Here is a 114,272-nt window from a genome sequence, read left to right on the forward strand (position 1 = left end):
CGCCGCCGGCATCGCCGGCTCGCTGTTCGGCGCGCTGCACGGCGCGGTCTGCCGGCTGCCGCGCGTCAACGACGTGGCGATCGGCATCGCGCTCATGCTGTTCGGCACCGGCCTCGCGTTCTTCTTCGGCAAGCCGTACATCCAGCCGACCGCGCCGCGCCTGCCCTCGATCGACTTCGGTTTCCTCGTCTCCAATCCGCAGCTCAAGGAAGCGCTGAAGATCAATCCCTTGTTCTTCGTCGGCCTTCTGGTCGCGGTCGCGATGTGGTGGGCGTTCAAGAACACGCGCGTCGGGCTGACCGTGCGCATGACCGGCGACAGCGCCGCGACCGCGCGCGCCATGGGCACCTCGGTCGATCTGGTGCGGTTCCTCGCCACCACCGCCGGCGGCTTCCTCGCCGGCGTCGGCGGGGCGTTCCTGTCGCTCTATTACCCGGGCTCCTGGAACGAGGGCCTTTCCTCCGGCCAGGGTCTGATGGCGGTGGCGCTGGTGATCTTCGCGCGCTGGAACCCGCTCGCCTGTTTCGTGGCGGCGCTGCTGTTCGGCGGCGCGGGGGCGATCGGCCCGGCGCTGCAGTCGGTCGGGATCAGCCAAGGCTACCACTTCTTCAACGCCGCGCCCTACATCCTGACGCTCATCATCATGATCGCGTCGACCTCGCCGAAGCGCAGCCTCAAGGGCGCGCCGGGCGAACTCACCCTGATGAAGTGAGGAGGGAGCCATGAGCCTCGACGAGCGCATTGCGCAGGCCCTGGTTCCGGGCGCCCACACGGTCGCCGCGGAGCCATATCTCTGGCCGTTCGACGGTGATCTCCGGCCGGAGAACACCGCCTTCGTGATCATCGACATGCAGACCGACTTCTGCGGCGTCGGCGGCTATGTCGATTGCATGGGCTACGACATCGCGCTGACGCGGGCGCCGATCGAGCCGATCGCCAAGGTGCTCGCCGTCATGCGCGCCAAGGGCTTCCATGTGATCCACACCCGCGAGGGGCATCGGCCGGATCTCTCCGACCTGCCGGCCAACAAGCGCTGGCGCTCGCAGCGCATCGGCGCCGGCATCGGTGATCAGGGGCCGCAGGGCCGCATCCTGGTACGCGGCGAGCCGGGCTGGGAGATCATCCCGGAACTGGCGCCGCTCGCCCATGAGCCGATCATCGACAAGCCGGGCAAGGGCACGTTCTGCGCCACCGATTTCGAGCTCGTGCTCCGGATGCGCGGCATCCGCAACATCGTGCTCTCGGGCATCACCACCGACGTCTGCGTCCACACGACCATGCGCGAGGCCAACGATCGCGGCTTCGAGTGCCTGCTGCTCGAGGACTGCTGCGCCGCGACCAAGCGCGAGAACCATCTCGCGGCCATCGACATGGTCAAGATGCAGGGCGGCGTGTTCGGCGCGGTCGCGACCAGCGACCGGTTTCTGGAGAGCATCGCATGAGCGCGGCGGCACTGGAATCCGAGACGACCGCCTCGCCGTCCGGGATGACCGCCGTCGGCGTCGAGACCGTCGGCATGACCAAGATCTTCGGGCCGCTCGTCGCGCTCGACGACGTCTCGATCAAGGTCCGGCCCGGCACGCTGCACGCGCTGCTCGGCGAGAACGGCGCCGGCAAGTCGACGCTGGTGAAGTGCATGATGGGCTTCTACCAGCCGACGCGCGGTCAGCTGATGGTCGACGGCCACGAGGTCTCCTGCCGCAACCCGCGCGACGCCATGAAGCTGAAGCTCGGCATGGTCTACCAGCACTTCACGCTGGTGCCGTCGCTGACCGCGGCCGAGAACCTGGTCGTGTCGCGCACCGACTGCCCGGCCGTGATCGACTGGAAGACCGAGACGGCGCGGCTGGAGGCGTTCCTCGAGACGATGCCGTTCCGGGTGCCGCTGAAGACGCCGGTCTCGGGTCTCTCCGCCGGCGAGAAGCAGAAGCTCGAGATCCTGAAGCAGCTCTATCTCGATCGCCGCTTCCTGATCCTCGACGAGCCGACCAGCGTGCTGACGCCGGGCGAGGCCGACGAGATCCTCGGCATGCTGCGCGGCCTGACCGACGCCGGGCGGCTGACGATCCTGATGATCTCGCACAAGTTCCGCGAAGTGACGGCCTATGCCGACGAGGTCAGCGTGCTCCGGCGCGGCCAGTATGTCGGCGGCGGCAAGGTCGGTGAACTGTCGGTCGACGCCATGGCGCGCATGATGATCGGCGACACCAAGATCCGCGAGCGCGCGGCGCGGACGCCGTTCACCGATCCGCCGACGGTGCTCGAACTGACCGCGTTGCACGCCTCCGACGACGAGGGCCTGCCGGCGATCGCCGCGATCGACCTCAAGGTCAAGGCCGGGGAGATCGTCGGCATCGCCGGCGTGTCGGGCAACGGCCAGTCGGAGCTGGTCGAGGTCCTGTCCGGCCAGCGCGACCTCGACGACGGCCGCATCTTCGTGCGCGGCGAGGCGTTCGAGCCGAAGCGCGAGGCGATGGACCGGTTCAAGGTGTTCTCGCTGCAGGAGGAGCCGCTGCGCAACGCCGCGGTGCCGCGCATGTCCGTCGCCGAGAACATGGCGTTCCGCACCTTCGACAAGCCGCCGATCGCCTCGGCCGGCGGCTTCCTGTCGCCGAAGCCGATGAAGAAGATCGCCCGCGAGTTGATTGCGCGCTACCGGGTCAAGACGCCGTCGCCGGATACACCGATCGAGAACCTGTCGGGCGGCAACGTGCAGCGCGCCGTGCTGGCGCGCGAACTCTCCGGCGACGTCGACGTGCTGGTGGTCGCCAACCCCTGCTTCGGGCTCGATTTCGCCTCGGTGTCGGAGATCCGGACCCAGATCATGGAGCAACGCAATCGCGGCGCCGCCGTGCTGCTCGTCTCGGAGGATCTGGACGAGATCCTCGAACTGGCGGACCGTGTCGCCGTGATGTCGGAGGGCCGCATCACCTATGTGGCGCCGATCGGCGAGACCGACCGGCAGACGATCGGGCACGCGATGGCGGGAGGCCATCATTGATGGCGGAAGACATGATCGAAGTCGCGGCCGAGCCGTTCGCCTACACATTTCCGCCCGGCAAGACGGCGCTGGTCGTGATCGACATGCAGCGCGACTTCGTCGAGCCCGGCGGCTTCGGCGAGACGCTCGGCAACGACGTCTCGCTCCTGACCGCCATCGTACCGACGGTCCGGGCGCTGCTCGACCTGTTCCGCGCGCAGGGCTGGCCGATCGTGCACACGCGTGAGAGCCATTCGCCCGATCTGGCCGACTGTCCGCCGGCCAAGCGCGACCGCGGCGCGCCGAAGCTCCGGATTGGCGACGAAGGCCCGATGGGCCGCATTCTCGTGCGCGGCGAGCCGGGCAACGACATCATCCCGGAACTGGCGCCCATGCCGGGCGAGATCGTGCTCGACAAGCCGGGCAAGGGCGCGTTCTACGCCACCGCGCTCGGCGACATCCTTCGGCTGAAGGGCATCACCCATCTGGTCTTCGCTGGCGTGACCACGGAAGTCTGCGTGCAAACGACGATGCGCGAGGCGAACGACCGCGGCTACGACTGCCTGCTGGTCGAGGACGCGACCGAGAGCTATTTCCCGGAATTCAAGCAGGCGGCGATCGCCATGATCCGCGCCCAGGGCGGCATCGTCGGCTGGACGACCGATTTCGAACGGCTCGCGGCGGCCGTCAGGAGGAACGCATGACCAAGGCCGCGGCGCCGGGCTTCGACCCGGCCGCCCATGTCGCGCACATGGAGGCCCAGCTCGGGCTCGTCATCGACCCGGCCTGGCGGCCGACGGTGGTCGCCAACATGACCGCGGTCGCCCGGGCGGCCGACCTGGTGATGTCCTGGCCGCTGCCGGAGGACATCGAGGCGGCTCCGGTGTTCGAGGCGTGATGATGGCAAACGAAATCTGGCGGCTGTCCGCCCATGCGATCGCGCGTCTGGTTCGGACCGGCGAGGCGAGCGCGACCGAGGTCGCGCGCGCCCATCTCGCGCGGATCGCCGCGACCAATCCGACGCTCAACGCCTTCACCGACGTGACCGAGCGCCGGGCGATCGAGAAGGCTGCTGCGATCGACGCCAAGCGCGCCCGCGGCGACACGCTGCCGCCGCTCGCCGGCGTGCCCTTCGCGGTCAAGAACCTGTTCGACATCGCCGGGCTCTCGACGCGCGCCGGCTCGAAGATCAATCGCGAGCGGCCGGTCGCGCGCCACGATGCAACGCTGGTCGCGCGCCTCGATGCCGCCGGCGCGCTGCTGCTCGGCGGGCTCAACATGGGCGAATACGCCTATGACTTCACCGGCGAGAACGCCCACGACGGCGCCGCGCTGAACCCGCACGACACGACCCGCATGGCCGGCGGTTCGTCCTCCGGCTCGGGCGGCGCGCTCGCCGCGGGGCAGGCCGCGCTCACGCTCGGCTCGGATACCAACGGTTCGATCCGCGTGCCATCGTCGTTTTGCGGCACCTTCGGTCTGAAGCCGACCTATGGCCGGCTCTCCCGCGCGCGCACCTATCCGTTCGTGGCGAGCCTCGACCACCTCGGGCCGATGGCGCGTTCGGCGCGCGATCTCGCGCTCGCCTATGACGTGATGGCCGGGCTCGATCCGCTCGATCATCACCAGCCCGACAAGCCGGTCGCGCCGCTCACGCCGGAGCTGGAGAAGGGCGTCGACGGCCTGCGCGTCGCGGTGCTCGGCGGCCATTTCGCGCGCAACGGCCACCCCGAGGCTTTCGCGGCGGTGAAGGTCGTTGCCGATGCGCTGCGGGCCAGCCGCGAGGTCGAACTGCCCGAGGCGCATCGGGCGCGCGCGGCCGCCTTCGTGATCACCGCGTCGGAAGGCGCGGCGCTGCACTTCGAGCGGATCCGTACGCGCGGCGCCGATTACGATCCCGACACGCGCGACCGGTTCCTCGCCGGCACGATGGTGCCGGCGCTCTGGGTCGACCGGGCACAGAAGTTCCGCCGCTGGTTCCGCGAGCAGGCGCTGACGATCTTCCGCGACACCGACATCCTGCTCGCGCCGGCGACGCCCTGTTTGGCGCCCAAGTCCGGGCAGAAGACCTTCGTGCTCGACGGCGTCGAGCTGCCGCTCCGGCCCAATATCGGCGTGTTCACGCAGCCGATCAGCTTCATCGGTCTGCCGGTCGCCGCCGTGCCGGTCTGGCTCGACGGCGCACGGCTGCCGATGGCCGTGCAGGTGATCGCGGCGCCCTGGCGCGAGGATCTCTGCCTGCGCGTCGCCCATGCGCTGGAGACCGCCGGTGTCGCGAAGGCGCCGGTTGCCGATCTCGCCTCAGTCTGACCTTTCCGGAGTTCCTCGCATGGACATCGACCTGCCCGACGTGAAGGCCGAGATGGAGGCCGTGTTCGCGCGCTATGAGGCGGCGCTGGTCTCCAACGACGTCGCCGTGCTCGACGAGCTGTTCCTCAAGGCGCCGACGACGATCCGCTACGGCGGCGGCGAGAACCTCTACGGCTATGACGAGATCGCGGCCTTCCGCTCGGCGCGCTCGCCGGCCGGGCTCGCGCGCACGCTCGACCGCACGGTGATCACCACCTATGGCCGCGACTTCGCGGTCGCCTCGACGCTGTTCCGCCGCGATGGCGCGCCGGGCAAGGTCGGCCGGCAGATGCAGACCTGGGCGCGCATGCCCGAGGGCTGGCGCGTGGTCGCCGCGCACGTCAGCATCATCGCGGAGTGAGCGCCGAGGCCAAGACGCTCACTTGCCGCGGCCGGAGCGCTCGCTGTGTTACAGGCCGCGGCAAATGACGTAGCGTTTCTTTGGCTCCACAACTCACGGTAACCAAATCCAAACGTTTCTGACAGGTTCTCTGTCAGAGTCCGGGCATTGACCGTATCTTCGGGCTGCACACGGGGTCGGGCCGACCACGACCGGAGACCGGGACCATGCAGTACGTCGATCCATCAGGAACGCTCCGCGCCGAACGCCGGCGTCAGCCGCGCGCCCGCATGCTCGCGCCTGGATCCGCCGTGGTGAACAACGGCTGGTCCACCTTCGACCTGACCATCCGCAACCGGTCGCAGGGCGGCGTCCGGGTCGAGCTGCCCGGGCCGTCGCCGCTGCCGAGCCGGTTCGAACTCCGGTTCGAGAACCGCAAGCATTGGGTCGAAATCGCCTGGCGCCGGGGCCTGACGCTCGGGCTCACCTTTGAAGACAGCGGCGCCGAGATCCTGCCGTTCAGACCGCGCCGGCCGGCCGAGCGCGGCTGATCATTCGCCGCACTTGAAGGGGACGGCGGCGATCTTGCGCTGCTTGCCGTAGGTCGCCGTGACCTCGACGCCGTCGCAGGTCGCGTCCTGGATCAGGATCGAGCGATAGGACTTGCCGGTCTTGCCGACGAACGGGTGCTCGATGATGCGGCCGGCCAGCACCTTGCGGTCGCTGGCGCGGCGGGCGACGATCACGAGCTTCTCCTCGCCGTTGGTCTCGCCCGGCGCCGCGAGCACGGCGGTCACGAGGATGTCGTTGGCCGGCTCGGCGGCCGATCCTTCGCCGATCACCGTGTTGAAGCCGCTGAACTGAGCGGGCGGAGCGATGTTGTCCGACAGCGTGCCGGTGCCCTCGTAGGCGAGCCGCATCGTCAGGGCCTCGAGGGTGATCTTGTCGGCGGCCTCGGACGGCGTCGCGGACCACAACACGATCGCAGCGGCGATACGGGCCAAACTCGACATGGATTCCCCCTTCGGGCGCACAAGGACGCGCGTAACAGGCTGACCGCGATCGCCGGCCATCCTCGCGAATCCCGAGTCTAACGGCTGATCATCGTCTGTATAGACGGGATTCGTCGAGCTCTGTGCCAGCTTTGTTTCGCGGCATCTCGTTCTGCCGCAGGTGCTGTCAAACTCTTGTGATCGTTGTCGAGGCATTCGCCCAGAAGTTTTGTCAACTATCTGTGCTCGCTCGTCGGTCGGTGTGATTCTGTTAAACTGATACGTTTCTGTCAGCAATACATGCGTTGGATCGATACATCCTGATCGTGTCGCTGTCGCGGGTGGATATCGCAGGGCGTGAGTGTCCGGAGTGGTGGCATCACGTCGCGCCTTCGTGTTCTGCGCCTCGTGTCCGTAGAAACAACATGACAGAAAGTTAACTTGAGCGGAGCCGACGTCGGATGACAGTGGCGCGCGAGGGCGGCCGGCGGTGCGATCCGACACGGATCGGGCGCCGGCCTCGAGATGTCTAAACAGTCGGACCGCGGCTCGGACGGCGGCGCGGCGCCGACGCAGATCGTCTGGACCGGATCCATGTGGAAATCTCTCGCCAATCGCTACGCCACGCCGTTCGTCACCGGGCTGTTCATGGTCTCGCTGATCTCGGGCGTGGCGCTGTTCTTTCACCTCGGCCAGAGCCTGTTCCACGGCATGCACGAATGGCTGAGCATGGTGCTGATCGTGCCGTTCCTGCTGCATGTCTGGAAGAACTGGGCACCGCTGACGAGCTATTTGAAGCGCGGCTGGCTCGTGTGGCCGCTGGCGGCGTCGCTCGCGATGGCGCTCGCCTTCGCGGTGCCGGCGATGATGTCCGGCAGCCGGGGCGGCAGCCCGGTCGGCGGTCTCGTCGCGGCGAGCGTCGGTGCAAAACTCTCCGATGTGGCCGCGGTGCTCGGCAAGTCGCCGGATGCGGCGGTGCAGGCGCTGACGGCGGCCGGCTACAAGGTCGGCGCGCCGAGCGACACGCTCGCCGCGATCGGCCAGGCCTCGGGCAAGAGCGGGCAGCAGGCGCTGTTCGCACTCGTCGCCGCCAAGTGATCGACGCGACCTCGCGTTGATGCGAAAGGCCCCGGCGAGTGGATCGCCGGGGCCTTTGCATGCTGGCGTCGGGGTACCGGTATCGAGCGGCTCACACCGCGATCTTGCGGCGGACGTCCTCCGGATCGACCTCGTCCTTGGTGCCGGCGATGACGACTTCGCCGCGATCGAGCACGGCGTAGCGGTCGGCCAGTTCGCGGGCGAAGTCGAAGTACTGCTCGACCAGCAGGATCGCCATCGTGCCCTTGGAGCGCAGGTACTCGAGCGCCCGGCCGATGTCCTTGATGATCGAGGGCTGGATGCCCTCCGTCGGCTCGTCGAGCACGAGCAGACCGGGCCGGGTCACCAGGGCGCGGCCGATGGCGAGCTGCTGCTGCTGGCCGCCGGAGAGGTCGCCGCCGCGGCGGCCGAGCATGTCCTTCAGCACGGGGAAGAGATCGTAGATCTCGTCCGGCACGTAGCGCTCCGAGCGGGGCAGGCAGGCGAAGCCGGTCTCGAGATTTTCCTTCACGGTCAGCAGCGGGAAGATCTCTCGACCCTGTGGCACGAAGGCGATGCCGGCGCGGGCGCGCTCGTAAGGCGCCGCCCGGCCGAGCGATTTGCCCTCCCAGGAGATCGTGCCGGCGGAGATCGGCTGATGGCCGGTGATGGCGCGGAGTAGCGAGGTCTTGCCCACGCCGTTGCGGCCGAGCACACAGGAGATCTGGCCGCGCTCGGCCTGGACGGAGACGCCGCGCAGCGCCTGCGCGGCGCCGTAGTGGAGATCGATCGCGTCGACGGTCAGCATGTGTCAGCGCCCCAGATAGACTTCGATGACGCGCGGATCGTTTGCCACGTGGTCGATCGACCCTTCGGCGAGCACCGCGCCCTCGTGCAGCACGGTGACCTTGACGCCGAGCTCGCGCACGAAATGCATGTCGTGCTCGACCACGATCACCGACTTGGTCTCGTTGATCTTCCTGAGCAGATGCGCGGTCTCCATCGTCTCGGCGTCGGTCATGCCGGCGACCGGCTCGTCGACGAGCAGCAGCTTCGGCTCCTGCGCGAGCAGCATGCCGATCTCCAGCCACTGCTTCTGGCCGTGGCTGAGGTTCTTCGCCAGATCCGCCGCGCGGTCCTTGAGTTTCACCGTCTCGAGCAACTCGTCGATGCGGTCGTTCTCGGCGCCGGAGAGGCGATGGAACAGCGTCTTCCAGGTGCGCCGGTCCGACTTCAGGGCCAGCACGAGGTTGTCGCGCACGGTGTGGCTCTCGAACACGGTCGGCTTCTGGAATTTCCTGCCGATGCCGAGCTCGGCGATGTCGGCCTCGTCGAGCTCGGTCAGGTCGGTCGTGCCCTGGAACAGGACCTCGCCCTCGTCGGGGCGGGTCTTGCCGGTGATGACGTCCATCATAGTCGTCTTACCGGCGCCGTTCGGGCCGATGATCGCGCGCATCTCGCCGGGAGCGATCGTGAGCGACAGGCCGCGCAGCGCCTTGTAGCCGTCGAACGATACTTTCACGCCGTCGAGGTAGAGCTGCGAGTTCTTGGTGACGTTGTGGGTCGAGTCCATCGGCTTCACTCCGCCGCGGTGGCCGAGGCGGCCGGTTTTGTCGAGGCCGGGGCGGACCGGCCGAACTTGAGGCCCGAGATCGTGCCCACGATGCCCTTCGGCAGGAACAGCGTCACCACGACGAACAGGGCGCCGAGCGCGAACAGCCAGTATTCCGGGAAGGCGCCGGTGAACCAGGTCTTGCCCCAGTTGACCGCGACCGCGCCGACGATGGCGCCGACCAGCGTGCCGCGGCCGCCGACCGCGACCCAGATCACCGCTTCGATCGAGTTCGCCGGCGAAAATTCGCCCGGGTTGATAATGCCGACCTGAGGCACGTAGAGCGCGCCGGCGATGCCCGCCATGCAGGCGGAGACCGTGAACACGAAGGCCTTGTAGTTGGCGACCCGGTAGCCGATGAACCGCGTGCGGCTCTCGGCGTCGCGGATCGCGATCAGCACTTTGCCGAGCTTCGAGTTGACGATCGCCGCAGAGACCAGCAGGCCGAGGATCAGCGTGCCCACCGTGATCGCGAACAGAGCCGCGCGCGTCGTGTCGGCCTGGATGTTGAAGCCGAGGATGTCCTTGAAGTCGGTCAGGCCGTTGTTGCCGCCGAAGCCCATGTCGTTTCGGAAGAACGCGAGCAGCAGCGCGTAGGTCATCGCCTGCGTGATGATCGACAGGTAGACGCCGGTGACGCGCGAGCGGAAGGCGAACCAGCCGAACACGAAGGCGAGCAGGCCCGGCACCAAGAGCACCATCAGCATGGCGTAGCCGAACCAGTTGAAGCCCCACCAGGTAACCGGCAGCTCCTTCCAGTTCAGGAACACCATGAAGTCCGGCAGGATCGGATTGGCATAGACGCCGCGCGTGCCGATCTGCCGCATCAGGTACATGCCCATCGCGTAGCCGCCGAGCGCGAAGAAGGCGCCATGGCCGAGCGAGAGAATGCCGCAATAGCCCCAGACGAGGTCGAGGGCGAGCGCGAGCAGGGCATAGGCGAAGTACTTGCCCCATAGCGTGACCAGATAGGTCGGCACGTGCAGCGCGCTGGTCGGGGCCGTGGCGAGGTTCAGGATCGGCACCAGGATCGCGATCGCCGCGAGTACCGCGATCGCGATCGAGACGCGGCGGTCGAGGCCGTTCAGGAGAAACGCGCTGATCATGCTTCCACCGCCCGGCCCTTGAGGGCGAACAGGCCCCGCGGACGCTTCTGGATGAACAGGATGATGAAGACGAGCACCAGGATCTTGCCGAGCACCGCGCCGGCATAAGGTTCCAGGAACTTGTTGATGATGCCGAGCGTGACGGCGCCGACCAGCGTGCCCCACAGATTGCCGACGCCGCCGAACACCACGACCATGAAGCTGTCGATGATGTAGCTCTGGCCGAGGTTCGGGCTGACGTTGTCGATCTGGGAAAGCGCGACGCCGGCCATGCCGGCGATGCCGCAGCCCAGCCCGAAGGTCAGGGCGTCGACGAAGGGCGTGCGGATGCCCATGGCGCTGGCCATGGCGCGGTTCTGCGTCACCGCGCGCATCTGCAGGCCGGCGGGCGTGCGCTTCAGGACCAGGATCAGCGATGCGAACACGCCGAGCGCGAAGACGATGATCCAGAGCCGGCCCCAGGTGATCGCCAGATGGCCGATTTCGAACGAGCCCGACATCCAGGACGGCGCGCCGACCTCGCGGTTGTTGGCGCCGAACATGGTGCGCACCGCCTGGATCAGCATCAGCGAGATGCCCCAGGTCGCGAGCAGGGTCTCGAGCGGGCGGCCATAGAGGAAGCGGATCACGATCCGCTCGATGGCGACGCCGACGAGGCCGGAGGTCAGGAAGGCGAGGGGGATCGCGATCGCCAGCGAATAATCGAACAGGAACGGCGCCTTGGTGCGGATGATCTCCTGCACCACGAAGGTCACGTAGGCGCCGATCATCACCATCTCGCCGTGGGCCATGTTGATGATGCCCATGACGCCGAAGGTGATGGCGAGGCCGATCGCGGCGAGCAGCAGCACCGAGCCGAGCGACAGGCCGTACCAGATGTTCTGGACGCCGGACCACAGCGCCAGTTCCGCCTCGATCGACTTGGCGGCAGCCTCGGCCGCGTCCTTGATCCGGGCGGGCGTGTCGGCCGGCAGCGAGCGCAGCAGCGCCACTGCATCCTGGCCGCCGCGCGCCTTGATCGCGTCGATGGCGGCGGCGCGCTCCTCGACGGTCGCGTCGGTCTTGCCGAGGATGATCGCCGAGCGGGCGGCGGCGAAGGCGATCTTGACCTTCGCACTGGTTTCTTTCGCGATCGCCTGATCGAGCGCGGCGAGCGCGTTCTGATCGCGCGACTTGAACACCGCGTCGGCGGCCTCGAGGCGCTTCTGCGGATCGGGATTGAGCAGCGTCAGCGCGCCGAGCGCGGCGGCGAGCGTGCCGCGGACGCGATTGTTGGCGCGCACCGGCGACAGGTCGGCGGGCGGATTGGCGACGGCCGCGCCGGTCGCCGCATCGACCACGCCGGCGTCGGTGCGGATCACGACCGCGCCGGAGGGCGAGAATTCGAGCTTGCCGTCCTGCAGCGCCTGGACGATCGCGGCGGCACGCGGGTGGCCGCTCGCAGCGAGGTCGCCGATCGCCTCGTTGGTGTCGGAGTAGCTGTCGGTCGTGAACTTGGCGATCGTCTTCGAGACGTCCTCGGCGGCGGCGGGGCCGGCGGGGAGGAAGACGAGGGGCAGCACGAGCGCGAGGGAGAGCGCGGGAGCGATCCGCCGCGCGAGGCGGGCGAGCGTCGCGGAGACGCGCCGGAGGCGCGGAAGCAAGATCATGGTCTGATCCCGATTGTGACCGGTGGCGGGCCGGGGCGTCGCCCGTCGTCCGGCGCGTGGCCGAGGCCACGCGAGATGTCTTGGAGTGTCGGGCGGGGGGGCGTCGGGCCGACGACCGCTCGGATCGTCATTCCGCCGTCCGACCTCCGGGCCGTGGTCTTCCCCGACGGGTGCCCCGGTCCGGAGACGAAGCGGGGAGGCGTTCGCCTCCCCGCCCGATTGCGCGTCACGCGGAGCGGGGGATCAGCCGCCGCACTTCTTGGTGACGGAGTTGTAGTTGCCGCACTTCAGCGTGACCCAGTCGGCGACGAGATCCTTCGAGCCTTCGAGGTACGGGCTCCAGGCGGCGCCGGGGACGAGGTCCTTGGTCTTCCACACCACGTCGAACTGGCCGTCGGCCTTGATCTCGCCGATCAGGACCGGCTTGGTGATGTGATGGTTCGGGAGCATCTTCGAGACGCCGCCGGTCAGGTTCGGGGCCTCGGTGCCCGGCAGCGCGTCGATGACCTTGTTCGGGTCGACCGAGCCGGCCTTCTCGACGGCCTTGACCCACATGGCGAAGCCGATGACGTGGGCCTCCATCGGATCGTTGGTCACGCGCTTCGGGTTCTTGGTGAAGGCCTGCCACTTCTTGATGAACTCTTCGTTGGCCGGGTTCTTGACCGACATGAAGTAGTTCCAGGCGGCGAGGTGGCCGACCAGCGGCTTGGTGTCGATGCCGGCGAGCTCTTCCTCACCGACCGAGAAAGCCACGACCGGGATGTCGGTCGCCTTGATGCCCTGGTTGCCGAGTTCCTTGTAGAACGGCACGTTGGCGTCGCCGTTGATGGTCGAAACGACGGCGGTCTTCTTGCCGGCCGAGCCGAACTTCTTGATGTCCGACACGATCGTCTGCCAGTCGGAATGACCGAACGGCGTGTAGTTGATCATGATGTCGTCGGCGGCCACGCCCTTGGACTTCAGGTAGGCCTCGAGGATCTTGTTGGTGGTGCGCGGGTAGACGTAGTCGGTGCCCGCGAGCACCCAGCGCTTCACCTCGCCGCCGTCCTTCGACATCAGATAGTCGACGGCCGGGATCGCCTGCTGGTTCGGGGCGGCGCCGGTGTAGAACACGTTGCGCTCGCTCTCCTCACCCTCGTACTGGACGGGGTAGAACAGGATCGAGTTGAGCTCCTTGAACACCGGCAGCACGGACTTGCGCGACACCGAGGTCCAGCAGCCGAACACGACCGAGACCTTGTCCTTGGTGATGAGCTCGCGCGCCTTCTCGGCGAACAGCGGCCAGTTCGAGGCCGGGTCGACCACGACCGCCTCGAGCTTCTTGCCGAGCACGCCGCCCTTCTTGTTCTGCTCGTCGATCAGGAACAGCATCGTGTCCTTGAGCGTCGTCTCCGAAATGGCCATCGTGCCCGACAGCGAATGAAGGATGCCGACCTTGATCGTATCCTCGGCCTTGGCCGTGACGGCACCGAAGGCGAGCGAGCCTGCGACCGCGAAACTGGCCGCATAGGACATGAACTTCATCTGGTGTTCCCCCAACTCCGTTAAATTGGCACGGGACGTTGCACCCGCGGGAGCGCCGGGCCGGCCAGGCCGATCCGGCATGCCGGTACTCCGACATGGCGGATCATTGGCAAGAGGGGTGCCAACTGCGTACAAATGCGGAAATGTATGACAGATCAGACCCTTGCCGGAACGGAAGTATGACGGTTGGCATGTCGCGCCGACGTAACTGACTATAATTTAATCAAATCCAGTTTTTTGATTAATCCATCGGCAGTCCTGCCGGCTGCCATCGAGTCGGATGGACGTCATTGCTCACGAAATAAGCTCGTTGTCGGTCGCAGGACGGAGCGCCGGCTATCCAGGGTTCCGGCCACCCCGGAAGGGGGCGGCCGCTCACGCGGAAGGACCGGGCATGATGTTTCGAGATCGCAAGGACGCCGGGCGGCGGCTCGCGGCCGCGCTGGGGCATCTGCGGGCTGCGCGTCCCGTCGTGCTGGCGCTGCCGCGCGGCGGCGTGCCGGTCGCGGCGGAGGTGGCGCAGGCGCTCGATGCGCCGCTCGACCTCGCGCTGGTGCGCAAGATCGGCGCGCCCGACGATCCGGAATTCGCCGTCGGGGCCGTCGCCGACGGGCCGGAGCCGGTCGTCGTGCGCAACGCCGCGATGCTGGCGCGGTTCGGTGTCTCGGAGGTCGCTTTCGCTGCAGCAGCCGCGCGCGAGATCGCCGAACTCGACCGGCGCCGCGCGCTCTATCTGCGCGGCCGGCACCGGATCGCCTTGACCGGGCGCACCGTGATCGTCGTCGACGACGGCATCGCGACCGGGGCGACCGTCACGGCGGCGCTCCGGGCGATCCGGGCGCAGCAGCCGAAATGGCTGGTGCTGGCGGCACCGGTCGCCGCCGGCGAGGCGGTCGAGCTCGTCAGGGACGAGGCGGACGAGGTCGTCGTGCTCGAGACCCCCGCCGATTTCGGCGCGGTCGGGCTGTTCTACGAGGATTTCGCACAGCTCGACGATGGCGCGGTGGTCGCGGCGCTGGCCGAGAGCCCGGCCGTGTGAACCGCACGCGGTGAGCCGGTGGCCGCGCCTTACCGGGTGCAGACCACCGGCAGGACGCTGCCGCGCATCGCATCGACCAGCGCGCCGGCGGTCTGGCCGGGCTTCTGGCCGGCGGTCGCGGGTGCCATGCCGGCGGCTGCGAGAACGGCGGCGATCTCGGCACCGCTCGCCACCGCATAGGCCGCTTCCGGCACGATGCCGGCGACGAGGCGCTTCTCGGTCGGCTGGCCGAGCACGAGGCCGACCACGGCGCCGCTGCGGTCGAGCACGGTCGCGCCGAGGCCACCGCGTTGCAGAGGCGCGACGATCCTGAGTTTCGCGCTCGCGCCGTCGGGCGCGCCGACCGTCTCGCCGGCGGCGGCCATCAACTGGCCGGCGCCGACCAGACCGGCGGGGGCGTTCGGCTCGACATAGGCGAGCGCCAGGATCGGTGTCGCGGGTGCCGGCGGGGCGAGCGCCAGCGCCGCGCCGGCGCCCTTGGCGGCGTCGGTCTCGATCAGGGCGAGACCGGTCGTGTCGTCGGCCGCGAGCACGCGCGCCGGCCGGCCGGCGACGGTGACCGCCTTGCAGGTCTTCACCAGCCGCGCCGCGGTCAGGAGTTTCGAGGCGCCGACGACGAGGCCGCTGCCGCCGTCGCGGCCGGTGTCGACCGGGGGCGCCGACTGGGCCGGCGTGGTGCCGCCGGCGGTCGCGGCGTTACCGGGAGACGTGGCGTTACCGGGAGAGGTGGCGCTGCCGGGAGACGCGGGGCTTGTCTGAGCCGCCGCCGCCTGCTGGCCGCCCGCGGCCGGGAACGGATCAAAACTGTTGGCGACGGCGAGAGCGAGGCGATCGAGTTCTGGGCCGGCCGCCTTGTCGTAGGAGACCGTGAAGCCGCGCAATTCGCCGGGTCCGCGGGCGAAACGGATGTAGCTGCGCCGGTTCGACGTTTCGGCGGTGATGACGAACCAGTCGGCGCGCAGCACGGCGTAGCCGACCTTGCGGCCGGGCTGCTCGGCCTTCATCTGCTCGTAGAGCGCGCCGAGCTCGGCGTCGGAGGCGGTCTCGACGCGCTCGACCATGAACAGCGCCCGGCCGTCGCGCGAGCTCCAGCGCGTGCCGCGGTCGGACTTCTGTGTCGTGTCGACCCAGCGCATCGGCAGGCCGATGCGCACGCCGCTGCGGTCGTCGGTGACCATCTGGAACTTGGCGGTCGAGCGCGCGCTCTGCGCCGCCAGCGCCAGCGTCGCGCGCGCCTTGTCGTCGAGGATGCCGTTCGGCGGCAGCTTCAAGCGCGCCTGCCACTTGGCGACACTCTCGAAGGTGATGCGGCCGAAGGTGCCGTCGACCGTACCGGTGTAGTCGCCGGTCCAGACGAGCGCGTCCTGGATCGCCTTGCGATCGGCGATCGGCAGCGCCTCGAAGGCGGCGCGCGCGGCATCGAGCACGGCGTTGGCCGGAGTGGCCGTCACGGACTGGGCCCGTGCCGGGTCGGGCAGGGCGCCGGACATGAGAGCGACCAGAGCGCCGAGGAGCGCCGTCGAGCGGCGGAAAAAACCAGAGGGAAATCGCGACATCGAAGGATCTCCGGGGGAAATCGGTCCGGCGGCTCGGGACGCAATATTCACAAAACGAACGATGGCGAGGATCATCGCAGACGACCCGGTCAGCGTCGAGCCCCCTTCGGCGGTCTCGATGCGCCGCCGGAGCGGATGGCATGGAATAATGGGAGTATTTCCATGCCGTTTCGTCATCTGTACGGGATCGACGCCTCATGTATGGTGGCGATCCGCTGTCATGAAGCGGTCGAGATCGCGGGCGACAGTCCGCGATCGGCGCCGTTTCGGATCCATTTCGATCCGATCTTCGCGGTGAAGGCCGACCGGGGGTTCCCACATGTCGATTGCACTGAGATCTTTCTTTGCCGTCTTGCTGGTTCTTCTCTCCGCCTGGCCGGCCTTCGCCGAGAAGGCCTACGTCCGCGATGCGCTCGCCAGCGACGCGGTCCGGCTCGAAACCAAGCTGAAGGGGCAGGTGGGTAGCGGCCAGAACGCGACCCAGCTCAAGGCCGACGGCGACCGCGCCTGGGGGGCGCGGAACTGGGGACAGGCCTACGACATCTATGCCCGGCTGGTGGTCGTCGAGCCGAAGAACTGGCAGGCCTGGAGCCGGCTCGGCTTCGCTGCCGGCTCGCTCGCGGCGGCGTCGAACAACGATTATTCGAAGAAGTATCAATACCAGAACGACGCCAACGCGGCCGCCTATCTCGGCTATCAGCGCGCGACCGCGAAGGGCGACGAGGCGATCGCGCTCGCGGTGCTCGGCGCGACCCTGTCGGTCTCGGAGAGCTATCGCAACGCGCTCGACGCCTACCGGATCAGCCTCGAACTCGTCGACAATCCGGACGTCCGCGCGACCTACACGGCGCTGCGTGAAAAACACGGCTTCCGGCTGATCGACTACAAGGTCGATTCGGACGCCGCGAGCCCGCGCGCCTGCTTCAATTTTTCCGAGGAGCTCGCCAAGGGCAAGGTCGACTACACGCCCTTCGTGGTGGTCTCCGGCATCGCGACGCCGGCGGTCACGGCCGAAGGCCAGCAGCTCTGCGTCGACGGGCTCGAACACGGCAAGAAGTACGGCATTGTGCTGCGCCAGGGCATTCCCTCGGCCGTGCACGAGACCCTGCTGAAGTCGGCCGACTACGACATCTACGTCCGCGATCGCAGCGCGCAGGTGCGCTTCACCGGCAAGAACTACGTGCTGCCCTCGACCGGGCAGGAGGGGCTGCCGGTCGTCTCGGTCAACACGCAGAAGGTCGAGATCGAGGTCTATCGCTACGGCGACCGGTCGCTGCTGCCGACCGTGCGCGGCGAGGAATTCCTGAAGAGCCTCGACGGCGTGCAGGTGAACCGGATCGCGACCGAGAAGGGCTTCAAGGTCTGGTCCGGCGCGATGGACGTCCAGATGGTACTGAACCAGGACGTCGTGACGGCCTTCCCGGTGCTGGAGGCGGTCGGCAAACTCGAGCCCGGCATCTATGTGATGACCGCCAAGCCGCCGGGCCCGCCGAAGCAGCCGAACGAGGACGGCGAGGTCTACGACTACGACAGCCGCGCGACGCAGTGGTTCATCGTCTCGGACCTCGGCCTGACCGCTCTGTCGGGCGGCGACGGCGTCACCGTGCTGGTCCGGTCGCTGACTTCGGCGAAGCCGGTCGCGGGCGTCGAGATGCGGCTCGTGGCGCGCAACAACGAGGTGCTCGCCACCAAGAAGACCGACGATCTCGGCCGCGTGCGGTTCGAGCCGGGCCTGACGCGCGGCACGGGCGGCATGGCACCGGGCATCGTGGTCGCGGCCGACGGCAAGGGCGACTACGGCTTCCTCGATCTGGTGCAGGCGGCGTTCGACCTGACGGACCGTGGCGTGAAGGGCCGCGTGGCGCCCGTCGGGCTCGACGGCTTCCTCTATACCGAGCGCGGCGTCTACCGCTCCGGCGAGACGGTCTATGTGACGGCGCTCCTGCGCGACACCAAGGGCGCGGCGGTGCCGTCGGTGCCGCTGACGCTGGTCGCGCAGCGGCCGGACGGCGTCGAATATCGCCGGCAGGTGGTCGAGGACCAGGGCGCGGGCGGCCGCGCCTGGGCGGTCAACCTGATCTCCGGCCTGCCGACCGGCACCTGGCGCGTGAAGGCCTATGCCGATCCGAAGCGGCCGCCGGTCGGAGAGACGAGCTTCCTGCTCGAAGATTATGTGCCGGAGCGCATCGAACTCGGCCTGACGCCGAAGGCGGCGTTCCTGCGGCCGGGCGAGCCGGCGATCATCGATGTCGACGCGAAGTTCCTCTATGGCGCGCCGGGCGCGGATCTCGAACTGCGCGGCGACGTGACCATCGACGCGGCCGGGACGACCACCGTGCCGGGGCTGGAGAAATACGCGATCGGCCTCGACGACGAGACGTTCCAGTCGGTGACCAAGGAGCTCGAGGAGCCGGGCACGACCGACGAGAACGGCAAGGCCTCGGTGACCGTGCCGATCCCGGAGGTGAAGACCACGCGGCCGGTGGTCGCCAAGGTCGACCTGACCGTCACCGAGAGCGGCGGCCGCGCGGTCGACCATGTCGTGACCATTCCGATCCTGCCGACGGGCAATGTGATCGGCGTGCGCAAGCTGTTCGACGACGGCGGCCTGACCGAGGGCGGTACGGCCGGCTTCGACGTGGTCATGGCGACCGGCGACGGCAAGCGGCTGGAGCGCAAGGGGCTGAAGTGGCAGCTCCTGAAGGTCGACAAGCGCTACACCTGGTTCAACACCGACGGAAAGTGGGACTACGAGGTGGTGCGCGCGACGCGGCGCCTCGCGGACGGCCGCATCGATGTCGGCACGACCGATCCGACCCGGGTCACCGTGCCGGTCGACTGGGGCTCGTACCGGCTCGAGGTCCGCGCCGAGGACGGCGATGGAGCGGTGACCTCGGTCTCCTTCGCGGTCGGCTGGGCCGGTTCGGACAAGGCCGATGCGCCCGACGTGCTCGATGTCGCGCTCGACAAGACGTCGTTCGCGGCCGGCGAGAGCGTCAACGTGCGCCTCTCGCCGCGCTTCGCGGGCCAGGCGACCGTCGCGGTCGTCTCCGACAAGATTGAGACCCTGCAGGTGGTCGATATCGCGCCCGGCGGCACGACCGTGTCGTTCAAGGCCGATCCGGCTTGGGGCTCGGGGGCCTACGTGCTCGCCATGGCGCATCGGCCGCTCGACAAGGCGGCGAAGCGGCTGCCGGGCCGGGCGATGGGAGTCGCATGGTTCGCGATCGACAAGGCGAGCCGGACGATCGACGTCTCCCTCGGCGTGCCGCAGACCATGCGGCCGCGCGGCACCATGCATGTGCCGGTGAAGCTCGCCGGGCTCACAGCCGGCGAGGAGGCGCAGGTCGTCGTCTCGGCGGTCGACGTCGGCATTCTCAATCTGACGCATTATCAGGCGCCGGATCCGAACGCCTTCTATCAGGGCCAGATGCAGCTCTCCTCGGAGGTGCGCGATCTCTACGGCTTCCTGATCGACGGCATGCAGGGCACGCGCGGCGCGATCAAGGCCGGTGGCGACTCGGCGCCGACCTTCGATACGAGTCCGCCCAAGGAGGCGCCGTTGGCGCGCTACTCGGGCGTGGTCAAGGTCGGTGCCGACGGTACGGCCGACATCCCGTTCGACATTCCGGCCTTCAACGGCACGGTGCGGGTGATGGCGGTCGCGTGGAGCGCCTCGAAGCTCGGCCATGCGCAGGCGGACGTGATCGTGCGCGATGCGGTCGTGCTGCAGGCGACGCTGCCGCGCTTCCTGTCGATCGGCGACCAGTCACGCTTCTTCATGGCGATCGACAATGTCGAGGGACCGGCCGGCGACTACCGCGTCGATCTCGACATTCGCGGTCCGATCGTGGTCGCGGCCGACAGTCTGCGTTCGACGGTCAAGCTCGCCGCCAAGGGCCGGGGTGCGCTGTCGATCCCGGTCACGGCGGCGGGCGTCGGCACCGCGGTGGTCGACGTCCGGCTCTCCGGGCCGGGCATCGACGCGTTGCAGACGCTGTCCCTGAAAGTGCAGCCGTCGACGCCGGAGGTCTACCGGCGTTCGGTCCGGCCGCTCGCGCCGGGCGCGTCGCTGACGGTGTCGTCGGATCTGACCGCCGATTTCGTGCCGGGCACCGGCTCGGTGTCGGTTGCGGTGACGCCCTATTCGGCGCTCGACGTACCGGGGCTTCTGAAGGCGCTCGATCGCTATCCCTACGGCTGCACCGAGCAGATCGTCAGCCGCGCGCTGCCGCTGCTCTATGTCAACAAGCTCGCCTCCGAGGAGAGCCTGGCGCTCGACGACAAGGTCGACCAGCGGATCCGCGATGCGGTCGACCGTGTGATGACGCGGCAGGATTCGAACGGCTCGTTCGGTCTGTGGACGCCGGGCGGCGACGACACCTGGCTCGACGCCTATGTCGCCGACTTCCTGACCCGGGCGCGCGAGCGCGGCTTCGCGGTGCCGACCAAGGCCTTCGAGCTGGCGCTCGACCGGCTCCGCAACTTCGTCGCCAACACGCAGGATCCGACGGCCGACAACGCCGCCGATCTTGCCTATGCGGCCTATGTTCTGGCCCGCAACGGCCGGCCGGTGATGGGCGACCTGCGCTACCTGACCGATCAGAAGCTCTCGGTGTTCTGGAGCCCGCTGTCGCGCGCCCAGCTCGGCGCCGGGCTCGCCATGCTCGGCGACCGGTCGCGCGCGCTGCCGGTGTTCCAGTCGGCGCTCGACGTGCTCGCCGTCGCCAAGGGCCCGCGCGCCTGGCGCTCGGACTATGGTTCGGTCCTGCGCGACGGCGCCGGCATCATGGCGCTGATGGCGGAGAGCGGGCAGGGCACCGCAACATTCCAGAAGGCGGTCGCGACCGTCGATCAGACCCGCGCCGACCAGCGCTATACCTCCACGCAGGAGAACGCCTGGATGGTGCTCGCCGCCTTCGCGCTGATGAAGGACAGCGACAAGCTCAGCCTGAACGTCGACGGCGAGGCGAAGACCGGCGCCTTCGCCAAGACGTGGACCGCCGGCGCGCTCGAAGGCCGGACGATCACCATCGCCAACACGAGCAGCCTGCCGGCGCAGATGGTGGTCACGTCCGTCGGCCACCCGCTGCTGCCGGATCAGCCGGCGGCGGAGGGCTATCAGGTCGAACGGACCTATCACAAGCTCGACGGCACCAAGGTCGATCCGTCGACCGTGCGTCAGACCGATCGGCTGGTGGTGGTGCTCAAGGTGACCGAGCAGAAGGCGTCGCGGGCGCGGATCATGCTCGTCGACCACCTGCCGGCCGGCTTCGAGATCGACAATCCGAAGCTGGTCGACAGCGCCGAGATGACCGCCTTCTCCTGGATGAAGACCGCCGAGGAGCCGACGCACACCGAGTACCGCGACGATCGTTTCGTCGCGGTCTACGAGCGGCAGCAGACCCAGTCGGCGTTCTTCCACGTCGCCTATGTCGTGCGCGCCGTCTCGCCCGGCCGCTACATCCACCCGCCAGCGGTGGTGGAGGACATGTACCGGCCCGAGCGCTACGGCCGTACCGCCTTCGGGCAGGTCGAGGTGACACCGGCGAAGTGACGTTGGCAAAGTGAGAGCGTGATGTCCGACGGTCCGTCTCAACCCGCGCGTCCGTCGCCCGATCCCTCGGGCGAGGAGGGGAACCGCCCGCCGCGTCTGCGGCGCCGGCTCGCCGCGGTGGCGCGCGGGGCTGCGGTCATGGCGGGCGTCGGGCTGGTGGTCGGCGCGGCGGTCGCGGGCGGGCTCTGGAACGGGTTCCGCGCCTATGCCGCGTCGCTGCCGCCGCTCGACCTGCGCGTCGCCTCCGTGCAATCGACCACCGTGGTCGATCGCGAGGGGCGGCTGCTCAGGCCGTTCACGACCGAGGACGGCCGGTGGCGGCTGCCGGTGACGGCGGCGGATGTCGATCCGCGCTTTCTCGACATGCTGACAGCCTTCGAGGACGCGCGGTTCCGGCATCATGCCGGCGTCGATCCGCTGGCGATGCTGCGCGCGGCCGGGCAGATGGTCGTCAACCGGCGGGTCGTCTCCGGCGGCTCGACGCTGACCATGCAGGTCGCGCGCCTGCTCGAACCGCGCGACGATCGGACGATCGGCGCCAAGCTCCGGCAGGTGGCGCGCGCGTTCGAGCTCGAACGGCGCTTCTCCAAGCCGGAGATCCTGTCGCTCTACCTCAATCTCGCGCCTTACGGCGGCAACATCGAGGGCATCCGCGCGGCGAGCTTCGCCTATTTCGGCAAGGAGCCGAAGCGGCTCGGCGTCGCCGAGGCCGCGCTGCTGGTCGCGCTGCCGCAATCGCCGGAGACGCGGCGGCCGGACCGCAATCCAGCCGCGGCGCTCGCCGCCCGCGACCGGGTGCTCGGCCGCGCGCTCGCCCGCCATGTGATCGCGGGGCCGGAGGTGGTGCGCGCGCGGCTCGACGGCGTGCCGGCCGCGCGGCTGCCGTTCCCGATGATCGCGCCGCATGCGGCCGAGGCGGCGGTCGCCGAGCGGCCCGATGCGAAGCTGCACCGGCTGACGATCGATCTCAGGCTCCAGAAGTCGCTTGAAACGCTGGTGCGCGACCGGGTCGAGCCGCTCGGGCCGAAACTCTCGGCGGCGGTGGTCGTCGTCGACAATGCCTCGGGCGAGGTGCTCGCCTCCGTCTCCGGCCCGGACTACTTCTCGGCCGAGCGCGCCGGCTCGGTCGACCTGACCGCGGCGATGCGCTCGCCCGGTTCGGCGCTCAAACCGTTCATCTACGCGCTCGCGTTCGAAAACGGCCTCGCGCATCCCGAGACCATGGTCGAGGACCGGCCGACGCGCTACGGCGCCTGGGCGCCGGAGAATTTCGACCAGTCCTTCCACGGGCTCGTCACCGCGCGCAAGGCGCTGCAGATGTCGCTCAACATGCCGGCGGTCGAGATGCTGGAGGCGGTCGGCCCGGCGCGGCTGATCGCGCGGTTGAAGGGGGCGGGCGCGGAGATCGCGATGCCGAAGGAGGGCGGCGCGCCCGGCCTCGCGGTCGGGCTCGGCGGCCTCGGCATCCGGCTCGAGGATCTCGCGCGGCTCTATGTCGGTCTCGCGCGCGGCGGCGACACCGTGCCGCTCGTCCGCCGCGTCGGCGAGCGTTTTGTCGACCGCGACCGGCTCAGGCTGACCGACCGCGTCTCGGCCTGGTACATCGCCGACGTGCTGCGCGGCGCGCCGCCGCCGGTCAATGCGCCGGGCGGCCGGATCGCCTACAAGACCGGCACCTCCTACGGCTATCGCGACGCCTGGGCGGTCGGCTTCGACAGGCGCTTCACAGTCGCGGTCTGGGTCGGCCGGCCGGACGGCGCGCCGGTGCCGGGGCTGGTCGGCCGCGTCGTCGCCGCGCCGATCCTGTTCGATGCCTATCAGCGGCTCGGCGCCGAGCCGGAGCCGATCCCGCAGCCGATGGGCGCGCTGATCGCCACGACAGCGACGCTGCCGCCGCCGCTTCGGCACATGCGCAAGGACGTGCCGAAGACGCTTGCCGCCACCGTCGACGCCGAGCTGAAGATCTCGTTCCCGCCCGACGGCGCGCGCATCGATGCCGGCTTTGCCGGCGGCGCGGCACCCACCGAGGCCTCGCCGCTGGCCTTGAAGGCGCTCGGCGGCGTGCCGCCGCTCGTCTGGCTCGTCAACGGCGTGCCGGTCTCGACCGTCGAGGGCCGCCGTCCGGCGTTCTGGCAGCCGGACGGCGCCGGCTTCGCGCAGGTCTCGGTGATCGACGCCAAGGGCGCGACGGCGACCGTCAGGGTGCGGCTGGAGTGACGGACCTGCTGTGAGCGGGTGAGGCTGCCTGCGTCCATCAAGGGGCTCGGTCCCGCTTTCGTGACAGGACGGGGCCGGCATCCTGCGCTAAACGACGCAAGTCTCTTTTTCGCCATCCGGGATTTCCCTCACCCATGGCCTTGCCGACCAATCGCACCGTGCCGCTGATCGTTGCCGCGGCGCTGTTCATGGAACATCTCGATTCCACGATCATCTCGACCGCACTGCCGGCCATGGCCGAGGACATCGGCGTGTCGCCGGTCCGGCTCAATCTGGCGATCACGGCCTATTTGGTCACCATGGCGGTGTTCATCCCGGCGTCGGGCTGGCTCGCAGACAAGATCGGCGCGCGGCATGTGTTCGTCGGGGCGATCGGGCTTTTCCTCGCGGGTTCGCTGTCTTCGGGTGCGGCGCCGAACCTCGAGATCCTGGTGCTCGGCCGGCTCGTGCAGGGGCTCGGCGGCGCGATGATGGTGCCGGTCGGCCGGCTCGTGCTGCTGCGCTCGGTGCCGAAGGACGAGCTCCTCGGCGCCATGGCCTGGCTCACAGTGCCCGCGCTGATCGGGCCGGTGATCGGCCCTCCGCTCGGCGGCTTCATCACGACCTATTCGTCCTGGCGCTGGATCTTCTGGATCAACCTGCCGATCGGCGTGATCGGCATCGTCGTGGCGCTCCTGCTCCTGCCGAACGTGCGCGAACGTTCGGTGCCGCCGTTCGACCTGCAGGGCTTCATCATCAGCTCGGTCGGGCTGGCGCTCATGGTGTTCGGGCTGGAGACGGTCGGGCGCGGCGTGTTTCCGTCGCAGATCTCGATCGCGGCCGGTATCGCCGGTGTGGCGCTCCTGTGGGTCTATGTCCGGCACGCGCGCGGCACGCCGCGGCCGCTCGTCGACATCGCGCTCCTGAAGATCCCGACGTTCCGCGCCGCGGTGGTCGGCGGCTCGCTGTTCCGGATCGGCGTCGGCGCGATCCCGTTCCTCTTGCCGTTGCAGCTTCAGATCGGCTTCGGCCGCTCGCCGATCGAGTCGGGGCTCACCACCTTCGCCTCCGCCGCCGGCGCCATGACCATGAAGTTCGCCGCGAGCCGGATCATCGACACGCTCGGCTTCCGGCGCACGCTGGTGCTCAACGCGGTGCTCGCCAGCCTCTTCCTGGTCGCGATCGCCGCGATCGGACCGGGCTGGCCGACCACGCTCGTCATCGCGCTGCTGCTCGCAGGCGGGTTCTTCCGCTCGCTCGAATTCACCGCCATCAACGCGATCGGCTATTCCGATGTCGATCAGGCGCGCATGAGCCGGGCGACGGCCTTCACCTCGATGGCTCAGCAGCTGTCGATCTCGGGCGGTGTCGCGCTCGCGGCCTTCATCCTGCACCTGCTCGGCGTCGGGGATCGTGAACCGACCATCGTCGATTTCCAGATCGCGATCGTGATCGTCGGCGTGATCTCGCTGACCTCGGTCGGCTACTTCTGGCGGCTGTCGCCGGAGGCGGGGCGCGACATGATCCGCTCGCGCAAGAAGGCGGCGGCCGAGCCGGCGACCGCGAGCGGCGCGGCGGAGTAACGCTGTTCAGCTCTGCCGGGGATCAGCGCCGCGTCGAGGCGGCGAGATCGCGTAGCGCGTCGACCAGCCGCTCGGCGCCGATCTCGGGCGCCCCGACGTTCTGGATCACGATCAGAGAGGGCGCGGCCGGCAGCGCATCGCCGGCGCGGTCGAGCCGGGCGTTGACGCTCTCGATCGTTTCGCGGCCGCGGCCGGCGAGCCGCGCGGCCAACACTTCGCGGGGCGCGGTCACGAAGACCACGGTGACGCGGGCATAGCGGGCGAGCGCCTCCGGCACGATCCGACGCGAGACGTTGACGACGACGACGGCGCCGGCGCGGATCTCCCCGTCGATCGAGGCCGGCACGGCATAGCCGAGGCCGTGCGCCTCCCACCACAGCGCGGCCTCGCCGCCGGCGACGAAATCCGCGAAGGCCTCCGGCGCGATCGCCTCGTTGTCCTCGGTCGCATCCGGCGGCCGCGTCACGACGCGGCGCGGGAAGGTGATGCCGTCGTCGTGGATGAGCGTCTTTCGGGCGAGCGCGAGGAGCGTGTCCTTGCCGGCGCCGGAGGGGCCGACCACCAGCACCAGCGCCCCGGGGCCGATCTTCTCGCGGCCGTCCGCGTCCGGAACGGCGCGAGCAGCGCCGGTGTGATCGAGGAGATCGGACATGGTCTCGTTCGCTTTCGAACAGGGGCGCGCGCGACTCGGCCGCCGCGCGCTTCGAGCCATACTCGTCTATCGAGGTTGACGCGACCGTTTCGTGACGGCGGCGCCGTTCGCGGCGCCGCGGCTTCGCCGCAGTTCCTTGTTCCGCGGCTTCGCCGCGATTCTACTCCGCGGCTCCGCCCACTGTCGCAGTGGCGGCCTCGGCGGCCGGTCGCGTGCGCAGTTGCAGCACCCTTTCGCGATAGACGATGTAGACGCCCGAGGCGACCACGATGGCCGAGCCGATGACGGCCGCGCCGGTCGGCAGCTCGCCGAAGATCCAGAAGCCGAGAATGCCGCCCCAGACGATCGAGGTGTATTCGAGCGGCGCGATGGTCGAGGCGTCGGCGAGGCGATAGCTCTGGGTCAGCAGCAACTGGCCGATGCCGCCGGAAACGCCGGTCAGGACCAGGAGCCAGAAGTCGCGCGCGCTCGGCACGACCCAACCGAACGGCAGCGACAGGAACGAGAACAGCACGCAGCCGATGCAGAAATAGACCACGATCGCGCCGGTGCGTTCGGTCACGGTCAGGCTGCGGACCTGGATCATCGCGAAGGCGGTGAACACGGACGAGCAGAGCGCGAACAGCGCGCCGAGCGCCTGTTGGCTCTCGCGGAACCGGTCGAGGTCGCCGAGATGCGGCCACAGGATCACCAGCACGCCGACGAAGCCGACCGCGACCGCCGCCCAGCGGTGGATCCGCACGGTCTCGCCGAGCAGGATCGCCGCGAAGGCGACCGTCATCAGCGGTGCGGCATAGGTGATCGCCATGCCGTCGGCGAGCGGCAGGCGCTGAACCGCGGCGAACCACAAGACCATCGATGTCACGCCGACGGCGGAGCGGATGATGTGGCCGAAAGGCCGGTCGGTCTTCAGCCCGCGCGGAAAATCGCCCTGCATCATCAGATGCAGCAGCACCGGCACGAGCGCGATCGCCGAACGGAAGAACACGACCTCGCCGGCCGGTACCCGATCGCCGATCGTCTTGATCGACACGAGCATGATCGCGAAGCAGAAAGTCGAGACGAGTTTCAGGCTCGCTCCGAGGAGAGGTTTCATCGGGGAGAAACGCAGGCCACTGCCGAAGCGAGGAATGAAGCTGCCGAGGCGGTGACGACACACCGTGGCGCGAGTTTCCGATTATAGGCGAGTCCGGCGTCGCGACGTCTTCGAAATCCGACAGACCGATCCGCCTCCCACGCATGGAAGGCGGTGTCAGAACCGTTCGCCGAGCAAACGCGCCCAGCTCTCGCCGGCGAGGCCGCCGATGTAGATGTCGCCGCGCTCGGCCGCGCGGCGCACGGCCTCGTGGCGGGAGCTGCAGACGAGATAGCCCTTGGGCCGGAAGAAGACGCCGGGCTGGCGAATCCAGGCATCCATCTCGCGCGGCTGGCACATGCCGCGCGCGCCGGCGCAGCCCATGGCGTCGAGACGGGCGAGCAGCGCCTGCGCGGCGGCATCCGTCTGCCGGCCGCGCGGCACGAGCAGGTTCAGAACCAGCGCCATGCGGCCGGGTGCTGCGAAATAGGCGGCGAGCCCGGCCTCCCGGCCATCCCGATCGGCGAGGCGGGCGAAAGCGAGGGGGCCGTTGGTGGTCCGCCGGCGCGCCATCGCCATCAGCCAGCCGAGTTCATCGGCGTCCCAGGCCGGCCGCAGGGCGTAGCTTTCGAGCAGCGCCGGCGCGGCGGCTATGAAGGTTTCCGTGTCGATCGGCGTCAGATGGAGTTCGTTCGGCTCGACCGGTGCCAATCGCCGGACGAGGCGGCGGGTCAGCCCGTCGAGGGCGCCGGCCGCGGGGCGAGCGCGCGCCATGCCGGTCCTCCGGCGCCATGGGCCAGATGATCGAGGCCGAGCGCCGCCGGGCGAAACACCTTGACCCATTCCAGGCTCTGGATCGGCAGCACGGCCGCGCCCATCGCCTTCAGCGCATCGGCCGTCTCGGGCCGGCTCGATTCGGAGAACAGGAAGTCCTGCGTGCGGCGGCGCAGGGACAGGCTCAGCGATGTCGCCGCGCCCGGATCGCTCGACATGAAATTCGTCAGCATGCGGCCGGTGAAGGTCTCGCCCTCGCAACGCATCCGGATCGGCGTCGCGCACAGCACCGCGTCGATCCGGCCTTGCGGGCCGACGTGCACAAGGCTGCCGACCTCACGATCATAGGCGGGCGATCCGAACAGCAGGTCGCGGAAATAGCCGATCAGCTCGGGCGAGGGGGGACGCCGGTCCCCCTGGAAGATCGTCTTGAAGAGCGCCGCGACCTCGGGAAGGTCGCTCGGCTCCAGGGGTCTTGTCGACGACGACATCGCGGCTCGTGATCCAGTCTTCCTGCTCCGGTCCCGTGCCAGCGATCTGGCAGGGGAACGGTGACGAAAGGATGAATCGGATCACGGACCGCGATGATGTTTCAGTGATTTGCCGACAGGTTTGTCAGCATTCTCGGTCTTAACGTGTCGAATCCGTCTGGACACTTAGCTGGAGGCGGTCTCCTGCAGTGCTTCCCACACGCGCAGCGGCGTCAGCGGCATGTCCACATGGCGGATGCCCGCGGCACGCCACAGCGCGTCGTTGACGGCATTGGCGACCGCCGGGGTCGCGCCGATTGTGCCGGCTTCGCCCGCGCCCTTGATACCGAGCAGGTTGGTGGTCGAGGGAATGTTGCGCGTGTTGAAGGCGAAGGACGGCAGGTCGTCGGCGCGCGGCACGCCGTAGTCCATGAAAGACGCGGTCAGGAGCTGGCCGGTCTCGTCGTAGACGGTGTTCTCGATCAGCGCCTGACCGATGCCCTGGGCGATGCCGCCATGGACCTGGCCGGCGAGCAGGATCGGGTTCACGGTCACGCCGAAGTCGTCCATGATCGTGTAGCCGACGACGTCGACCTTGCCGGTGTCCGGATCGATCTCGACCTCGCAGACATGGGTGCCGTTCGGATAGGTGCACTCGTCCTGCTTGAAGTCGCCGTAGCCCTTGCGGGCGTTCTCGTCCGGCGCGGCCTTGGCGATCTCGGCGAGCGAGATCTGCTTGTCGGTGCCGACGACGCGGACGTTGCCCTCGACCAGTTCGAGGTCGGCGGGAGAGGCTTCCAGCTTGTCGGCGGCGATCTGTTTGACCTTCTCGACCAGCACCTTCGAGGCGATGTCGACCGAGGCGAGGCCGAGCGGGATCGAGCGCGAGCCGCCGGTGCCGCCGCCCTTGGCGACCCGGTCGGTGTCGCCCTGAACGGTCTTCACCTTCTCGACGTCGACGCCGAGGTGGCCGGCGATGACCTGGCCGTAGGAGGTCGCATGACCCTGACCGTTGGTCTGGGTGCCGATGTAGAGGGTCAGCGTGCCGTCGGTCTCCAGCACGACATTGGCTTCCTCCGAGCCCGGGAAGGCGCAAGCCTCGATGTAGGAGGCGAAGCCGAGGCCGCGCAGCTTGCCGTTCGCCTTCGAGGCCGCGAGCCGGGCCTCGAAGCCGGCCGCGTCGGCGGCGGCGAGACCGGCGTCCATGTGGCCGGCGAAGTCGCCGGTGTCGTAGAAGCGGCCGGTCGCGGTGGTGTAGGGCAGGGACGCCACGAAGTTACGGCGGCGGAATTCGGCCGGGGTCAGGCCGAGATCATGGGCGGCGACGTCCATCAGCCGCTCGATCAGATAGGCCGCTTCCGGGCGGCCGGCGCCGCGATAGGCATCGACCGGCACGGTGTTGGTGTAGACGCCGCGCACGCGGACCGCCAGCGCGTCGATCGCGTAGAGGCCGGTCGACATGGTGACGCCGACCCAGGGGATGAACGGCGCATACTGGTTCAGGTAAGCGCCCATGTCGGCGATCAGGTCGACGCGGTAGCCGAGGATGTGCGCCTCGTCGTCGAGCGCCAGTTCGGCGACCGTGATGTTGTCGCGGCCCTGCGCATCCGAGATGAAGTGTTCGGTGCGCTCGCCGACCCACTTGACCGGCCGGCCGAGCCGGCGCGCGGCCTCAAGCACGAGCGGGTACTCGTGGAACACGAAAGACTTCGTGCCGAAGCCGCCGCCGACCTCGGGCGTCACGACACGCAGGCGCTTCGGGTCGATGTCGAGGATGTTCTTGGCGATGATGTCGCGCATGCCGTGGCCGCCCTGGGTGCCGGCGGTCAGGGTGAAGCGCTCGGTCGCGGCGTCGTACTCGCCGATCGCGCCGCGGGTCTCCATGTAGTTGGTGACCAGGCGCTGGTTGACGACCTCCAGGCGCACGACCTTGGCGGCCTTGGCGAAGGCCGCGTCGGTCTTCTCCTGGTCGCCGAGCGCGAATTCGAAGGCGAGATTGGTGCCGTGCTCCGGCCAGACCAGCGCCTCGTCCCTGAGCGCCTCGACCGCGCCGACGACGAGATCGAGCGGCACGTAGTCGACCTCGATCGTCTCGGCGGCGGACTTCGCCTGCTCGACCGTCTCGGCGACGATGAAGGCGATCGGGTCGCCGACATGGCGGACCGTGCTCAGGTTCAGGACCGGACGCGGCGGAACCTGCGGCAGGCTGCCGTCGACCTGCTTCAGCAGCGCCTTGCAGGGCAGGTTGCCGAGATTGTCGATGTCCTCGGCGGTCAGCACCAGATGCACGCCCTCGGCGGCGCGCGCGTCCTCGACGCCGGAGAGCGTGAAGCGCGCATGCGCCATGGTCGAGCGCAGCACGACCGCATGGAGCGTGCCCGGCGGGTTGATGTCGGGCACGTAGAGGCCGCGGCCGGTGATCAGCGTCTTGTCCTCGATACGCTTCACGGAGGCGCCGAGGCCGAACTTCACCGGGGGCGTCATCTCGGTCATGGTGTTTTCTCGTTTTCGGTATGGAGGATAAGCGCGGGATGCGGCCGGGCGGCCGACGCGAACTGGATACAGTCTAAACAGCGAATGTGAAGCTCGCCAGCACGCGCCATGGCGAACAGGCGGCGACAGTCATGCGCCGGGCGCAAGGCCTCCTCGGGAGGGAGGCCTCGGCACCCTCAACATGGATCGCGGCGCGGCGGTTTCAACCGGCGCCGCACCGGTCAGGCGAGACCTTCGACCGGTGTTGCATGCCAGCCCTCGGCGCGCAGGCGCCAGAAGGTCTCGCGCAGCTCGGCCGAGATCGGACCGGGCCGGTCGTTGCCCATGATGCGGCCGTCGATGCGCGAGGCCGGCATGATGCCGCCGGCGGTGGTCGACAGGAAGATCTCGTCGGCGTCGAGCACCTCGGCCTTCGGGATCGGACGGATCTCGAAGGGGAGCCCGAGCTTTTCGCAGAGTTCGAACACGGTCTTGCGCGTGATGCCTTCGAGCGCGCCCCGGTCGGGCGACAGCACCTTGCCGTCCTTGATCACGAAGGCGTTGAAGCCCGGCCCCTCGGTCAGGTTGCCGGACATGTCGAGCAGCAGCGCGTTGTCGGCGCCCTTGTCCTCGACCTCGAACAGGGCGCTGGTCAGGTCGCCCCAGTGGAAGTTCTTCACTGTCGGATCGACGCAGACGTCCGGAATGCGCGGCGTCTCGGCGATGATCAGATGCGCGCCGCGGCGCTGCACCTCCTCCGGCACGACCCAGACCCAGGGCACGGCGAAGGCGGCGAAGTGGTTGGCGCAGGAGCCCGGCATGCGCGCGGGCATGCCGGGACGCGGCACGCCGCGCAGGCAGTCCATCGCGACATAGGCCTCGCGGCGGCCGAGCAACTGCACGCAACGGGTCAGGATCGCGCGGATCTCGGCCATGGTCTCGGTCGGCTGCATGCGCAGCGCGCGCATCGATGCCTCGAAGCGCGCCAGATGATCGTCGAGCCGGAAGAAGGCGCCGTTCCAGACACCGACCACGTCGTAGGTGACGTCCGAGCGGCGATAGCCCCAGTCGGTCATGGGGATCGCGGCCTCGCCGATCGGCACGAAGCGGCCCTTCACGTAGGCCGCGCCGGCGGCGAAGGTATTTTCGGGCGCTGAGCTCTCGACGTGGTCGGTCTTCATTTCGGCTCCAGTTTGGGCGGGTTCAGGTCATCGCGGCGCGATGGGCTTCCGCGAGCGCCCCGAGCGAGGTGAAGCGGAAGTCCGGCTGCGGCCATTCCGCAGGCACGGCGGTGGCGCCGCTGCCTGCAAGACCGGCACGCCGATCGATCCAGCAGCGCGCCAGTCCGGCTTTCGCGGCCGGCACGTGGTCATGAAACAAACTTTGGGCCACATGCAGGATCTGGTCGGGCGCGAGCTTCAGATCGATGTCCGCGCGCGCGAGCAGATAGGTGAAATTGCGCGGGCTCGGCTTGTAGGAGCCGATGTCCTCGGCCGTGTAGACCGCGTCGAAGGCGATACCGAGCTTGCGCCGGCTGGCGGCGAAGCTCGCATTGTCGATGTTCGATAGGATCACGAGCTTGAAGTGCCGGGCCAGATAGGCGAGCGCCTCGGCCGAGTCCGGAAACGCCGGCCAGTCCGGCACCGAGCCGCCGAAGCGGTCGTGCAGGTCGGCTTGGGTCGCGACGCCCCAGTGGGCGGCGAGCCGGGCATGGACGACGGCGAGCAGCGCCGAATAGCGCAGCGACGGCGTCGCGGCCTGCTGATCGCTTTCGAAGCGGCCGAAGGTCTGGAGCGCCTCCTCGCGCCCGATCGTCAGCCCGCCGGCCGACAGGAGCGGCTGGAGCGCGTTCCAGATCCCGGTCTCCCAGTCGATCAGCGTGCCGTAGCAATCCATGGTCAGGGCTTTGAATTCGCGGAGGTCCATCGTTCGTCTCCCGTGTGGTCGGCTGCGGCGACACTATCGGGCGGCGGAGCGAGCCGGATTGGCCGGACCTCCGGAAAACTTGGCCGAGGCTCCGTTTCTCCAGGCCTTCAGTCGTCTGGCGTCCGGGCCGGTAGCGCGCGGAACGCCGAAGGACTGAGGCCGAAGGCGCGGCGGAAGGCACGGTTGAACGACGAGACGTCCTGATAGCCGAGCTCGTAGGCGACGAGCGAGACCGGATCGGCGCTGGTCGTCAGGCGTTCGGCCGCGCGGTCGAGCCGCTTGCGCAGCCGGTACTGCTGCGGCGACTGGCCGATCAGGGTCCGGAACAACGCATGAAAATGGCTCTGGCCGAGCCCGGCGCGGCGGGCGAGTGCGGTGACGTCCGGCGTTTCGTCGAGATCGGCGAGGCCGGCGGCGACCGCGAGCACGCGCTGTTCGGCGCCGGCGAGCGGCCGGACCGGCTCGGCGACCGGCACGAGCTTGACGCCGCTCAGCACGATGGCGGCGGCGTCGGCGGCGCGACGGCTGTCGGCCCGCACCTCCGTGCCGATCAGATCGAACAGGCGCCAGATCCACGGATCGACCGGCGCGAGGCGAGGGCGGCCGTCGGCGAGTACGGCGGGCATGCCGTCCGCGGCGAAGCTGCCGTCCTCGATGTCGAGGATCAGGGCGCAGCAGTCGCGGCTGGGCGCGAAGTCGTGACGATGGGCCGTGGGGATCACCGCAAGCTGGTGGCCGGCGACGGTGATGGCACGGTCGTCGAGTTCGAAGTGCATCGCGCCGGTCAGCGGCACCACGATCTGCGCGTAATCGTGCCGATGGCTGTCACCGCGATCATAGGTCCGGACGTCGAGCTGGATCGACATGGCGATGCTCCCAAGCGGAGCGACAGCGTGCCGTGCACGGCGGCCTGGCGCAAGGTCGAGATCGGCCGTTCGTCAAGAACCGGCGAGCCGTCCCGGTGCGTGGCGTGGCCCTCGCTTACCTGTGTGCGGCGTGGCGCGCCTCACTTGCCCGTGCAGACGAACCGGTAGGCGCGGGCGAAGCCGTCGAGCGAGAATTCGTGGCAGTCCGAGCCGGGGCGGCCCCTCGGATCGGTCGGGCACAGGGCGAGATGCGAGCGCGACAGCGCGGTCTTGGCGTTGACCGAGACGTAGAACTGGCCGTCGAGATCCTGCAGTTCGAGCGTCACGCCCTTGGCCGGCTCGTCGTATTTGCCGGCGCGGGCGAAGGCGACGGCAGCCTTCAGCGTGCGGCTCTGTTCGGGGTCGGCCTCGCCCTCGATCTTGAAATAGCTCTCCTGCCGCTCGCTGGAGAAGGCGAGAAGGATCTCGTCGCCGTCCTTGGTCGTGTCGCAGGGCTCGTCGGCGCTCTGCGTCACGGAGAGGATCGACTCGCCGTGGTTCTTCTCGCGTGCAAAGGCGTAGCGGCCGAGGCCGTTGTCGCCGAGGAGCGTGCGATAGGTCCAGGCACCGACCTTGACCGGCGGCGTTTCCTTCTCCTGGGCGCGGACCGAGGTGGCCGCGGCGAGGAGGGCGGATACAAGGAGGGCAGGGGCGAGAATCAAGGGCGCGCGCATGCGATGAGCCAAACGCGTGTCGGCGGCGGAATCGTGGCGAGCCGTTCGACGCGGCTCACCCTTTCAGCGCGCGGAAGTGCCTGACCAGACCCGCCGTCGAGCCGTCGCGCGCATCGGGTTCGGCCTCGCCCTTGACGATCGGCAGGAGCTCGGAGGCGAGCTGCTTGCCGAGCTCGACGCCCCACTGGTCGAAGGAGTTGATGTCCCAGATCACGCCTTCGACGAACACCTTGTGCTCGTACATGGCAAGCAGGCGGCCGAGCGTGAACGGATCGAGCTTGCGATAGAGGATCGTCGTCGAGGGGCGGTTGCCGGGGAACACCTTGTGCGGCGCGAGTGCGTCGATCGCGTCCGGCGCCATGCCCGCCGCCTCGAGTTCGGCGCGCACCTCGTCGGCGGTCTTGCCGCGCATCAGCGCCTCGGCCTGGGCGAAGGCATTGGCGACGAGCTTGGCGTGGTGATCGCCGAGCGTCTCGTGCGGCTCGGCGGCGACCAGGAAGTCGACCGGCACGATGTCGGTGCCCTGGTGGATCAGCTGGTAGAAGGCATGCTGGCCGTTGGTGCCGGGCTCGCCCCAGACGACCGGGCCGGTCGGCCTGGCGACGAGCCGGCCGTCCTTGCGCACGCGCTTGCCGTTGCTCTCCATGTCGAGCTGCTGGAGATGCGCGGGGAAGCGGGCGAGGCGCTGGTCGTAGGGCAGGATCGCCTGGGTCGGGAAGCCGAGCAGGTTGCGATACCAGACGCCGATCAGCGCCAGGATCACCGGCAGGTTCTGTTCCAGCGGCGCGGTGCGGAAATGGTCGTCCATCGCCTGGCCGCCGGCGAGGAATTCCTCGAACCGGTCCGGGCCGATGCCGATCATCACCGGCAGGCCGATCGCCGACCAGACTGAATAGCGGCCGCCGACCCAGTCCCAGAAGCCGAAGGCGCGGTGCTCCTCGATGCCGAAGGCCTTCACTTTCGGGATCGCGGTCGAGATCGCCGCGAAGTGGCGCGGCACCGCGTCCTCGCCGAGCGCCTCGGCGATCCAGGCGCGCGCGCTCGCGGCATTGGTCATGGTCTCGAGCGTTGTGAACGTCTTGGACGCGACGATCACCAGCGTCGTCGCCGGGTCGAGCCGGGCGAGCGTGTCGTGGATGTGGGCGCCGTCGACGTTCGAGACGTAGTGGATGCGTGGGCCGTCGTTGTAGGGGGCGAGCGCGATGTTGACCATCGCCGGGCCGAGGTCGGAGCCGCCGATGCCGATGTTGATCACGTCGGTGAACGGTTTGTCGGTCGCGCCCTTGACCTGGCCGGAGCGGACACCGTCGGCAAAGGCGCGGCAGCGGGCGAGCACGGCGTGGACGTCGAGCGTGACGTCCTGCCCGCCGACGGTGAAGGCGCGCTTGGCGGTGTTGCGGAGCGCGACGTGCAGCACGGCGCGCGCCTCGGTGCCGTTGATCGCCTCGCCCGAGAACATGCGCTCGCGCCAGGCCTCGACGCCGGCGGCGCGGGCGAGCGCGACGAGCAGGTCCATGGTCGCCGGCACGATGCGGTTCTTCGAATAGTCGACGAGCAGATCGTCGAGGCGCGCCGACAGGCGCTCGAACCTGTTCGCATCGACCGCGAACAGGTCGCGCATGTGCAGCGGCTCGACGGCCTCGGCGTGGGTCGCGAGCTCGGCGAAGGCGGCTTCCACGGGATCGGTCATGTCGATGAACTCTCGGGAGATGAGATCGGCGGTGGTGTCGTTGAGACCGGTCATGACCCGTGATCCTCCGCTTTCGGGGTGCCGCCCCTGTCGTCGCCCGGTTTGCGCCGGTGCCTCCCCGGCGACCTCGCATGGAATACCGGCGATAAAGCGTCGGCTCGGCCGTTGGTTCCGCCGCGGCTGCCGGTCGGCGGCGGTGCCGCGTGACGGCTGCCGGGCGTACCGGGTCAGAACGCCTTGAAGGTGATGATGGTCTTGGTGTCCTGGATCCCGGCGATCCGCTGGACCTTCTCATTGACGAAATGGCCGATGTCGGCCTCGTCCTCGACGTAGAACTTCGCGATCAGGTCGTAGTCGCCGGCGGTCGAATAGACCTCCGAGGCGATCTCGGCGTCGGCGATCGAGGTGGCGACGTCGTAGGAGCGGCCGAGCTGGCATTTGATCAGGACGAAGAACGGCTTCATGGCACCCTCGGCGGACAAGATCGGTGCGCGGGGCGAACCGGCGCGGGCGCCAATCGATCAGATCGCGCCGCGTCCGGCAAGAGGGGGCGAGAGGGCGCGGCGCGGGGGATCGGTTGGTCCTCGCGCGATCGGTCCTTGCCAGCGTGAAGCAAGCGGCCTAGGTAAAGGGCCATGATCTCATGGGGGTGCCCGGAGGACGGCAGTGGTTCGACCACGCGACCGTCGCGGCCGGGCTGAGAGGCGCGATGCCAACCCCTCGAACCTGATCCGGGTCGTGCCGGCGGAGGGATTTGAGATGGAAGAGCAGTCCAGCGCCAGAACCATCGTCGCGCCCGTCGGGGTCTTGTCCGCCGCCGCCGAGCCATCGCCGGCCACCGGTTTCGACGCCTCCCGCGTCGCGGCCCTGCTCGGCGCCGTGCGCGCGCCGGCCGCGCATCCACGCCATCACCAATCCGGTCGCGCAGACCTACACCGCGAACATGCTGCTCGCGGTCGGCGCCGAGCCGTCGATGACCTCGTCGGCCGAGGAAGTCGCCGCCTTCGTCGCCGCTTCCGACGCGCTGCTGATCAACCTCGGCATGCTCGACAATGCGCGCCGCGACGCCAGCCTGACCGCCATCGAGGTCGCCAAGGCCGAAGGCGTTCGCTGGGTGCTCGATCCGGTCAAGGTGCATGTCTCGCCGCCGCGGCTCGCCTTTGCGCGCGATCTCGTCGGCATGGAGCCGGCCTTCGTGCGCGCCAACCATGCCGAGATCGTCGGGCTCGGCGCGGCGGAACCGGAAGAGTTCGCCACGCGTCAACTGGCGGTCTCGTCGCTGACCACGATCGCGCTCTCCGGCGCGGTCGACATCGTCACCGACGGCATCCGCGTCCTGCGCGTCGCCAACGGCCATCCGCTGATGGACCGGGTCACGGCCATGGGCTGCGCGGGCACGGCGGTCGCGGCGGCGTTCCTCGCGGTCGAGCCCGATCCCGTCGCGGCGGCTGCCGCCGCGCTGGTCGTGCTCGGCATCGCCGGCGAGATCGCGGCGGCCTCGGCCAACGGTCCGGGCTCGTTCGCGATCGAGATGCTCGACGCGCTCTACGGTCTCGACGAGACGCAGGTCGTCGCAAGGGCGCGGCTGCTCTGAGGCCCCGCCTGGCCGTTCGCGCGCGGCCGCTTTCCCTTTCCCTCCTCGATGAAGAGTACCGCCATGACCGCCATTGCCGTCACCATCGCGGGTTCGGATTCCGGCGGCGGCGCCGGAATTCAGGCCGATCTGAAGACTTTTTCCGCGCTCGGCGTCTATGGCGCGAGCGTGATCACGGCCTTGACCGCGCAGAACACGCTCGGCGTCAACGCGATCCACGACGTGCCGCCGGACTTCGTGACCGCGCAGATCGACGCCGTGTTCTCCGACCTCAAGGTCGATGCGGTGAAGATCGGCATGCTCGGCCGCAGCGCGGTGATCGAGGCGGTCGCGGCCGGGCTCGATCGCTGGGGCGGCATGCCGGTGGTGCTCGATCCGGTGATGGTCGCGGCGAGCGGCGATCCGCTGCTTGTGCCGGAAGCGGTCGAGAGCATCATCGCGCATCTGATCCCGCGCGCGGGCCTCGTCACGCCGAACCTGCACGAGGCGGCGCGGCTGACCGGCACACCCATGGCGGCGTCGCGGGCCGAGATGGTCGCGCAGGGCCGCGCGATCCTCGGGATGGGCGCCCGGGCCGTTCTCATCAAGGGCGGCCACAGTTGGGAGACCGAGGCCGCCGACGTGCTGGTCGATGCGGCGGGCGAACGCTGGTTCTCGGCGCCGCGGCATCCGACCGAAAACACCCATGGCACCGGCTGCACGCTGTCGTCGGCGATCGCCTCCGGTCTTGCCAAGGGGCTCGACCTCGACGCCGCCGTGCGGGTGGGCAAGGCCTATCTGACCGCGGCGATCCGCGCGGCGGATGCGCTGCACATCGGCGCCGGGCATGGCCCTGTCGACCATTTCCACGCCTTCCGCGGCTCGGCCGCCTATCGCGCGCCCGAGGTGACCGCATGAGCCGCGCCCCGATCTCCCGCCGCGCGCTCGTCGGCGCTGGCCTCGCGGCCTCCGGGTCGCTGCTCTCGACTTCGACGCTCGCCCAGCCGGCGGTCGCGAAGGGCCTCGTCGAATGGCGCATGGTGACGTCCTGGCCGAAGAACCTGCCGGGGCCGGGCCTCTCGGCGGAGCGGCTGGCGCAGGCGATCGGCCGTCTCTCGGATGGGCGGCTGCAGGTGAAGGTGTTCGCGGCGGGCGAACTGGTGCCGGCGCTCGAGTGTTTCGACGCGGTCGCCGGCGGCACGGCCGAGATGGCGCATACGGCCTCGCTCTACTGGGCCGGCAAGCTGCCGGCGGCGCCGCTCTATACGACCGCGCCGTTCGGGCTGACGCCGCTCGAACATCTGACCTGGGTCGATCAGGCCGGCGGGCAGGGGCTCTGGGACCGGCTCTATGCGCCGTTCGGCATCAAGCCGTTCATGGCGGGCAACACTGGCTTCTCGATGGCGGGCTGGTACCGACGCGAGCTGCGCGGGCTCGACGACCTGAAAGGCCTCAAGATCCGCATCGTCGGGCTCGGCGGCGAGGTCATGCGCCGGCTCGGCGCGACGCCGGTCGCGCTGCCGGCGGGCGAGGTGTTCCCGGCCATGCAGTCGGGCATCGTCGACGCCGCCGAACTGCTCGCGCCCTATTCCGACCTCGCGGTCGGCCTGCACCGCGTGACCAAGCTCTATTACGGGCCGGGCTTCAACAAGCCGAACGGGACGGGCGAGGCGCTGGTCTCGCTCAAGGCCTACGACGCGCTACCGGCCGATCTCAAGGCGATTGTTGCGACCGCCTGCCGCGACGAACATACGACCGCGCTGGCGACGGCCGAGTGGAACAACGCCGTTTCGCTCGCGACGCTGAAGGAGACCCACGGCGTCCAGGTGAAGAGCATGCCGGCCGACGTGCTCGCCGCGGGTGCGCGGATCGCCGAGGGCCTGCTTTCGGAGATCGCGGCCAAGGACGCGCTCTCGGCCGAGATCATCACGAGCTACCGCACCGCCCGCGCCCGGACCGGCCAATGGATGCGCGTGACGCAGGGCACGTTCCTCGCCGCAAGGGATGCGTGAAAATGCGCTTCGTTGATTGTATGGTGTGAATTATAATTCACATCTATGATCGAGGTTAGGCAGACGAGTGTCTTCGAGGCCTGGTTTCGCGCGCTCCGGGACTTGGATGCGCGTCGCCGCATTGCGATGCGGATCGTGCGGCTCGAGGCAGGGCTCTTCGGCGACGCGAAGTCGATCGGAGACGGCGTCAGTGAACTGCGTATCGATTGCGGGCCTGGGTACAGGCTCTATTTCGTCCGGCAGGGATCGACGGTCGTTGTGCTGCTCTGCGGCGGCGACAAGGGTAGCCAGGATCGAGACATCCGTCGCGCCAAGAGCTTGGCGGCGGAGTTGCTCGGGGGAACGCCATGACGTTGGAAACCACCCGCTTCGATGCGGCCGAGTTCATCGATACGCCGGAAGCACAGGCGGCGTTGCTCGCCGACGCGGTCGAGACGGGTGATGCCGGCTATATCGCTGCCGCCTTGGGGACGGTTGCACGGGCGCGCGGCATGACCAATGTCGCGCGCGAGGCAGGCGTCACTCGCGAGGCCTTGTACAAGGCGCTTTCGGCCGATGGCGATCCACGGCTGACCACGCTGCTCGGAGTCGTCAAGGCGCTGGGCTTGAAGCTGTCGCTCGCCCCCGCCGAGTGAAATCGGACACGAAACAGCCGGGCCCGCGGCGCGGACCCGGCTCTTCTGTCATCGGATCGAAACGGCGTCAGCCCGGATAGGCGATGACCGTCTGGGACTGTTCGCCGAGGCCGGCGATGCCGAGGCGCATGGTGTCGCCGGGCTTCAGGTAGACCGGCGGCTTCATGCCCATGCCGACGCCCGGCGGCGTGCCGGTGGTGATCACGTCGCCCGGATCGAGCTGGAAGAACTTCGAGATGTAGTGGATCAGGTACGCCGCGCCGAACACCATGGTGGCGGTGTTGCCGGTCTGGACGCGCTTGCCGTTCAGGTCGAGAAACATGTCGAGCTTCTGCACGTCGGCGATCTCGTCCGGCGTGACCAGCCAGGGGCCGAGCGGGCCGAAGCCCGGCGCCGCCTTGCCCTTGACCCACTGGCCGGTGCCCTCGGTCTGCCAGGCGCGCTCGGAGAGGTCGTTGCAGACCGCGAAGCCGGCGACGTAGGACAGCGCGTCGGCTTCCGAGACATGGTAGGCGGTCTTGCCGATCACGATGGCGAGCTCGACCTCCCAGTCGGTCTTCACCGAGCCGGGCGGGATCACGACGTCGTCGTTCGGGGCGGCGAGGCAGTTCGGGGCCTTGTTGAACAGCACCGGTTCCTTTGGCACCGGCAGATTGCTCTCGGCGGCGTGGTCGGCATAGTTGAGGCCGACGGCGATGAAGTTGCCGATGCGGGCCACGCAGGGGCCGATGCGCGCGCCGGCGGGAGCGGCGGGCAGGCTCATCGGGTCGATCGCGCGGATCTTGTCCAGCGCGGCCGGGGTCAGGCCCTCGCCCTCGAAATCGGGCACGCGCCCGGCGAGATCGCGGATCGTGCCGTCGGCGGCGACGATGCCGGGATTCTCGGCCCCCTTGAGCCCGAAGCGGACGAGTTTCATTCCGATATCCTCCCGATCTGTGATGGAGCGCGCATGCGCGGATGCCGCCGTCCCGGCGGGCTTCCCTGCGCTTCGCGGCGCGCGGATCATGCGTTGCATGCTAGCAGCAAGCAAGGCCGGCGGCGCGCACAGGCTATGCGCGCGCCCGTCCCGGCGCAACGACGCTGAAGGAGCCAAGATCGACTGTCATAAAACCGAGACCGGAATCGTGTCTTTCGGGGTGAAACGGATCAAGAGCCCGGATCACGACCATGTCGGCTCCCTCGGAATCTAAAATGTTCCGGACGATGTTCCTCTCGGACATCCATCTGGGAACCCGCGGCTGCCAGGCCGAGCTTCTGCTCGACTTTCTGCGCACCCATGACGCCGAGACGATCTTCCTCGTCGGTGACATCATCGACGGTTGGAGACTGAAGCGTTCCTGGTATTGGCCGCAGGCTCATAACGACGTGGTGCAGAAGATCCTGCGCAAGGGTCGCAAGGGCTCGCGCATCATCTATCTGCCCGGCAATCACGACGAGTTCCTGCGCGACTATCTCGGCTCGCATTTCGGCGTGGTCGAACTGGTCGACACCTTCGTGCACGAGACCGCCGACGGCCGGCGCCTGCTGGTCATCCACGGCGACCAGTTCGACGTCGTCGTGCGCCACGCCAAGTGGCTCGCCTTCTTCGGCGACTGGGCCTACACGACCGCGCTCGGCGTCAACACGTGGCTCAACATCGCCCGCCGCAAGCTCGGCTTCCCCTACTGGTCGCTGTCGGCCTGGGCGAAGCTCAAGGTCAAGAACGCGGTCAACTTCATCGGCTCGTTCGAACAGGCGCTGACCCAGGAAGCCCGGCGCGTCGGCGCCGACGGCGTCGTCTGCGGCCACATCCACCACGCCGCGCTGCACGACAAGTTCGGCATTCGCTACGTCAACACCGGCGACTGGGTCGAGAGCTGCACGGCGATCGTCGAGCACCATGACGGTCGCATGGAAATCGTGAACTGGACGCGGCCGAGCGAGGCGCCTGCCTCTGAGCCCACCACGGAGGCGCGCGCCGCCGCATGAAGATTCTCATCGTGACGGACGCCTGGCGGCCGCAGATCAACGGGGTCGTCCGTACGCTGGAACGGCTCGCGCAGGAACTCCAGCAGCAGGGCGTCACCGTCGACTTTCTGACCCCGCTCGAATTCCGCACCCTGCCGTGCCCGACCTATCCGGAAATCCGTCTGGCGCTGACCCGGCGCGAGACGATCCGTCGGCGCATCGAGACGTCGCGGCCGGACTACATCCACATCGCCACCGAAGGGCCGCTCGGGCTCATGGCGCGCAAGGTCGCCATCGAGACCTACGGCGGCTACACGACCAGCTATCACACGCGCTTCCCCGAATATCTCTCGGCCCGGCTGCCGGTGCCGGAGCGCTGGGCCTATGCGTGGCTGCGCCGGTTCCACAACGGCGGCCTGACCTGCATGGTGGCGACCGAGACGCTCCGGCAGGATCTGACCGCGCGGGGCTTCCGCAATCTGGCGATCTGGTCGCGTGGCGTCGACCAGCACCTGTTCCATCCGCGCGCCGAGAACGTGCTCGCGCACCTGCCGAAGCCGATCTTCATGAATGTCGGCCGCGTGGCGGTGGAGAAGAACCTCGAGGCTTTCCTCGACCTCGATCTGCCCGGCTCGAAGGTCGTGGTCGGCGACGGGCCGATGCTGACGCCGCTCGCCAAGAAATACCCGGATGCGCATTTCCTCGGCGCCAAGACCGGCGAGGAACTGGCGCAGGTCTATGCCGCGGCCGACGTCTTCGTGTTCCCGTCGGTGACGGACACGTTCGGCAACGTGCTGATCGAGGCGCTGGCGTCGGGCGTGCCGGTCGCGGCGTTCCCGGTCATGGGGCCGCTCGACATCATCGGCGACTCCGGTGCCGGTGTGCTGTCGCAGGACCTGCGCGCGGCCGCGCTCGCCGCGCTCGACATCTCCCGCGAGGCGGCGCTGGCGCAGGCGCGCCAGTTTACCTGGGAACGGTCGGCCCGGCAGTTCATCACCAACGTGACCAGCGCCGCGCGTCGCCCGCTCGCGGCCGAGTGAGGCAATCGGGATGGGGTCGGGAAACGGGTGTGGGCAGGCGCGATCGCCGGCCCGCGCATGACGCCATGCGCGAGCGGGCGTTGTGACAGCCGGTCGCGGTTGATAGGTCTGACGCCGACGCAGGCCGCCCGTCCGGACCGGCCGCGACAGAACCTCCAAGCCGCGAGGCATGCCCATGTCGTCTTCCGCCGAAACCAGCGCCGCGCGGCGCATTCCGACCTTTGCGGACGTTCTGGCGGCGGCCGAGCGGCTCGCCGGTCAGGCCGTGCGCACGCCGCTGGTGCGCTCCGACGTCCTCGATGCGCTCACCGGCGGCCGGGTGTTCCTCAAGGCCGAGTGCCTGCAGCGCACCGGCTCGTTCAAGTTCCGCGGCGCGTTCAACGCCATCTCGCAGGTGCCGGAGGCGATGCGGGCCAAGGGCATCGTCGCCTGCTCGTCGGGCAACCATGCTCAGGGCGTGGCGGAAGCCGCGCGGCTGCTCGGCTTCCCGGCGACGATCCTGATGCCGTCGGACGCGCCGGCGATCAAGCGCATGCGCACCGAGCGCTCCGGCGCGACGGTCGTTACCTACGATCGCGCCACCGAGGATCGCGAGGAGCGCACGGCGGCGCTGATCGCGGAGACCGGCGCGGAGCTCGTGCACCCTTATGACGACGCCCGCGTGATGGCCGGGCAGGGAACCGCCGCGCTGGAAGCCTTCGAGGATCTGGCCGGCCGCGGGATCGTGCCCGAGGTCGTACTGGTCTGCGCCTCGGGCGGCGGGCTGACCGCCGGCACCGCGCTCGCAACCGAGGCGCGCGCGCCCGCGGCGACCATCTATGCGGTCGAGCCGGATGGTTTCGACGACCTCGGCCGCTCGCTCGCCACCGGCGAGCGGCAGCGCAACAGCCGCACCAGCGGCTCGCTCTGCGACGCGCTGCTGACGCCGAGCCCGGGCGAATTGACCTTCGAGATCAATCGCCGGCTCGTGAAGGCCGGGCTCGCCGTCACCGACGAGGAGGCGCTGAGGGCGGTCGCCTTCGCGGCCAACGAACTGAAGCTGGTGGTGGAGCCGGGCGGCGCCGTCGCGCTGGCGGCACTGCTCTCCGGCAAGCTCGACATCGCCGGCAAGACGGTGGTCGCGCTTCTCTCCGGCGGCAATATCGAGCCGGAGATCTATGTGCGTGCGTTGAAGGGCTGAAGCGCGGCTGGGGCCCGCAGAGTACGCGCCTGATCGGGTACGCGCCTGACCGAAACAAGAATGGCCGCGACCGGCGTTCGTGCCGTCGCGGCCATTCTCATTCATGACGACCGCGCCGGTGTCCGATCGGAGCGATGGCTCGGATCGGAGTTTGCGCTAGCCGAAGACGACGAGCCGCTGCTCGGCGCTGAGTTCGGCGATCGGGTCGAGGTTGGCGACCACGGTCAGCGCCGGGCTCGCTTCCGGCGCGAGCTCGGCCGCCGCTTCCGCCGAGACCGCGACCACCGTGTTGCCGACGGTCACGGTGGTGACGACCGGCGTCGTGGTCTTCGCCTTGCCCTTCTTCGGCGCGGGCGTGGCCGGGGCGAACACGTCGGCCTCGGCCGTCTCGGTCGCGGACGGCGTTTCCGGCGCGGCGAAAACGTCGGCCTCGCGGGCTTCGGGCTCGACCGGATCGACGGCCGCCGCGAAGTCGGCGTCGCTGACGATCTCTTCGGCCATGTCGATGCCGCCGATCTCGGGATCGTCGAGGTCGACCGTCGTGGCGTGGGAATCGAGGCCGCCGTCGGTGCCTTCGGCGACGACGTCGTAATCCATCAGGTCGTCGACCGCCGACTGGTCGACGCCGCGGCCGGCGAGCTGCGGGCCGTTGAGCAGATGCGCGTCGGGGCGCGTATCCATCGGATCGGCGCCGCCGGACGTCTGCATGTCCATGACGACTTCGCTGTCGCCGAGACCCCAGATGCCGATCATCGAGTTGATGCGGCTCTCCAGATAGCGCAGCACGGTCACGACCTTGCGCGTGCGCTGGCCGGTCAGGTCCTGGAACGAGCAGGCGGTGTAGATCTCGGTCGAGCAGGTGTCGAGCTGGTCGCAGAGCGCGTCGTCGACCTTGGCTTCGCGCAGCGTCCAGGCGAGTTCCTGGATCTTCTCGGCGTTGAGCAGGATGTCGTTGGTCGCCATCTCGGTCTGTTCGACGATGGCGTCGAGCTCGGCGCTGGCTTCCGAGAAGCGGCCGCCGTGCTCGGTCTCGAGCTTCATGGTGGCGATCTCCTGCTTGGTGCGGGTGATCGCCTCGGCCATGTCGGCGAGGTCGAGACGGATGCGGTCGATGTCCGGCACCTGCCGCTCGCGCTTGATCGTCTTCTCGAGCCGCTCGAGCGTGTTGAGGATCACGCCGGTGTCCGCGTTGCGGTTGCGCCGGGCATATTCCTGCAGGAACCAGCGGCCGCGCGCGGTCTCCATGACCGCGGCTTCGATCGCGTCGTAATCTTCGATGGGCATCGGTGTCGCGGGGACTTCCTTGGCCATACGGTCTCGCCTCATCGAAGGGCCCCTGGAGTGTGATCGCTTCGAACGAAATGTTCGAAGTCGGATCGGCACCCCGGATCCGGAGAGCTGGGGCATGAATTCGCGGCTTTGATGATTCCGTCAAAACCGAGCATGCTCTGATGCGAATCGTCGGGATTTCGCAGTGACGCTACGATACCACCCGAATCTTTTCTCGAAGTTTAAGAGTCCGCGAAAGTTCGAGCAATCGATATGCCGTCGCTTTCAGCACCGTTCCGCATCGCAACAATATATGTCGCGACCTTCCTGACGTTCGGGATCTACATTCCGTTCTTTCCGGTGTTTCTCGCCGGGCGCGGTCTCGACGCGACCGCCATTGCTGTGATCGTGGCGGCACCGATGGCGCTCAGGGTCGCGACGGTGTCGTTCCTCGGCACGATCGTCGACCGCTCGACCGACCGGCGGCGCGTGCTGGTCGTCTACAACGGCATCGCGCTCCTCGCTTTCCTCCTGGTCTGGCCCGCAAACAGCCCGCTCGCGATGCTCCTCGCCATGCTCGCGACGGCGCTGTTCTGGAATGCGGTCAATCCGACCAACGACGCGATCGCCTCGGTGATCGCCCGGCGCGAGAAGCGCGACTACGGCCGCATGCGCGTCTGGGGCTCGATCAGCTTCGTGGTCGCCAATGTCGTCGGCGGCGCGGTGCTGGCGCGCACCTCGCCCGAGGCGGTCTATTGGATGATGCTCGGCGGCTTCGTCCTGCAGTTCGCCGCCGCGTTCCTGGCGCCGCATCTGCCGCCCGCGGCGGACGCGCCGGTCACGCGCGAGCCGTTCTCGGCCGGGCTGAAGCTGCTCGGCGGCGACTGGCGCTTCGTCGGCATGCTGCTCGGCGCCTCGATGATGCAGGGCGCGCATGCGCTGCTCTACGGCTTTTCCAGCCTGCATTGGCGCGCGCAGGGCTATTCGGGCGATGCGGTCGGCCTGCTCTGGGCGCTCGGCGTCGCCGGCGAGGTGACGCTGTTCTTCTTAGGGCGACCGCTGACCGGGCCGCTCGGTGCGCGCGGGCTGTTGGTATTCGGCGGGCTCGCGGGGGTGATCCGCTGGTCCGCCTCGCCGCTCGCCGAAAGCCTGCCGTTCTGGTCGGGGCTGCAATTGCTGCACGCGTTCAGCTTCGCGGCGACACACCTCGGCGTCATGCAGGGCATCGCAACGACCGCGCCGGAGCGGCATGCGGCGACCGCGCAGGGCCTCTACCTGGCCATCTCCGGCCTGGTCATGACACTCGCGACGCTCGCCTCCGGTCCGCTCTACCAGCGCTTTGGCGGCGGCGGCTTTCTCGGCATGGCGGTACTCGCGGCGGTCGGCACCGGCGTCGTGCTGGCGGCGATGGAGCCGACCGTGCGCGGCGGTCGGACGCTTCAGCCCCAGAGGCTCGGCGGCGGCGGCAGCAACGTCGAGCCCTCGTAGACGATGCCGGGCTCGCGATCGGCGGCGAGCAGCAGCGGGCCGTCCAGATCGACCACGTCGGCCCCTTGCGCGACGATCACGGCCGGTGCCATCGCGAGCGAGGTGCCGACCATGCAGCCGACCATGACCTTGAAGCCGAGCGCGCGCGCCGCATCGCGGATCGCCAGCGCTTCGGTCAGGCCGCCGGCCTTGTCGAGCTTGATGTTGACCGCGTCGTAGCGGCCGGCGAGCTCGTCGAGCTCGCGGGCGACATGCAGGCTCTCGTCGGCGCAGATCGGGATCGGCCGGGCGATCGCCGCGAGCGCGGCGTCCTGGCCAGCCGGCAGCGGCTGTTCGATCAGCGTCACGCCGGCCGCGACGCAGGCCGAGATGTTCTCCTCGAGCAAGGCGTCGGTCCACGCCTCGTTGGCATCGACGACCAGCCGCGCGTCGGGCGCGCCGCGGCGGACCGCGGCGATGCGCTCCGCATCGCCGGCGCCGCCGAGCTTGACCTTCAGGAGCGGCCGGTAGGAGGCCGCGGCGGCGGCCTCCATGCTCTCGGGCGTGCCGAGGCTCAGCGTGTAGCAGGTCTCGAGGGACCGGAGCGTCGGAACGCCGGCCGCGACATGGGCGCGGATGCCGCTGCGCTTGGCCTCCAGATCCCACAGCGCGCAGTCGACGGCATTGCGCGCCGCGCCGGGGGGCAGGGCGGCGGCGAGCGCGACCCGGTCGAAGCCGGGATCGTCGAGATGGGCGCCGATGCGGCGGACATGCTCGACGACGCCGTCGATCGTCTCGCCGTATCGGGCATAGGGCACGCATTCGCCGCGGCCGACATGGGTGCCGTCGGTGATCGTCGCCACGACCACCACGGCCTCCGTGCGCGACCCGCGCGAGATGGTGAAGCTGCCCGCGATCGGGAAACGCTCGACCGCGACACCGAGCGACAGGCGCGTGCCGCCGCTCACTGCCCGGCTCCCTTGGCGCCCCAGTGCTTGCCGATCTCCGCGACGATGCCGTCCATGCCGAAGCGGATCGGATCGGTCGCGGGCAGGTCGTGGAATGCCGCCGCCTCGTCGATGACGCGGCGCGCCTCGGCCTCGCTCAGATGCTCGGTGTTGATCGCGATGCCGACGCAGCGGATCGCCGGGTTGGTCAGCCGGCCGCAGGTGACCGTGAGGTCGATCACCTCGCGAATCGTCGGCAGCGGATGCTGGACGCCGCGCATCTTGGTGCGCGTGGTCTCGTGGCAGACCACGAAGGCGTCGGGCTGGGCGCCGTGCAGGAGGCCGAGCGTGACGCCGGCGAAGGAAGGATGGAACAGCGAGCCCTGGCCCTCGATCACGTCCCAATGGGTCTCGGCGGCGGCCGGCGATACCCATTCGACCGCGCCGGAGATGAAGTCGGCGACGACCGCATCGATGGCGACGCCGCGGCCGGAGATGAACACGCCGGTCTGGCCCGTGGCGCGGAAGTCGGCATCGAAGCCGGCGGCGCGCATGGCCTTTTCCAGCGCCAGCGCCGTGTACTTCTTGCCGACAGAGCAGTCGGTGCCGACGGTCAGCAGCCGCTTGCCCGGGCGCTTGGTGCCCTTGCCGGTCGCAAAACGCTCGGTCGTATGGCGCACGTCGAACAGCTTCGTGCCGTGCTTCTCGGCCGCCGCCTTGATGGCGGGAACGTCCGAGAGCTTGACGTGCAGGCCGGTCGCGACGTCGAGGCCGGCCTCAATCGCGGCGACGATGCTCGCGACCCAGTGATCCGGCAGCACGCCGCCTGCGTTGACAGCTCCGACGACCATGGTCTTGACGCCGGCGCGCGCGGCTTCCTCGACCGTCATGTCGGGGATCTTCGCGTCCGCGGCGCAGCCCGGCAGCCGGAACTGGCCGAGGCACCACTCGGGTCGCCAGTCGACGATGCCGAGCGCGGTCTTGGCGGCGAGTGCGTCGGCGACGTCGCCGAGGAACAGGAGATAGGGATGCCGGATTTCCATGGTGCGCTACCCGAAACTGTCATCCGCCGGCCACAGAGTCCGGCCAATCGAGAGCCGTCCCTTGTGAGGGGGCGGCCCGCCCTGCACATTGGCACCATGATTCATACGGGTCGTCGCCACGGTCCGGCAAGTCGCAGTCGATACGCATCTTTCCAGCCATGCGCGCCGGTCCCTTCGCTTGGAACGGCCGCCCATCGGATCAGATCGGAATGACCACCGGGGTCGCCATCGCCCGCCGGTCCTTCGCGGACCCGTCGCTGTCGCCCGTTTCGGTCGACGGCGCGTCGGCCGTCGCGCCGCAGGGCGACTGGGTGATCCAGACCGCGCGCCTCGCGGAGACGGTGGTCGCCGGCCCGGCAGGGCAGGCGGCGGGCGATCTCGTGCTCGATCTCGGCGGCATCGGCCGGCTCGATACCGCCGGCGCGCTGGTGCTGAACCGGCTGATCTCGGCCCATGCCGAGGCCGGGCGTCGGGTTCGCGTCGTCAATGTCAGCCAGCCGCATCGCGTACTGATCGAGGCGGTGCGCGACAAGGCGCATCCCGAACTGCCGCCGGCGCCGGCCTTGCCGCTGTGGCGCAAGCTCCTGACCCGGCTCGGCGAGCGCGGCGTCCGCACCTATGGCGAGATCATCGCCGTGCTCGGCGTGCTCGGCGGCGCGACCACCGCCTTCGCGCTGTCGCTGATCAATCCGCGCAAGATCCGCTTCATCCCGTTCGTGCACCAGCTCGAGCGCACGGCGCTCAATGCGACGCCGATCATCGCGCTGATGAGTTTCCTGATCGGCGGCATCATCGCGCAGCAGGGCGCGTTCTACTTCCGCCGCTTCGGCGCGGATCTCTATGTCGTCGACATGGTCGGCGTCCTGGTGCTGCGCGAGATCGGCGTGCTGCTCACCGCGATCATGGTCGCGGGCCGCTCGGGCAGCTCGTTCACGGCCGAGCTCGGCTCGATGAAGATGCGCGAGGAGGTCGACGCGCTGCGCGTGATCGGGCTCGATCCGATCGAGGTCTTGGTGGTGCCGCGGGTCGTCGCGCTGATGGTGGCGCTGCCGATCCTGACCTTCATCTCCAACATCGCCTCGATTCTCGGCGCGGCGCTGGTCTGCGTGCTCTACGCGGGCATCCCGTTCGACATCTTCATGCAGCGGCTCGGCGAGGCGGTGCAGTTCAAGACCTTCATGGTCGGCATGTGGAAGGCGCCGTTCATGGCGCTGATCATCGGCCTCGTCGCCTGCGTCGAGGGCCTGCAGGTCAAGGGCAGCGCCGAGTCGCTCGGCACCCAGACCACGCAGTCGGTGGTGAAGGCGATCTTCATGGTGATCGTCGTCGACGGCATCTTCGCCATGTTCTACGCCGCGATCGGGGTCTGAGCCATGGCGGCGATCGAACCCTTGCGCCAGACCCCCGATGCCCGGCCGGAGACCCGTGACGTGATCCTGCGCGTCGAGGGCGTCACGGTCGGCTTCGGCGACAAGCTCGTGCTGGAAAACCTCGATCTCGACGTCTACCGCGGCGAGATTCTCGGCTTCGTCGGGGCGTCCGGCACCGGCAAGTCGGTGCTCATGCGCACGGTGCTCGGGCTCAACCAGCGTCGGGCCGGCCGGGTGGAAGTGTTCGGGCAGGATCTCGACGGCGCCGATCGCGAGACCCGGCTGGCGATCGAACGCTCCTGGGGCGTCCTGTTCCAGCACGGCGCGCTGTTCTCGTCGCTGACGGTCCGGCAGAACATCCAGGTGCCGATGCGCGAGCACCTGAAGCTCTCCGAGCGGCTGATGGACGATCTCGCCCGGCTCAAGGTCGAGCTCGTCGGTCTCGCGCCGGATGCGATCGACAAGTTCCCGTCCGAGCTCTCCGGCGGCATGATCAAGCGCGCGAGCCTCGCCCGCGCGCTGGCGCTCGACCCGGCGATCGTGTTCCTCGACGAGCCGACCTCGGGGCTCGACCCGATCGGCGCGGCGGAGTTCGACGAGCTGATCGCGACCTTGCGCGACACGCTCGGGCTCACCGTGTTCATGGTGACGCACGACCTCGACAGTCTGGCGACCGTCTGCGACCGTATCGCCGTCCTCGGCGATCGGCGCGTTCTGGTCGAGGGCACGATGGACACGATGCTTCATTTCGACCACCCGTGGGTGAAGTCCTATTTCCGCGGCGCGCGCGCCAGGGGGATCGGGGCATGACCGGCGGGCGACGGCAGTGCATGCGAGCAAGACGGCGCGGCGGCGCCGGAGCCAACGAGGGCAGGCCGGGCGGGGCGACCCCGCAACGGCCGGAATGAGGAACCGATGGAAACCCGCGCCAATCTCGTGACGGTCGGCCTGTTCGTGCTCGCGGTGATCGCCGCCGGGTTCGTCTCGGTCTACTGGCTGCTGCGCGGCTCCGACAGCGGGCCGCGCGCGGAGCTGATCATCGTGTTCCCGGGCTCGGTCAGCGGGCTCGTCAACGGCGCCGCCGTGTCGTTCAACGGCATCAAGGTCGGCCAGGTGACGCGGCTCTCCTTCGCGCCCGACGATCCGACGCGGGTGATCGCGGCGGTGACGATCGATGCCACGACCCCGGTCAAGCGCGACTCGCGCGCCTCGCTCGGCTATCAGGGCCTGACCGGCGTCGCGACCGTGCAGATCTGGGGCGGCTCGGCCGACAGCCCGCCGATGATCCCGATCGAGCCGGGCAAGAACACGCTCTATGCCGAGCGCAGTTCCGTGCAGGACATCATCGAGGGCGCCCAGCGCGTGCTCGGCAAGGTCGACAATGCCGTCAGCACCATCGACAAGGTCGTGCAGGACAATGCCGAGCCGATCAACCGCACGCTGAAGAACGCCGAGACCTTCTCCGACGCGCTCGCCAAGAACTCCGGCAACGTCGAGCGGTTCATGGCCGACGTCGGCAAGGCGGCGGACGTGCTGTCGAAGACCTCGGGCAAGATCGAGACGCTGGTGGAGGACCTCGACACCGTCGTCAAGTCGATCGACCCGAAGCAGGTGTCGGCGATCGTCGAGAACGTCAACAAGGTCTCCGGCGACGTCGCCAAGGCTTCCAGCGAGATCGACGGCGTGATGAAGGACGCCCGCGCCGCGGCCGGCCGGCTGAAGACGTTCTCGGACGACCTCAACAATGCGCTCGGCGACGTGCGCAAGCTCGTGACGGCGGTCGATCCCGACAAGGTGCGCGGCATCGTCAACGACGTCGGCGACTTCTCGCATCGGCTCTCGGCGCAGGGCGGTAACATCGACGAGATCGTCGGCCGGGCCAAGACGATCTCGGAGAACCTGGACAAGTTCTCCAAGGACGTCTCGGCCAAGTCGGAGACTGTGACGAAGATCATCGACGACGCCGGCAAGATCGCCGAGCGGCTCTAGGTCGCCTCGCGACGGGTCGACGGCATTCTGGCCAAGGTTGACGGGCTGGTCGGCTCCGACGAGGGCAAGGGCCTGTTCGCCAAGGGCTCCGATTTCCTGGTCGAGGCCAAGGCGGCCGCGACCAGCGTGCGCGAGATGGCCGACACGTTCAAGGAACGCGCCGACCAGATCGCCGGCGGCATCAACAACTTCGCCGGCACCGGCCTGCGCGAGGTCCGCGGCTTCGTCGCCGAGGGCCGGCGGACGCTCAACTCGCTCGATCGCACGATCGACGAGATCGGCCGCAATCCGCAGCGCTTCCTGTTCGGCGGCAAGCAGGGCAATGTTCCCGAGTATGCGGGGTCGCGTCGATGAGCGTCGGTCGGGCTGAAAGAGAGGCGATGGTGCTGGACAACGCGGTCCTTCGAGCGGGCGCCGGGACGATGTCGGGAGCGGCGGAGCGTGGATCGGGCGCAGGCACTTTGGCCCGGCGGCTCGCCTTGGGCATCGCGCTCGGCGCGACGCTGCTGGTCGGAGGCTGTTCGGTGCTCGGCGGCGGCTCGACGCCGACCGATACGTTCGACCTGACCGCGCCGCGCGAGGTCGCGGCGCCACGCGGCTCGGCGCTGCAGATCCTGGTCCCGGAGCCGGCGACCGATCGGGCCGTCGATACCGACCGCATCGTGGTGCGGCCGAGTGCGACCGAGATCAATTATTTCGCCGGCGCGCAGTGGTCGGACCGTCTGCCGCGGCTGGTGCAGTCGCGGCTGATCGAGGCGTTCGAAAACTCCAAGCGCTTCCGCGCCGCCGGCCGGCCGGGGCAAGGACTGCTGATCGACTATCAGGTCGTCGGCGAGATCCGCGCCTTCGAGTACGACGCGGCGGCCAAGGTCGCGCGGGTCGAGTTCTCGGTGAAGCTGATGAACGACAAGACCGGCCGCGTGGTGGCGACCTCGGTGTTCAAGGCCGAGACGCCGGTCGCCGGCGACAGCGCCCGCACGGCGGTCGCCGGCTTCGACGCGGCCCTCGCCGACGTGCTGCGCCAGGTCGTCGGCTGGACCGCGACCAACGCGGGGCGGTGAGGCGGCGACCTTCGCGATCGCGGGCGGACGAAACAATCAAGGGCTCCTCGCGGAGCCCTTTTCGTTGGCGCGTCGATTTCGGGTTCGCGGTCGCGGGCGCCTCCGGCGAGCGCCCCCGCGCGGGGAACGCCCCCGTCTCAGCCGGCGAGCTGCCTTGCGCTGGCGCCGACCTGCTTGCCGCGCTGCCAGCGGCGCTCGCAGGGCAGGCGTTCGCCGGTGTCCTCAAAAAGGACGTCGAAGGTCTCCGGCATCTCGACCGCGTCGACGAGCAGGAGCCCGAGGCCGTGTTGGGACACGTTGCGGACGATCGCGCCGATATGGGTCGTACCGCCGGTCGGGTTCGGCCAGATCGCCGTCGCCGCGCGGAGCTGCCGTTCGCGGGTCTCGGTGCGGTTGTCCTCGTGCACGACGGTGCCGCCGGCATCGAGCGCGGTGAGGATGGCGTCGAGCACGTCGATCGTGGCGGTTCCGGTCTGCGGCATCGGGCATTCCTCTACGGTAGATGGCGTTTTCGACCATGCGGCAGAGCGATTGCGAGAGATTGAAGCGGATGGGTCCGATTTTACCGATCCCATCGAAATCGCGGCCCGCGCGTCGCGATCACTGCTCCGCCGACGGTCGGGCGAAATGAAAACGGGCGGGGAAATCCCCGCCCGTTCGTCATCTCGTCCGTCGTGCGCCCGCGGGCGCCGGTTCATTCGAACCGGCCGGCGGCGTGGGCGAGCATCGTGTAGACCTTGCCGGTGTCGGAGGTCAGGTACGACTGGCTCATGATGTTGTCCCGATCGGTCCGGGCGACATCGGCGAGCAACTGCTCGAAGTCCGCGATGTAGCGGTCGACCGCGCCGCGGAACTCGCCGTCGCGCTGGTACTTGCGACGGATATCCTCGAAGGTCTGCTGGCCCTGGAGCGTGTAGAGGCGCCGCGTGAACACGTTGCGCTCGCCGCGCTTGTAGCGGTCCCACAGATCGACGAAGGCGACGTCGTCGATGGCGCGGGCGATATCGACCGAGAGCGAGTTCAGGCTCTCGACGATGTGGTGCGGCGCCCGGGGCTCGACGCGCGGCGCCGGGGCAGGGGAGGGCTCCTCGTCCCGCGACGCATTGCGCAGGAGGTCGGACACCCAGCCGCCGCGACCAGCGTCGCCGCCCTCACGGGCGCGCGGGGCCTCGCGCTGGGGCTCCGGCGCACGGAACTCGCGCACCGGCGCCGGGGCAGGTGCCGGAGCGATGGGGGCCTGGGCGATGGGGGCCTGGGCGACCGGGGCCGAACGGGCCGGGGCGGCGCGGTCCATCATCGCTGCGGCGGACGAGCCGCGGCTCTCGTTGGCGCGGCTCTCGTTGACGCGGGCGCCGACCGGACGGGAGACGTCGAGCGAGGCGTTCTGGCGGCCGACGAGGCTGGTGATCTCGTTCAGCGCCTTCAGCTGGTCGGTCACGACGCGGCGCAGCGCAGCGGTCGATTCCTCGGTCTCCTTCGGGAGCTCGAGGACGCCGCGGCGCAGTTCCGCGCGGGTCGCTTCCAGTTCGCTCTGCATCATCCGCGCGGCTTCGCGCATCTTCTCGGTCGCCTCGGCAAAGCGGACCGTGGTCTCGGACACGGCGCGGCTCATCTCCGCGATCATGCCGTCCTGCGCCTGGCGCAGGGTCTCGCTGGCGCGCTGGCCTTCCTGACCGGCGGTCGAGCGCAGGCCGTCGAGCTGCGACAGCACGGTGCGGACCGCGGCTTCGGCGCTGACCGTGAGGGTCGAGCCGACCTCGCGGGCACGGGTCTCGGCCGTGGTCAGCGTGTCGCCGATCAGGCTCGCGAACGAGCGCATCAGGCTGTCGACCGTCTCTGTCCGTTCGACGAGGCCGTTGGCCAGTTCCTCGAGCGAGCGGCGACGCTCCTCGACCGTGGTCTCGAGCAGGCGGTTCGCGTCGGTGATGGCGCGGGCCGAGTCCTTGATCGAGCGAGCCTGGTCGTCGAAGCGGCCGGTGAGGCCGGCGACGTCGCGCAGCACGGTGCCGGACACGTCCTTGAGCGACACGACCTCTCGGGCGATCTCCTCGGTCGCGGTGCGGGTCTCGACGACCGCCCGCTCGATGAACTCGCGCATGTCGGTCGTCTGCTTGCCGAGACCGCCTTCGATCTGCTCCAGGCTCTCGCTGGCGCGGTTCAGCACCGACTGCAGCACGAGGTTGGCCTGGGTCAGGCGCTCCAGCAGGTCGGACATGTCGGTGCGCAGGCGTTCGCCCGCCGCACCCACGGCGCCGACCGTATCGCGGGTCTTCTCGTCGATCGCGGCCACCAGACGCTCGCGCGCCTCGGTGACGGTGCGGGTTGCATCGAGACCCTGGCGCGCGACCGCCTCGGTGAGGTCGCGGCCCTTGCGGTCCAGCGCCTCGACCAGAATGTCGCGGGCCTGGGCGACACGCGTGGCGATCTCGCCGCCGCGGCCGTCGATGGCGCCGACCAGCGACTGCTGGGTGGCGGCGATCCGCTCGACCAGGGCCTCGGCCGAGGCGTCGACGCGGCCGGCGAGCCCGTCGGCGACGGTGCCGACGCGCTCGACGACGGCATCGGCCACGGTGCCGATCCGGCCGGCGAGGCCGTCCGCGACGCTGCCGATCCGGGCGGCGGCGTCGCCGGCGCGGACATCGAGCGTCGAGGCCAGTTCCTCGGTGGCGCGGGCGATCTCGCCGGAGATGCCGTTGGCATGCACCTCGAGCACGGAGACGAGGTCGTTGCGGGCTTCGGCGGCGCGGCGGGCCAGTTCGTCGGCGCGTTCGCCGAGCGTGGTGGCGAGCTGCGCACCCGGGCCTTCGATGAGGCGGGTGAGCTCGGAGGTGCGGTTCGCGAGATTGCGGCCGAGCTCCGAGCCGGCGTCGGTGACGCGGCCGGTCGCGTCCTCGAGCGTCGCCCGGATCGCTTCCGCGGCGGTGCGGCTCTCGGCGGTGAGGCGTTCGGCCACCTCGACGGTGGTGCCGACGAGGGCGGTGCGCGCCTCCTCGCTGCGGACGGTGATCTCGCGGCTGGCTTCGCCGAGCGAGGTCATGAGCTCGCGGCGCGAACGCTCCGTTTCCTCGCCGAGCGTGCGGCCGATCGCGGCCAGACGCTCCTTGACGATCCGGTCGAGGTTGCCGGCGCGCTCGTCGAGCGTGTTGGCGACCTCGAGCATGCGCTGGCCGAGCGTCTCGTTCATCTCGGCGACGCGGCCGGCGAGCTCGCCGGTCACTTCCTGGGTCTTGCGGGCCAGCACGGTGCCGACCTCGGTCATGCGGGTATCGAACGCCGCGGTGACGGCCGCCTGGCCTTCCGAGAAGGTGCGGGCAATCTCGCGGGTGCGCTCCAGCAGGCCTTCCGAGATCTGGCGGGCGCGCAGGTCGAGCGCCTGATCGATCCGGATCGCGCGATCGTCGATCGTGCGGCTGAAGGCATCGGTGCGCTCGGAGAAGTTCGCGGCGATCTGGTCGACGCGGGCGCCAATCGTCTCGGCGAACATCGCGGCGCGGCGGTCGAGCACGCGGCCGACCTCCTCGGTGCGGTTCTCGAGCGACGAGCCGAAGTCGAACAGCTTGTTGTCGAGCGCGTTCGAGAGCGCGAGGGTGCGCTCCTCGATCGTGCGGCCGAGCGTGTCGGTGCGCGCCTGCAGCGTGTCGGCGAGCGCGGTCGTCTGCTCGACGAGCGTGGTGTTGACCGCGACGAGGCGGTTCTCGAGCAGGTCGCGGACGGCATCGGCGCGGGCGCCGAAGGCGTCGACGAGGCCGGCGGCGCGGTGGTTGACGACGTGGTCGAGCGTGTCGAGCCGGTCGGCGAGCGCGGTCGAGATCTCCTGGCCGCGGGCGGACAGGGCCTCGGCGACGCGGCCGCCGACGTCGGAGATCTGGTCGGCGACGGTCTCGCCCTGCGACGAGACGAGGCGCGCGACCTCGGCGCCGGCGCGGCCGAGCCGCTCGGCGAGGTCGGTGGTGCGGCGCAAGAGCTCGTCGCCGACGGTCGACATCGAGCGGTCGAGGTTCTCGCGGAACTCGATCGAGCGGGCCTCGAGCAGGCTGCCGAGCTCGCGGCCGGTCTCGCCGAGGCCGCTCTCGAGCTTGGCGCCGTGCACGACGATCGACTCGTAGATCTGCTCGCCGGTCGACGACAGGCGGTCGGCGAGTTCGCCACCGCGCTTGGAGATGGTCTCGGCGATGCGGCTGCCGGTCTCGTCCAGGCGCTCGGTGATCTCCGAACCGCGCAGGCTCAGGTCGACGATCAGCGACTGGCCGGTGCCCTTCAGCGCCTCGTTGACCTCGCTGGCGCGGCTGCTGATCGCCTCGACGACCTGCGTGCCGGTGATGGTGATGGTCTGCGTGACCTCGTGGCTGCGGTTGACGAAGAGATCGTTGATCTCCTGGCCGGCGCGCGACAGCGACGAGGTGACCTCCGAGCCGCGGCTCGAGATCGTCTCGGCGATCTCCTTGCCGGTGCGCGACAGGGTCTGGTCGATGTTCTGCGAGTGGGCGATCAGGCTCTCGTGCACCTCCTGGCCGCGCGACTGGATCGTGTCGGCGACCATCTTGCCGGTCGAGGACAGGGACTCGGTCAGCGAGGTTCCGGTCGAGGTCAGCGTCGACAGCAGCGTGTCGCCGGTGCGGGCGAGGTTGTCGTTGAGCGTGGTCGACCGCTCGGACAGCGTGTCGATCAGGCGCTGGCCGGTGCCGGCGAAGGTCTCGTTCAGCGTCGTGGCGCGCTCGGTCAGCGACGTGATCAGCGTGTTGCCGGTCGAGGTCAGGGTCGCGGCGACCGCGTCGGAGCGCTCGACCAGCGTCTCGATCACGGTGGTGCCGGTGTGGGCGAGCGTCTCGGTGACGGTCGCACTCTTCTCGGTCAGCGTGTCGATCAGGCTCGCGCCGGTCAGCGACAGGGCCTGGGTCACGCTGTCGGACCGGGTGGTGAGGGTGTCGATCAGCGTCGCACCGGTGCGCTCCAGCGTGTCGGACACGCTCATCGTGCGCTCGGTCAGCGTGTCGATCAGCGTCTGGCCGGTCAGCGTGAACGCCTCGGTCACGAAGGTCGAGCGGTCGTTCAGCGTATCGACGAGCGTGGTCGTCGTGCGCGACAGCGTGGTCGACAGCGTCTCGGTGCGGGTGGTGATCGCCGAGGTCAGCTCGTCCGTGCGGGTCGCGATCGCCGTCGTCAGCTCGTCGGTGCGGCTGGCGATGGTGGTCGACAGCTGGCCGGTGCGGTCGGTGATGGTGTTGACCAGACCGTCGCCGGAGATGCGGATGGCATCGGTCAGCTCGGCGGCGCGGATCGTCATCGTGTCGATGAAGGAGTCGCCGATGGTCTTGACCGAGCCGGTCAGCGTCTCGGTGCGCGAGGTCAGCGTCTCGACCAGCGTGTTGCCGGTGCGGGTCAGGTTGTCGGTGACCTCGAAGCCCTTCATCGACAGGGTCTCGGCCACGATCTGGCCGGCCGAGGCGACGCGGTCGGCGACGTCGGCACCGACGGCCGAGAAGCCGTCGGTGACTTCGCGGCCGGTGGTGCTCAGCTTCTCGATCACCTGATCGGAGTGGCTGCGCACGGCCGAGACCAAGCCTTCGGACTGGGCGCCGATCGCGGCGACCATGCCCTGGCTCTCGATCGCCAGCGTCGTGACCAGGGTCTCGGCGGTGCGGCCGATCTGGTCGGTGATCTCGGCGCCCTTGGTGGCGAGATTGGAGACGAGCCGGTTGGAGGCCTCCTCGGCCGCTTCCGAGATCCGGTCGCGGGTCGACTTCAGCTCGACGGAGAACGTGTCATGGGCGCCGGAAATGGCGGCGCGGACGCGCTCGCCGTTGTTCACGATCGCCTCGCGCTGGTTGACCAGCTCCTCGACCAACGAACGGATGCGCAGCTCGTTCTCGTTATAGGCGCGTTCCAGCGAGGCGACCTCGTTGTGCACCATGATCTCGAGTTCGCTGGCGCGGGCGACGGCGCGCTCGAGGCCGTCGCCGACGGCGGCCATCTCGCGGCGGATCGCCTGGCCGACCGACACGACCGCGTCGGTGGCGTTGGCCTCCGGCTCGGCGAGGCGCAGCGCCACCTCGGTCATCGAACGCGAGGCGAGGCGCAGCTCGGCGGCGCGCCAGACCATCATCGCGAGCGTGAAGAAGAACAGGATCGGCAGCACGACCGCCGCCGCGAGCCACAGCGCCTGCGGCTGGCGGGCGAGCTCGGCGAGCGGCACGGTCACGGCCGGATCGGGATGCAGCGTGTTCCAGGCCAGATAGCCGGCGCCGGCCGCCCAGGCGACCGAGGCGAAGAACGCGATCCAGTAGGGCGAGGACGACGGACGGCGGTTCAGCGCATAGACGAGGCCTGCGATCGAGGCGCGATCGTCGTTGGCCGGGCGTGGCGAACGGCCCGGCGCGGCGTCATTGGCGGGCTGCGACGGCGCGAGGTCGCGCTCGGTCACGGTCTCGATCGAGGCGCGGGTCTCGCCCTCGCCGCGCTGCGGCCGGGCGATGAAGGCGCGGCGCTCGCGCACCTCGGGGGTGGCGACGCTCGGGGCGGGGGCCGTGGCCGACGACGCGGGCGGCGCAACGGGCGCCACCGGCGGCACGGAGACCGCGGCCTCGATGGACTCGGCGAGGATGTCGGCGGTCGAGGGCGTCTTCGTTTCCGGCTTCACCGCCGGAACCGTTTCCTCAGGACCGCCGAAGTCGAGCTTCAGGGCTTCCTCGACCGCGGACAGTGCCGCTTCGGCCGGGTCCTTCGCCTTGGTGGGATTGGTCGCCATCGTGTTCCAAGCCTCGCGTCCGTACACCGTACACACCGGTCGCCGCATACCGGTCCGATCGATCGCTCGCCGAACCTGCGGCCTGCCATGCCACAAGTTCGTAAAGCGCCCGTTTGCCGGCCACCCGCGCGCCGGACCCCGCAACTGGTCCCGCGCCCCGGTTCTGCCGTCCATCGACCACGGGCCCTTGAAGGGTCAGGACCGAAATCCCGGCCTTTCCGGCCATCCCGTCTGTTGCCGCACTCCAATGGTAATGGCACATTAACGAAGATAAAACATGCCGGACGGCTTTTTCCTCATCATCGTTAACGGGCGCGCCATGGCCGGATCAACGCGAAGAGACGGCGACAAGCTCCTGTCGCAGCGGAAGAAACCGACGACGCGGAAGCGGGCGGAGGAGGCCGTCTCGGAGCCGGGTAAGGGGTTTGCCGGCATCGCGTCGGAGGGGGCGGCGGCGTTAACCATTTCGCCCCGGCGCAAGACCGGCGCGGCGGCGGCTCCGTCGCCGGCCCAACGCCGGTATCTGGTCAGGGGATTGGGTCAACCCGGCGGAAAACTGTCACTTTTCGACGAGGACGGCCAGGAGGTGCCGGTGCAGACGGTGGAGTCCTGCATCACGCACGGCTGGGCGGAGCGCTGGTTCGACAATCCGACCAAGCGCAACTGGATCGTCGCCCGTCTGACGCCCGCCGGCTATCGCGCACTCGGCCACGAGCCGCCCGAGACGGGTTCGTCGCCCGCGAAGGGTTGAGCGCGGTTTGCCGCGGCCGGAAGGATGCGAGCGATTTCGGTGACGCTTCATTGACTGTGCCGACAGCGAGGCGTGTGCGACGGCGCTCGGGGGCCTGCATTTTACCTCCGCGTCGACCAGATCCGGCTAGGCTTCTCGCATCGGGAATATCTCGCGGCCGGGGTCGGGCGGTCCCGCACAGGGCAGACGGCCCAGGGCAAGGCGGCTCGAGGGCGCTCAGGGCATGAGGACGATGGTGCAGGCAAGGGCAGAGGCGAGGGTGGGCACGCTCGCGTCGACCGCGGTCGAGGCGGTGGCGCCGGTCGATCTCGCCCATCTGGCTGCGGCGACCTTCGGCGACGTCGCGCTCGAACGCGAGGTGCTGGTGCTGTTTTTGTCGCAGTCGGCCGAACTGATCGGCCGGATCGCGGGCGTGCCGGACGGGCAGGGTCGCTCCGAGCTGGCGCACCGGCTGAAGGGCGCGGCGGCGGGCATCGGCGCGCGCGCCGTCGCCGAGGCCGCCGACCGGGTCGAGGCCGGCGGCGACCCCGGTGCGCTCTGCCGCCTCGCCGAAGCAGTCGCCGAGGCGCAGGCTTTCATCCATGCCCGCCTCGACCAGGCTCGCTGAGGCCGATCTTCCGGCATCGCGACCACCGTGTCGCCCTTGCTCTTCCCTTGGTGGGGTCTGGTGGTGGGTTCTGGCGGCTATTTTGTTGCCCGTTCGGGCCGCTGTGGGGTGTCACGCGACCAAGGCTCGATCGTCGAGCGCCCGGACACGCGGGTGCTCTTTTGCTTTTCAGCGACCGAGCATCACGTGCGCCTTTGTGCCGTCCGTAGGCACGCGCGGCGCTGTTCGCGCAGGACGAGATCGGCGACGAGCCGCTCCCGCGACACTGCCGCATGGCGGCTCTCGCCCACCATCGACTTGACGCAGGCGTCCGAACGGCTATCTCGGTGACACCCCTCCCGGACCGTCGGCGGCCCGACCCGCACGACCATCCATCACGCGAGAGCCTTCATGCCCAAGATCACCTACATCACCTTCGACGGCGCCGAGCACGTGGTCGACGCGGAGGTCGGTTCGACCGTGATGGAAAACGCCGTCCGCCATGCGATCGCGGGCATCGAGGCCGAGTGTGGCGGCGCCTGCGCCTGCGCGACCTGCCATGTCTATGTCGACGAGGCCTGGATGCCGAAGGTCGGCGCGCCGGAGCCGATGGAAGAGGACATGCTCGACTTCGCCTACGAGGTGCGGCCGACCTCGCGGCTGTCCTGCCAGATCAAGGTCAAGCCGGAGCTCGACGGCCTGATCGTGCGCGTTCCCGAGCGCCAGGCCTGAGGCCGGGCGGCGAGCGATAGGACCGGAGCGGGGGCGGTACGTCTGATGACCGGTCCTGCCTCAATCGATCCCGCCGCCATGCCCCCCCCCGAACCGGGCTCAGCCGCCGACGTCACGGCGGCTGAAGCGTTCTCGGCCGACGTCGTCATCGTCGGCGCCGGTCCGGCCGGGCTGTTCGCGGTGTTCCAGCTCGGCCTCTACGATCTGCGCTGCGTCGTGGTCGACAGTCTCGGCCATGCCGGCGGGCAGCTCGCGGAATACTATCCCGACAAGCCGATCTACGACGTGCCCGGCCACACGGTGATCGGCGCGCTCGAACTCGTTGGCGCGCTACAGAAACAGGTCGCGCCGTTCGGGCCGGTCTACCGGTTCGGCGAGCGCGTCGACCGCATCGCGGCGCGGACCGCGGGTGGTTTCGAGGTCGACACCGACGGTGGCACCAAGCTCACCTGCCGCGCCGTCGTGCTCGCGACCGGCGGCGGCGCGTTCCGGCCGAAGCGGCCGGAGATCGACGGCTTGGCGGGGTTCGAGGCGGGCGGTTCGGTGATGGCGGTGTTCGATCCCACCGCGCTCGCCGGCCACGACGTCGTGGTGCTCGGCGGCGGCGATGTCGCGCTCGAGCGCGCGATCGCGGCCGCGGAGGCCGCCGCCTCCGTGACGCTCGTCCATCGCCGCGACGATTTCCAGGCCGCACCGGCGCTGGTGGTCCGGTTCCGGACGCTGGTGGCGGAGGGGCGGACTCGGCTCGCGATCGGCCGGCCGGTCGGGCTAGAGGGAGTGGACGGCCGGCTGAGCGGGGTTCTGGTCCGCGGCCTCGGCGTCGAGCAGCGCGTCGCGGCGACGCGGCTCCTGCCGTGCCTCGGCACCGATCTCGACCGGACGGGACCGGCGGCGTGGGATCTCGACGCCAGCGACGGACGGATCCCGGTCGATCCGGCGAGCTTCGAGACGCGCCGGCCGGGCATCTTCGCGATCGGCGACGGCGCGCTCTATCCGGGCAAGCTGCCGCTGATCCTCTGCGGCTTTCACGAGGCGGCGCTGATGGCGCAGGCGGTGCGGCGCCGGCTGCAGCCCAGGACGCGGCCGATCCTGCCCTATTCCTCGAGCTCCTCCGACCTGCAGCGAAAGCTCGGCGTCCGCTGACGACTTCGGCCCCGAGCGCTGACGCGATCCGCGGAACCCATGCCCGCCGGGCGACATTGCCTTGCCACGACCGACGGCGATCGGACGAGGGAGGTTTCGGCATGCATGGAACGGCACGGATCGCAGGCGCGGCGCTTGCAGCAACCCTCGGGCTGGGGCTCGGCGCGGGCTCGGCGCGGGCGGATCGGAACACCGATTTTCTCGCGCGTCTGAACGGCTCCTGGACGGGCTCGGGCCAGGTGCGCTCGGCGCCGGGCGCCGCGCCCGGCGCGACGCGCTGCCGGCTGACCGGCTCGGGCTCGGGTAATTCCGTCACCATCTCTGGCGCCTGCGACGGCGCGGCCAAGAATGCGCAGATCGTCGTCGACCTGCGCTGGAGCGCGCCGACGGGGCAGGTGCTCGGTACGTTCCAGGGCGGCGGCGAGACCGGCACGGCGCGGCTCGCCGGCAAGATCTCCGGCCGCACGCTGACGATGCAGGTCACGTCCCAGAACGGCGGCACCGGTCACATGGTGCTGACCTTCGCCGGCGACCGGTCCGCGAGCCTGAAGGTCACCGGCCGCGACCGTGACGCCGGCGGAACCGTGACCTGGGTCGACGTGCGGCTGTCGAAGGGGTGAGGCTTCCGGTGCTCGCGGGAGACGGTTTGCCCGCCGGCGGTGATCGCCTATCCTGAGACCCGCGCCGACCCATGGCGCGGTCAGAGGGAACGGCCGATGTTCGTCAGGTTTCTCGCCGAGTTGAAGGGCGCCGGGCTGCCGGTGTCGGTGCGGGAGTATCTGACGCTCATGCAGGCGCTCGACCGGGACTTGGCCGAAAAGCGCGTCGAGGACTTCTACTATCTCGCCCGCGCCACGCTGGTGAAGGACGAGAAGAACCTCGACAAGTTCGACCGCGTGTTCTCGACCGTGTTCAAGGGCCTCGACCTGATGGGCGAGGCGCTGTCGGCGACCATCCCCGAGGAATGGCTGCGCAAGCTGGCGGAGCGGCACCTGACCGAGGACGAGAAAGCGCTGATCCAGTCGCTCGGCGGCTGGGACAAGCTCATGGAGACGCTGAAGCAGCGTCTGGAAGAGCAGAAGGGCCGGCACCAGGGCGGCAACAAGTGGATCGGCACCGCCGGCACCTCGCCGTTCGGTGCCTATGGCTACAATCCGGAAGGTGTCCGGATCGGCCAGGACGAGAGCCGGCACCGCCGCGCGGTCAAGGTCTGGGACCGGCGCGAGTTCAAGGATCTCGACGACACGGTCGAGCTCGGCACCCGCAACATCAAGGTCGCGCTGAAGCGCCTGCGCAAGTTCGCGCGCACGGGTGCCGCCGACGAACTCGATCTCGACGATACGATCCGCGCCACCGCTCACCGCGGCTATCTCGACATCAAGATGCGGCCCGAGCGGCACAATGCGGTGAAGCTGCTCGTGTTCTTCGACGTCGGCGGCTCGATGGACGATCATGTCCGCGTCTGCGAGGAACTGTTCTCGGCGGTCAGGACCGAGTTCAAGACCATGGAGTGGTTCTACTTCCACAACTTTCTCTATGAGAGCGTGTGGAAGAACAATCACCGCCGCCACGCCGAGCGCATCCCGACCTTCGACCTGCTGCACAAGTTCCCGCACGATTACAAAGTCATCGTGGTCGGCGACGCCTCGATGAGCCCCTACGAGATCACCTATCCCGGCGGTTCGGTCGAACACTGGAACGAGGAGCCTGGCGCGGTCTGGCTCGGCCGCGTGCTTGCGACCTATCCGAAGGCGGTCTGGCTCAATCCTCTGCCCGAGCGGCAATGGGCGTATACGCATTCGATCGGCATGGTGCGGCAGCTGATGGGCGACCGGATGTATCCGCTGACGCTCGAAGGGCTCGACGGCGCGATGCGCGAGCTGGCGCGCTGAGCCGGCGTGTCTGAATGCCCGCTGCGCCGCGGGCGCCGGGCAGCGATCCGCTTGTGTCGGTTGCCGGAGCGGCGCTGCGCAGGCACCTTGCAGGTCCACGCCTGACGCCTTCCTTCGCCGATTTTTCGGAGCCCGCGCCCCATGCCGCGTATCGGAAGCCACGCCTATGGCGCGACGCTGGTGGCGATCGCGGCCGTGCTGTGGAGCACGGCCGGCATCTATGTGCGGCTCGTGCCGGTCGATACCTGGACCATGCTCGGCTGGCGCTCGTTCTTCGCCGGGCTCGCGCTCGGTGCGCTGGTGATCGGGCGCGAACGGCGGAACACGCTCCGCGCCTTCGGCGGCATCGGTCGGCCGGGGCTCTGGGCGATCCCGCTCGGCGTCGTGTCGATGGCGAGCTACGTCATCGCGCTGAAGCTGACCAGCGTCGCCAATGTCATGGTGATCTACGCCACCGTGCCCTTCGTCGCGGCCGCGATCGCCTGGATGTGGATCGGCGAACGCACCAGCACGCGCGTGCTGGCGGCCTGCGCCATCGCCCTCGTCGGCATCGCGATCTCGGTCGGCGGGGCGGGGAGCCTGCAAGATCTCGCCGGCATCGGCGCCTCGTTCGTGATGACCGTGGCCTTCGCGGTCCAGCTCGTGATGGCGCGCAAGTACCCCAAGCTCGACATGGGCGTGATCAAGACCGCCTCGGGGCTGATCTGCGCCGCGCTCTGCGTGCCCTTCGCCTCGACGGTGGTGCCGGGGCCGGTCGATCTGACGCTGCTTGCGCTGTTCGGCGTCACCACGACCGGGCTCGCCTACCTCCTGTTCCTGACCGGCGGCCGCTACATCCCGTCGGCGGAGGCCGGGCTGATCGGGCTCGGCGACATGGTGCTCGGGCCGCTTTGGGTCTGGATGCTGTTCGCCGAGCGGCCCAACGACGCGACGCTGGTCGGCGGTGCGCTCGTGCTCGTGGCGATGGGGTATTACTTCCTCGGCCAGTTCCGGCCGGCCGAACCCAGGCCGGCGTGAGGGCCGGAAACGAAACCGCCGCCCGGGCGGGCGGCGGCGGGTGATCCGGATCGCGATGCGGCGCGCTCAGTCGCGCAGGACCAGCACCGAGCAGAGCGCGTGGCGGACGATCTTGGCGGCGTTGGAGCCGAGCAGATAGGTCGACATGGCCGGGCGGTGCGAGGAGATCACGATCAGGTCGGCACCGAACTCCTGCGCCTCGTCGAGCACCTCGTGATAGATGCTGCCCATGCGCAGCGAGGTCGAGATCGCCTTGCCGTCGTGGGCGATCGCCTTGGCGATCTCCTTCATCCGGTCGTCGGTCTCCTTCTCGAGGTTGGCCTCGAAATCGGCCGGCAGGAATTCCGACACATAGCCGCCCATCGGCACCATGACGCTGACGAGGCGGATCTCGCCGCCGGGCACGACCATCGCGACGGCGTTCTCGACCGCCTTGCGCGCGAACTCGATCTCGCCGGGATCGACCGGCACGACCACTTTCTTGAACATCTTGTCCCTCCTCGACGGTTCTTCGTTCGAGTTTCGGGACGCTAGGCCCGCGCCGGCGGGGCCGCATTGAGCGAGGTCAATGGTGGTCGGAGGATTGCCGGCCGCGGCATCGGGATGAACCCGGTCAGTCGGTCGACGGCATCTTGGTGATCTCGCCCATCATGTCGCGCAGCTTCGGCGGCGGCACCGCGGTCCAGGGCATGGGGCGGACGACATCAAGGGCCGCGAGGCCGAGGCGGGCGGTGAGCAAGCCGTTGACCACGCCCTCGCCGAGCCGGGCGGAGAGTTTTGCGGCGAGGCCCTGGCCGACCAGCTGCTGCACCAGCGTGTCGCCGAGCGCCATGCCGCCGGTGACGCCGAGATGGGTGACGACCCGGCCGGCGAGGCTCAGGAAGCCGAGCGTGCCGGGGCGGCCGCCGTAGAGATCGGCGAGCCGGCGCAAGAGGCGGATGTTCTCGTAGAGCACGTAGAGAATGTCGACGGCCGCACGCGGGCTGATCGCGGTCACGACCGACACGCGCTTGGCCGCATCGAGCACGAGGCGGCGGGCGGTTTCGTCGAGCGGCAGCAGCAGTTCGCGCTCGGCGAGCTTCAGGAGATCGGTGCCCTCGATCACCTCGCGGGCATGGCCGCGCAACGCCGCGCGGCCGCGGGCGGTCTCGGCACGATCGGCGTAGAGGGTGGCGAGTTCGCCGACGAGCCCGCGCGCGGCCTTCTCGTCGTCGCCGAGAATGGCGGTCGCGACCTTGCGGCGCAGCCGGTCGATGCGGGCGAGCCGGGCGAAACCGGCGACCTCGCGGGCGATGATCGCGATCAGGGCCGCGAGCGCGACGCCCGCGAGCGCGAGGCCGAGCCAGCCGAGCCATTCGGCGCGCGCCCAGAGTTCGCGGATCAGGCCGTCGATCGACAGGCCGACCGCCAGCGATACGAGGCCGCCGAGCGCGCCGAAGAGGAGCTTGCGCCAGAGCCCGCCGCGCGCGCCCGCGACCGGGGCCGGCACGGCGCCGATCGGCTCGGTCGGCTCCTCGGGCTCGGTGACGATCACGGTCTGGTGCGGCCGTTTGAAGTGCCGCTGCTCGGCACCGGGCTCGACGACGACGTCCGGGCCGTCGACCCGGAAGGCGCGCGGGCGGCGGCGCTCGGGATGGGCGTCGTCGTTGGGCGTGCGATCCGACGGGCTCATGTCAGTCGGTCTCCGATCAGGAACTGCAACGCGCGGTCGAGCCGGATGTGCGGCAGCGACAGGGTCAGGCCCTCCGCCGTGCGTTCCAGCCGGGGCGGGCGGAAGCGCACGAATTCGAGGCCGAGGCCGGGGTCGGTTTGGGAACCGGAATGGGGCGCCTGTTGAAGTTCCGATTCCGATTCAAGTGCTTCGGAGATTGAGTCTGGCCGCTCGAAGACCGATTCCGGATCATCGGGCAAGTCCCCGGGAAATATGGCGATTTCCGCCTCGCCGTCGAAGGCCTCGCCGCCGAGGCGTTCGCCCGGCAGCGGCACGCCGAGGATCGCGGGCAGGGTCTCGCCGCGATCGGAGACCGAGGCCTCGCGGGTGGCGCGGACGGCGGCCATGGCGATCACATCGACCTCGGCGCCGGCGAAGGAGGCCCGCTCGATGGCGCGGCCGACCAGCCGGCGCAGGATCGCCTCGAGCCGGTCGTGGCTATCGCGGTGCAGGTGGTCGGCCTTGGTGGCGGCGAAGACGATGCGGTCGATCCGTCGCGACAGGATCGAGCCGAGCCAGGACAGCCGGCCGGGCCGGAAGCATTGCAGGATCTCGGTTAGTGCCAGTTCGAGATCGGCGACGGCACGCGGACCGGCGTTCAGCGCCTGCAACGCATCGACCAGCACGATCTGGCGATCGAGCCGGGCGAAGTGGTCGCGGAAGAACGGCCGCACGACGACGTCCTTGTAGGCCTCGAAACGGCGCTCCATCATCGCGCGCAGGCTCTTCGGCACGGTGACGGTGCCGGGCGCGAGATCGAGCGGCGCGAAGGTCAGAGCGGGCGAGCCTTCGAGATCGCCCGGCATCAGGAAGCGGCCCGGCGGCAGGGTCGAGAGCGCGTGCTCGTCGGCGCGGGCGGCGCGCAGGTAGCCGGTGAAGGCCTCGGCCAGATCGCGGGCGAGGCCTTCGTCCTCCGGACCGGTCGGGTCGAGACCGGCGAGCGTCGCGAGCCACGAGGCGGCGAGGGCGGCGCGGGCCGGCTCGCGGGCGCGGGCGAGCGTCTCGGCCGACCAGGTGGCGTAATCCTTGGCGAGCAGCGGCAGGTCGAGCAGCCATTCGCCGGGATAATCGACGATGTCGAGATGGATGCGGCCCCGGCCGAGCGTGCGGTTCAGGAAGGTCGCGGACTCGAATTCGAGCGTCACCCGCAGTTCGGAGACCCGCCGGGTCGAACTCGGCCACAGCCGCTCCTCGACCAGCTTGCGGACATGGGCCTCGTAGTCGAAGCGCGGCACCGCGTCGTCGGGCTGCGGCTCGAGATAGGCGCGCGCGATGCGGCCTGAGGCGGCGGCCTCGAACAACGGCAGGCGGCCGCCCTTGATCAGGTTGTGGACGAGGGCGGTGATGAAGACCGTCTTGCCGGCGCGCGACAGACCGGTGACGCCGAGCCTGAGCGACGGAGTCACGAGACCGGTCGCGCGGTCGGCGATGTTGAGGAGCGCGAGCCGCGCCTCGTCGAGCGTCGGGATCAGGGGCATCAGTCCGTCCGTTGCGATCGAACCGCGAGGTGAGCGGGCGTCTCCCGCGGCGATCCTCATGTAGGACGTGAACCGCGACGGCGGAAGGCCGCCGCCGCGCTCGGGCCGCGGGCATCCGGGATCGGACGGATCTCATCGGTCGGGCCGCGCTGCGGGACACGCAGGCGGCCCGCGTTCAGTCGTCGCCGTCCTCGTCGTCGGCGCCGATCACCTCGAGCTCCTTCGGCCGGAAGAAGGCGACGATCCGACCGGTGCCGGGTTCGATGTCGGTCCAGCGCTTGGCATCGAAGTCGATGACGGCGAGCGCGGCGGTCGGGAACTTCTCGGCGATGTCGTCGACCAGTTCGGGATTGCCGGCGCCGATCAGCGCGCGGGCCGTGTCCTGCATGCCGGGATTGTGGCCGATGACCAGGAGCGTGCGCGCGCCGTTGCCGTAGGCGCGCACGATGTCGATCATGCGGTCCTCGGACGCCATGTAGAGCTCGCGGGTGACGCGTGCCTCGATATCGGTGTCGAGATAGGGCAGGAGCCCGGCCAGCGTCTCGCGGGTTCGGCGGGCGGCCGAGCACAGCACCTTCTGCGGCAGGAGGTGGTGCACCGCCATGTGCCGCCCCATCAGCGGCGCGGCCCGGCGGCCTCGGGTGTTCAGCGGGCGGGAGAAGTCATCGAGCGCGGGGTCGTCCCAGGACGACTTGGCATGACGCAGAAGAAGCAGGCGGGGCATGTCTCGACTCGGATCTCGCTCTGCGGACTGACTGAGCCGTCGCGATAGCATGCCGTCTGTGACGGCGCGAGGTCGGTCCGCAAACGGCCGGATCCGGGCTCGAATATGACGGGGACATCCGGTCAGCTCGTATTTCCGTCGTCGTCCTCCGGCCCGTCACGCCACTCCAGGATGTCGCCGGGCTGGCAATCGAGTACGCGGCAGATCCGCGACAGGGTCGCGAAGCGCACGCCCTTCACCTTGCCGGACTTCAGCAGCGAGAGGTTCGGCTCGCTGATGCCGATGGCACCGGCGAGCTCCTTCGAGCGCATCTTCCGCTTGGCCAGCATCACGTCGAGATTCACGATGATCGGCATGGGGCGCTCACACGAAGGAGGAGTTTTCGTCGGCGATGTCGGCCGCGACCTTGAAGACGTGGGCGAGCGCGAGAAACCCGGCGAGGAAGATGACGTTCAGCAGGTCCTGCGGACTGAAGAACACCGCCAGGGCCCGGCCGTGCGGCGCGTTGCCCAGCGTCGCCAGCGCCGAGAGCGCGGGACGCGACAGCAAGTCGGCGAGTTCCGCACCCATCCCCCAAACGGCGACGCACCTGAGCGTCGCCGCGGCATCGGGCGTGAACACGCGGCCTTCGAGGAAGCCCGTGAACAGCCGCCAGACGGCGAGAGCGGTCGCGGCCAGCGGCAGCCAGACGAGGAAATGAACGGCGAAGCCGCTCAACTGCTGCCAGGGCGCGATGTCGACGATGGTGATGCCGAGCATGCCGCCATAGAAGCGGCGGAGGTGATCGGTGTCGCTCCAGTGCTGGACGATCTGGACGAAGACCCAGGCCGCATAGAGCGGCGTCGCGATCCGCAAGGTGTGGCAGAGCCAGCCGATCCGGGCGCGCAACGCCTGCAGGGCGGGGGACGCCGGGTCGGCGGCGGCGGGCGACGGGGCATAGGGCATCGGGAAACTCCGGGTGGGGTTGACGCGATAAAAAATTATCGTATTACATTAAAAAATCAACCCCGGAGATTGTCTCGATGCGACTTCCCCTGTTTGCGCCGGCAGCGCTGCTGCTCGGTATGACTGCTTGCGCCCATGTCCCGCCGGCGAGCCTTTGGTCGCTCAAGGACTTCGACCCGCTGACGGCCGACCCGGCGCAACTGCGCGCGGCCGTCGTGCTGCCCGTGGCGATCATGCCGAAGCCGGGCGGCGTCAAGTTCGACATCGTTCATGAGCGGAAGAACGGGGCGGAGCGGCGGGAGCTCTCGATCGCGCTCGAAGCGATCCCGACCAGCGCCGAAGGGCTCGGGCGGCTGCCGACGCCGCGGGCCGGTTCGGCGATCCACGTGTTCAGGATCCCGCCGGCCGACATCGGACGGGTCACCGCATTCCGGGCCGGCATCCTGGAGCATCGGGTGACCGAGCCGGACGCCTGGCGCGGCTCGGTCTCGATCTCCGCCGCCGGCTGCGCCGGCGGACCGCTTCCCAGCGGGCCGCTCGTCGTCGACACCTATCTCAAGACGGAGAAGACGCCCGACTTCGTGCCGCTCGTGCAAGGGTTCGATCTCAGGAGCGTCGCGGATCCCAAGGTACTCGACGCGATGGCGACGGCACCATGTGCGCCCTGAGGGCGGTCAGCGTCCCTCGCGGCGGGCGATGAAGGCGAGGCGTTCGAACAGGTGGACATCCTGTTCGTTCTTCAGCAGCGCGCCGTGGAGCGGCGGGATCACCTTTTTCGGGTCGCGCTCGCGCAGCGTCGTCTCGTCGATGTCCTCGTTGACGAGGAGCTTGATCCAGTCGAGCAGTTCGGAGGTCGAGGGCTTCTTCTTGAGGCCGGGGACGTCGCGGATCTCGAAGAAGATCCGGAGCGCCTCATCGAGCAGGCGCTTCTTGAGGCCGGGGAAATGCACCTCGACGATCGCGGTCATGGTCTCGGCATCGGGGAAGCGGATGTAGTGAAAGAAGCAGCGGCGCAGGAACGCGTCCGGCAGTTCCTTCTCGTTGTTGGAGGTGATGATCACGATCGGCCGGCGCGCGGCGCGGACCGTCTCGCCGGTCTCGTAGACATGAAACTCCATGCGGTCGAGCTCGAGCAGCAGATCGTTCGGAAACTCGATGTCGGCCTTGTCGACCTCGTCGATCAACAGGACCGGCCGGGCCTCGGATACGAAGGCCTCCCAGAGCTTGCCGCGCCGGATGTAGTTGCGGATGTCCTTGACGCGCTCGTCGCCGAGCTGGCTGTCGCGCAGGCGGGAGACGGCGTCGTACTCGTAGAGGCCCTGCTGTGCCTTCGTGGTCGACTTGACGTGCCACTCGATCAGCGGCGCGCCGAGCGCGCGGGCGACTTCCTCGGCGAGCACGGTCTTGCCGGTGCCGGGCTCGCCCTTCACCAGGAGCGGCCGTTCCAGCGTGATCGCCGCGTTGACCGCGATCCTGAGATCCTCGGTCGCGACGTAGTCCGCAGTCCCTTCGAAACGCATCGACCCGTTCTCCCGCGACCGCCCCGGGCCGCCTTGCATGGTCCATCGGCCGACGGTTCGCGCAAACCGCTCGCCACCTGTCGTCGAGGCGAACTTAGTCGGCCCGGACGGCGCTGGCCAGAACGCAGCGGCGCGCGAGCGGCGGCGCTGCGTGGCCCGCCGATCGGCTAGGCCGATTTCGCCGGGCAGATCAGGGTTGCCCGGCAGGAATTGCCGGCCGGTCGGTGCGCGGAGGCGCACAGTGCCGGTGAATCCGCGCCGTGACGCCGGAATCCCGCATTTTAGCGTCGAAAATGGCCGGATTCGGCCGGTTTCCGAGCTGGCACGATCCGTGCTGATCGTCTGACGAGAAAGTGCCGTGGGTGCGGCCGAACTGTCGACGAGGAGTATGGAATGGGTATCTTCGACGCGTTGACCACGTCGGTGGCCGGTCTGCAGGCGCAGTCCTATGCGCTGCAGAACATCTCCGGCAACATTGCCAACTCCCAGACCACGGCCTTCAAGCGCACCGACACCTCGTTCGAGGATCTGGTCGCTTCGTCGTCGCAGTCGGCGAGCCGCCAGACCGCGGGCTCGGTCATCGCCATGTCGCGATCGACGAACTCGCTGCAGGGGCCGGTTTCGTCGTCCTCGGTCAGCACGCACATGGCGATCAGCGGTGCTGGCTACTTCAAGGTCCAGGCGAAGACGGGCGAATCCGACGGCAATGCGGTGCTCTCGGGTGTCGACGTCTACACCCGCCGCGGCGACTACGCGCTCAACAAGGAAGGCTATCTCGTCAACGGGGCGGGCTACTATCTGAGCGGCTATCAGCTCGACAGCTCGACCGGCAACCCGGTCGGCGACACGGCCTCGGTGATCAAGGTCTCGACCGGCATGCTGGCCGCGAAGGAGACCGCCAAGGTCACCTACGAGGCCAACCTGCCGTCCAACCCGAGCGTCGGTACGCTGAAGACCGCCGATTTCCAGGTCAACCCGACCAACCTGCCGGCGGCCGGGGCGAAGCTGACCGCGGACTCCACCTACACGCCGATCGACACGAGTGCCGGCGGCAGCCTGAGCTTCGCGGTTACCTATGACGACGGCTCGGGCGCGGCGGCGACCACGACGACGATCAATCTCGACAGCTCGGTCGATACCGACTCCAGCGGCAAGGTCAGCCTCACCGAGGCGGTTGCGGCGATCAACGCGCAGCTCGCGACCGCCGGCGTCACCGGCGTCACCGCCTCGTCGACCAGCGGCAAGCTCGTGCTCTCCGGTGCGGCCGCGAACGCACAGAGCTCGCTCAAGGTCGATACGATCGCCACCACCGGCACCGGGCCGGCGACATCGGATCTCGGCTTCAACGTGGCCGGCCAGACCGCCAACGGTCGCGGCGTCGGCCAGAACTATGTCGCGGCGAAGGACAACGACACCTTCCAGAAGGAATCGATCAACGGCGGCTCGACCACGGCCTACGCGGCCGACGGCACCGCGCTCTCGGTCCAGCTGCGCTGGGCGCGCGTCAGCGAGAGCCCGGATACCTGGAACCTGTTCTACAAGTCGGACACGAGCGCGGTCGGCTCGACCCCGATGTGGACGAACTCCGGCCAGTCCTTCGTGTTCACCTCGGGCGGCAAGCTCGACACGACGCAGACGCCGGCGAGCGCGATCACGCTCAACAACATGACGCTGAACGGCACCAACCTCGGCAACATCAGCTTCGACTATTCGGCCGGCCTGACGCAGTTCTCCACCTCGCAGGGCACGGCCTCGATCAGCGACATCAAGCAGGACGGCCGCGCCGCCGGCACGCTGGTCAGCCTCGGCGTCAGCGCCGACGGCCGCGTCTCGGCGACCTACTCGAACGGCGAGCAGATCGATATCGCCTCGGTGCCGCTCTACACGTTCAAGGGCGAGTCCGACCTGAAGAAGCTCGACGGCGGTGCCTTCGCGGCGACCAAGGAGTCGGGCGACTCGGTGGAATCGACGCAGGGCAAGATCACCGGCCAGGCGCTCGAGGGCTCGAACACCGACATCGCGGACGAGTTCTCCAAGATGATCGTGACCCAGCAGGCCTACGCGGCGAACAGCAAGGTCATCACGACCGCCGACAGCATGATGCAGTCGGTGCTGAGCATCATCCGCTAACGGCCGGCTCGGCCGGTTCGCCGGCCTGAGCGTGGCGTGGAAACGAACCCATGGCGATCAGTACGGCCATTTCGATTGCGGTCAGCGGTCTCGGACTCAATCAGAAGGAGTCCGAGGTCGTCGCGGGCAACATCACCCGCTCGGACCAGGCCGGCTATACCGCCAAGCGGCTGTCGATCGTCGACATCCAAGGCCTCACCGGCATCGTCGGCATCAAGACCGTCGTCCAGCGCAGCATGGACGACGAGATCTACAAGCAGCTGATCGACGCCAACGCCGATACGTCCTACCTGTCGACCAAGCAGAGCTACGCCTCGCAGCTCGACCAGCTGATGGGCCAGCCGAACGGCACCGGCACGCTGACGGGCGCGTTCAAGGACTTCAACACCGCGCTACAGGCGCTGAATACGACCCCCGACGGGCTCCTCGAGCAGAAGGCGGCGGTCGACAACGCCAATGCGCTCGCCTCGCGGCTCAACGAGATGAGCCGGCAGGTGCAGTCGATGCGGTCGCAGGCGGAGACCGGCATCGCCGACGCGGTGACGCAGGTCAACCAGCTCACCGCCTCGATCGCCGAGCTCAACACCAAGATCCTGGCGCAGAACGCCGCGGGGCAGGATACGACCAACCTGCAGGACACCCGCGACCTCAATCTGAAGCAGCTCTCGTCCTATCTCGACATCAAGACGCTCGCCGACAAGAACGGCACGCTGACGGTGTTCACCGGCACGGGTATGACGCTGGTCGATGCAGGCGTGCAGACCAAGCTCGGCTTCGACGCCAAGGGCACGATCATCCCGAGCTCCTACTACACGACCGATCCGTCGACGCGCGGCGTCGGCACGATCACCGTGGAGAGCGGCAACGACAAGATCGACCTGATCGCCAACCAGACGATCCGCTCCGGCTCGCTCGCGGCGCTGATCGAGGCGCGCGACACGACGCTCGTCCAGGCGCAGAACCAGCTCGACACCTTCGCGGCCAATCTCGCCTCGGCGCTGTCGGACACGACCGTCAAGGGCACGGCCGTCACCTCGGGCGCGCAGGCCGGCTTCGATCTCGACTTCTCGGGCGTGCAGCCGGGCAACACGATGACGCTGTCCTACAAGGACAACGCCACCGGCCGCACCAAGACCGTCAGCTTCGTGCGCGTCGACGATCCGTCGCAGACGTTGACCAACACCTCGACCGCGCGGTCCGACGACACGGTTGTGCCGGTCAATTTCTCGGGCACCACCGCCTCGATCGTCAGTCAGATCCAGAGCGCGCTCGGCACCAATTTCACGGTCTCGGCGACCGGCAGCACGCTCGAGATCCTCGACGACGGCGCCTCGAACAAGGTCGATATCACGGGCTTCGACGCGCGCGCGACGGCGACCGGCCTGACCGGCCAGACCGCGCTGCCGCTGTTCACCGACGGCCCGACGAAGCCCTACACCGGCAGCTTCGAGGGCGGATCGCAGTTCATCGGCTTCTCGCAGCGGATCGCGGTCAACAAGGCGGTCGCGGACACGCCGACCAACCTGATCAACTACACCGGCACCAGCCTGCCGGCTGACTCGACCCGGCCCACGGATCTGATCGCGCGGCTGAAGAGCACGAGCTTCTTCGTCGGCTCGGAGACCGGTCTCGTGTCGGGCGGCAACGCCTTCGGCAGCACGCTGTCCGACTTCGCCGACAAGGTGATTTCGCACTGGGGCGGCGTGGTCAATGACGTCAAGACCGCCAAGGCGGCGCAGGACGTCATCCAGCAGAACCTCGAAACCCGGGTCAAGGACACGTCGGCCGTCAGCATCGACCAGGAGCTGAGCCGTCTGATCCAGATCCAGGCCGCCTACCAGGCCAACGCGCGGGTGCTGACCGTGGCGAAGGAAATGATCGACTCGCTGATGCGGGCCACCTGATCGGCGGCGAGGGAGTTAGTCCATGGCAGTGAATACGCTCGCCCCGACCGGCTACGACGCCGACATCATCCGCCAGCTCGGCCGGCTGCGCACGAACCTCGACGACGTGTCGCGCCAGATGTCGACCGGCGAGAAGGCGAGCACCTATGGCGGGCTCGGCGACGACCGCGTCGTCGCGCTGGCGTTCCAGGACCAGCTCGCGGACGTGAAGTCCTATCAGCAGACGATCAGCGTGATGGGCACGCGCTTCTCGGCCATCACCAACACGCTGAGCCAGATCGACACGGTGCGGACGGAATCGCGCAGCGGTCTCGACGAGAACCGCTTCGACCTGCTCTCGGACGGCACCACCGCCCAGCAACGCCAGTCCAAGCTCGAGGCGATCAGCCTGATCGGCCTGCTCAACACCGACGTCGCCGGCCGCTACATGTTCGCCGGCAAGCAGGTCGACAAGGCGCCGGTCGCCGACTTCGACACCATCATGAACGGCGCCAACGGCGCGGCTGGTTATCTGCAGGTTTCGAACGAGCGCCGGCAGGCCGATGTCGGCGACGGCCACGGTCGGCTGACGCTGTCGTCGGTCGCGGCGACCGCGACGATCGCCGAGGACGGCACGCATCCGTTCGGTTTCAAGCTCAATTCGGTCACATCGTCGCTCGCAAACGCGTCCGTCACCGGGCCGACCGGCACCCCGCCGTCGGTCGCGGTCGCCTTCACCGGGCAGCCGAATGCCAACGACACGATCTCGCTGACGCTGACGCTGCCGGACGGCACGAGCTCGATCGTCAAGCTCACCGCGGGCAAGGCGAACGATCCGACGCTCGGAACCTTCGCGGTCGGCACGACGCCGCAGGAGGCGTCGGACAATCTCAACAGCGTGCTCGACCAGACGATCCAGACGCTCGCCAAGACCGATCTGACGGCGGCCTCGGCGGTTAAGTCGGCGAACGACTTCTTCAATACCTACCAGGGCCAGGCGCCGCAGCGCGTCGTCGGCCCGCCGTTCGACACCGCGACGACGACGCAGAACGGTACGGCGACCGACACGATCGCCTGGTACACCGGCGACCAGACGGCGACGGCGCCGCGCAACGATCTGACCGCCCAGGTCGACGGCTCGGTTTCGGTCGGCTACGGCCTGCGCGCGAACGAAGAGGCGTTCCGCAGCGTGCTCGCCAATCTCGCGGCGACGCAGGCGGTCAACGTGTCGGGCAATACCGCGACCGACAAGGCGCTGCACGCCGCGCTCGTCAGCCGCGTGCGCGGCAATCTCGGCCAGCCGGACGGCCATCAGTCGATCCAGTCGGTGCAGATGGAGATCGCCTCCAGCAACAAGGCGATGTCGATGGCCGCCGACCGCCACAAGGCGACCTCGGGCACCTATCAGGAACTGCTCGACGGCACGCTCGGCATCGACCAGAACGCGGTCGCGACCCAGCTCCTGTCGCTGCAGACCCGCATGCAGGCGAGCTATCAGGCGACCTCGATCCTCTACAAGCTGAGCCTGACGAACTACCTGGGCTGACGCGTCATCGTCGCGCCGATCCTGAGACGACAAAGCCCGCGCGCCGGTCCCGGCCGCGGGCTTCTCTATAAGGTGAGCGCCGTCTCGGTCGCATCGGGCGACGCGAGTGCAGACCAGCCGCGTTGTCGCGAGCGCGGCGTCAGCCGCGCAGGCCCTCGGCGATCATCCGGTTGATGTTGATCAGCGCGGCGAGCTTCTTCACCTCGGGGCTGATCAGGATGTCGACGCTGCGGCTGATCACGAACACGGCGAGGTTGCCGATGTTCTGCTTGATCTGGACCGGCAGCGGATTTTCAGGATTGGTCACCGAGGCGGAGAGCAGCGTCCAGAGCTTGCGATTGTAGGTGATCGCATGGTCGAACTCGAGCCCGGCCGGATCCCAGTTGTCCGTGGCGGCCTGGAGCTTGGCGGCCGCCTTGAGCAGGAGAGAGGCTTCGAGTTCCCGCGGGTTGACCGTCGTCTGGGTCGTGCGCTGATACGCTTTCGCCGCCGCTTGGTTATGCATGACCGATCAAACGCTCCTCGAACAGAACCAGTTCTCGCGCCTGCTTGATGGCTCGATAGTATTCGCCATCCGTTACCAATGTGTTGATCGTGTCGATGATCGGAGCGGAACTCGGAGCGGCTTCAACAAATTCGCGCGCCAGCGTTTCGTATTCGCGGCGCAGCGTCTCCGGATCTCGGGAGATATACATAAGTTGTAATGCGAGATAGATCCGCCTCGCAGGCGAATTTGCCTCGGAGGCCGTGATGACGTCTTTCTCACGCAAGATTGGCGCGTCGCCTTCAATGAAAAGGCGGGTCCGTTGATTGGAATTGGTGATGACGCTGTCGCCGATGATGATGCGTTCACCGGGCTTCAGTTCGACTTTCAACGCCATGACTCTCGCCTCCGGACGGCGGACTGGTATTTCACAGCCCGAGCGCGGCGCGCGATGGCGCCGCCTCTGATCGCGGCCGTGCCGTCGTTCGTCGCGCGCCCGGGGCGGGCAGGGGACGGCGACCGGGGCCGACCGCAAATACGAGAGGCGGAGTCTCGGCCGAGACCCCGCCCCGAACGTCGTGTCGCTCCGTGTGCGCCTCAGCCGAACAGGCGCAGGACGCCCTGGTCGGCCTGGTTGGCGAGGGACAGCGCGGTCTGCGAGAGCTGCTGACGGGTCTGCAGCGCGAGCAGGTTGGCGGCTTCCTCGTTCTGGTCGGCGAGGACCAGATTGTCGGCACCGGTCTTCAGGGTGTTGATCGTCTGCTTGGTGAAGTCCTGGCGGGCCTGCACCACCGAGAGGTTCGAGCCGAGGCTGGAAGACTGGGTGCGCAGACCGGCCAGCGCGTTGGTGAGCTCGGTCAGCGAGTCGTTGATGTTCTTGTCGGTCTGGAACTTGTTCGACGACTTGTTGATGCCGAGGCCGGTCGAGCTATCGTCGACGCCGGAGATCGACAGCGAATTCTGCAGCGCGCCCGTCTTCTCGTTGAAGACGACCTTGATCGAGTCGCCCGAGAGCAGGTTCTTGCCGTTGTAGCCCGAGTCCTTCGCCAGCTGATCGATCTGGGTCAGGATCGTATCGAACTGCGCGGCGAGGGTGTTTCGGGTGGCGTTGGTGGTGCCGGTGCCGCTCAGCGCGGTCGCGCCGTTGGCGCCGACGAAGCCGAGGGCGGCGACCGAGGCGTTGGTCGCGGTGTTGTTGGTCTGCAGCGAAACCGCGTTGAGACCCACCGATTCGATCTGCAGCTTGCCGTCGCTGGTCAGGGCGGCCGTGCTCTGCAGGTTGGCGACGCCGTTGGTGGTCGCGTTGACGGCGTCGAGGATGTCCTGGACGCTGCCGACCGTGGCGGTCTGGGTGGTCGTGCCGCCGCCGGTGACGCCGGCGTAGCTGCCGGCCGCGCCGACCGTCAGGGTCAGCGTGTTGGTGCCGTCACCGATCGTGATCGTGTCGCCGGCGGTGAAGCCGAGATTGGTGGTCAGCGACGTCGCCGAGTTCAGCACCGCGGCCGAGGTGCCGGAGCCGGTGAGGCGGCCGGTCGTCGGCGAGGACTGGATCGCCTGCTTGGCGGTCGACTGGGCCGACTTCACCAGGTTGGTGATCGAGGTGATGCCGTTGTTGGCGGCGTTGATCGTCTGGATCGCGTTCGAGATACCGTCGAGCAGATCCCCCAGGTCGCCGGCGCGGTCGTTCAGCGAATTGGAGGTGAAGAAGTTCGCCGGATTGTCGAGGGCCGAGTTGACCTTCTTGCCGGTGGCAAGCCGACCCTGGGTCGTCGCGATGTTCGACGCGGTGTTCTGCAGCTGCAACAGGTTGTTGCGGATGCCCTTCGAGAGAACGATGCCAGACACGGTTGACCTCCGGTGACTGCACGAATGCGTATCTGTTAATCTGTATTGAAGTCCATTAAGGTTAATGAGTGTTTAAAGAGGTCTGAGACGGTTAAAGAACTGCGCCCCTTGTACCGAGCGGCGCACCGCGGAACGAAAAAAGGGGCCCCGAAGGGCCCCTTTGCATGTTGGTCGGTGAGACGGTCGTCGAGGCCGCGAAGCCTTCGATCAGAACAGGCGCAGGACGCCCTGGTCGGCCTGGTTGGCAAGGGACAGAGCCGTCTGCGAGAGCTGCTGACGGGTCTGAAGTGCCAGCAAATTCGCGGCTTCTTCGTTCTGATCGGCGAGGACGAGGTTATCGGCGCCGGTCTTCAGGGTGTTGATCGTCTGCTTGGTGAAGTCCTGGCGGGCCTGCACCACCGACAGGTTCGAACCGAGGCTCGAGGACTGGGTGCGGAGCGTCGTCAGGGAGTTGGTCAGCTCGGTCAGCGAATCGTTGATGTTCTTGTCGGTCTGGAAGCTGTTCTTCGACCGATTGATGCCGAGGCCGGTCGCCGAGTCGTCGACGCCGGAGATCGACAGCGAGTTCTGATTCGTGCCGGTCTTCTCGTTGAAGACGACCTTGATCGAATCACCCGACAACAGGTTCTTGCCGTTGTAGCCCGAGTCCTTCGCCAGCTGGTCGATCTGGGTCAGGATCTGGTCGAACTGGGCGGAGAGCGTGTTGCGGGTCGCGTTGGCGGTGCCGGTCGCGCTCAGCGCGGTGGCGCCGTTGGCGCCGACGAAGCCGAGCGCGGCGACCGAGGCGTTGGTCGCGGTGTTGTTGGTCTGCAGCGAAACCGCGTTCGAGCCGACCGATCCGATCTGCAGCTTGCCGTCGCTGGTCAGGGCGGCGGTGGCCTTCAGGTTCGCGGCGCCGCTCGTCGTCGCGTTAACGGCATCGAGGATGTCCTGAACGCTGCCGACCGTCGCGGTCTGGGTGGCCGTGCCGCCGCCCGTGACGCCCGCGTAGCTGCCGGCCGCGCCGACCGTCAGGGTCAGCGTGTTGGTGCCGTCACCGACGGTGATCGTGTCGCCGGCGGTGAAGCCGAGCGAGGTGGTTAGCGAGGTCGAGGAGGTCAGCGTCGCGGCCGAGGTGCCGGTGCCGGTCAGGCGGCCGGTGGTCGGAGCCGACTGGATCGCCTGCTTGGCGGTCGACTGCGCCGACTTCACCAGGTTGGTGATCGAGGTGATGCCGTTGTTGGCGGCATTGATGGTCTGGATGGCGTTGCCGATACCGTCGAGCAGGTCGCCGAGGTCGCCGGCGCGATCGTTCAGCGAGCTCGAGGTGAAGAAGTTCGCCGGATTGTCGAGGGCCGAGTTGACCTTCTTGCCGGTGGCGAGGCGGCTCTGGGTGGTTGCGATGTTGGCAGCCGTGTTCTGCAGCTGCAACAGGTTGTTACGGATACCCTTCGAGAGGACGATACTGGACACGATACAAACCTCCACACGGTGCGACCGCCTTCTGCGATCGGCTCCGGGGAGCATTAAAGGCGCGTAGCGTTAATCCAGTCTTACTCTCGTGGATTTTTTACTCTAAATGAAAACCTTAATGGATCGTAATTCTGTTTGATGCCTGTCAATAATTATCAACGACAAGTTACTTTCGCTCTCCCTCTTGGGCCTTTTCTTTTTGCGGGCAAATAAAAAGGGGCCGTTTCCGGCCCCTTTCGATGTCGTTCGATGGACTGTCGTCCGTTTCGATCAGAACAGGCGCAGGACGCCCTGGTCGGCCTGGTTGGCGAGAGACAGTGCCGTCTGCGAGAGCTGCTGACGGGTCTGCAGCGCGAGCAGGTTGGCGGCTTCCTCGTTCTGGTCGGCGAGGACCAGATTGTCGGCGCCCTGCTTCAGGGTGTTGATCGTCTGCTTGGTGAAGTCCTGGCGGGCCTGCACCACCGACAGGTTCGAACCCAGCGTGGACGACTGGGTGCGGAGCTTGTCGAGCGCGTTCGACAGATTGTTCAGCGAGTCGTTGATGTTCTTGTCGGTCTGGAAGCTGTTGGCCGACTTGCTGATGCCGAGGCCGGTCGAGCTATCGTCGACGCCGGAAATGGCGAGCGAGCTCTGCTGGCCGCCGGTCTTCTCGTTGAACGTGACCTTGACCGAGTCGCCCGACAGCAGGTTCTTGCCGTTGTAGCCCGAGTCCTTCGCCAGCTGATCGATCTGGCTCAGGATCTGGTCGAACTGGGCCGAGAGCGTGTTGCGGCTCGCGTTGGTCGTGCCGGTCGCGCTCAGCGCGGTGGCGCCGTTGGCGCCGACGAAGCCGAGGGCGGCCACGGAGGCGTTGGTCGCGCTGCTGTTGGTCTGCAGCGAAACCGCGTTCGAGCCGACCGACTCGATCTGCAGCTTGCCGTCGCTGGTCAGGGCGGCGGTGGCCTTCAGGTTCGAGGTACCACCGGTGCTGGCGTTGACGGCGTCGAGGATGTCCTGGACGCTGCCGACGGTCGCGGTCTGGGTGGCCGTGCCGCCGCCGGTGACGCCCGCGTAGCTGCCGGCCGCGCCGACCGTCAGGGTCAGCGTGTTGGTGCCGTCACCGACGGTGATCGTGTCGCCGGCGGTGAAGCCGAGCGAGCTGGTCAGCGAGGTCGAGGAGGTCAGCGTCGCGGCCGAGGTGCCCGAGCCGGTCAGGCGACCGGTGGTCGGGGCCGACTGGATCGCCTGCTTGGCGGTCGACTGGGCCGACTTCACCAGATTGGTGATCGCCTGGATGCCGTTGTTGGCGGCATTGATGGTCTGGATCGCATTGCCGATGCCGTCGAGCAGGTCACCCAGGTCGCCGGCGCGGTCGTTCAGCGAGTTCGAGGTGAAGAAGTTCGCCGGATTGTCGAGGGCCGAGTTGACCTTCTTGCCGGTGGCGAGGCGGCTCTGGGTGGTCGCAATGTTGGCAGCCGTGCTCTGCAGCTGCTGGAGGTTATTGCGGATACCCTTGGAGAGAACGATTCCCGACATGTCTGCTAGCTCCCATTCTGGGGTGGCGTGGAGGTCTTCTTCGTCCTGAAGAAGTGATCCCATTTCATGTTGGGGCTCTTGCGTAGAGGTTAATTCAATCGGAGAAATCGAAGGTCAATTCGTTTGTATTCACGCCTCGTCGACTTACGGTTAAGTCCATGTAAATTGCTCTATTGAACCGGTAATATTAACGGGCTCTCCGTTCGATTAACCATAAGGGAGAAAAACGCGGAAAGCGGCGCGCCGATCTCATCGGCCTCCGCATCGGATGTTCGAGATGTCGAAAGGAGAGGGCGCTCAGGCGCTCTTGTCGAAGCTGCGCTCGGTGCTGGCGCCGGTCTTGGCGTCGAACATGGCGCGAATGCTCGCCTTCAGGCGCAGATAGGCTTCCGTCGGCACCTGGTCGACCGTGACGCCGGAGCGTTCTTCGATGATGCGCACGACGGTGAGGCCGGTCGCGGCGTCGCGGTCGACGACGCGCTGGCGGGCTTCGGCGAGGGCCGGATCCTGCGAGGACTTATCGGTGGCGATCTGGAGGCGCACGTCTTCGCTCGCCGCGCGCTCGTCCCTGACGAGCGCGGCGGCCGTGTCGGTGGCGGCCTGAACATTCTGGCTCGCCGGCAGCTCGGTCTTCACCGTGTCGGGGGCGGGTTCTCCGCTCCTCGGCAACGGCTGGAGCGGTGTCGACGACGCCGCTCGCAGGAGTCCCGTTTCCATCTTTGCCTCCTAGGCCCTCCTGGCCCCGGCATTACGGATCACGGGCACTCTATCGCGGCGACTTGAATCATCGGTAAAGTATCATGGTAAAAATCGATGGTCCGGCTGCGGTGACACGTCGCGCCGCAAGTTGTCGAAGTCGTCCGTCAATGTGGGCCTGTCGACAGCCGCCTTCGGTCGAGTCTTGCCGATGAAGTCGTGCCTGATCGACTCGACGAAGGACTTTTCCGTTACGGCAGGAGCGACGAGCCGTTCAGAGGCTGCGGTCGTAGGCGATGCCGCGTGCGCCGCCGAGCCGGGGGGCCGCGGGTGCCGCATTCCGGCCGTAGACCGGCGGAGCGGTGCGCTTGCCGACCGCGGTCGAGACGTTGCGCACGATGGTCTCGGCGACCTCGCGCGCGGTCGCGAGCACCGCGAGATTGATTCTGAGCAGCGCCGCGAATTCTTCGTGGCGCTGGCGCAGCCGTTCGGCCGAGGCAGGCGCGAGCGAGCCGATCACCTCGGCGCTCGCCTTGAGCCGGCCGCGCAGTTTCAGGTAGGCGGCGGCGAAATCCGACTTCTCCTTCTCGAGATCGCCGGCGGCGAACAGCAGCCCGTCGCGCACCAGCGCCGTCTCGCGATCGATCACGGCGATCAGCGCGTCCATCGATCGTTCCAGCTCGGCGAGCAGGACTTCGGCCTCCTCGCTCGTCTGAACGGCGACATCGGCGGGGTTCTGGGCTGGCGGGGGGCGCATCATGACGCGCGTCCTTCCTGGAGACGGAGCAACTGATCGTAGACGGGCTTGGCAATGCCGACGCCGCCCGCACGGGTGATGGTCTTGGCGTATTCGTCGACGAGGAAGCCGCGGAACGTCTCCTCGCCGAGGCCGCCGTGGAAGGCGCCCTCGGTCGGCAGCGTCGAGAACATCTGGGACAGCATGGTGTTGAGGTAGACCTGCTCGAACTGCTGGGCCTGCGCCATGGCGCGGACCTTCGGATCCTTGGCGGCGGTGCCGGGATCCGGCATCTGCGCGAGCGCGGCAGATGGGGAGACGGCGGGCGAGGCGGGGGAGGAGATGAGGCCGATCGCCATCACATCACCTCGATCTCGGCCTGGAGCGCGCCGGCGGCCTTGATCGCCTGCAGGATGGTGATCAGGTCGCGCGGGCCGACACCGAGGGCGTTGAGGCCGTCGACCAGTTCGCGCAGCGACACGGTCGACTTCACCACGGCGAGCTTCTTCTTGGAGTCGTCGTTGACCGTGACCTGGGTGCGCGGCACCACCACGGTCTCGCCCTGCGAGAGCGGGTTCGGCTGGCTGACCTCCGGCTGCTCGGTGACGGTGACGGTCAGATTGCCCTGGGCGATCGCGACCGTCGAGACGCGGACGTCCTGGCCCATGACGATGATACCGGTCGCCTCGTCGATGACGACCTTGGCCGGCAGATCCGGCTCGACCGCGAGCTGTTCGATGTCGGTGATCAGGTCGACGATGTTGCCGTTGAACTTGGGCGGCAGGCTGAGGCGCACGGTCGAGGGGGCGATCGGCTCGGCCGCGGGGGCGCCGAGCAGATCGTTGATCGCCATGGCGATGCGGCGCGACGTCGTGAAGTCGGGGTTGCGCAGCGCCAGCCGGACCGTCGACATGGTGCCGAGCTTGAAGGCGATCTCGCGTTCGACCAGCGCCCCGTTGGCGATGCGCGCCGCGGTCGGGACGCCGCGCGTGATCGAGGCGGCGTCGCCCTTGGCGACGAAGCCGCCGACCGACAGCGCGCCTTGGGCGATGGCATAGGCTTCGCCGTCGGCGCCGAGCAGCGGCGTGACCAGCAGCGTGCCGCCCTGCAGGCTCTTGGCGTCGCCGAGTGCGGAGACATTGACGTCGACGCGCGTGCCCTGGGTGGCGAAGGGCGGCAGGTTGGCCGTCACCATCACCGCGGCGACGTTCGCCGTGCGCATGTTGGCACCGCGGGTGTTGACGCCCATGCGCTCCATCATCGCCTGCAGCGACTGCTTGGTGAAGGGCGCGTTGTTGAGACTGTCGCCGGTGCCGTTGAGACCGACGACCAGGCCGTAGCCGATCAACTGGTTCTCGCGGACGCCTTCGATGGCGGCGAGATCCTTGATTCGCGACGCGGCCGCTTCGGCCCGGTCCGGCGCGGCGGTCCAGGCGGTCAGAAAGGCTGCTGCGAATGCCACTACGGCGAAGAACTTCTGCATCGAGCGAGATCTCCCCAAATCTCGGACCTCCCTTTGCGAGGGCCGTGCCAATTCGGGAGAGCACGGTCACGAACGGGTAAGTCCTTGGGATTGCGGTCCGATCCCGATGGTCGGTCTTCGGAGCATGCGCGCGGGGTGCTCGGCAGGAAAGTCCGGTCGGGCAGGAGCTGCCGCGAGCGTTAACCCTTCGTTAACGGACTGGGCAAATCCTGCCGGGTGACGAGACCGATCGAGGGTGGGAGTACGGGCGCGTCGGACGACAGGGCAGGCCAGATGCGCATCGACGGGACGGGCAGACCGACCACCATCCAGACGGGCACCTCCGTGCGCCGCCCGGCCGGCGCCGAGGGCGGCTTCACGCTGCCTTCCGAGACGCAGGACGCCAAGGCCGCGCCGGTCGCGGTCGGCCTGACCGGCGTCGCCGATCTCGCCAGCCTGATCGCGCTGCAGCAGGTCGACAATCCGCTCGAACGTCGGCGGCGCAGCGTCAAGCGCGGCTTCGATCTGCTCGATGTCCTGGAGGGCGTGAAGATCGATCTGCTCTCCGGCAACGTCTCGGAAGAACGGCTCGACCGGCTGGTTCATCTGCTCGGCCAGCGCCAGTCCTCGGGCGACGAGAAGCTCGACGCGCTCATGGCCGATATCGAGTTGCGCGCCCGGGTCGAGCTGGCGAAGTTCGGAAAATATCCGGACTGAAAACGACGTCGCGACTGAGCGGGCTTCTTCCTCTAGATTTTTCAATCGCTTAAAGACGCGTCCGGATTTCCGGAGCGGTCATCGAAGCGTCATGCCTCCGGCGTTGTAACGGCTTGCGACCATGGCTATATTCCGCGCGAAACCGGAGGGGGACCCCCGGCAGTTGGAAGGGAAGATAATGTCGGACGTAATCGATACTGATTACCACCCGTCGGAAGACGAGCCCTTCATGAACGATCGGCAGCGCGAGTACTTCCGCAAGAAGCTGCTTGCCTGGAAGGATGACATTCTGAAGGAATCGCGAGAGACCTTGCAGCATCTCGCGGACGAGAGTCAGAACCATCCGGACCTCGCCGATCGCGCCTCGTCGGAAACCGATCGCGCCATCGAACTTCGAGCTCGGGATCGTCAACGCAAGCTCATCTCCAAGATCGACTCCGCCCTGAAGCGGCTCGACGACGGCACCTACGGCTATTGCGAGGAGACCGGCGAGCCGATCTCGCTGAAGCGCCTCGATGCCCGTCCGATCGCGACGCTGTCGATCGAAGCGCAGGAGCGGCACGAGCGCCGCGAGCGCGTCTATCGCGACGACTGAACGAACGATCACGATCGGCCACAACGCAGCCGATCACCGATGCCGCCGCATCGGAATGAACCTTTCCAGGCCGGGGCAGGCATGCCACCGGCCTTTTTCATGTCTGTCTTCCTGATCGAGCAGCGCTCGCTCGGGACGTCGATGCCGTGCGATACGAAAAGGCGCGGGATCCTGGGGAGAGGATCCCGCGCCTTCGGGGAGTGACGCGGTCGGAACGGATTTGGGGAGTGGCTCCTAACCGCGTCGGGGAGTTCGTGCCGGTCGGGGAGCCGCCGGCGCAGAGGAGGGGAGTGGAGAGGAGAGACAGGCGGGGAGGCGACGGGCGCCGTCGCGCCCCTCGTTCTTGGGAGCGGGCGCTGACGCGCCCGGGTGATCAGAACGGCATCAGCACGTCGATGATCTGATTGCCGATGCGCGGCTGCTGCACGTCGGTGAGCTGGCCGCGGCCGCCATAGGCGATGCGCGCCTCGGCGATCTTGGTGCTCTCGATCGTGTTGTCGGCGCCGATGTCCTCGGGCCGGACGATGCCGGCGACGATCAGTTCGCGGACCTCGAAGTTGACGCGGACCTCCTGGCGGCCTTCGACCACCATGTTGCCGTTCGGCAGGATCTGCGTGACCACGGCGGCGATGTTGGTGACGAGTTCCTCGGAGCGCTTCACCGTGCCGACGCCCTCGGCCGAGGAGGTCGTGTTGTTGGCGATCAGGTTCGACGCCGCGGTGCCCTTCGGCAGCAGGAACTGGTCGATCGCGGCGCCGGGCACGCCGCCGACCGAGGTGTTCTCGCCTTCGGTGCGGGTGCGCTTGGTGTCGTTGGCGATGTTGGCCTTGTCGGTGAACTGGACCTTGACGGTCAGGATGTCGCCGATCCGATGCGCGCGCTGATCCTTGAAGAAGGCGCGCGAGCCGGAGCGCCACAGCGAGTTCGGCGCATAGGCGACCGGCTCGGGCGCCGGCATCGGCAACGACACGGGCTTGTAGCCCGGCTGGGCGGTCGGGTCGGCGATCGGGTTCAGCTTCGGCGCCTGGCCGACGCTGGAGAGCCGGTCCAGCGTGCTGCCGCAGCCGCCGAGGGCGAGGGCGGCAACGAGAGCCAGCGGGGCGAAGGGCTTGATCGGGCTGAGAGACTTCACTGTGCGGCCCTCCCGAGGCTCGCGACGGTGCCGCCCGCGGCATTGACCAGGACGCGGCCGGGGCCTGCGACGGAGCCGTGGACGATACGCTTCGACTGCGGATTGATGACGGGAACGAGGTCGCCCTTGGCGCCGGACTCGAGCGCCTGACCACGGGCGGAAAGCACGAGGCCGGGGCTCTCGTAGACGATGAGCACGGTCTCGCCGCGATTGACGAGCAGCGGCCGGTTGAAGTCCGAAGGGACGACGGGCTGGCCCGGGCGGAGCTGGCGCTTCGCCGCGAGGCCGACGATCTCGGTCGGATCGACGGCGCGGTAGGCGCCGACGACGCGCTTGGGCTGGCGCTCGACCTGCACATCGTCCTTGGTGACGATCTCGCCGCGGTTCAGCGGGCGCACCAGCGTCAGCACGTCGGCGGTTTCCGACATGTCGCCGCGGACCCGGACGCGCTCGATCGAGGCGCCCTTGTCGACGGTGACCAGCGCTTCGAACCGGCCGGTCTGCGGCACCCAGGCGAGGTTGGCGATCCGGACCGGGGTCCGCGACCGGGTGTCGGCCTGGCGCGGCTCGAACGGCTGTTCGAAAGTCACCTTCAGATCGGCCGGGTCGCCCAGGGTCTGCCGCGCGCCTTCGGCCGCGATCAGCTTGAGACCTCCATGGCGCCGATCTCGCGGCCGAGCCGGGTGACCGGCACTTCGGCGACGGCCGCGCTCTCGGCCTGGGTCAGGCCGGCGGCGCGGGCGAGCTCGAGCACCTTCCAGGCCGGCACGGTGCCGGTGGTGCCGATGTCGGGGGCCCGGAACAGCGGCTTCTCGGCGACGTCGCCGGCGTTCTCGAAGAAGTCGCCGACGGTGACGACGTCGGCGACGACCTCGACCGAGAGCTTCAGCGACGGCCGCAGCTCGGCGGCATCGGCCGGGCGCAGCGTTGCGGCGAGCAAGGCGGCGGCGAGCGCCATGGCGCCGGCGCCGATCAGGTTGCGCGCCATGCGCAGCGCGGGGTCGCGATACCAGGCGGGTTCGGGACGAGCGATCATCAATCAGCCCTCCTCACTTCGGCGACACGGTCGACGACATCATCTCGTCGGCGGCGCGGATGACACGGGAGTTCATCTCGTAGGCGCGCTGCGCGGCGATCAGGTCGGAGATCTCGGTCACGGAATTGACGTTGGCGGCCTCGAGCTGCTTCTGCAGCAGCGTGCCGTAGCCCTCGTCGCCGGGGTTGGCGACCTGGGGGGCGCCCGATGAGCCGGTTTCCAGGAACAGGTTGTTGCCGATCGCCTCGAGGCCCGACTTGTTGACGAAGCGGGCGAGCTGGATCTGGCCGATGGTGGTCGGCGTCGTCGCGTTGCCGACCGTCACCTGCACCACGCCCTGGGCGTTGATGGTGAAGTTGGCGGCGTTGGCCGGAACCGTGATCGCCGGGTCGACCGAGTAGCCGTCGGCGGTGACGAGCTGGCCGGAATTGTTCAGTTCGAACGAGCCGTCGCGGGTGTAGGCGGTGCGGCCGTCGGGCAGCAGGATCCGGAACATGCCCTCGCCCTTGACCGCGACGTCCGTCTCCTTCTCGGTCGAGGACAGGGTGCCCTGCGACATGATCCGGGGGGTGGCGGCGGTGCGCACGCCGGAGCCGACCTGCACGCCGGTCGGCAGCACGTTGCCTGAGTCCGAGGCCTGCGATCCGACCCGACGCATGTCCTGGTAGAGCAGGTCCTGGAAGTCCACGCGCTGCTTCTTGAAGCCGGTGGTGCGCATGTTGGCGATGTTGTTCGACGTCACTTCGACGTTGAGTTCCTGCGCCATCATGCCGGAGGCGGCGATATAGAGGGCCTTCATCGGTTCTCTCCGCGCGCTCAGGCCACCTGGGCCAGCTTTTCGATCGCGTTCTTGCGCAGATCGTCGGTCTGCGACATCCACTGCGCGATCGCCTGGTAATTGCGGCTGACCTCGATCAGCCGCGACATCTCGACGACGGCGCGGACGTTCGACTTCTCGACCTGGCCCTGGACGAGGCGCGGGAGCGTCGCCGCCTGCGGGTTCTGGCCCTCGAACAGCGTCTCGCCGACCTTCTTGACGTCGGACTGGCGGGCGAAGTCGACCACGCGCAGCTTGCCCTTGGCGCCCTGCGAGGTGGAGATCTGACCGTCGCCGGCGATGGTGAGGTTCGCCTCGCCCGGCTGGAGCACCAGCGGGCCGGCCTCGGTGAGCACCGGATTGTTGTCGCGCGTCACGAGCGTGCCGTCGGCGCGGATCACGAAGGAGCCGTTGCGCGTGTAGCGCTCGCCCTGCGGCGTCTGCACCGCGAACCAGCCCTTGCCGTCGATCGCGACGTCAGTCTCGTTGCCGGTCTGGACCATCTGGCCGGGCTTCAGGTCGTAGACGTTGCCGTCGTCGAGCACGAAGCTCACCGGGCGATCCGAGCGCCGGTCGAACGAGTTTTCGCGGGCGGGCGGAAGCTTCTGCTCCTTCATGAGCAGCGTCTGGGCCTTGAAGCCCATCGTGTCGACGTTGGCGACGTTGTTCGCGATCAGGTCGAGCTCACGTCTGAGCGTCACCTGGCGCGACAGCCCGACGAGCTGTGCGTTTTCCATCTCGTATGCTCCCCATGACCCCGGCAAACTCCCCAGCCGCCGGGATCGTGTTAACCATAGCGAGATGCGTGCCAAGTCGAATTATTCAATGAAAACAGTGATATGATGTTACGCGGAAGGTGTTCGGGCCCGGCAAAAGCTGCCGGGCGGCAGGATCGGCAGGAATCGTTTACCGAGGTTGCCATGGGGTTAATGGTAACCGGTCGTTAACCTTTGGGGCGGCACTATCAAGGAACCGCGCGCGTGGAATCGCGCGGCTCTGAGGACGCACGAGCGGCGATGGCCAAGAAGCCCGAAAAGAAGGAAGCCGACGCGCCGGAAGGCGAAGAGGCCCAGGCCGGCGGCGGCAAGAAGAAGCTGATCATCATCGGCGGCGCCGTCGGCGCGCTGCTGCTGATCGGCGGCGGCGCCGCGTTCTTCCTGATGGGCGGCAAGAAGGAGGAGGCGCACGGCGCCGATCCCCATGCGCCGGCGGCCGCGCACGACGTCAAGAAGGAGACGCTGTTCGTCGAGCTGCCGGAGATGACGGTCAATCTCTCCACGGTCGACAGCCGCGCCACCTTCCTGAAGGTGAAGATCGCGCTCGAGGTCTCCGACAAGATGACCGAGGAGAAGATCAAGCCGGTGCTGCCGCGCGTGCTCGATGCCTTTCAGCTCTACCTGCGCGAACTGCGCTCGTCCGACCTCGACGGTTCGGCCGGGCTCTACCGCGTCAAGGAGGAACTGCAGCGCCGCATCAACGTCGCGATCTATCCGGCGAAGATCGAAGCGGTGCTGTTCAAGGAAATCCTGGTCCAGTGAGGGGCGGCAATGGCCGGGGAAGAAGATCTCGAAGACCTCGATGCCGCGTGGGGTGCGGCCCTCGCCGAGCAGAAGGGCACGGACGACGAAGATGATTTGTCGGCCGACTGGGGTGCCGCGCTCGCCGAGCAGGGCGTCGAGGGTGCGGACGACATGGTCGCCTCGCTCGCCGGCGACGATGCCGAGTTCGACCTCGACCAGGCGACCCGCGGCGGCGACCGCATCCTGAATCAGGAAGAGATCGACAACCTGCTCGGTTTCGATCTCGACCAGCAGATTTCCGGCGAGCAGTCGGGCATCCGGGCGCTGATCAACTCGGCGATGGTGTCCTACGAGCGTCTGCCGATGCTCGAAATCGTGTTCGACCGCCTCGTGCGGCTGACCACGACGTCCCTGCGCAACTTCACCTCCGACAACGTCGAGGTCTCGCTCGACAGCATCACCTCCGTCCGCTTCGGCGACTACCTGAACTCGATCCCGCTGCCGGCGATTCTCGGCGTGTTCAAGGCCGAGGAATGGGACAACTTCGGTCTGGTCACGGTCGATTCCAGCCTGATCTACTCGATCATCGACGTGCTGCTCGGCGGCGGGCGCGGCACGACGCCGATCCGCGTCGAGGGGCGGCCCTACACCACGATCGAGACCAACCTCGTGCGCCGGATGATCGAGGTCGTGCTGGCCGACGCCGAGCATGCCTTCGCGCCGCTGTCGCCGGTCCGGTTCAATCTGGAGCGGCTGGAGACCAACCCGCGCTTCGCGGCGATCTCGCGGCCGGCGAACGCGGCGATTTTGGCCGAATTCCGCATCGACATGGAAGACCGGGGCGGCAAGATCGAGGTCTTGATCCCCTATGCGACGCTGGAGCCGATCCGCGAACTTCTGCTCCAGATGTTCATGGGCGAGAAGTTCGGCCGCGACCCGATCTGGGAAGGCCATCTCGCCACCGAGATCTTTTCGGCCGAGATCGAGGTCGACGCCGTGCTGTTCGAGGAAGAGATGTCGCTCGGGCAAATCCTCGATCTCAAGGTCGGCCAGACGCTGCTGTTCGAGGTCGGCCCGCGTGACCCGGTGATGGTCAAGTGCGGCGGTATCGAGCTGACGGAAGGGCAGATGGGTCGTTCGGGCGAGAACATCTCGGTCCGGATCGCGCGCAACCTGCGTCGGCCGAAAATGACATTGGCCGCCTTCGAGAAGGCGGCCTCGCAGAAGGAGATGCAGGCGTCATGACCAGCTTGCTGCAGATCGCCGTCGAAGGCCTCGTCTCCGTGCTGCTCATCCTGACGATCGGCTACTGCATGTTGCTCAACATGCGGTTGAAGCGCTTGCGCGCGGACGAAGCCAATCTCCGGGCGACCATCTCGGAGCTGCTGACCGCCACCGAGATCGCCGAACGGGCGATCACCGGCCTCAAGCAGACCGCGTCGGATTGCGACAAGACCCTCGCCCAGCGGCTGCGCGAGGCGGAGTTCTTCTCTATGGAGATCAGCCGCGAGATCTCCGAGGGCGAGAAGGTGCTCGGCCGCATCGCTGCCATCACCCAGGCCGCGCGGGCCGCGACGACGGCCGCCCAGGCCCAGCCGGCGCCGGCCTACGCGCCGGCCGCTTACGCGCCGGCGCCCCATGCGCAGGCCCCGGTTCATCACCCCGCGGCTCACCAGCCGGCTGCCCCGGTCATGCCGCCGATCGCGCCGCGCGTGCCCGCGGCCGCACCGCCGGTCGAGGCCGTTCGGCCGGGTGACCGGCTCGGGCTTCTCAGATCGCGCGCGGCGGAAGCCGCCGAGCGCCTCGCCAACATCCGGCGTTCGACCACGGAGGCCGCATGAAATCGCCTCGCCTCATTCCCATGGTCATCCTGGCGGCGAGCCTGCTGCTGGGATTGAAGTTCCTGGCCTTCTCGCTTGCGACCGACGTGTCGGCGCAGGAGCGGATGCTGGGGGCGATCCAGTATTTCAAGGGGCCGGTCACGGTCGGCAAGGGCAAGGAAGCCAAGGTCGTCGACCCGGCGACCGGCATCGAGGTCGACCCGATCGTCACCGGATCGGGCGCGCCGCCGCCCGATGCGCATGGCGAGGCGCCGAAGGAGGGCGGCCACGACGCGCCCAAGGCGCCGGCCAAGCCCGAGTTCAAGATCACCAAGGACAAACCCGAAGAGGCCAAGCCCCTGCCGGGCAAGGACCTGCGATCCGAGATCGAGGTGCTCCAGAAGCTCGCCGAGCGGCGCAAGCAGCTCGAGGAGATGGAGCGCCAGCTCAAGATGCGCGAAGACCTCGTCAAGGCCGCCGAGGACCGCATGGGCAAGCGCGTCGACGAGTTGCAGTCGATCGAAGGCAAGATCGACGGCGACCTGAAGAGCAAGGACGACGCGAAGAAGAAGGAACTCGCCGATCTCGTGAAGATGTACGAGTCGATGAAGGCCAAGGACGCGGCGCGGGTGTTCGATCGCCTGGACGTCGGCCTGCTCGCCGATCTCGCGCGTCAGATGAACCCGAAGAAGCTCGGCGACGTCATTGCGAAGATGAGCCCGGAAGTCGCCGAGAAGCTGACTGTCGAGCTCGCCAATCGCCGGGGCGCCGAAGCCGCCGTGCCGCAGGCCGGCAAGGATCTGCCGAAGATTCAGGGCAAGAGCTGAAGATCCAGGGCAACAGCCGACCGGGCCGACCGTGCCGTCGGCTCCGGCCTCTTGCTGTGCGCGCCCTTACGGAATGCTCGCGTTTTCGCGGGCGCCGCTTAACGCTCGGTTCAGCCGTTTCGCCTAGTCTCGCCCGAGACGAAGGAGGCGGAACCGCGTGCGTTCGGCGAAGACAGGATCGGTCTCTCGGACCGGGTTCAGGCGTTGGATCGCCGGCATGGCGATCGCCTTGGCCGCGGTCTTCGCGCAACCGATCGCCGCGCATGCCGATATCGCCAAGGCCGATATCGACGCCTCGGTCGAGAAGACCTACGGCCGCATGGTGCTGACCTTCAAGAACCGCGGCTTGATCCCGCAGTTCGTCAACAAGGTCGCCAATGGCGTGCTCGTGTTGCAGTTCGCCGAGCCGGTCGACGTCAATGTGGAGCGCGTGCCCACCACGCTCGGCCAGTTCGTGATGGTCGCCCGTCGCGATCCCGACGGGCAGGCGCTGCGCTTCGCGTTGCAGCGGCAGGTGACCGTCAACACGATCGAGGCCGGCGACAAGCTGTTCATCGACTTCCTGCCGCCGAAATGGGCCGGCCCGCCGCCGTCGCTGCCCGATGCCGTGATCCAGGAACTCGCCAAGCGCGCCGCCTCGGCGCTGAAGGCGCAGCGCGAGGCGGAAAAGAACCAGTTCGGCATCCGCGTCGCCGCCAAGCTCGACTTCCGCGTCGCGCAGCTGCCGACCTTCTCGCGCTTCACCTTCACCTGGAACGTGCCGTTCGACACCCAGATGGCGCGCGAGGACGACCGCATCACCGTCACGTTCAACCGCACCGCCGTCATCGATCTGGCGCCGATCACCGCGATGCGGCCGGTCGGGCTCAAGGAGATCATGGCCGACGACAGCGGCGACAAGCTCAAGGTCGTGTTCGTCGTCGAGCCGCAGGTCGATGTCCGCGCGTTCCGCGAGGACTCGAGCTATGTCGTCGATCTGGTGATGCCGGTCACGCCGGGCAGCGCGGCCGAGCAGGAGATCCGCAAGGCGATCGCCGCCAAGGACGGCTTGCCGGCCAACGCGCGCCAGCGGATCGAGGCGCCGAGCTCGCCGCGCGAGTTCATCCAGCCGGCTCAGGCCGCAGTCCAGCCCACTGCGCCCGCTCCGGTCCGGGCACCGGCTGCCGTGCAGCCCGCACCGGCTGCCGTCGCCGCGGCCGAAGCGCCTGCGCCGGCACCGGTCGCCCCGCCGAAGAGCGCGCCCGCTGCCACCCAGGCCGCGCGCGCCGCCGCGGCACAGGCACCGGCCGAGACCGCCGAGGCGGCGGCCGAGCCGCCCGCGGCCCCGGCGACGCAGCCGGCCGAACCGGTCGCGAAGATCCCGGCGCAGAGCGCTCCGGAGGTGGCCGAGACCGACATCGAGACGCCGCCGCCGCGCGCCGACAACGGCGAGCGCATCGTGCGCGTCGAGGCCAAGCGCATCGGCAACATGGTCCGCATCGTGTTCCCGTTCCAGGAGAAGGTGGCGAGCGCGGCGTTCAAGCGCGACGACAGCCTGTGGGTGGTGTTCGACAGCGCCCGCCAGCTCGACCTCGCGGCGATGCGCGCCAACATCGGTCCGCTCGCCTCCGATATCGTCGCCGCGCCGCAGGGGTCGTGGCAGGCGATCCGGATCGATCTGACCCAGCCGCTGCTGACCACGCTCGGCGCCGACGGCAACAGCTGGATCCTGTCGATCGGCGAGATGATGCTCGAGCCGTCGCGGCCGCTGCGCCTGCGCCGCTTCGTGCGCACCGACGGCAACGCCAGCCTGCGCATCGACCTGCCGGATGCCGGCAAGGTGCACGAGATGGTCGATCCGAAGGTCGGCGACCGCATCGTCGTGGTGACGGCGCAGGCGCCGGCGCGGGGCCTGCTCAAGGCGCAGAACTTCGCGCAGGTCGAGACGCTCGCCTCGGCGCACGGCATCGCTGTCGTGCCGCATACGGACGACATCCAGGTGCTGCTCGAGAATGCGCAGGTCCAGATCGGCCGCGAGCGCGGGCTGTTCCTGTCGACGGGCGCGCTCGAGGAGTCCGACAAGCCGGTGACGCGCTACAGCACGCGCCTGCACCGGGTCGACATCACGCCGAAGACCTTCAAGCAGCTCGGGCCGCTTGGCTTCCGCGAGCGCGAGAAGGAAATGCTCGATGCGCTGATCGCGGCGCCCGAGCAGCAGCGAAGACAGCCGCGGATCGATCTGGCCGAGTTCTACATCGGCCATCGCTTCGCGCCCGAGGCGCTGGCCCAGCTCCGCATCCTCGCCAATGACGACACCGGGATCGAGCGCGATCCCGGCTTTATCGTTCTCTACGGGGCCGGGCAGGCGCTCGCCGGCCGCAACACCCAGGCGAACGCCGCGCTGTCGCGCGTCGAGGTCGCCGACAATGCCGATGCCGCACTCTGGCACACCATCTCCGCCGCCGCGCTGACCCGCTGGGACGAGGCGCGCGAGAACGCGCTCAAGGCGACGCCGGCGGTCGGGCTCTACCCGGTCGAGGTGCAGGCGCTGTTCAATCTCGCCGCCGCGGAGGCGGCGATCGAGCTCAACGACTTCGGCATGGCCGAGGGCCGTCTCGCCGAGGTCGAGCCGGACGCGATCGACAACGATCTGCACGCCAAATACGAGCTCCTGCGCGGCCGGCTCGCCGATGCGGCCGGGCGGCCGGAGGATGCGATCGCGCGGTTCGAACGCGCGCAGGATGCCGGCGATCGCCGGGTTGCGGCGGAGGCCGACTACCGGATGATCCGGCTCTTGCACCGCGACGGCAAGATCACCACGGCGGATGCGATCGCCAAGCTGAAGTCGCTCTCCTTCGGCTGGCGCGGCGACGAGATCGAACTGAAGACCCTGCGCTTCATGGGCAATCTGATGGCGCAGGAGGGCGACTACCGCGGCGCCTTCACCGCGATGCGTTCCGCGCTGATGGTCGACAGCAATGCCAACACGACCCGCCGTTTCCAGGACGAGATGGGGCGCGAGTTCGTGTCGCTCTATCTCGACCGCTCCAAGGAGCGCGACGCCAAGATCCAGCCGGTCGATGCGCTGACGCTCTATTACGACTTTCGCGAGCTGGTGCCGATCGGGCGGCAGGGCGACGAGGTCGTGCGCAAGCTCGCCGATCGGCTGATCGCGGTCGACCTGCTCGACCAGGCGGCCGAGCTCCTGAGCTACCAGATCGACAACCGCGTCAAGGGCGCGGCGCGTGCGCAGGTCGCCGCCGACCTCGCCGTCGTCTATCTGCTGAACCGCCAGCCGGAGCGCGCGCTCGGCGTGCTCAACAAGACCCGCCAGTCGCAACTGCCGGCCTCGCTCGAACGGCAGCGCCGGCTCGTCGAGGCGCGTGCCATGTCGGAGATCGGCCGCGCCGAGAACGCGCTCGAGCTGCTCGCCAACACGACCGGCTCCGACGCGGACCGGCTGAAGGCCGACATTCTCTGGAAGGCCAAGCGCTACCGCGACGCCGGCGACCGCCTCGAGCTCATGCTCGGGGCGCGCTGGAGCGACCAGACCGCGCTCGATCTGCAGGAGCAGCAGGACGTCATGCGCGCCGGCATCGCCTACGTGCTTTCGAACGACCAGCTGTCGCTCGACCGCATCCGGGCGAAGTACACCACCAAGATGAGCGACAGCCCGAACGCCCGGGCCTTCGACGTGATCACCCGGCCGATCCAGGCGCAGGGTAGCGAATTCCGCGCGATCGCCAAGGAGCTCGCCGCCGTCGATACGATGCGCAACTTCCTCGAGGAATACCGCGCCAACTATCTCGGCGCGCCGCGCACGCAGCCCGCGCCGGACGCCAAGCCGGATCCCCAGGCCAAGCCGGATCCGCAGGCCAAGGACAAGCCCGCGCCGGGTCCGTCGGCGCAGGCCGAGAGCGCGGCCAAGAAGGGCTGAGCCGGGCGGAGCCGTACAGGGGCGTCCGCGCTCGGTCGGTCAGAAGCTCTTGACCAGACTGCCGGCGACCAGATTCCAGCCGTCGACGAGCACGAAGAAGATCAGCTTGAACGGCAGCGAGATCGTCACCGGCGGCAGCATCATCATGCCCATGGACATGAGCACCGAAGCAACGACCAGATCGATGACCAGAAACGGCAGATAGAGCAGGAAGCCGATCTCGAAGGCGCGGCGCAGCTCCGAGATCATGAAGGCCGGGATCAGGATGCGGTAGCTCAGATCCTCGGGCGCATTCGGCTTCGGCTCGCGCGAAAGATCGACGAAGAGTTCGAGATCCTTCGGCCGGACGTGGGTGCGCATGAACTCGTGGAACGGCGTGCCGGCGCGGTCGAGCGCCTGTTCCATCTCGATCGTGCCGTCGGTCAGCGGCTTGACGCCCTCGTCATAGGCGCGCTGGAACGCCGGCCCCATCACGAACAGGGTCAGAAACAGCGACAGGCTGATGATCACCGAGTTCGGCGGGGCGGTCTGCAGGCCGATCGCGGAACGCAGCAGCGACAGAACCACGACGATGCGGGTGAAGCTCGTCACCATCACGATGATGGACGGCGCCAGCGACAGCACCGTCACGAGCGCGATCATCTGCACGGCGCGCTCGGTCAGGCCTGTGCCCGGGCCGAAGTTGATCGCGATATCCTGCGCGGCGGCGGGTAGCACGAAGAAGGCGGACAGGAACGTCGCAACGGCGATCAGGAGCGCGGAGGTCGCCCGACGGGGCGGCCTTGCCGGACCGCGCGACGTCGCCCGCGCCGGCACGGCGCCGGGCGGGCTGTCGCCGGTGGGCGCGGAGGTCGCGGCGCTGCCTCTCAAATCCGTCGTCACGTCACGTCCACCGTGCTTCGAGGCTGTTGCTTCGAGACCGTCTCGCTTCGACGTCGGCCTGGGTCCTGGCCGCCGCCCCGGACCGGCGGTCACTTGGTCCCGGAGCTCAGTTCCTGCAGCAGCTTCGCCATCTCCTCCTCCAGCGCGTCGGCGGGCGAAGATTCCTTGGGGGCGGGAGCCGGCGCCGGCGCGGGTTCGGGCGCCGGGGGCGGAGCCGGTTGCACACGGACCTCGGCCGGGGTGGGCTTGCCCGGCTGCGGCTGCGGCTGCGGCTTGGGGCGACCTTCGCCGCTGCCGGCTCCGCGGCCGGGCGCGGCGGAACCGGAGCCGGTTTCGGGGCGGGCTCGGCGGTGGCGACGGGCTCCTCGCGCTGCGGCGCGGGACGGGTCGGCGCGGTCATCTCCGGGCGCCGCACGGGCTTCGGCTCCGGTGCGGGCTGCTCCGCGATGGGCGCGCGCGCCGGGACGGGAGCCGGCTGCGGCCGCGGGGCTTCGGTCCGCGCCGGCTGGGTCAGCACCGGTTCGGGGCGGGGCGGCTCCACACGCGGCGGCTCGACATGAACCGGCTCGGCATGGACAGGCTCGGCATGGACAGGTTCGGGGCGCGGCGGCTGGATCGCGAGATCGGCCAGAGCGCGCTCGATCTGGCCGGCGAGCTCCTGCGGATCATGTCCGCCGGCCGGCCGCGACGTGTCGAACGGACCCGGCTCGGCCGGGTAGGGCGGCGCGCCGAGCTCGTCGGCCGGCGGCAGATCGACCACGACCGGGCGCGGCGCTGCGCGCTGCGCGGCCGGCGCGGGGGCCGGCTGCGGCGTGGGCTGAGGGCGCGGCGCCGGTTGCAGGCTCGCGGGGGCGGGGGCCGCCGGCGCCGGCTGCATCGGGGCGGCCTGCATCGGGGCGGCCTGCATCGGGGCGACCGGCTGGGGCGGACGCTGCGGCGGCGTCATGCGCGGCCGCGGCTTGGGCTCGATGATGACGGTCTCTTCCGCTTCCGCCTCGATCGAGGGGATGTCGAGGCGGGCCGCGGCGCTCATGCCGGCGGCGACATCGCGCGTCGGCGCGGACTGACGCGGGGCGGGTTCGTCATGGACGGCCGCCGGAGCCGATGGCATCGGGATCGGCGCGGTCGCGCGCGGCGCGGCGGCGACCACCTCGGCCGGCACGGGCATCGGGGCGGAGGGCACCGGGGCGGACGGCATAGCGACCGGTCCGAGATCCTGCGCCGGCTCGGGCCGCGGCGCGCGGCCCTGATCGCGGCCGCGGTTGGGACTGGTGAAATCGACCGGTCGCGGCTGCACGACGGCGGCGGGCTCGGGCGCCGGCTCGGCGGCAGGTGCCTGCGTGATCGCCTGGCGCGGCGCGGCATCGAGCGCGCCGGCGTCGCGGGCCGTCGGCGGCAGCGGCCGCACGATCGGGCCGGAGGAGGCGTGCAGGATGCGGCTCTCGACCAGAATGTCGTTCGGGCCGCCGATCATGACCAGATGCTCGACGTCGTCGCGGCGCAGCAGCACGAGCTGCCGGCGCGTGTCGACCCGAGCGGAGTCGACGACGGCGAGACGGCCCTGTCGGCCCTTCCCGCCGATCGTTCCGTCGTTCCAGAACCGGCGGATGAGCCAGCCCGCGATCACGATCAAGAGGACCACGACCAGGAGCGCCAGCAGAAACTGGACCGCGCGGCCACTGTCCGAGCTCAGAAACGAATTCAACCATTCCCGCATCTGGGACACTCCATGGCCCGGCGTCGCGCATCTGCCAGAGCGACGTGCGAATCTGCCGGACGTCATGATCTTAACGGAGCGCGGCAGTTTTTGCCCTGTCGCGCTCCGGGTGGTTAACCCCGGGTTTACGGAAAAAGCGGTGGAAATCCCTCCATTCTCCACCTCCGGCTTCCGTATGTCCCGGTTCGATCGCGAGGCTTAACCTTTCGTTAACCAACAACCGGGAAAACTTTGCCCAGTCGGCGGCGTTTCGCGGCCGGCTCTAAGGCAAAGAGGCCGCAATGGCAATCGGCGATCTTCCATTGATGAATGTGTTGAAGACCAAGATGCAGTGGCATCAGGTCCGTCAGCGCGTCCTCTCCGAGAACGTCGCCAATGCCGACACGCCGCACTATCGCGGCAAGGACCTCGCCAAGGTCGATTTCCAGCCGCATTCGGTGGTGCCGCCGTCGGCGCCGCGCGTCGGCATGGTGCAGACCTCCGCCGGCCATCTGGCCGGGCGCGCGCCGTCGGACGATCCGAGCTTCAAGAAGAACGGCGGTCCGAACTTTCAGGTCCGGCCGAACGGCAATCAGGTCAATCTCGAGGAAGAGATGACCAAGTCGGCCGAGAACCAGATCGACTACCAGACCGCCACCTCGCTCTATCAGCAGTCGCTTTCGGTCCTGCGCACGGCGCTCGGCCGCAAGGCCTGATCGCCGTCGCTCCACCGTCTCGGGTCCGCCGGTTCCCGCTCGTTGCCGGCCTCGATGTGAAAGATCGCCGTCATGGCCATGGATTTCATCCAGTCGATGAAGATCGCCACCTCCGGCCTCAAGGCGCAGTCCGGCCGGATGCGGGTGATCTCGGAGAACATCGCCAACGCCGACTCCACCGGCCGTACGCCGGGCGCCGATCCGTATCGGCGCAAGGTGCCGACCTTCACGTCGCATTTCGACAAGGAAGCCAACGCCAACACGGTCGCGCTCGGCCAGGTCAAGAAGGACACCTCCGACTTCAAGACCCGCTACGAGCCCGGCCATCCGGCCGCCGACCAGAACGGCTACGTGAAGTATCCGAATGTCGAGCCGCTGATCGAAATGGTCGACATGCGCGAGGCCCAGCGCTCCTACGAGGCCAACCTCAACATCGTGACGGCGACGCGCCGCATGATCCAGAAGACTCTCGACATCCTGCGCGCCTGAGGAGCTTTTCGGCCATGATTCCCGCAACTTATGCGACGAATGCCTATAAGCTCGCCCAGAACCTCGCGAATCGCGGCGACAAGGGGCAGACTGGCGGCGACGATCTGACCCGTCCCGATTTCGCCGGCATGCTGAAGCAGGCCGTCGGCAGCGTGGTCGATCAGGGCCGCGCCGCGGAGGCGAAGCAGGTCGCCTATGCCTCGGGCAAGGCGGACGTCGTCGACGTCGTCACCGCGGTCGCGGAGACCCAGGTCGCGCTCGAGACCATGGTCACGCTGCGCGACAAGGTGATCTCGGCCTACGAGGACATCATGCGGATGTCGATCTGAGGCGTTCCGCCCCGGACCGGCCGCCGCCTCGAGCGAAAGTGCAAGGATGACCGGCGGCGAAATCCTCGATCTGGCGCGCGACGCGATCTGGACGATCGTGCTCGTCTCCGCGCCGATCATGATCGTCGGTCTGGCGGTTGGCGTGGTCGTCGGCCTGTTGCAGGCGCTGACGCAGATCCAGGAAGCGACCCTCGTCTACGTGCCGAAGATCCTGGCGATCTTCATCACCATGCTGATCGTGTTCCCCTTCATGGGATCGCAGCTCGGCGGCTTCATGACCCGCCTGATGGAGCGCATCGTTGCCGCCGGCTGACCGGCCGGGCGGCGCCGGCGGTCCCCGTCCCTCGGCGACGGGGAGGGCGGGCCGATGATCTCGCTCCGCTTCCTGCCCGACATCGCGGTGATCTTCATGCTCGCCTTCGGGCGGCTCGGCGCCCTGTGCATGTTGATGCCGGGAACGGGGGAGAGCGGCATCCCGCAGCGCGTGCGTCTGGCGCTCGCGCTCTTGCTGACGCTCATGTTCTATCCGGCGGTCGCGGGCTACTACCCGACCGGGCTCGCCAACAACGTGCCGAAGCTCGTGGTCTATCTCGGCGCGGAGATCGCGGTCGGGATCTTTCTCGGCCTGGTCGGCCGCATCGTGCTCTCGGCCGGACAGGTCGCCGGCACGATCATCGCGAACCAGCTCGGCCTCGGCTTTGCCATGACCGTCGATCCCTCGCAGGGGCAGCAGGGCGTGATCTTCGGCAATTTCCTGTCGATGCTGGCGATGACGATGATCTTCGTCACCGACCTGCATCATCTGTCGGTCGCCGCGCTCGGCTCGAGCTTCACGTTGTTCCGCCCCGGCGAATGGATGCCGGTCGGCGATTTCGCGCAGGTCGCGGTCAAGCTCGTGGCCGACAGTTTTCGGATCGGCCTGCAGGTCTCCGCGCCGTTCCTCGCCTTCGGTCTCGTCTTCAACCTCGGCCTCGGCGTGCTCGCCAAGCTGATGCCGCAGCTGCAGATCTTCTTCATCGCGACGCCGCTGTCGATCGGCGGCGGCATGGTGCTGTTCGCACTGCTGATCTCGACCATCATGCTCTGGTACATCGACCACGTGCGCGACGGCCTCAGCCAGTTGGTCGCGAGCTAGAGCGCGATGCTCTTGGAGAAACGCGCCTCGCGCGTCTCTCCAAGAGCTGAATCAGCGCTCTATCATTAGTTTAGAGCAGTGATTCAGCGTTCAGGCGATTGCGCCTGAACGCATCCTGCTCTCGAGGGGGCCGGTCCATGGCGGACAGCGACGAGAACGAGAAAACAGAAGAACCGACACAGAAGAAGCTCGACGAGGCGATCAAGCGCGGCGACGTGGTCAAGAGCCAGGAGGTCTCGGCCTTCTTCGTGCTCGGCGCGGCGACGATCATGATCGCGTTCATGGCTTCGCCGATGAGCCGCAACCTCGCCAAGCCGCTGGCGGCCTTCATCGATCATGTCCACGAGATCTCGCTCGACCGGCGCGGCCTGGCCGAGGTCTACCTCGATCTCGGCCGTGCCATCCTGGCCGCGATCGGCCTGCCGGCGGTGGCGTTCCTGATCGCGGGGATCGTCGGCAATGCGATCCAACACCGGCTCCTGTGGACCGCCGAGCCGCTCACGCCGAAACTCTCGAAAGTCTCGCCGCTCGCGGGCCTGAAGCGCATCTTCTCGGTCGAGGGCCTGGTCAATTTCGTCAAGGGCATCATCAAGCTGATCGTGGTCGGCGTCGCCATGTGGTGGGCCATCCGCCCCGAACTGAAGCGGCTCGACACGATCGTCGCCGCCGACACGCTCGGGCTCCTCGCGATCACCCAGACGATTGCCATCAAGCTGATGATCGCGGTCATGATCGTGATGGGCTTCGTCGCCGGCGCGGACTACCTGTTCCAGCGCCATCGCTGGATGCAGCGCCAGCGCATGAGCCGGCAGGAGATCAAGGAAGAGTTCAAGCAGACCGAAGGCAATCCGGAGATCAAGGCGAAGATCCGGCAGCTGCGCCAGAGCCGCGCGCGCAAGCGCATGATGGCGGCGGTGCCCTCGGCGACCGTGGTCGTCACCAACCCGACCCACTATGCCGTTGCGCTCAAATACGAAAAGGGCATGCAGGCGCCGATCTGCGTCGCCAAGGGCGTGGACCTGATCGCGCTCAAGATCCGCGAGATCGCCGAGGCCAACAAGGTGCCGGTGGTCGAAAACCCGCCGCTCGCCCGCGCGCTCTACGCCACCGTCGACATGGACAAGCAGATCCCGGAAGACCACTACAAGGCCGTCGCCGAGGTGATCGGCTTCGTGATGCGGCTGAGAGGGCGGCGGTAGGCGCCTCGGCGCATTTCGGCGCGGTGTCACACCGCGCGCGACTTTTGGAAGAGGAAGCAAAAAGTTCACTGCCGCACGTTCGTGTCGGATATCTTGTGGGCGACTTCAGGGAATCGCAGCAGATGTCGGACGCGAATATCGGAAATTCGGGTGGCGACCCCATGATCGACCGGGCGGAGAAGACCGGCAGCGTCGGTCTGCTCGTCGCGCTGGCCTTGTCCTTCGTCGGCGCGGCCGTGGCGCTCGCGCTGGTGAAGCCCGAGAACGCGGCGCCCTATGTGCAGATCCTGCTCGGGCTGCTCGCGGTCGTCGGCGTCTTCGCGCTGTTTGCCGGCGCGATCGGGCTGGTGCGCTTCGGCGCCCGTCCGGCCGGGCCGTCGCTGAGCCGGGCGTTCCTGAACGGGCTCGAGGAAGGCATCGTCATCACCGACGATCAGGGCCGTATCGTCTACGCAAATCCGGCCTATGCCCAGATGATCCGCGCGGCGACGCCGAAGGACGTGCGCACGGTCGAACGCGTGTTCGCCGGCATTCCCGACGCGGCCGAGGCGATGTTCCGGCTCTCGGAGGCCGCGCGCGAGCGGCGCGCCGGCGAGGAGGAGATCCGCACCGGCCAGCCGCTCGGCGATCCGGATGGCGGTGCGCGCTGGTATCGCGTCAAGGCGGGCCCGCTCGGCGGCGCCTTCGCCGAGAAGGCCGACGCCGGCCTGACCGTCTGGCGCGTCGCCGACACCACCGAGGACCGCGACGCGCAGGAATCGAGCTTCCAGGAACTGCAGCAGGTCGTGACCTTCCTCGATCATGCGCCGGCCGGCTTCTTCTCGGCCGATCCGAACGGCCGCATCACCTATCTGAACGCCACGCTCGCCGATTGGCTCGGCTACGACCTCGCCAAGTTCGAACCCGGCTCGATCCGGCTCGCCGACATCGTGCAGGGCACCGGCCTGACCCTGCTCGGCGATCTCGCGGCGCCGGCGGACGGGCGGACGCGCATCGTCGATCTCGACCTCGTCAAGCGCAACGGCCAGGGTCTCGCGGTCCGCCTGCTGCACAAGGTCACGCAGACGCCGGGCGGCACGCCCGGCGACAGCCGCACGCTGGTGATCAACCGCTCGGCCGGCGAGGACGTCTCGGAGGCGCTGCGCGCCGCGGAAGTGCGCTTCCACCGCTTCTTCAACAACACGCCGATCGCCATCGCCGCCGTCGACCGCGAAGGCCGCATCGGGCTCACCAACGCGCCGTTCCTGAAGCTGTTCGGCGACCGGATCCGGACCGAACTCGGCCAGCGCACCGCGCTCGCCGATCTGCTGATCGCGGCCGACCGCGCCAAGCTCGCGGCTGCGATCGAGGCGGCGGCGGGCGGGCAGGGCGCGATCGAGCATGTCGATGCCGAGCTGGCCGGCGACCATGGCAAGCAGCGCTCGGCGCGCTTCTTCGTCTCGGCGGTTGAGGACGGCGCGGGCGAGGGCGAGGCGGCGATCGTCTATGCGCTCGAGACCACCCAGCAGCGCGAGCTCGAACAGCAGTTCGCCCAGAGCCAGAAGATGCAGGCGATCGGTCAGCTCGCCGGCGGCATCGCCCACGACTTCAACAACGTCCTGACCGCGATCATCGGCTTCTCGGACCTGCTGCTCGCCAGCCATCGGCCGACCGATCCGTCGTTCCAGGACATCATGAACATCAAGCAGAACGCGAACCGCGCCGCCGCGCTGGTCCGCCAGCTGCTCGCCTTCTCGCGCCGGCAGACGCTCCGGCCGGAGGTCATCCATCTCGGCGACACGCTCGCCGACCTGCACATGCTGCTCGGCCGCCTGCTCGGCGAGAAGGTCGAGCTCAAGGTCGTCCACGGCCGCGATCTGTGGCCGATCAAGGCCGACACCAGCCAGCTCGAGCAGGTTATCGTCAATCTCGCCGTCAACGCCCGCGACGCCATGCCGGACGGCGGACGGCTGACGATCTCGACCCGCAATGTCGGCGAGAACGACACGCTGCCCTACAAGACGCCGGGCATGCCGGCCGGCGACTACGTCCTGATCGAGGTCGAGGATACCGGCACGGGCATTCCGCCGGAGATCATCGAGAAGATCTTCGAGCCGTTCTTCACGACCAAGCCGGTCGGGCAGGGCACGGGCCTCGGCCTGTCGACGGTCTACGGCATCGTCAAGCAGACCGGCGGTTATGTCTATTGCACCAGCAAGGCGGGCGAGGGCACGACCTTCCTGATCTTCCTGCCGCGCCACGTCGAGACTGCGCAGCCGGAGCCCGAGGCCAAGGTCGAGGCGCCGGCCGCGGTCACGGATCTAACCGGCTCGGCGACGATCCTGCTCGTCGAGGACGAGGAGGCGGTGCGCGCCTTCGCCTCGCGCGCACTCGCCTCGCGCGGCTACACCGTCCACGAGGCGTCGACGGGCACCGAGGCGCTCCTCGTCATGGAGGAGACGGGCGGCAGCGTCGATCTGGTCGTCTCCGACGTGGTCATGCCGGAGATGGACGGTCCGTCGCTCTTGCGCGAACTGCGCAAGCAGCGGCCGGATCTGAAGATCATCTTCGTCTCCGGCTACGCGGAGGACGCCTTCGCCCGCAACCTGCCCGAGGGCGAGCATTTCCACTTCCTGCCCAAGCCCTTCTCGCTGAAGCAGCTCGCGACGGCGGTCAAGGAAGCGCTCGGGCGGTAGTTTTGCGTCCCGCGCAAGCGCTCGGCCGGCGTGCGCTGCGCCGGGCGGTCCGTGCCGGCGGCTCGGCTGTCGGAGCGCCCTAGCTCGCGCTGCGATCGAGGGCGCCGGGCGCGCTCTCCCGCAAGCCCGATCGCGGCGCGCCACTCGAGGCCACGGCGGCCGGATCACACGTCGAACCGGCATCTTGCCGGCGCGCGGCCGACCGGGCACCTTGCGACCATGTCCGATCACCTGCCTCTGCCCCGCGTCCGGCAAGCGCCGACCGATCCCGCTTTTTATGCGAACCCGTATCCGACCTACGCGGCCATGCGCGGGGCCGGCGATCTCGTCTTCTGGGAAGACTACGGCTTCTGGTGCGCGGCCGGCTACGAGCGCGTCTCGGCGCTGCTGCGCGATCGCCGTTTCGGCCGCGAGATCACGCATGTCGCGACCCGCGCAGAGCTCGGCTGGCCGGAGATCCCGGAGCATCTGGCCCCATTCTACGCCTTTGAGGCGCACTCCATGCTCGAACGGGAGCCGCCGACACACACGCGCCTGCGCGGCCTCGTGAACCGGGCCTTCGTGAGCCGGGCGATCGATCGGCTGAAGCCGACGATCGCGGCGATCGTCGACGCCGCGCTCGACCGGATGATCGCGCGGCGCGGGCAGGCCACGACCCATGATCAACGAGCGGGCGAGCCTGCCTCCGGACTGGGGTTCGCGGCTGCAGCGACCGGGCTTGTGGGCGCGGAGGCTGTCGATCTCGTTGAAGCTTTCGCCACACCGGTGCCGGTCGAGACCATCTGCGCGCTGCTCGGCGTCGACGTCCGGCTTGCGCCGCAGATGCTGGCCTGGAGCCACGCGATGGTCGGCATGTACCAGTTCGGCCGGACCCGCGCGGAAGAGGACGCCGCCGTCGCCGCGACGCTCGCCTTCTCGGAGCTCATGCGGGGCATCATCGACGCGCGGCGCGGGGCGCCCGGCGACGACCTGCTCTCCGACCTGATCGCTGCCGCCGACGGGAGTGACCGGCTGAGCGAGGACGAACTGATCACGACGGCGATCCTGCTGCTCAATGCCGGGCACGAGGCGACCGTGCATGCGATCGCCAATGCGGTGCCGTTGATCCTGTCGGTCGAACCGGAGCGCCGGCCGGCGCTGTTCCGGGACGACGACGCGACCGAGCGCACAGTGGAGGAATGTCTCCGTTACGATCCGCCGCTGCATCTCTTCACCCGCTACGCGCTCGACGATGTCGAGATCGGGCCCGTGCGCTTCCGACGCGGCGATCGGGTCGGCCTGCTGCTCGCCGCCGCAAACCGGGATCCGGATCGCTGGACGATTCCTGACTGCTTCGATCCGGACCGGCCGGTGCAGCCGCACGCGAGTTTTGGGGCGGGCATCCATTTCTGCGTCGGCGCGGCGCTCGCCCGCGCCGAGATCGGCATCGCGTTGCCCCGGTTGATCGACCGCATGCCCAGGCTTGCGCTCGTGTGCGACCCCGTTCGTCGCGACGCCTATCACTTCAACGGCTACGACCGGCTCGCCGTGACCTGGTGACGGGCCGAATGCGGCGTTGCGGGGGGCAAGGTTTGCAAGCGCCGAAGTGCCGGTCTCCGTCCCGGCCGGACGGTTCAGGCGACGGTGGTGATCGCAACAGCGGCTTCGGCGCGCGCGCGCTCGGGGAGCGTCGTATCAGGAAACAGCTCCCTCAGGGACACATCGATCTGTCGCGGTGACGCGACCGGCGCAACGGCCGCGTTCCGACATCCCAGTCGTTCGGCCAAGGCCTCGAAGCTCATGGGCGGCGCGACGTGGAACCCTTGGGCGCAAACGCAGCCCGCCTCGACGGCGGCTCGCATTTCTGCATCCGCCTCGACGCCGACGGCGATGGTCGAGAGCCCTGCGGTTCGTGCCAGTTCGACGACGGATCGGAGCAGGGTCCGACCGTTCGGATCCGCATCGATATCGGCGATCAGCGCCCGGTCGAGCTTGACGGCCGAGACCCCGACATCCTCGGTGATCCCGGCGAGGGCGACCCGGCCGTCGAACCGGTCGATCGCGATGCGAACGCCCAAGCCGGTCGCGGTCGAAAGGCCACGACGGGCCGCGGCGTCGTCTAGGCACGTCGCGGCGACTTCGAGGCAGAGGCGGCCCGGCGCGAGGCCGGCGCCCGCGATTGCCGAGACGAGCAGATGCGGAAACGTGGGCAGGGCCAATTGCGCTGCGGAGACATTGATCGTCAGCCCCACGTTGTCCGGCAGGCCAGCCGCGGCGAGCGTCCCGGCGCGCAGCACCCATTCGGTCAGGGCCCCGATCGTTCCGGTCTCCTCCGCGACGCGCACGATCGTCTCGGCCGGCACCGCGCCGTGCAGTGGGTGCCGCCAGCGCAGCAACGCCTCCACGGCGGCCGTGGCGCCCGAGGTCAGGTCGACGACAGGCTGATAGTCGAGGGTGAGGCGATCCTCAGCGACGGCTCCTGCGAGGTCCTGCTCCAGCCTGCGTCGGACATCGGTGGGCGCGACCATGCGCTGGGCGAAGCGGCGGATCGCGTTGAGGCGCAGGTTTTTGACCTCGTAGAGGGCGAGATCGGCACAGCGGATCAGCCCCTCGGCTTCGACCGCATCGTCGGGGGCACGCGCGACGCCGCCACTGATCCCGACATCGATCCTCTGCCCCTCGAAGGACATCGGTCGTCTCACTTCCGCGGCGATCTGCTCGGCGACAGTGTCGAGCGCGCCCGGCGCGAGCGCGGGATCGAGCAGGATTGCGAACTCGTCACCGCCGAGGCGCGCCGCAAGACCGCGCCCGGCCACGACCGGCCCGATCCGGGCGGCGATGGCGGCGAGCAGCCGATCACCCGCCGCATGGCCGTGGAGGTCGTTGACCTGCTTGAACCGGTCGAGGTCGAACATGATCAGGTCGACGGCACGGCCCTCGGCCAGGGCGCCTTCGAGGCGATCGGAGAAGGCGGCGCGATTGGCGAGCCCCGTCAGGCCATCATGATGGGCGAGATAGCTGGCGCGCTCGAGGCCGCGCTGGCGCTCGGTCACATCCTCATGGGTTGTGACCCGCCCACCATCGGCCTTCCGTTCGATGTTGACCTCCAGGATCCGGCCGTCGGCGAGCCGGACGACGTAGGTCCGGCCGCCGCCGTTCCCCGCGCAACCAGCCGGGGCGCGTCGGAGGCGCCCCGCGCCGCGAAAATGCCGGAACGCAGCCAGTGTCGCAGGAGCGTCCGGGCGGACGTGCCCTGAGCCGCGAGCGCCTTCGGTAGGCGGTACATCGCGGCGAACCGTCGGTTCGACAGTACCATGCGTCCGGTCGCGTCGAACGTTGCCAAGCCCTCGTGCATGGCCTCCATCGCATCGACCGCCAAGGTATTGCGCAATGCCAATGTCGCTTCGCGTTCGCGCAGTCGCTGGTTCTCGATGCCGAGTTCTCGGTTGGCCGCGTCGAGGCGCATCGAGGTGCGCTCGAGAGCGGCAAACTCGGGCCGCAGGCGGAGATACCTCGCATCGAGATCGGAGAGTGTTTGGAGCGTCCGGCGATGCGACCGCCGCTCGAGGAGCCACGCTGCTGTCGCAGCAACGCCGACCAAAAGACCCCCGAGCGCCGGGATCCAGCCATCCAGGGTCGCGGGTCGCGCCGCCTGGGCCGACGTCACCTCGGCGCCCAGCACTTCCTCGGCGCGGTCGAGGGCCGTACGCGCTTCCTCCTCCGATAGAGCGTTGCGCAGGCGCAGGACCGCATTGCCGGCCTCCGCTGGCAACGATCGGCCGCGAACCGCGTCTTCCATCTCAATGACAAGACGATCGAGCGTGGTTGAGGCCGAACGGGGCAGCGGCCAACCGTGCCGGGCCATCTCCGCCCGGATCGCCACCACGTCCAGAGCAACGGTCTGTGTCAAAGAATGGTCGCGCGATCCAGACCATGGGAGCGCCGCCGAGGCGAACGCCATGGCAATGCCTGCCAGCGTCGCCGCGAGGGCGACCAGCGGCAATCGCACCGACAGGCCGAAACGCCGAGCGCTCATGTCAAATCCCCATAGGCGAAGCTCCCGCTGGAGTGTCGCCTGCAAACTTGAAACAGACCGTTCACGCCCGGATCGAACCGTCCTCCGTCGCGGTCAAGGCAATCGCGATCTGCGCTGCGACCGCGGCGTTACCGATCACCAGCGACCGGTTGGTCTCGAGCGAGCGGCCGCCCGAAAGCTCCACGATTCGGCCGAGCAGGAACGGCGTCACGGCCTTGCCGGAGATGCCGCGGCTCGTCGCCTCGTCGAGCGCCCGTGCGATCCAGCCCTCGACCTCCTCCCGAGCGATCTCGGCCTCGACGGCGACCGGGTTGGCAACCAGGATCCCTCCGGACAAGCCCAAGGCGCGACGGGCCGAAACAAAGCGTGCGACGTCCTCGGCATCTTCGACCGACAAGGGACAGGAAAGGCCGCTGTCACGGGACCAGAATGCCGGAAACCGATCGGTGCCCCAGCCGACCACGGGAACGCCCAGCGTCTCCAACACTTCGAGCGTCTTGGGCAGGTCGAGAATCGCCTTGGCGCCGGCGGACACGACGACGACATCACTCTTGGCGAACTCGTGAAGATCGGCCGAAATATCGAAGCTCGTTTCGGCGCCGCGATGCACGCCGCCGATGCCGCCTGTCGCGAATACGCTGATTCCCGCGGCCGCGGCGGCGATCATGGTCGCCGCCACCGTCGTGGCACCGGGGCGTCCGGTGGACACGGCAAAAGCCAGATCGGCTCGCGACAGCTTCATGACCGAAGACGCACGCGCCAGCCGTTCCAGATCGGCATCGTCTAGCCCGATCCGCACCCGTCCGTCGAGCACCGCGATCGTTGCGGGCGTCGCGCCCGCGGTGCGAACCGTCGCCTCGAGCGTTCGGGCTATTTCCAGGTTCCGCGGCCAGGGCAGGCCGTGCGATATGATTGTCGACTCTAGCGCAACCACCGGACGCCCTTGCGTTCGTGCCGATGCGACCTCTGTCGAAAACGCGAGCCAGTCCTTATCCACGCCGCCCCCCTCGCTCTCTCCGGACGGCGATTCCTCGGCCGGGCGTCCGACATGGAGCTCAGGCACGATGAACGGCCACGGAGAACGTGTCAAGAACAAAATGGCGAAAGCCTTTTGAGAACAGAAAGGTGTGGCCCCTCTTGCGGAATGGAACAAATCATGTACATTAACTGCGTTGAACGGGTTCGGGCGACATGGGATAAGGAGAGCGGCGATGGCTCAGGCGACACTCCGCCTCGTCGAAGGGGACGGCATGGACAAGACGAAGGCGTTGGACGCCGCACTCGCGCAGATCGAGCGGAACTTCGGCAAGGGCTCGATCATGCGCCTCGGGCAGGGCAAGGTCGTCGAGGTCGAGACTGTGCCGACCGGATCGCTCGGCCTCGACATCGCGCTCGGGATCGGCGGTCTGCCGAGGGGGCGCATCGTCGAAATCTACGGACCGGAGTCGTCGGGCAAGACGACGCTCGCGCTGCATTGCGTCGCTGAGGCGCAGAAGAAGGGTGGTGTGTGTGCCTTCGTCGATGCCGAGCACGCGCTTGATCCGATCTACGCGCGCAAGCTCGGGGTCAATCTCGACGATCTGCTGATTTCCCAGCCGGATGCGGGTGAACAGGCGCTCGAGATCTCGGACACGCTGGTGCGGTCCGGAGCGGTCGACGTGCTGGTCATTGATTCGGTTGCGGCGCTGACGCCCAAGGCGGAGTTGGAAGGCGAGATGGGCGACTCGCTCCCCGGTCTCCAGGCCCGTCTGATGAGCCAAGCGCTCCGCAAGCTGACCGCTTCGATTTCGAAGTCTCGGACGATGGTGATCTTCATCAACCAGATCCGGCAGAAGATCGGCGTGATGTTCGGTAATCCGGAGACGACGACCGGCGGCAACGCGCTCAAGTTCTATGCGTCGGTGCGTCTCGACATCCGTCGTATCGGCGCGATCAAGGACAAGGATGAGATCACCGGCAACCAGACGCGCGTCAAGGTGGTCAAGAACAAACTGGCGCCGCCGTTCAAGGAAGTCGAGTTCGACATCATGTA

General features: G+C 68.6%; 103 protein-coding genes, 1 pseudogene and 1 riboswitch (2 of these 105 running past the window's edge). Of the genes and pseudogenes, 54 read left to right on the top strand and 50 right to left on the bottom strand.

The features are described from left to right. The 8 genes from ABS361_03225 to ABS361_03260 form a co-directional block, all read left to right on the top strand. Positions 1–712: the 3' portion of an ABC transporter permease gene (locus ABS361_03225; GenBank protein XBY45312.1), read on the top strand. Its footprint begins 209 nt before the window's first position; only the last 712 of its 921 coding nucleotides appear in the window; its start codon lies off the left edge, out of view; its stop codon occupies positions 710–712. A 10-nt stretch (positions 713–722) separates the two neighbouring features. Further along, positions 723–1,442 (top strand): isochorismatase family cysteine hydrolase, encoded by a 720-nt coding sequence (locus ABS361_03230; GenBank protein ID XBY45313.1) that lies wholly within the window; start codon positions 723–725, stop codon positions 1,440–1,442. Continuing rightward, the gene (locus tag ABS361_03235; protein ID XBY45314.1) at positions 1,439–3,001 is read left to right on the top strand and encodes an ABC transporter ATP-binding protein; all 1,563 of its coding nucleotides are present in this window, start codon (positions 1,439–1,441) and stop codon (positions 2,999–3,001) included. Before ABS361_03230 ends, ABS361_03235 begins: the two co-directional genes overlap by 4 nt. An 11-nt stretch (positions 3,002–3,012) precedes the next feature. Further along, positions 3,013–3,684, top strand: a complete 672-nt coding sequence (locus tag ABS361_03240) for a cysteine hydrolase (GenBank protein XBY46795.1) — start codon at positions 3,013–3,015, stop codon at positions 3,682–3,684. Continuing rightward, positions 3,681–3,878: a DUF4089 domain-containing protein gene (locus ABS361_03245; GenBank protein ID XBY45315.1), complete on the top strand. Its 198-nt coding sequence runs from the start codon at positions 3,681–3,683 to the stop codon at positions 3,876–3,878. The genes ABS361_03240 and ABS361_03245 overlap by 4 nt, the downstream gene beginning before the upstream one ends. Continuing rightward, positions 3,878–5,290 (top strand): AtzE family amidohydrolase, encoded by a 1,413-nt coding sequence (locus ABS361_03250; GenBank protein XBY45316.1) that lies wholly within the window; start codon positions 3,878–3,880, stop codon positions 5,288–5,290. Before ABS361_03245 ends, ABS361_03250 begins: the two co-directional genes overlap by 1 nt. A 19-nt stretch (positions 5,291–5,309) precedes the next feature. Next, positions 5,310–5,690 (top strand): oxalurate catabolism protein HpxZ, encoded by a 381-nt coding sequence (gene hpxZ, locus ABS361_03255; GenBank protein XBY45317.1) that lies wholly within the window; start codon positions 5,310–5,312, stop codon positions 5,688–5,690. A gap of 206 nt (positions 5,691–5,896) precedes the next feature. Then, entirely contained in the window at positions 5,897–6,220 is a 324-nt protein-coding gene (locus ABS361_03260; protein ID XBY45318.1) for a PilZ domain-containing protein, read from the top strand. Here ABS361_03260 and ABS361_03265 read toward each other — a convergent pair whose 3' ends face one another. Then, complete coding sequence (locus tag ABS361_03265) at positions 6,221–6,682, bottom strand: hypothetical protein (GenBank protein ID XBY45319.1); 462 nt, start codon at positions 6,680–6,682, stop codon at positions 6,221–6,223. A 504-nt stretch (positions 6,683–7,186) separates the two neighbouring features. On the opposite strand from ABS361_03265, the gene ABS361_03270 reads away from it, so the two are divergent. Continuing rightward, positions 7,187–7,759 carry a DUF4405 domain-containing protein gene (locus tag ABS361_03270; GenBank protein ID XBY45320.1) on the top strand — a complete coding sequence of 191 codons (573 nt, stop codon included), beginning with the start codon at positions 7,187–7,189 and terminating at the stop codon, positions 7,757–7,759. Between the two features lie 91 nt (positions 7,760–7,850). Here the strand turns inward: ABS361_03270 and urtE are convergent, their stop codons facing one another. The 5 genes and pseudogenes from urtE to urtA all read right to left on the bottom strand — a co-directional run bounded on the left by urtE (position 7,851) and on the right by urtA (position 13,620). Then, positions 7,851–8,546: an urea ABC transporter ATP-binding subunit UrtE gene (urtE, locus tag ABS361_03275; GenBank protein ID XBY45321.1), complete on the bottom strand. Its 696-nt coding sequence runs from the start codon at positions 8,544–8,546 to the stop codon at positions 7,851–7,853. Positions 8,547–8,549: 3 nt separating this feature from the next. Next, a complete protein-coding gene (gene urtD, locus ABS361_03280) occupies positions 8,550–9,311 on the bottom strand; it encodes an urea ABC transporter ATP-binding protein UrtD (protein XBY45322.1) in 762 nt (253 codons plus the stop codon). 74 nt (positions 9,312–9,385) lie between these two features. Next, positions 9,386–10,456 (bottom strand): annotated as a pseudogene (gene urtC, locus ABS361_03285) (urea ABC transporter permease subunit UrtC). Continuing rightward, positions 10,453–12,105: an urea ABC transporter permease subunit UrtB gene (urtB, locus tag ABS361_03290; protein XBY45323.1), complete on the bottom strand. Its 1,653-nt coding sequence runs from the start codon at positions 12,103–12,105 to the stop codon at positions 10,453–10,455. Before urtB ends, urtC begins: the two are co-directional and overlap by 4 nt. 243 nt (positions 12,106–12,348) lie before the next feature. Further along, positions 12,349–13,620 (bottom strand): urea ABC transporter substrate-binding protein, encoded by a 1,272-nt coding sequence (urtA, locus tag ABS361_03295; protein ID XBY46796.1) that lies wholly within the window; start codon positions 13,618–13,620, stop codon positions 12,349–12,351. 403 nt (positions 13,621–14,023) lie between these two features. On the opposite strand from urtA, the gene ABS361_03300 reads away from it, so the two are divergent. Then, complete coding sequence (locus ABS361_03300; protein ID XBY45324.1) at positions 14,024–14,668, top strand: phosphoribosyltransferase family protein; 645 nt, start codon at positions 14,024–14,026, stop codon at positions 14,666–14,668. Between the two features lie 29 nt (positions 14,669–14,697). On the opposite strand, the gene ABS361_03305 is transcribed toward ABS361_03300, so the two are convergent. Continuing rightward, on the bottom strand, positions 14,698–16,224 hold the full coding sequence (locus ABS361_03305; GenBank protein ID XBY45325.1) for a peptidoglycan-binding domain-containing protein: 1,527 nt from the start codon (positions 16,222–16,224) through the stop codon (positions 14,698–14,700). Between the two features lie 352 nt (positions 16,225–16,576). On the opposite strand from ABS361_03305, the gene ABS361_03310 reads away from it, so the two are divergent. The 3 genes from ABS361_03310 (at position 16,577) to ABS361_03320 (ending at position 25,560) form a co-directional block, all read left to right on the top strand. Beyond that, positions 16,577–21,781: an alpha-2-macroglobulin gene (locus ABS361_03310; GenBank protein XBY45326.1), complete on the top strand. Its 5,205-nt coding sequence runs from the start codon at positions 16,577–16,579 to the stop codon at positions 21,779–21,781. A gap of 138 nt (positions 21,782–21,919) precedes the next feature. Beyond that, a complete protein-coding gene (gene pbpC / locus ABS361_03315; GenBank protein XBY46797.1) occupies positions 21,920–23,998 on the top strand; it encodes a penicillin-binding protein 1C in 2,079 nt (692 codons plus the stop codon). A 134-nt stretch (positions 23,999–24,132) separates the two neighbouring features. After that, positions 24,133–25,560: an MFS transporter gene (locus tag ABS361_03320; protein ID XBY45327.1), complete on the top strand. Its 1,428-nt coding sequence runs from the start codon at positions 24,133–24,135 to the stop codon at positions 25,558–25,560. 22 nt (positions 25,561–25,582) lie between these two features. Here ABS361_03320 and phnN read toward each other — a convergent pair whose 3' ends face one another. The 11 genes from phnN to ABS361_03375 form a co-directional block, all read right to left on the bottom strand. Continuing rightward, complete coding sequence (gene phnN / locus ABS361_03325) at positions 25,583–26,212, bottom strand: phosphonate metabolism protein/1,5-bisphosphokinase (PRPP-forming) PhnN (GenBank protein ID XBY45328.1); 630 nt, start codon at positions 26,210–26,212, stop codon at positions 25,583–25,585. 160 nt (positions 26,213–26,372) lie between these two features. Continuing rightward, positions 26,373–27,308 carry a DMT family transporter gene (locus ABS361_03330; GenBank protein XBY45329.1) on the bottom strand — a complete coding sequence of 312 codons (936 nt, stop codon included), beginning with the start codon at positions 27,306–27,308 and terminating at the stop codon, positions 26,373–26,375. Between the two features lie 156 nt (positions 27,309–27,464). Beyond that, positions 27,465–28,061: a hypothetical protein gene (locus ABS361_03335; protein XBY45330.1), complete on the bottom strand. Its 597-nt coding sequence runs from the start codon at positions 28,059–28,061 to the stop codon at positions 27,465–27,467. Next, positions 28,019–28,552 carry a hypothetical protein gene (locus ABS361_03340; protein XBY45331.1) on the bottom strand — a complete coding sequence of 178 codons (534 nt, stop codon included), beginning with the start codon at positions 28,550–28,552 and terminating at the stop codon, positions 28,019–28,021. The genes ABS361_03335 and ABS361_03340 overlap by 43 nt, the downstream gene beginning before the upstream one ends. Positions 28,553–28,717: 165 nt before the next feature. Then, positions 28,718–31,024 carry a xanthine dehydrogenase family protein molybdopterin-binding subunit gene (locus ABS361_03345; GenBank protein XBY45332.1) on the bottom strand — a complete coding sequence of 769 codons (2,307 nt, stop codon included), beginning with the start codon at positions 31,022–31,024 and terminating at the stop codon, positions 28,718–28,720. A 221-nt stretch (positions 31,025–31,245) separates the two neighbouring features. Beyond that, complete coding sequence (locus ABS361_03350; protein ID XBY45333.1) at positions 31,246–32,184, bottom strand: aminotransferase class IV; 939 nt, start codon at positions 32,182–32,184, stop codon at positions 31,246–31,248. 22 nt (positions 32,185–32,206) lie between these two features. Beyond that, entirely contained in the window at positions 32,207–32,929 is a 723-nt protein-coding gene (locus ABS361_03355) for a haloacid dehalogenase type II (protein ID XBY45334.1), read from the bottom strand. Positions 32,930–33,036: 107 nt separating this feature from the next. Next, entirely contained in the window at positions 33,037–33,795 is a 759-nt protein-coding gene (locus ABS361_03360) for an AraC family transcriptional regulator (GenBank protein ID XBY45335.1), read from the bottom strand. A gap of 140 nt (positions 33,796–33,935) precedes the next feature. Beyond that, positions 33,936–34,508: a hypothetical protein gene (locus ABS361_03365; GenBank protein XBY45336.1), complete on the bottom strand. Its 573-nt coding sequence runs from the start codon at positions 34,506–34,508 to the stop codon at positions 33,936–33,938. Positions 34,509–34,563: 55 nt separating this feature from the next. Beyond that, positions 34,564–36,198, bottom strand: a complete 1,635-nt coding sequence (pgi, locus tag ABS361_03370; protein ID XBY46798.1) for a glucose-6-phosphate isomerase — start codon at positions 36,196–36,198, stop codon at positions 34,564–34,566. A 227-nt stretch (positions 36,199–36,425) separates the two neighbouring features. Continuing rightward, positions 36,426–36,662, bottom strand: a complete 237-nt coding sequence (locus tag ABS361_03375; GenBank protein ID XBY45337.1) for an Lrp/AsnC ligand binding domain-containing protein — start codon at positions 36,660–36,662, stop codon at positions 36,426–36,428. Positions 36,663–36,833: 171 nt separating this feature from the next. Further along, a riboswitch (TPP riboswitch) is annotated at positions 36,834–36,969 on the top strand. 172 nt (positions 36,970–37,141) lie between these two features. On the opposite strand from ABS361_03375, the gene ABS361_03380 reads away from it, so the two are divergent. The 5 genes from ABS361_03380 (at position 37,142) to ABS361_03400 (ending at position 40,418) form a co-directional block, all read left to right on the top strand. Continuing rightward, positions 37,142–37,792, top strand: a complete 651-nt coding sequence (locus ABS361_03380; GenBank protein XBY45338.1) for a hydroxyethylthiazole kinase — start codon at positions 37,142–37,144, stop codon at positions 37,790–37,792. A gap of 63 nt (positions 37,793–37,855) precedes the next feature. Continuing rightward, positions 37,856–38,689: a bifunctional hydroxymethylpyrimidine kinase/phosphomethylpyrimidine kinase gene (thiD, locus tag ABS361_03385; GenBank protein ID XBY45339.1), complete on the top strand. Its 834-nt coding sequence runs from the start codon at positions 37,856–37,858 to the stop codon at positions 38,687–38,689. Beyond that, positions 38,686–39,783 (top strand): TRAP transporter substrate-binding protein, encoded by a 1,098-nt coding sequence (locus ABS361_03390; protein XBY45340.1) that lies wholly within the window; start codon positions 38,686–38,688, stop codon positions 39,781–39,783. Before thiD ends, ABS361_03390 begins: the two co-directional genes overlap by 4 nt. Positions 39,784–39,828: 45 nt before the next feature. Further along, on the top strand, positions 39,829–40,134 hold the full coding sequence (locus ABS361_03395; GenBank protein ID XBY45341.1) for a type II toxin-antitoxin system RelE/ParE family toxin: 306 nt from the start codon (positions 39,829–39,831) through the stop codon (positions 40,132–40,134). Beyond that, positions 40,131–40,418 (top strand): addiction module antidote protein, encoded by a 288-nt coding sequence (locus ABS361_03400; GenBank protein XBY45342.1) that lies wholly within the window; start codon positions 40,131–40,133, stop codon positions 40,416–40,418. The genes ABS361_03395 and ABS361_03400 overlap by 4 nt, the downstream gene beginning before the upstream one ends. Positions 40,419–40,485: 67 nt before the next feature. Here ABS361_03400 and ABS361_03405 read toward each other — a convergent pair whose 3' ends face one another. Further along, complete coding sequence (locus ABS361_03405; GenBank protein XBY45343.1) at positions 40,486–41,334, bottom strand: fumarylacetoacetate hydrolase family protein; 849 nt, start codon at positions 41,332–41,334, stop codon at positions 40,486–40,488. 251 nt (positions 41,335–41,585) lie between these two features. Here ABS361_03405 and ABS361_03410 point away from each other — a divergent pair, with 251 nt between their 5' ends. The 3 genes from ABS361_03410 (at position 41,586) to ABS361_03420 (ending at position 44,585) form a co-directional block, all read left to right on the top strand. After that, entirely contained in the window at positions 41,586–42,386 is an 801-nt protein-coding gene (locus tag ABS361_03410; GenBank protein ID XBY45344.1) for a UDP-2,3-diacylglucosamine diphosphatase, read from the top strand. Beyond that, on the top strand, positions 42,383–43,405 hold the full coding sequence (locus ABS361_03415; protein XBY45345.1) for a glycosyltransferase family 1 protein: 1,023 nt from the start codon (positions 42,383–42,385) through the stop codon (positions 43,403–43,405). The genes ABS361_03410 and ABS361_03415 overlap by 4 nt, the downstream gene beginning before the upstream one ends. Before the next feature lie 175 nt (positions 43,406–43,580). Next, positions 43,581–44,585, top strand: a complete 1,005-nt coding sequence (locus ABS361_03420) for a threonine/serine dehydratase (protein XBY45346.1) — start codon at positions 43,581–43,583, stop codon at positions 44,583–44,585. A 156-nt stretch (positions 44,586–44,741) separates the two neighbouring features. Here ABS361_03420 and ABS361_03425 read toward each other — a convergent pair whose 3' ends face one another. Beyond that, positions 44,742–45,869 (bottom strand): chemotaxis protein, encoded by a 1,128-nt coding sequence (locus tag ABS361_03425; GenBank protein ID XBY45347.1) that lies wholly within the window; start codon positions 45,867–45,869, stop codon positions 44,742–44,744. A gap of 258 nt (positions 45,870–46,127) precedes the next feature. On the opposite strand from ABS361_03425, the gene ABS361_03430 reads away from it, so the two are divergent. Further along, positions 46,128–47,342 carry an MFS transporter gene (locus ABS361_03430; protein ID XBY45348.1) on the top strand — a complete coding sequence of 405 codons (1,215 nt, stop codon included), beginning with the start codon at positions 46,128–46,130 and terminating at the stop codon, positions 47,340–47,342. Here the strand turns inward: ABS361_03430 and dgcA are convergent. Beyond that, positions 47,294–48,289: an N-acetyl-D-Glu racemase DgcA gene (gene dgcA / locus ABS361_03435; protein XBY45349.1), complete on the bottom strand. Its 996-nt coding sequence runs from the start codon at positions 48,287–48,289 to the stop codon at positions 47,294–47,296. The two genes, ABS361_03430 and dgcA, sit on opposite strands and share 49 nt — an antisense overlap. Continuing rightward, a complete protein-coding gene (dgcN, locus tag ABS361_03440) occupies positions 48,286–49,311 on the bottom strand; it encodes an N-acetyltransferase DgcN (protein XBY45350.1) in 1,026 nt (341 codons plus the stop codon). Before dgcN ends, dgcA begins: the two co-directional genes overlap by 4 nt. A gap of 209 nt (positions 49,312–49,520) precedes the next feature. Between dgcN and ABS361_03445 the strand changes: the two genes are divergently transcribed. The 5 genes from ABS361_03445 (at position 49,521) to ABS361_03465 (ending at position 53,731) form a co-directional block, all read left to right on the top strand. Beyond that, a complete protein-coding gene (locus ABS361_03445; GenBank protein ID XBY45351.1) occupies positions 49,521–50,681 on the top strand; it encodes an ABC transporter permease in 1,161 nt (386 codons plus the stop codon). Positions 50,682–50,684: 3 nt separating this feature from the next. Continuing rightward, positions 50,685–51,491 (top strand): ABC transporter ATP-binding protein, encoded by an 807-nt coding sequence (locus ABS361_03450; GenBank protein XBY45352.1) that lies wholly within the window; start codon positions 50,685–50,687, stop codon positions 51,489–51,491. Between the two features lie 105 nt (positions 51,492–51,596). Then, positions 51,597–52,670 carry an MlaD family protein gene (locus ABS361_03455; GenBank protein ID XBY45353.1) on the top strand — a complete coding sequence of 358 codons (1,074 nt, stop codon included), beginning with the start codon at positions 51,597–51,599 and terminating at the stop codon, positions 52,668–52,670. 126 nt (positions 52,671–52,796) lie between these two features. Beyond that, entirely contained in the window at positions 52,797–53,024 is a 228-nt protein-coding gene (locus ABS361_03460; protein XBY45354.1) for a hypothetical protein, read from the top strand. Between the two features lie 125 nt (positions 53,025–53,149). Further along, positions 53,150–53,731, top strand: a complete 582-nt coding sequence (locus ABS361_03465; GenBank protein XBY45355.1) for an ABC-type transport auxiliary lipoprotein family protein — start codon at positions 53,150–53,152, stop codon at positions 53,729–53,731. A 137-nt stretch (positions 53,732–53,868) separates the two neighbouring features. Here ABS361_03465 and ABS361_03470 read toward each other — a convergent pair whose 3' ends face one another. Together ABS361_03470 and ABS361_03475 are read right to left on the bottom strand one after the other, a co-directional pair. Beyond that, positions 53,869–54,213: a hypothetical protein gene (locus tag ABS361_03470; GenBank protein XBY45356.1), complete on the bottom strand. Its 345-nt coding sequence runs from the start codon at positions 54,211–54,213 to the stop codon at positions 53,869–53,871. A gap of 212 nt (positions 54,214–54,425) precedes the next feature. Next, complete coding sequence (locus ABS361_03475; protein XBY45357.1) at positions 54,426–60,476, bottom strand: hypothetical protein; 6,051 nt, start codon at positions 60,474–60,476, stop codon at positions 54,426–54,428. A 277-nt stretch (positions 60,477–60,753) separates the two neighbouring features. Here ABS361_03475 and ABS361_03480 point away from each other — a divergent pair, with 277 nt between their 5' ends. From ABS361_03480 to ABS361_03510, 7 genes are all read left to right on the top strand, one after another. Continuing rightward, positions 60,754–61,227 carry a hypothetical protein gene (locus tag ABS361_03480; protein XBY45358.1) on the top strand — a complete coding sequence of 158 codons (474 nt, stop codon included), beginning with the start codon at positions 60,754–60,756 and terminating at the stop codon, positions 61,225–61,227. A 259-nt stretch (positions 61,228–61,486) separates the two neighbouring features. Then, positions 61,487–61,834: an Hpt domain-containing protein gene (locus tag ABS361_03485; GenBank protein ID XBY45359.1), complete on the top strand. Its 348-nt coding sequence runs from the start codon at positions 61,487–61,489 to the stop codon at positions 61,832–61,834. Between the two features lie 390 nt (positions 61,835–62,224). Next, on the top strand, positions 62,225–62,545 hold the full coding sequence (locus ABS361_03490; protein ID XBY45360.1) for a 2Fe-2S iron-sulfur cluster-binding protein: 321 nt from the start codon (positions 62,225–62,227) through the stop codon (positions 62,543–62,545). A 78-nt stretch (positions 62,546–62,623) separates the two neighbouring features. After that, the gene (locus ABS361_03495) at positions 62,624–63,688 is read left to right on the top strand and encodes an NAD(P)/FAD-dependent oxidoreductase (GenBank protein XBY45361.1); all 1,065 of its coding nucleotides are present in this window, start codon (positions 62,624–62,626) and stop codon (positions 63,686–63,688) included. Positions 63,689–63,789: 101 nt separating this feature from the next. Continuing rightward, a complete protein-coding gene (locus ABS361_03500; protein ID XBY45362.1) occupies positions 63,790–64,308 on the top strand; it encodes a hypothetical protein in 519 nt (172 codons plus the stop codon). 96 nt (positions 64,309–64,404) lie between these two features. After that, a complete protein-coding gene (locus ABS361_03505) occupies positions 64,405–65,580 on the top strand; it encodes a VWA domain-containing protein (GenBank protein XBY45363.1) in 1,176 nt (391 codons plus the stop codon). Positions 65,581–65,721: 141 nt separating this feature from the next. Further along, positions 65,722–66,597, top strand: coding sequence for a DMT family transporter (locus ABS361_03510; GenBank protein ID XBY45364.1), 876 nt, complete (start codon positions 65,722–65,724; stop codon positions 66,595–66,597). A gap of 66 nt (positions 66,598–66,663) precedes the next feature. Here the strand turns inward: ABS361_03510 and ABS361_03515 are convergent, their stop codons facing one another. The 6 genes from ABS361_03515 to ABS361_03540 form a co-directional block, all read right to left on the bottom strand. Then, positions 66,664–67,086, bottom strand: a complete 423-nt coding sequence (locus ABS361_03515; protein ID XBY45365.1) for a universal stress protein — start codon at positions 67,084–67,086, stop codon at positions 66,664–66,666. Positions 67,087–67,210: 124 nt separating this feature from the next. Beyond that, positions 67,211–68,269 (bottom strand): TIGR01620 family protein, encoded by a 1,059-nt coding sequence (locus tag ABS361_03520; protein ID XBY45366.1) that lies wholly within the window; start codon positions 68,267–68,269, stop codon positions 67,211–67,213. Beyond that, entirely contained in the window at positions 68,266–69,786 is a 1,521-nt protein-coding gene (locus ABS361_03525) for a YcjX family protein (protein XBY45367.1), read from the bottom strand. The genes ABS361_03520 and ABS361_03525 overlap by 4 nt, the downstream gene beginning before the upstream one ends. A 175-nt stretch (positions 69,787–69,961) precedes the next feature. Continuing rightward, entirely contained in the window at positions 69,962–70,510 is a 549-nt protein-coding gene (locus tag ABS361_03530; protein ID XBY45368.1) for a histidine phosphatase family protein, read from the bottom strand. Between the two features lie 122 nt (positions 70,511–70,632). Further along, positions 70,633–70,866, bottom strand: a complete 234-nt coding sequence (locus ABS361_03535; protein XBY45369.1) for a helix-turn-helix transcriptional regulator — start codon at positions 70,864–70,866, stop codon at positions 70,633–70,635. Between the two features lie 7 nt (positions 70,867–70,873). After that, the gene (locus tag ABS361_03540; GenBank protein ID XBY45370.1) at positions 70,874–71,455 is read right to left on the bottom strand and encodes a DUF2975 domain-containing protein; all 582 of its coding nucleotides are present in this window, start codon (positions 71,453–71,455) and stop codon (positions 70,874–70,876) included. Positions 71,456–71,532: 77 nt separating this feature from the next. Here ABS361_03540 and ABS361_03545 point away from each other — a divergent pair, with 77 nt between their 5' ends. Next, positions 71,533–72,123, top strand: a complete 591-nt coding sequence (locus ABS361_03545; protein ID XBY45371.1) for a hypothetical protein — start codon at positions 71,533–71,535, stop codon at positions 72,121–72,123. 6 nt (positions 72,124–72,129) lie between these two features. Here the strand turns inward: ABS361_03545 and ABS361_03550 are convergent, their stop codons facing one another. Beyond that, on the bottom strand, positions 72,130–72,975 hold the full coding sequence (locus ABS361_03550) for a MoxR family ATPase (GenBank protein ID XBY45372.1): 846 nt from the start codon (positions 72,973–72,975) through the stop codon (positions 72,130–72,132). 393 nt (positions 72,976–73,368) lie between these two features. Here ABS361_03550 and ABS361_03555 point away from each other — a divergent pair, with 393 nt between their 5' ends. Genes ABS361_03555 through ABS361_03565 form a run of 3 tightly spaced genes read left to right on the top strand, consistent with a single transcriptional unit; the run spans position 73,369 to position 78,534 of the window. Then, positions 73,369–75,105 (top strand): flagellar hook-basal body complex protein, encoded by a 1,737-nt coding sequence (locus ABS361_03555; protein ID XBY45373.1) that lies wholly within the window; start codon positions 73,369–73,371, stop codon positions 75,103–75,105. Between the two features lie 50 nt (positions 75,106–75,155). Beyond that, positions 75,156–77,009, top strand: a complete 1,854-nt coding sequence (gene flgK, locus ABS361_03560; GenBank protein XBY45374.1) for a flagellar hook-associated protein FlgK — start codon at positions 75,156–75,158, stop codon at positions 77,007–77,009. Positions 77,010–77,031: 22 nt separating this feature from the next. Then, positions 77,032–78,534: a flagellar biosynthesis protein FlgL gene (locus ABS361_03565; GenBank protein XBY45375.1), complete on the top strand. Its 1,503-nt coding sequence runs from the start codon at positions 77,032–77,034 to the stop codon at positions 78,532–78,534. Between the two features lie 139 nt (positions 78,535–78,673). Here the strand turns inward: ABS361_03565 and flaF are convergent, their stop codons facing one another. The 9 genes from flaF to ABS361_03610 all read right to left on the bottom strand — a co-directional run bounded on the left by flaF (position 78,674) and on the right by ABS361_03610 (position 86,745). Next, positions 78,674–79,039: a flagellar biosynthesis regulator FlaF gene (gene flaF / locus ABS361_03570; protein XBY45376.1), complete on the bottom strand. Its 366-nt coding sequence runs from the start codon at positions 79,037–79,039 to the stop codon at positions 78,674–78,676. Then, positions 79,032–79,415, bottom strand: coding sequence for a flagellar biosynthesis repressor FlbT (gene flbT / locus ABS361_03575; GenBank protein XBY45377.1), 384 nt, complete (start codon positions 79,413–79,415; stop codon positions 79,032–79,034). The genes flaF and flbT overlap by 8 nt, the downstream gene beginning before the upstream one ends. Positions 79,416–79,615: 200 nt before the next feature. Beyond that, positions 79,616–80,863 (bottom strand): flagellin, encoded by a 1,248-nt coding sequence (locus tag ABS361_03580; GenBank protein ID XBY45378.1) that lies wholly within the window; start codon positions 80,861–80,863, stop codon positions 79,616–79,618. A 207-nt stretch (positions 80,864–81,070) separates the two neighbouring features. Further along, on the bottom strand, positions 81,071–82,315 hold the full coding sequence (locus ABS361_03585) for a flagellin (GenBank protein XBY45379.1): 1,245 nt from the start codon (positions 82,313–82,315) through the stop codon (positions 81,071–81,073). A gap of 270 nt (positions 82,316–82,585) precedes the next feature. Further along, positions 82,586–83,830, bottom strand: a complete 1,245-nt coding sequence (locus ABS361_03590) for a flagellin (GenBank protein XBY45380.1) — start codon at positions 83,828–83,830, stop codon at positions 82,586–82,588. Positions 83,831–84,127: 297 nt separating this feature from the next. Continuing rightward, on the bottom strand, positions 84,128–84,547 hold the full coding sequence (locus ABS361_03595; GenBank protein XBY45381.1) for a hypothetical protein: 420 nt from the start codon (positions 84,545–84,547) through the stop codon (positions 84,128–84,130). A gap of 253 nt (positions 84,548–84,800) precedes the next feature. Further along, positions 84,801–85,286, bottom strand: coding sequence for a flagellar protein FlgN (locus tag ABS361_03600; protein XBY45382.1), 486 nt, complete (start codon positions 85,284–85,286; stop codon positions 84,801–84,803). After that, complete coding sequence (locus ABS361_03605) at positions 85,283–85,621, bottom strand: rod-binding protein (protein XBY45383.1); 339 nt, start codon at positions 85,619–85,621, stop codon at positions 85,283–85,285. The genes ABS361_03600 and ABS361_03605 overlap by 4 nt, the downstream gene beginning before the upstream one ends. Then, positions 85,621–86,745: a flagellar basal body P-ring protein FlgI gene (locus tag ABS361_03610; protein ID XBY45384.1), complete on the bottom strand. Its 1,125-nt coding sequence runs from the start codon at positions 86,743–86,745 to the stop codon at positions 85,621–85,623. The genes ABS361_03605 and ABS361_03610 overlap by 1 nt, the downstream gene beginning before the upstream one ends. 273 nt (positions 86,746–87,018) lie before the next feature. On the opposite strand from ABS361_03610, the gene ABS361_03615 reads away from it, so the two are divergent. After that, the gene (locus ABS361_03615) at positions 87,019–87,441 is read left to right on the top strand and encodes a flagellar assembly protein FliX (protein ID XBY45385.1); all 423 of its coding nucleotides are present in this window, start codon (positions 87,019–87,021) and stop codon (positions 87,439–87,441) included. 178 nt (positions 87,442–87,619) lie between these two features. Further along, positions 87,620–88,036 carry an RNA polymerase-binding protein DksA gene (gene dksA, locus ABS361_03620; protein ID XBY46799.1) on the top strand — a complete coding sequence of 139 codons (417 nt, stop codon included), beginning with the start codon at positions 87,620–87,622 and terminating at the stop codon, positions 88,034–88,036. A gap of 373 nt (positions 88,037–88,409) precedes the next feature. Here the strand turns inward: dksA and flgH are convergent, their stop codons facing one another. Genes flgH through flgF form a run of 5 tightly spaced genes read right to left on the bottom strand, consistent with a single transcriptional unit; the run spans position 88,410 to position 91,758 of the window. Next, positions 88,410–89,168 (bottom strand): flagellar basal body L-ring protein FlgH, encoded by a 759-nt coding sequence (gene flgH / locus ABS361_03625; protein XBY45386.1) that lies wholly within the window; start codon positions 89,166–89,168, stop codon positions 88,410–88,412. Continuing rightward, positions 89,165–89,758 carry a flagellar basal body P-ring formation chaperone FlgA gene (flgA, locus tag ABS361_03630; protein ID XBY45387.1) on the bottom strand — a complete coding sequence of 198 codons (594 nt, stop codon included), beginning with the start codon at positions 89,756–89,758 and terminating at the stop codon, positions 89,165–89,167. Before flgA ends, flgH begins: the two co-directional genes overlap by 4 nt. Positions 89,759–89,808: 50 nt before the next feature. Beyond that, positions 89,809–90,204: a hypothetical protein gene (locus ABS361_03635; protein XBY45388.1), complete on the bottom strand. Its 396-nt coding sequence runs from the start codon at positions 90,202–90,204 to the stop codon at positions 89,809–89,811. Between the two features lie 13 nt (positions 90,205–90,217). Beyond that, a complete protein-coding gene (gene flgG, locus ABS361_03640) occupies positions 90,218–91,003 on the bottom strand; it encodes a flagellar basal-body rod protein FlgG (protein ID XBY45389.1) in 786 nt (261 codons plus the stop codon). A gap of 17 nt (positions 91,004–91,020) precedes the next feature. Beyond that, a complete protein-coding gene (gene flgF / locus ABS361_03645; protein ID XBY45390.1) occupies positions 91,021–91,758 on the bottom strand; it encodes a flagellar basal-body rod protein FlgF in 738 nt (245 codons plus the stop codon). 279 nt (positions 91,759–92,037) lie between these two features. Here flgF and ABS361_03650 point away from each other — a divergent pair, with 279 nt between their 5' ends. From ABS361_03650 to ABS361_03670, 5 genes are all read left to right on the top strand, one after another. Beyond that, positions 92,038–92,559 carry a flagellar basal body-associated FliL family protein gene (locus ABS361_03650; GenBank protein XBY45391.1) on the top strand — a complete coding sequence of 174 codons (522 nt, stop codon included), beginning with the start codon at positions 92,038–92,040 and terminating at the stop codon, positions 92,557–92,559. Positions 92,560–92,568: 9 nt separating this feature from the next. After that, positions 92,569–93,786: a flagellar motor switch protein FliM gene (gene fliM, locus ABS361_03655; protein XBY45392.1), complete on the top strand. Its 1,218-nt coding sequence runs from the start codon at positions 92,569–92,571 to the stop codon at positions 93,784–93,786. Further along, positions 93,783–94,382: a DUF6468 domain-containing protein gene (locus ABS361_03660; protein XBY45393.1), complete on the top strand. Its 600-nt coding sequence runs from the start codon at positions 93,783–93,785 to the stop codon at positions 94,380–94,382. The genes fliM and ABS361_03660 overlap by 4 nt, the downstream gene beginning before the upstream one ends. After that, positions 94,379–95,188, top strand: coding sequence for a hypothetical protein (locus ABS361_03665; GenBank protein ID XBY45394.1), 810 nt, complete (start codon positions 94,379–94,381; stop codon positions 95,186–95,188). The genes ABS361_03660 and ABS361_03665 overlap by 4 nt, the downstream gene beginning before the upstream one ends. Before the next feature lie 217 nt (positions 95,189–95,405). Next, entirely contained in the window at positions 95,406–99,104 is a 3,699-nt protein-coding gene (locus tag ABS361_03670; GenBank protein ID XBY45395.1) for a hypothetical protein, read from the top strand. A gap of 39 nt (positions 99,105–99,143) precedes the next feature. On the opposite strand, the gene fliP is transcribed toward ABS361_03670, so the two are convergent. Both fliP and ABS361_03680 read right to left on the bottom strand, forming a co-directional pair. Then, on the bottom strand, positions 99,144–99,857 hold the full coding sequence (gene fliP, locus ABS361_03675; GenBank protein ID XBY46800.1) for a flagellar type III secretion system pore protein FliP: 714 nt from the start codon (positions 99,855–99,857) through the stop codon (positions 99,144–99,146). A gap of 235 nt (positions 99,858–100,092) precedes the next feature. Further along, the gene (locus ABS361_03680) at positions 100,093–101,865 is read right to left on the bottom strand and encodes a hypothetical protein (GenBank protein XBY45396.1); all 1,773 of its coding nucleotides are present in this window, start codon (positions 101,863–101,865) and stop codon (positions 100,093–100,095) included. A 143-nt stretch (positions 101,866–102,008) separates the two neighbouring features. On the opposite strand from ABS361_03680, the gene flgB reads away from it, so the two are divergent. The 8 genes from flgB to ABS361_03720 all read left to right on the top strand — a co-directional run bounded on the left by flgB (position 102,009) and on the right by ABS361_03720 (position 109,764). Beyond that, positions 102,009–102,398, top strand: coding sequence for a flagellar basal body rod protein FlgB (flgB, locus tag ABS361_03685; protein XBY45397.1), 390 nt, complete (start codon positions 102,009–102,011; stop codon positions 102,396–102,398). A 78-nt stretch (positions 102,399–102,476) separates the two neighbouring features. Next, entirely contained in the window at positions 102,477–102,887 is a 411-nt protein-coding gene (flgC, locus tag ABS361_03690) for a flagellar basal body rod protein FlgC (GenBank protein ID XBY46801.1), read from the top strand. 14 nt (positions 102,888–102,901) lie between these two features. Continuing rightward, on the top strand, positions 102,902–103,216 hold the full coding sequence (locus ABS361_03695; GenBank protein XBY45398.1) for a flagellar hook-basal body complex protein FliE: 315 nt from the start codon (positions 102,902–102,904) through the stop codon (positions 103,214–103,216). A 46-nt stretch (positions 103,217–103,262) separates the two neighbouring features. Continuing rightward, positions 103,263–103,529 (top strand): flagellar biosynthesis protein FliQ, encoded by a 267-nt coding sequence (fliQ, locus tag ABS361_03700; protein ID XBY45399.1) that lies wholly within the window; start codon positions 103,263–103,265, stop codon positions 103,527–103,529. A gap of 54 nt (positions 103,530–103,583) precedes the next feature. After that, complete coding sequence (gene fliR, locus ABS361_03705) at positions 103,584–104,351, top strand: flagellar biosynthetic protein FliR (GenBank protein XBY45400.1); 768 nt, start codon at positions 103,584–103,586, stop codon at positions 104,349–104,351. Positions 104,352–104,488: 137 nt separating this feature from the next. Next, complete coding sequence (gene flhB / locus ABS361_03710) at positions 104,489–105,550, top strand: flagellar biosynthesis protein FlhB (GenBank protein ID XBY45401.1); 1,062 nt, start codon at positions 104,489–104,491, stop codon at positions 105,548–105,550. A gap of 122 nt (positions 105,551–105,672) precedes the next feature. After that, positions 105,673–108,225 (top strand): cell cycle histidine kinase CckA, encoded by a 2,553-nt coding sequence (gene cckA / locus ABS361_03715; GenBank protein XBY45402.1) that lies wholly within the window; start codon positions 105,673–105,675, stop codon positions 108,223–108,225. A gap of 51 nt (positions 108,226–108,276) precedes the next feature. Continuing rightward, on the top strand, positions 108,277–109,764 hold the full coding sequence (locus tag ABS361_03720) for a cytochrome P450 (protein XBY45403.1): 1,488 nt from the start codon (positions 108,277–108,279) through the stop codon (positions 109,762–109,764). 74 nt (positions 109,765–109,838) lie between these two features. On the opposite strand, the gene ABS361_03725 is transcribed toward ABS361_03720, so the two are convergent. The 3 genes from ABS361_03725 to ABS361_03735 all read right to left on the bottom strand — a co-directional run bounded on the left by ABS361_03725 (position 109,839) and on the right by ABS361_03735 (position 113,237). Then, complete coding sequence (locus tag ABS361_03725) at positions 109,839–111,257, bottom strand: EAL domain-containing protein (GenBank protein ID XBY45404.1); 1,419 nt, start codon at positions 111,255–111,257, stop codon at positions 109,839–109,841. Next, positions 111,254–112,240 carry a PAS-domain containing protein gene (locus ABS361_03730; protein XBY45405.1) on the bottom strand — a complete coding sequence of 329 codons (987 nt, stop codon included), beginning with the start codon at positions 112,238–112,240 and terminating at the stop codon, positions 111,254–111,256. The genes ABS361_03725 and ABS361_03730 overlap by 4 nt, the downstream gene beginning before the upstream one ends. A gap of 61 nt (positions 112,241–112,301) precedes the next feature. Next, the gene (locus tag ABS361_03735; GenBank protein ID XBY45406.1) at positions 112,302–113,237 is read right to left on the bottom strand and encodes a pseudouridine-5'-phosphate glycosidase; all 936 of its coding nucleotides are present in this window, start codon (positions 113,235–113,237) and stop codon (positions 112,302–112,304) included. Positions 113,238–113,451: 214 nt separating this feature from the next. Here ABS361_03735 and recA point away from each other — a divergent pair, with 214 nt between their 5' ends. After that, positions 113,452–114,272, top strand: partial view of a recombinase RecA gene (gene recA, locus ABS361_03740; GenBank protein XBY46802.1) — the 5' portion only. 262 nt of this gene lie beyond the right edge of the window; 821 of the gene's 1,083 nt are visible here — the first part of the coding sequence; it begins with the start codon at positions 113,452–113,454; its stop codon lies off the right edge, out of view.

It is taken from the genome of Ancalomicrobiaceae bacterium S20, from assembly GCA_040269895.1.
Taxonomy (GTDB): Bacteria; Pseudomonadota; Alphaproteobacteria; order Rhizobiales; family Ancalomicrobiaceae; genus Methyloraptor; species Methyloraptor flagellatus.

Bases quoted from the DNA above. Each gene is read 5' to 3' on its own strand.
- ABS361_03230 (XBY45313.1), top strand. From the start codon at position 723: ATGAGCCTCGACGAGCGCATTGCGCAGGCCCTGGTTCCGGGCGCCCAC.
- ABS361_03235 (XBY45314.1), top strand. From the start codon at position 1,439: ATGAGCGCGGCGGCACTGGAATCCGAGACGACCGCCTCGCCGTCCGGG.
- ABS361_03240 (XBY46795.1), top strand. From the start codon at position 3,013: ATGATCGAAGTCGCGGCCGAGCCGTTCGCCTACACATTTCCGCCCGGC.
- ABS361_03245 (XBY45315.1), top strand. From the start codon at position 3,681: ATGACCAAGGCCGCGGCGCCGGGCTTCGACCCGGCCGCCCATGTCGCG.
- ABS361_03250 (XBY45316.1), top strand. From the start codon at position 3,878: ATGATGGCAAACGAAATCTGGCGGCTGTCCGCCCATGCGATCGCGCGT.
- hpxZ (XBY45317.1), top strand. From the start codon at position 5,310: ATGGACATCGACCTGCCCGACGTGAAGGCCGAGATGGAGGCCGTGTTC.
- ABS361_03260 (XBY45318.1), top strand. From the start codon at position 5,897: ATGCAGTACGTCGATCCATCAGGAACGCTCCGCGCCGAACGCCGGCGT.
- ABS361_03265 (XBY45319.1), bottom strand. From the start codon at position 6,682: ATGTCGAGTTTGGCCCGTATCGCCGCTGCGATCGTGTTGTGGTCCGCG.
- ABS361_03270 (XBY45320.1), top strand. From the start codon at position 7,187: ATGTCTAAACAGTCGGACCGCGGCTCGGACGGCGGCGCGGCGCCGACG.
- urtE (XBY45321.1), bottom strand. From the start codon at position 8,546: ATGCTGACCGTCGACGCGATCGATCTCCACTACGGCGCCGCGCAGGCG.
- urtD (XBY45322.1), bottom strand. From the start codon at position 9,311: ATGGACTCGACCCACAACGTCACCAAGAACTCGCAGCTCTACCTCGAC.
- urtB (XBY45323.1), bottom strand. From the start codon at position 12,105: ATGATCTTGCTTCCGCGCCTCCGGCGCGTCTCCGCGACGCTCGCCCGC.
- urtA (XBY46796.1), bottom strand. From the start codon at position 13,620: ATGTCCTATGCGGCCAGTTTCGCGGTCGCAGGCTCGCTCGCCTTCGGT.
- ABS361_03300 (XBY45324.1), top strand. From the start codon at position 14,024: ATGATGTTTCGAGATCGCAAGGACGCCGGGCGGCGGCTCGCGGCCGCG.
- ABS361_03305 (XBY45325.1), bottom strand. From the start codon at position 16,224: ATGTCGCGATTTCCCTCTGGTTTTTTCCGCCGCTCGACGGCGCTCCTC.
- pbpC (XBY46797.1), top strand. From the start codon at position 21,920: ATGGCGGGCGTCGGGCTGGTGGTCGGCGCGGCGGTCGCGGGCGGGCTC.
- ABS361_03320 (XBY45327.1), top strand. From the start codon at position 24,133: ATGGCCTTGCCGACCAATCGCACCGTGCCGCTGATCGTTGCCGCGGCG.
- phnN (XBY45328.1), bottom strand. From the start codon at position 26,212: ATGTCCGATCTCCTCGATCACACCGGCGCTGCTCGCGCCGTTCCGGAC.
- ABS361_03330 (XBY45329.1), bottom strand. From the start codon at position 27,308: ATGAAACCTCTCCTCGGAGCGAGCCTGAAACTCGTCTCGACTTTCTGC.
- ABS361_03335 (XBY45330.1), bottom strand. From the start codon at position 28,061: ATGGCGCGCGCTCGCCCCGCGGCCGGCGCCCTCGACGGGCTGACCCGC.
- ABS361_03340 (XBY45331.1), bottom strand. From the start codon at position 28,552: ATGTCGTCGTCGACAAGACCCCTGGAGCCGAGCGACCTTCCCGAGGTC.
- ABS361_03345 (XBY45332.1), bottom strand. From the start codon at position 31,024: ATGACCGAGATGACGCCCCCGGTGAAGTTCGGCCTCGGCGCCTCCGTG.
- ABS361_03350 (XBY45333.1), bottom strand. From the start codon at position 32,184: ATGAAGACCGACCACGTCGAGAGCTCAGCGCCCGAAAATACCTTCGCC.
- ABS361_03355 (XBY45334.1), bottom strand. From the start codon at position 32,929: ATGGACCTCCGCGAATTCAAAGCCCTGACCATGGATTGCTACGGCACG.
- ABS361_03360 (XBY45335.1), bottom strand. From the start codon at position 33,795: ATGTCGATCCAGCTCGACGTCCGGACCTATGATCGCGGTGACAGCCAT.
- ABS361_03365 (XBY45336.1), bottom strand. From the start codon at position 34,508: ATGCGCGCGCCCTTGATTCTCGCCCCTGCCCTCCTTGTATCCGCCCTC.
- pgi (XBY46798.1), bottom strand. From the start codon at position 36,198: ATGACCGATCCCGTGGAAGCCGCCTTCGCCGAGCTCGCGACCCACGCC.
- ABS361_03375 (XBY45337.1), bottom strand. From the start codon at position 36,662: ATGAAGCCGTTCTTCGTCCTGATCAAATGCCAGCTCGGCCGCTCCTAC.
- ABS361_03380 (XBY45338.1), top strand. From the start codon at position 37,142: ATGCTGCTCGCGGTCGGCGCCGAGCCGTCGATGACCTCGTCGGCCGAG.
- thiD (XBY45339.1), top strand. From the start codon at position 37,856: ATGACCGCCATTGCCGTCACCATCGCGGGTTCGGATTCCGGCGGCGGC.
- ABS361_03390 (XBY45340.1), top strand. From the start codon at position 38,686: ATGAGCCGCGCCCCGATCTCCCGCCGCGCGCTCGTCGGCGCTGGCCTC.
- ABS361_03395 (XBY45341.1), top strand. From the start codon at position 39,829: ATGATCGAGGTTAGGCAGACGAGTGTCTTCGAGGCCTGGTTTCGCGCG.
- ABS361_03400 (XBY45342.1), top strand. From the start codon at position 40,131: ATGACGTTGGAAACCACCCGCTTCGATGCGGCCGAGTTCATCGATACG.
- ABS361_03405 (XBY45343.1), bottom strand. From the start codon at position 41,334: ATGAAACTCGTCCGCTTCGGGCTCAAGGGGGCCGAGAATCCCGGCATC.
- ABS361_03410 (XBY45344.1), top strand. From the start codon at position 41,586: ATGTCGGCTCCCTCGGAATCTAAAATGTTCCGGACGATGTTCCTCTCG.
- ABS361_03415 (XBY45345.1), top strand. From the start codon at position 42,383: ATGAAGATTCTCATCGTGACGGACGCCTGGCGGCCGCAGATCAACGGG.
- ABS361_03420 (XBY45346.1), top strand. From the start codon at position 43,581: ATGTCGTCTTCCGCCGAAACCAGCGCCGCGCGGCGCATTCCGACCTTT.
- ABS361_03425 (XBY45347.1), bottom strand. From the start codon at position 45,869: ATGCCCATCGAAGATTACGACGCGATCGAAGCCGCGGTCATGGAGACC.
- ABS361_03430 (XBY45348.1), top strand. From the start codon at position 46,128: ATGCCGTCGCTTTCAGCACCGTTCCGCATCGCAACAATATATGTCGCG.
- dgcN (XBY45350.1), bottom strand. From the start codon at position 49,311: ATGGAAATCCGGCATCCCTATCTCCTGTTCCTCGGCGACGTCGCCGAC.
- ABS361_03445 (XBY45351.1), top strand. From the start codon at position 49,521: ATGACCACCGGGGTCGCCATCGCCCGCCGGTCCTTCGCGGACCCGTCG.
- ABS361_03450 (XBY45352.1), top strand. From the start codon at position 50,685: ATGGCGGCGATCGAACCCTTGCGCCAGACCCCCGATGCCCGGCCGGAG.
- ABS361_03455 (XBY45353.1), top strand. From the start codon at position 51,597: ATGGAAACCCGCGCCAATCTCGTGACGGTCGGCCTGTTCGTGCTCGCG.
- ABS361_03470 (XBY45356.1), bottom strand. From the start codon at position 54,213: ATGCCGCAGACCGGAACCGCCACGATCGACGTGCTCGACGCCATCCTC.
- ABS361_03475 (XBY45357.1), bottom strand. From the start codon at position 60,476: ATGGCGACCAATCCCACCAAGGCGAAGGACCCGGCCGAAGCGGCACTG.
- ABS361_03480 (XBY45358.1), top strand. From the start codon at position 60,754: ATGCCGGACGGCTTTTTCCTCATCATCGTTAACGGGCGCGCCATGGCC.
- ABS361_03490 (XBY45360.1), top strand. From the start codon at position 62,225: ATGCCCAAGATCACCTACATCACCTTCGACGGCGCCGAGCACGTGGTC.
- ABS361_03495 (XBY45361.1), top strand. From the start codon at position 62,624: ATGCCCCCCCCCGAACCGGGCTCAGCCGCCGACGTCACGGCGGCTGAA.
- ABS361_03500 (XBY45362.1), top strand. From the start codon at position 63,790: ATGCATGGAACGGCACGGATCGCAGGCGCGGCGCTTGCAGCAACCCTC.
- ABS361_03505 (XBY45363.1), top strand. From the start codon at position 64,405: ATGTTCGTCAGGTTTCTCGCCGAGTTGAAGGGCGCCGGGCTGCCGGTG.
- ABS361_03510 (XBY45364.1), top strand. From the start codon at position 65,722: ATGCCGCGTATCGGAAGCCACGCCTATGGCGCGACGCTGGTGGCGATC.
- ABS361_03515 (XBY45365.1), bottom strand. From the start codon at position 67,086: ATGTTCAAGAAAGTGGTCGTGCCGGTCGATCCCGGCGAGATCGAGTTC.
- ABS361_03520 (XBY45366.1), bottom strand. From the start codon at position 68,269: ATGAGCCCGTCGGATCGCACGCCCAACGACGACGCCCATCCCGAGCGC.
- ABS361_03525 (XBY45367.1), bottom strand. From the start codon at position 69,786: ATGCCCCTGATCCCGACGCTCGACGAGGCGCGGCTCGCGCTCCTCAAC.
- ABS361_03530 (XBY45368.1), bottom strand. From the start codon at position 70,510: ATGCCCCGCCTGCTTCTTCTGCGTCATGCCAAGTCGTCCTGGGACGAC.
- ABS361_03535 (XBY45369.1), bottom strand. From the start codon at position 70,866: ATGCCGATCATCGTGAATCTCGACGTGATGCTGGCCAAGCGGAAGATG.
- ABS361_03540 (XBY45370.1), bottom strand. From the start codon at position 71,455: ATGCCCTATGCCCCGTCGCCCGCCGCCGCCGACCCGGCGTCCCCCGCC.
- ABS361_03545 (XBY45371.1), top strand. From the start codon at position 71,533: ATGCGACTTCCCCTGTTTGCGCCGGCAGCGCTGCTGCTCGGTATGACT.
- ABS361_03550 (XBY45372.1), bottom strand. From the start codon at position 72,975: ATGCGTTTCGAAGGGACTGCGGACTACGTCGCGACCGAGGATCTCAGG.
- ABS361_03555 (XBY45373.1), top strand. From the start codon at position 73,369: ATGGGTATCTTCGACGCGTTGACCACGTCGGTGGCCGGTCTGCAGGCG.
- flgK (XBY45374.1), top strand. From the start codon at position 75,156: ATGGCGATCAGTACGGCCATTTCGATTGCGGTCAGCGGTCTCGGACTC.
- ABS361_03565 (XBY45375.1), top strand. From the start codon at position 77,032: ATGGCAGTGAATACGCTCGCCCCGACCGGCTACGACGCCGACATCATC.
- flaF (XBY45376.1), bottom strand. From the start codon at position 79,039: ATGCATAACCAAGCGGCGGCGAAAGCGTATCAGCGCACGACCCAGACG.
- flbT (XBY45377.1), bottom strand. From the start codon at position 79,415: ATGGCGTTGAAAGTCGAACTGAAGCCCGGTGAACGCATCATCATCGGC.
- ABS361_03590 (XBY45380.1), bottom strand. From the start codon at position 83,830: ATGTCGGGAATCGTTCTCTCCAAGGGTATCCGCAATAACCTCCAGCAG.
- ABS361_03595 (XBY45381.1), bottom strand. From the start codon at position 84,547: ATGGAAACGGGACTCCTGCGAGCGGCGTCGTCGACACCGCTCCAGCCG.
- ABS361_03600 (XBY45382.1), bottom strand. From the start codon at position 85,286: ATGATGCGCCCCCCGCCAGCCCAGAACCCCGCCGATGTCGCCGTTCAG.
- ABS361_03605 (XBY45383.1), bottom strand. From the start codon at position 85,621: ATGGCGATCGGCCTCATCTCCTCCCCCGCCTCGCCCGCCGTCTCCCCA.
- ABS361_03610 (XBY45384.1), bottom strand. From the start codon at position 86,745: ATGCAGAAGTTCTTCGCCGTAGTGGCATTCGCAGCAGCCTTTCTGACC.
- ABS361_03615 (XBY45385.1), top strand. From the start codon at position 87,019: ATGCGCATCGACGGGACGGGCAGACCGACCACCATCCAGACGGGCACC.
- dksA (XBY46799.1), top strand. From the start codon at position 87,620: ATGTCGGACGTAATCGATACTGATTACCACCCGTCGGAAGACGAGCCC.
- ABS361_03635 (XBY45388.1), bottom strand. From the start codon at position 90,204: ATGATCGCTCGTCCCGAACCCGCCTGGTATCGCGACCCCGCGCTGCGC.
- flgG (XBY45389.1), bottom strand. From the start codon at position 91,003: ATGAAGGCCCTCTATATCGCCGCCTCCGGCATGATGGCGCAGGAACTC.
- flgF (XBY45390.1), bottom strand. From the start codon at position 91,758: ATGGAAAACGCACAGCTCGTCGGGCTGTCGCGCCAGGTGACGCTCAGA.
- ABS361_03650 (XBY45391.1), top strand. From the start codon at position 92,038: ATGGCCAAGAAGCCCGAAAAGAAGGAAGCCGACGCGCCGGAAGGCGAA.
- fliM (XBY45392.1), top strand. From the start codon at position 92,569: ATGGCCGGGGAAGAAGATCTCGAAGACCTCGATGCCGCGTGGGGTGCG.
- ABS361_03660 (XBY45393.1), top strand. From the start codon at position 93,783: ATGACCAGCTTGCTGCAGATCGCCGTCGAAGGCCTCGTCTCCGTGCTG.
- ABS361_03665 (XBY45394.1), top strand. From the start codon at position 94,379: ATGAAATCGCCTCGCCTCATTCCCATGGTCATCCTGGCGGCGAGCCTG.
- ABS361_03670 (XBY45395.1), top strand. From the start codon at position 95,406: ATGGCGATCGCCTTGGCCGCGGTCTTCGCGCAACCGATCGCCGCGCAT.
- flgB (XBY45397.1), top strand. From the start codon at position 102,009: ATGAATGTGTTGAAGACCAAGATGCAGTGGCATCAGGTCCGTCAGCGC.
- flgC (XBY46801.1), top strand. From the start codon at position 102,477: ATGGATTTCATCCAGTCGATGAAGATCGCCACCTCCGGCCTCAAGGCG.
- ABS361_03695 (XBY45398.1), top strand. From the start codon at position 102,902: ATGATTCCCGCAACTTATGCGACGAATGCCTATAAGCTCGCCCAGAAC.
- fliQ (XBY45399.1), top strand. From the start codon at position 103,263: ATGACCGGCGGCGAAATCCTCGATCTGGCGCGCGACGCGATCTGGACG.
- fliR (XBY45400.1), top strand. From the start codon at position 103,584: ATGATCTCGCTCCGCTTCCTGCCCGACATCGCGGTGATCTTCATGCTC.
- flhB (XBY45401.1), top strand. From the start codon at position 104,489: ATGGCGGACAGCGACGAGAACGAGAAAACAGAAGAACCGACACAGAAG.
- cckA (XBY45402.1), top strand. From the start codon at position 105,673: ATGTCGGACGCGAATATCGGAAATTCGGGTGGCGACCCCATGATCGAC.
- ABS361_03730 (XBY45405.1), bottom strand. From the start codon at position 112,240: ATGAGCGCTCGGCGTTTCGGCCTGTCGGTGCGATTGCCGCTGGTCGCC.